Annotated in this window: 100 protein-coding genes, 2 pseudogenes and 2 other annotated features (1 of these 104 only partly in view); of the genes and pseudogenes, 50 read left to right on the top strand and 52 right to left on the bottom strand. The window is 64.2% G+C overall.

The features are described 5' to 3' along the window. Positions 1–170 precede the first annotated feature (170 nt). The 8 genes from ING15_RS14355 to ING15_RS14390 form a co-directional block, all read right to left on the bottom strand. On the bottom strand, positions 171–983 hold the full coding sequence (locus tag ING15_RS14355) for a hypothetical protein (protein ID WP_206455523.1): 813 nt from the start codon (positions 981–983) through the stop codon (positions 171–173). A 5-nt stretch (positions 984–988) separates the two neighbouring features. Next, complete coding sequence (locus ING15_RS14360) at positions 989–2,053, bottom strand: formate dehydrogenase subunit gamma (RefSeq protein ID WP_206455524.1); 1,065 nt, start codon at positions 2,051–2,053, stop codon at positions 989–991. A gap of 10 nt (positions 2,054–2,063) precedes the next feature. Then, positions 2,064–2,660: a formate dehydrogenase FDH3 subunit beta gene (gene fdh3B, locus ING15_RS14365; RefSeq protein ID WP_206455525.1), complete on the bottom strand. Its 597-nt coding sequence runs from the start codon at positions 2,658–2,660 to the stop codon at positions 2,064–2,066. 13 nt (positions 2,661–2,673) lie between these two features. After that, a complete protein-coding gene (locus tag ING15_RS14370; protein ID WP_206455526.1) occupies positions 2,674–5,610 on the bottom strand; it encodes a formate dehydrogenase subunit alpha in 2,937 nt (978 codons plus the stop codon). 7 nt (positions 5,611–5,617) lie between these two features. After that, complete coding sequence (locus ING15_RS14375; RefSeq protein ID WP_206455527.1) at positions 5,618–5,842, bottom strand: twin-arginine translocation signal domain-containing protein; 225 nt, start codon at positions 5,840–5,842, stop codon at positions 5,618–5,620. Positions 5,843–5,896: 54 nt separating this feature from the next. Further along, positions 5,897–6,541, bottom strand: coding sequence for a TorD/DmsD family molecular chaperone (locus ING15_RS14380; RefSeq protein WP_206455528.1), 645 nt, complete (start codon positions 6,539–6,541; stop codon positions 5,897–5,899). A 109-nt stretch (positions 6,542–6,650) separates the two neighbouring features. Then, complete coding sequence (locus tag ING15_RS14385) at positions 6,651–7,331, bottom strand: DUF3306 domain-containing protein (RefSeq protein WP_206455529.1); 681 nt, start codon at positions 7,329–7,331, stop codon at positions 6,651–6,653. Between the two features lie 91 nt (positions 7,332–7,422). Beyond that, positions 7,423–9,153 carry a 4Fe-4S dicluster domain-containing protein gene (locus ING15_RS14390; RefSeq protein WP_206455530.1) on the bottom strand — a complete coding sequence of 577 codons (1,731 nt, stop codon included), beginning with the start codon at positions 9,151–9,153 and terminating at the stop codon, positions 7,423–7,425. Positions 9,154–9,568: 415 nt separating this feature from the next. On the opposite strand from ING15_RS14390, the gene ING15_RS14395 reads away from it, so the two are divergent. The 4 genes and pseudogenes from ING15_RS14395 to ING15_RS14415 all read left to right on the top strand — a co-directional run bounded on the left by ING15_RS14395 (position 9,569) and on the right by ING15_RS14415 (position 12,329). After that, the gene (locus ING15_RS14395) at positions 9,569–10,114 is read left to right on the top strand and encodes a DUF6505 family protein (RefSeq protein ID WP_206455531.1); all 546 of its coding nucleotides are present in this window, start codon (positions 9,569–9,571) and stop codon (positions 10,112–10,114) included. 22 nt (positions 10,115–10,136) lie between these two features. Continuing rightward, complete coding sequence (locus ING15_RS14400) at positions 10,137–11,147, top strand: DUF6352 family protein (RefSeq protein WP_206455532.1); 1,011 nt, start codon at positions 10,137–10,139, stop codon at positions 11,145–11,147. Positions 11,148–11,149: 2 nt separating this feature from the next. Next, a complete protein-coding gene (locus ING15_RS14405) occupies positions 11,150–11,599 on the top strand; it encodes a DUF3305 domain-containing protein (protein WP_210348907.1) in 450 nt (149 codons plus the stop codon). Between the two features lie 419 nt (positions 11,600–12,018). Next, positions 12,019–12,329, top strand: a pseudogene (locus ING15_RS14415) (transposase). A gap of 41 nt (positions 12,330–12,370) precedes the next feature. On the opposite strand, the gene ING15_RS14420 reads toward ING15_RS14415, so the two are convergent. Further along, positions 12,371–12,559 (bottom strand): DUF3008 family protein, encoded by a 189-nt coding sequence (locus ING15_RS14420; protein ID WP_206455536.1) that lies wholly within the window; start codon positions 12,557–12,559, stop codon positions 12,371–12,373. A gap of 442 nt (positions 12,560–13,001) precedes the next feature. Here ING15_RS14420 and ING15_RS14425 point away from each other — a divergent pair, with 442 nt between their 5' ends. Continuing rightward, positions 13,002–13,343, top strand: a complete 342-nt coding sequence (locus tag ING15_RS14425) for a hypothetical protein (protein WP_206455537.1) — start codon at positions 13,002–13,004, stop codon at positions 13,341–13,343. A gap of 43 nt (positions 13,344–13,386) precedes the next feature. Here ING15_RS14425 and ING15_RS14430 read toward each other — a convergent pair whose 3' ends face one another. From ING15_RS14430 to ING15_RS14440, 3 genes are all read right to left on the bottom strand, one after another. Then, positions 13,387–13,638: a hypothetical protein gene (locus ING15_RS14430; RefSeq protein WP_206455538.1), complete on the bottom strand. Its 252-nt coding sequence runs from the start codon at positions 13,636–13,638 to the stop codon at positions 13,387–13,389. Positions 13,639–13,730: 92 nt separating this feature from the next. Then, on the bottom strand, positions 13,731–13,961 hold the full coding sequence (locus ING15_RS14435) for a helix-turn-helix domain-containing protein (protein ID WP_206455539.1): 231 nt from the start codon (positions 13,959–13,961) through the stop codon (positions 13,731–13,733). Positions 13,962–13,964: 3 nt separating this feature from the next. Beyond that, positions 13,965–14,459 (bottom strand): Crp/Fnr family transcriptional regulator, encoded by a 495-nt coding sequence (locus ING15_RS14440; RefSeq protein ID WP_206455540.1) that lies wholly within the window; start codon positions 14,457–14,459, stop codon positions 13,965–13,967. Between the two features lie 280 nt (positions 14,460–14,739). Here ING15_RS14440 and ING15_RS14445 point away from each other — a divergent pair, with 280 nt between their 5' ends. Next, positions 14,740–15,342, top strand: a complete 603-nt coding sequence (locus tag ING15_RS14445; protein ID WP_232845779.1) for a Crp/Fnr family transcriptional regulator — start codon at positions 14,740–14,742, stop codon at positions 15,340–15,342. Between the two features lie 9 nt (positions 15,343–15,351). On the opposite strand, the gene ING15_RS14450 is transcribed toward ING15_RS14445, so the two are convergent. After that, positions 15,352–15,561: a hypothetical protein gene (locus tag ING15_RS14450; RefSeq protein ID WP_206455542.1), complete on the bottom strand. Its 210-nt coding sequence runs from the start codon at positions 15,559–15,561 to the stop codon at positions 15,352–15,354. 292 nt (positions 15,562–15,853) lie between these two features. On the opposite strand from ING15_RS14450, the gene ING15_RS14455 reads away from it, so the two are divergent. From ING15_RS14455 to ING15_RS14490, 8 genes are all read left to right on the top strand, one after another. After that, the gene (locus ING15_RS14455) at positions 15,854–17,935 is read left to right on the top strand and encodes a PQQ-dependent dehydrogenase, methanol/ethanol family (protein ID WP_408628700.1); all 2,082 of its coding nucleotides are present in this window, start codon (positions 15,854–15,856) and stop codon (positions 17,933–17,935) included. A gap of 1 nt (position 17,936) precedes the next feature. After that, positions 17,937–18,743, top strand: a complete 807-nt coding sequence (locus ING15_RS14460) for a substrate-binding domain-containing protein (RefSeq protein ID WP_232845780.1) — start codon at positions 17,937–17,939, stop codon at positions 18,741–18,743. Positions 18,744–18,790: 47 nt separating this feature from the next. Then, complete coding sequence (locus ING15_RS14465) at positions 18,791–19,474, top strand: c-type cytochrome (RefSeq protein ID WP_206455544.1); 684 nt, start codon at positions 18,791–18,793, stop codon at positions 19,472–19,474. Then, positions 19,471–20,526, top strand: a complete 1,056-nt coding sequence (coxB, locus tag ING15_RS14470) for a cytochrome c oxidase subunit II (RefSeq protein ID WP_232845781.1) — start codon at positions 19,471–19,473, stop codon at positions 20,524–20,526. The genes ING15_RS14465 and coxB overlap by 4 nt, the downstream gene beginning before the upstream one ends. Further along, positions 20,523–22,484, top strand: a complete 1,962-nt coding sequence (gene ctaD, locus ING15_RS14475; RefSeq protein WP_206455545.1) for a cytochrome c oxidase subunit I — start codon at positions 20,523–20,525, stop codon at positions 22,482–22,484. Before coxB ends, ctaD begins: the two co-directional genes overlap by 4 nt. Beyond that, complete coding sequence (locus tag ING15_RS14480) at positions 22,477–23,094, top strand: cytochrome c oxidase subunit 3 (RefSeq protein WP_206455546.1); 618 nt, start codon at positions 22,477–22,479, stop codon at positions 23,092–23,094. Before ctaD ends, ING15_RS14480 begins: the two co-directional genes overlap by 8 nt. Before the next feature lie 464 nt (positions 23,095–23,558). Then, positions 23,559–23,909, top strand: coding sequence for a c-type cytochrome (locus tag ING15_RS14485; RefSeq protein WP_332873838.1), 351 nt, complete (start codon positions 23,559–23,561; stop codon positions 23,907–23,909). Positions 23,910–24,210: 301 nt separating this feature from the next. Continuing rightward, complete coding sequence (locus ING15_RS14490; protein ID WP_206455548.1) at positions 24,211–24,879, top strand: cytochrome c oxidase assembly protein; 669 nt, start codon at positions 24,211–24,213, stop codon at positions 24,877–24,879. Positions 24,880–25,095: 216 nt separating this feature from the next. Beyond that, positions 25,096–25,208: a sequence feature (AL1L pseudoknot), on the bottom strand. Here ING15_RS14490 and ING15_RS14495 read toward each other — a convergent pair. The 4 genes and pseudogenes from ING15_RS14495 to ING15_RS14510 form a co-directional block, all read right to left on the bottom strand. Next, a pseudogene (locus ING15_RS14495) lies at positions 25,179–25,544 on the bottom strand (IS481 family transposase); the annotation flags it as partial. It overlaps the preceding feature by 30 nt. 57 nt (positions 25,545–25,601) lie before the next feature. Further along, positions 25,602–26,777 (bottom strand): acetate/propionate family kinase, encoded by a 1,176-nt coding sequence (locus ING15_RS14500; protein WP_206455549.1) that lies wholly within the window; start codon positions 26,775–26,777, stop codon positions 25,602–25,604. A 35-nt stretch (positions 26,778–26,812) separates the two neighbouring features. Then, positions 26,813–29,185: a phosphoketolase family protein gene (locus tag ING15_RS14505; protein WP_206455550.1), complete on the bottom strand. Its 2,373-nt coding sequence runs from the start codon at positions 29,183–29,185 to the stop codon at positions 26,813–26,815. A 30-nt stretch (positions 29,186–29,215) separates the two neighbouring features. Then, positions 29,216–30,055 carry a universal stress protein gene (locus ING15_RS14510; protein WP_206455551.1) on the bottom strand — a complete coding sequence of 280 codons (840 nt, stop codon included), beginning with the start codon at positions 30,053–30,055 and terminating at the stop codon, positions 29,216–29,218. Positions 30,056–30,356: 301 nt separating this feature from the next. Between ING15_RS14510 and ING15_RS14515 the strand changes: the two genes are divergently transcribed. Then, complete coding sequence (locus ING15_RS14515; protein ID WP_210348904.1) at positions 30,357–31,049, top strand: phosphoribosyltransferase; 693 nt, start codon at positions 30,357–30,359, stop codon at positions 31,047–31,049. A gap of 173 nt (positions 31,050–31,222) precedes the next feature. Here the strand turns inward: ING15_RS14515 and ING15_RS14520 are convergent, their stop codons facing one another. The 3 genes from ING15_RS14520 to ING15_RS14530 all read right to left on the bottom strand — a co-directional run bounded on the left by ING15_RS14520 (position 31,223) and on the right by ING15_RS14530 (position 33,032). Then, entirely contained in the window at positions 31,223–31,594 is a 372-nt protein-coding gene (locus tag ING15_RS14520; RefSeq protein WP_206455552.1) for a hypothetical protein, read from the bottom strand. A gap of 39 nt (positions 31,595–31,633) precedes the next feature. Beyond that, positions 31,634–31,921, bottom strand: coding sequence for a c-type cytochrome (locus ING15_RS14525; protein WP_206455553.1), 288 nt, complete (start codon positions 31,919–31,921; stop codon positions 31,634–31,636). Positions 31,922–32,165: 244 nt separating this feature from the next. Further along, a complete protein-coding gene (locus ING15_RS14530) occupies positions 32,166–33,032 on the bottom strand; it encodes a transporter substrate-binding domain-containing protein (protein WP_206455554.1) in 867 nt (288 codons plus the stop codon). 341 nt (positions 33,033–33,373) lie between these two features. On the opposite strand from ING15_RS14530, the gene ING15_RS14535 reads away from it, so the two are divergent. Further along, entirely contained in the window at positions 33,374–35,131 is a 1,758-nt protein-coding gene (locus ING15_RS14535; RefSeq protein WP_206455555.1) for a glycosyltransferase family 2 protein, read from the top strand. Between the two features lie 148 nt (positions 35,132–35,279). Here the strand turns inward: ING15_RS14535 and ING15_RS14540 are convergent, their stop codons facing one another. Together ING15_RS14540 and ING15_RS14545 are read right to left on the bottom strand one after the other, a co-directional pair. Beyond that, positions 35,280–35,975, bottom strand: a complete 696-nt coding sequence (locus tag ING15_RS14540) for a thermonuclease family protein (protein ID WP_206455556.1) — start codon at positions 35,973–35,975, stop codon at positions 35,280–35,282. A 55-nt stretch (positions 35,976–36,030) separates the two neighbouring features. Further along, entirely contained in the window at positions 36,031–36,675 is a 645-nt protein-coding gene (locus ING15_RS14545) for a S24 family peptidase (RefSeq protein WP_206455557.1), read from the bottom strand. A gap of 267 nt (positions 36,676–36,942) precedes the next feature. On the opposite strand from ING15_RS14545, the gene ING15_RS14550 reads away from it, so the two are divergent. Then, on the top strand, positions 36,943–37,986 hold the full coding sequence (locus ING15_RS14550; RefSeq protein ID WP_232845783.1) for a YihY/virulence factor BrkB family protein: 1,044 nt from the start codon (positions 36,943–36,945) through the stop codon (positions 37,984–37,986). 234 nt (positions 37,987–38,220) lie between these two features. Further along, the gene (locus ING15_RS14555; RefSeq protein WP_206455558.1) at positions 38,221–39,600 is read left to right on the top strand and encodes an L-serine ammonia-lyase; all 1,380 of its coding nucleotides are present in this window, start codon (positions 38,221–38,223) and stop codon (positions 39,598–39,600) included. 62 nt (positions 39,601–39,662) lie between these two features. On the opposite strand, the gene ING15_RS14560 is transcribed toward ING15_RS14555, so the two are convergent. After that, positions 39,663–40,724 carry an SH3 domain-containing protein gene (locus ING15_RS14560; RefSeq protein ID WP_206455559.1) on the bottom strand — a complete coding sequence of 354 codons (1,062 nt, stop codon included), beginning with the start codon at positions 40,722–40,724 and terminating at the stop codon, positions 39,663–39,665. Between the two features lie 280 nt (positions 40,725–41,004). Further along, positions 41,005–43,212 (bottom strand): FAD-dependent oxidoreductase, encoded by a 2,208-nt coding sequence (locus tag ING15_RS14565; RefSeq protein WP_206455560.1) that lies wholly within the window; start codon positions 43,210–43,212, stop codon positions 41,005–41,007. 160 nt (positions 43,213–43,372) lie between these two features. Here ING15_RS14565 and ING15_RS14570 point away from each other — a divergent pair, with 160 nt between their 5' ends. Continuing rightward, positions 43,373–44,152: an EAL domain-containing protein gene (locus tag ING15_RS14570; protein WP_206455561.1), complete on the top strand. Its 780-nt coding sequence runs from the start codon at positions 43,373–43,375 to the stop codon at positions 44,150–44,152. Between the two features lie 47 nt (positions 44,153–44,199). Here ING15_RS14570 and ING15_RS14575 read toward each other — a convergent pair whose 3' ends face one another. The 4 genes from ING15_RS14575 to ING15_RS14590 form a co-directional block, all read right to left on the bottom strand. Further along, entirely contained in the window at positions 44,200–45,408 is a 1,209-nt protein-coding gene (locus ING15_RS14575; RefSeq protein WP_206455562.1) for an acetyl-CoA C-acetyltransferase, read from the bottom strand. Further along, a complete protein-coding gene (locus ING15_RS14580) occupies positions 45,401–45,673 on the bottom strand; it encodes a hypothetical protein (RefSeq protein ID WP_206455563.1) in 273 nt (90 codons plus the stop codon). The genes ING15_RS14575 and ING15_RS14580 overlap by 8 nt, the downstream gene beginning before the upstream one ends. A gap of 22 nt (positions 45,674–45,695) precedes the next feature. Next, the gene (locus tag ING15_RS14585; protein ID WP_206455564.1) at positions 45,696–47,492 is read right to left on the bottom strand and encodes an acyl-CoA dehydrogenase C-terminal domain-containing protein; all 1,797 of its coding nucleotides are present in this window, start codon (positions 47,490–47,492) and stop codon (positions 45,696–45,698) included. A 242-nt stretch (positions 47,493–47,734) separates the two neighbouring features. Then, on the bottom strand, positions 47,735–48,205 hold the full coding sequence (locus ING15_RS14590) for a MerR family transcriptional regulator (protein WP_206455565.1): 471 nt from the start codon (positions 48,203–48,205) through the stop codon (positions 47,735–47,737). A 299-nt stretch (positions 48,206–48,504) separates the two neighbouring features. Between ING15_RS14590 and ING15_RS14595 the strand changes: the two genes are divergently transcribed. From ING15_RS14595 to ING15_RS14610, 4 genes are all read left to right on the top strand, one after another. Next, positions 48,505–52,248 (top strand): peptidoglycan-binding protein, encoded by a 3,744-nt coding sequence (locus tag ING15_RS14595; protein WP_206455566.1) that lies wholly within the window; start codon positions 48,505–48,507, stop codon positions 52,246–52,248. 129 nt (positions 52,249–52,377) lie between these two features. Next, positions 52,378–53,307, top strand: coding sequence for a sulfite exporter TauE/SafE family protein (locus tag ING15_RS14600; RefSeq protein WP_206455567.1), 930 nt, complete (start codon positions 52,378–52,380; stop codon positions 53,305–53,307). Beyond that, positions 53,304–54,197, top strand: a complete 894-nt coding sequence (locus ING15_RS14605) for a TIGR02186 family protein (RefSeq protein WP_206455568.1) — start codon at positions 53,304–53,306, stop codon at positions 54,195–54,197. The genes ING15_RS14600 and ING15_RS14605 overlap by 4 nt, the downstream gene beginning before the upstream one ends. An 11-nt stretch (positions 54,198–54,208) precedes the next feature. Then, positions 54,209–54,724, top strand: coding sequence for a DUF3429 domain-containing protein (locus ING15_RS14610; RefSeq protein ID WP_206455569.1), 516 nt, complete (start codon positions 54,209–54,211; stop codon positions 54,722–54,724). A 16-nt stretch (positions 54,725–54,740) separates the two neighbouring features. Here ING15_RS14610 and pdeM read toward each other — a convergent pair whose 3' ends face one another. Next, positions 54,741–55,439, bottom strand: coding sequence for a ligase-associated DNA damage response endonuclease PdeM (pdeM, locus tag ING15_RS14615; protein WP_232845784.1), 699 nt, complete (start codon positions 55,437–55,439; stop codon positions 54,741–54,743). 161 nt (positions 55,440–55,600) lie between these two features. Further along, positions 55,601–55,654 (top strand) — a sequence feature (sul1 is cis-regulatory element that is thought to sense ions involved in sulfur or methionine metabolism; They are found in Alphaproteobacteria). Between the two features lie 84 nt (positions 55,655–55,738). Between pdeM and ING15_RS14620 the strand changes: the two genes are divergently transcribed. From ING15_RS14620 to ING15_RS19970, 4 genes are all read left to right on the top strand, one after another. Then, entirely contained in the window at positions 55,739–57,223 is a 1,485-nt protein-coding gene (locus ING15_RS14620) for a SulP family inorganic anion transporter (RefSeq protein ID WP_210348905.1), read from the top strand. Between the two features lie 11 nt (positions 57,224–57,234). Further along, complete coding sequence (locus ING15_RS14625; RefSeq protein ID WP_206455572.1) at positions 57,235–58,083, top strand: universal stress protein; 849 nt, start codon at positions 57,235–57,237, stop codon at positions 58,081–58,083. A 68-nt stretch (positions 58,084–58,151) separates the two neighbouring features. Then, positions 58,152–58,436, top strand: a complete 285-nt coding sequence (locus ING15_RS14630) for a ribbon-helix-helix domain-containing protein (protein WP_206455573.1) — start codon at positions 58,152–58,154, stop codon at positions 58,434–58,436. Continuing rightward, positions 58,429–58,722, top strand: coding sequence for a type II toxin-antitoxin system RelE/ParE family toxin (locus tag ING15_RS19970; RefSeq protein ID WP_206455574.1), 294 nt, complete (start codon positions 58,429–58,431; stop codon positions 58,720–58,722). The genes ING15_RS14630 and ING15_RS19970 overlap by 8 nt, the downstream gene beginning before the upstream one ends. A 14-nt stretch (positions 58,723–58,736) precedes the next feature. On the opposite strand, the gene ING15_RS14640 is transcribed toward ING15_RS19970, so the two are convergent. Next, complete coding sequence (locus ING15_RS14640) at positions 58,737–61,271, bottom strand: ligase-associated DNA damage response DEXH box helicase (protein ID WP_206455575.1); 2,535 nt, start codon at positions 61,269–61,271, stop codon at positions 58,737–58,739. A 147-nt stretch (positions 61,272–61,418) separates the two neighbouring features. Between ING15_RS14640 and ING15_RS14645 the strand changes: the two genes are divergently transcribed. Then, positions 61,419–62,366, top strand: a complete 948-nt coding sequence (locus ING15_RS14645; RefSeq protein WP_206455576.1) for an NAD(P)/FAD-dependent oxidoreductase — start codon at positions 61,419–61,421, stop codon at positions 62,364–62,366. 86 nt (positions 62,367–62,452) lie between these two features. Here the strand turns inward: ING15_RS14645 and ING15_RS14650 are convergent, their stop codons facing one another. Continuing rightward, positions 62,453–63,304, bottom strand: a complete 852-nt coding sequence (locus tag ING15_RS14650; protein WP_206455577.1) for a DMT family transporter — start codon at positions 63,302–63,304, stop codon at positions 62,453–62,455. A 123-nt stretch (positions 63,305–63,427) separates the two neighbouring features. On the opposite strand from ING15_RS14650, the gene ING15_RS14655 reads away from it, so the two are divergent. The 4 genes from ING15_RS14655 to ING15_RS14670 all read left to right on the top strand — a co-directional run bounded on the left by ING15_RS14655 (position 63,428) and on the right by ING15_RS14670 (position 69,553). Then, on the top strand, positions 63,428–64,438 hold the full coding sequence (locus ING15_RS14655; RefSeq protein WP_206455635.1) for a ligase-associated DNA damage response exonuclease: 1,011 nt from the start codon (positions 63,428–63,430) through the stop codon (positions 64,436–64,438). A 129-nt stretch (positions 64,439–64,567) separates the two neighbouring features. Further along, entirely contained in the window at positions 64,568–64,822 is a 255-nt protein-coding gene (locus ING15_RS14660; RefSeq protein WP_206455578.1) for a DUF2188 domain-containing protein, read from the top strand. Between the two features lie 268 nt (positions 64,823–65,090). Next, a complete protein-coding gene (gene katE / locus ING15_RS14665; protein WP_232845787.1) occupies positions 65,091–67,193 on the top strand; it encodes a catalase in 2,103 nt (700 codons plus the stop codon). Between the two features lie 314 nt (positions 67,194–67,507). After that, positions 67,508–69,553: a cache domain-containing protein gene (locus tag ING15_RS14670; RefSeq protein ID WP_206455580.1), complete on the top strand. Its 2,046-nt coding sequence runs from the start codon at positions 67,508–67,510 to the stop codon at positions 69,551–69,553. Here the strand turns inward: ING15_RS14670 and ING15_RS14675 are convergent. The 5 genes from ING15_RS14675 to tkt form a co-directional block, all read right to left on the bottom strand. Further along, on the bottom strand, positions 69,536–70,261 hold the full coding sequence (locus ING15_RS14675; protein WP_206455636.1) for an SGNH/GDSL hydrolase family protein: 726 nt from the start codon (positions 70,259–70,261) through the stop codon (positions 69,536–69,538). The two genes, ING15_RS14670 and ING15_RS14675, sit on opposite strands and share 18 nt — an antisense overlap. Positions 70,262–70,387: 126 nt before the next feature. Beyond that, positions 70,388–71,584 carry a phosphoglycerate kinase gene (locus ING15_RS14680; RefSeq protein WP_206455581.1) on the bottom strand — a complete coding sequence of 399 codons (1,197 nt, stop codon included), beginning with the start codon at positions 71,582–71,584 and terminating at the stop codon, positions 70,388–70,390. 206 nt (positions 71,585–71,790) lie between these two features. Next, a complete protein-coding gene (locus tag ING15_RS14685) occupies positions 71,791–73,608 on the bottom strand; it encodes a potassium/proton antiporter (protein WP_206455582.1) in 1,818 nt (605 codons plus the stop codon). Between the two features lie 351 nt (positions 73,609–73,959). Then, on the bottom strand, positions 73,960–74,970 hold the full coding sequence (gene gap, locus ING15_RS14690; protein WP_206455583.1) for a type I glyceraldehyde-3-phosphate dehydrogenase: 1,011 nt from the start codon (positions 74,968–74,970) through the stop codon (positions 73,960–73,962). Between the two features lie 182 nt (positions 74,971–75,152). Then, positions 75,153–77,183, bottom strand: a complete 2,031-nt coding sequence (gene tkt / locus ING15_RS14695; protein WP_206455584.1) for a transketolase — start codon at positions 77,181–77,183, stop codon at positions 75,153–75,155. Positions 77,184–77,420: 237 nt separating this feature from the next. On the opposite strand from tkt, the gene ING15_RS14700 reads away from it, so the two are divergent. The 6 genes from ING15_RS14700 (at position 77,421) to ING15_RS14725 (ending at position 80,614) form a co-directional block, all read left to right on the top strand. Next, on the top strand, positions 77,421–77,699 hold the full coding sequence (locus tag ING15_RS14700) for a DUF4164 domain-containing protein (protein WP_206455585.1): 279 nt from the start codon (positions 77,421–77,423) through the stop codon (positions 77,697–77,699). Positions 77,700–77,719: 20 nt separating this feature from the next. Continuing rightward, the gene (locus ING15_RS14705; RefSeq protein ID WP_206455586.1) at positions 77,720–78,079 is read left to right on the top strand and encodes a cell division protein ZapA; all 360 of its coding nucleotides are present in this window, start codon (positions 77,720–77,722) and stop codon (positions 78,077–78,079) included. A gap of 92 nt (positions 78,080–78,171) precedes the next feature. Next, positions 78,172–79,092 (top strand): alpha/beta hydrolase, encoded by a 921-nt coding sequence (locus ING15_RS14710; RefSeq protein ID WP_206455587.1) that lies wholly within the window; start codon positions 78,172–78,174, stop codon positions 79,090–79,092. Continuing rightward, a complete protein-coding gene (locus tag ING15_RS14715; protein ID WP_206455588.1) occupies positions 79,089–79,784 on the top strand; it encodes a GNAT family N-acetyltransferase in 696 nt (231 codons plus the stop codon). Before ING15_RS14710 ends, ING15_RS14715 begins: the two co-directional genes overlap by 4 nt. Before the next feature lie 52 nt (positions 79,785–79,836). Further along, complete coding sequence (locus ING15_RS14720; RefSeq protein ID WP_206455589.1) at positions 79,837–80,238, top strand: MerR family transcriptional regulator; 402 nt, start codon at positions 79,837–79,839, stop codon at positions 80,236–80,238. Then, complete coding sequence (locus ING15_RS14725) at positions 80,171–80,614, top strand: carboxymuconolactone decarboxylase family protein (RefSeq protein WP_206455590.1); 444 nt, start codon at positions 80,171–80,173, stop codon at positions 80,612–80,614. The genes ING15_RS14720 and ING15_RS14725 overlap by 68 nt, the downstream gene beginning before the upstream one ends. 22 nt (positions 80,615–80,636) lie before the next feature. Here ING15_RS14725 and ING15_RS14730 read toward each other — a convergent pair whose 3' ends face one another. From ING15_RS14730 to ING15_RS14745, 4 genes are all read right to left on the bottom strand, one after another. Then, positions 80,637–81,080 (bottom strand): hypothetical protein, encoded by a 444-nt coding sequence (locus tag ING15_RS14730; RefSeq protein ID WP_206455591.1) that lies wholly within the window; start codon positions 81,078–81,080, stop codon positions 80,637–80,639. Between the two features lie 91 nt (positions 81,081–81,171). Next, a complete protein-coding gene (locus ING15_RS14735; RefSeq protein WP_206455592.1) occupies positions 81,172–82,155 on the bottom strand; it encodes a 2-hydroxyacid dehydrogenase in 984 nt (327 codons plus the stop codon). Between the two features lie 43 nt (positions 82,156–82,198). Continuing rightward, a complete protein-coding gene (locus ING15_RS14740) occupies positions 82,199–83,218 on the bottom strand; it encodes a LacI family DNA-binding transcriptional regulator (RefSeq protein ID WP_206455593.1) in 1,020 nt (339 codons plus the stop codon). A 112-nt stretch (positions 83,219–83,330) separates the two neighbouring features. Continuing rightward, positions 83,331–83,804 (bottom strand): MarR family winged helix-turn-helix transcriptional regulator, encoded by a 474-nt coding sequence (locus tag ING15_RS14745; RefSeq protein WP_206455594.1) that lies wholly within the window; start codon positions 83,802–83,804, stop codon positions 83,331–83,333. 132 nt (positions 83,805–83,936) lie between these two features. Here ING15_RS14745 and ING15_RS14750 point away from each other — a divergent pair, with 132 nt between their 5' ends. Further along, the gene (locus tag ING15_RS14750; protein WP_206455595.1) at positions 83,937–84,734 is read left to right on the top strand and encodes a creatininase family protein; all 798 of its coding nucleotides are present in this window, start codon (positions 83,937–83,939) and stop codon (positions 84,732–84,734) included. Positions 84,735–84,754: 20 nt separating this feature from the next. Here the strand turns inward: ING15_RS14750 and ING15_RS14755 are convergent, their stop codons facing one another. Further along, positions 84,755–85,417, bottom strand: a complete 663-nt coding sequence (locus ING15_RS14755) for a Fe2+-dependent dioxygenase (protein WP_206455596.1) — start codon at positions 85,415–85,417, stop codon at positions 84,755–84,757. A gap of 206 nt (positions 85,418–85,623) precedes the next feature. Between ING15_RS14755 and ING15_RS19760 the strand changes: the two genes are divergently transcribed. Continuing rightward, a complete protein-coding gene (locus tag ING15_RS19760; protein ID WP_206455597.1) occupies positions 85,624–86,535 on the top strand; it encodes a hypothetical protein in 912 nt (303 codons plus the stop codon). 36 nt (positions 86,536–86,571) lie between these two features. On the opposite strand, the gene ING15_RS14765 is transcribed toward ING15_RS19760, so the two are convergent. Then, a complete protein-coding gene (locus ING15_RS14765; protein ID WP_206455598.1) occupies positions 86,572–86,850 on the bottom strand; it encodes a BrnA antitoxin family protein in 279 nt (92 codons plus the stop codon). Continuing rightward, positions 86,786–87,187: a BrnT family toxin gene (locus ING15_RS19870; protein ID WP_332873836.1), complete on the bottom strand. Its 402-nt coding sequence runs from the start codon at positions 87,185–87,187 to the stop codon at positions 86,786–86,788. The genes ING15_RS14765 and ING15_RS19870 overlap by 65 nt, the downstream gene beginning before the upstream one ends. A 50-nt stretch (positions 87,188–87,237) precedes the next feature. Here ING15_RS19870 and ING15_RS14775 point away from each other — a divergent pair, with 50 nt between their 5' ends. Both ING15_RS14775 and ING15_RS14780 read left to right on the top strand, forming a co-directional pair. Continuing rightward, positions 87,238–88,341 carry a CobW family GTP-binding protein gene (locus ING15_RS14775; RefSeq protein ID WP_206455600.1) on the top strand — a complete coding sequence of 368 codons (1,104 nt, stop codon included), beginning with the start codon at positions 87,238–87,240 and terminating at the stop codon, positions 88,339–88,341. Then, positions 88,341–89,318: a WD40 repeat domain-containing protein gene (locus tag ING15_RS14780; protein ID WP_206455601.1), complete on the top strand. Its 978-nt coding sequence runs from the start codon at positions 88,341–88,343 to the stop codon at positions 89,316–89,318. Before ING15_RS14775 ends, ING15_RS14780 begins: the two co-directional genes overlap by 1 nt. Before the next feature lie 25 nt (positions 89,319–89,343). On the opposite strand, the gene ING15_RS14785 is transcribed toward ING15_RS14780, so the two are convergent. From ING15_RS14785 to ING15_RS14795, 3 genes are all read right to left on the bottom strand, one after another. Further along, positions 89,344–91,761, bottom strand: a complete 2,418-nt coding sequence (locus ING15_RS14785; RefSeq protein ID WP_206455602.1) for a PAS domain-containing sensor histidine kinase — start codon at positions 91,759–91,761, stop codon at positions 89,344–89,346. Positions 91,762–91,886: 125 nt separating this feature from the next. Beyond that, positions 91,887–92,537, bottom strand: coding sequence for a GNAT family N-acetyltransferase (locus ING15_RS14790; protein ID WP_206455603.1), 651 nt, complete (start codon positions 92,535–92,537; stop codon positions 91,887–91,889). A 138-nt stretch (positions 92,538–92,675) separates the two neighbouring features. After that, positions 92,676–93,809, bottom strand: a complete 1,134-nt coding sequence (locus tag ING15_RS14795; protein ID WP_206455604.1) for a type III PLP-dependent enzyme — start codon at positions 93,807–93,809, stop codon at positions 92,676–92,678. Positions 93,810–94,345: 536 nt separating this feature from the next. On the opposite strand from ING15_RS14795, the gene ING15_RS14800 reads away from it, so the two are divergent. From ING15_RS14800 to ING15_RS14820, 5 genes are all read left to right on the top strand, one after another. Continuing rightward, a complete protein-coding gene (locus ING15_RS14800; RefSeq protein WP_206455605.1) occupies positions 94,346–95,263 on the top strand; it encodes a LysR family transcriptional regulator in 918 nt (305 codons plus the stop codon). A gap of 63 nt (positions 95,264–95,326) precedes the next feature. Beyond that, complete coding sequence (locus ING15_RS14805; protein WP_206455606.1) at positions 95,327–95,845, top strand: L,D-transpeptidase; 519 nt, start codon at positions 95,327–95,329, stop codon at positions 95,843–95,845. A gap of 83 nt (positions 95,846–95,928) precedes the next feature. Continuing rightward, positions 95,929–96,600 (top strand): DUF1007 family protein, encoded by a 672-nt coding sequence (locus ING15_RS14810; RefSeq protein ID WP_206455607.1) that lies wholly within the window; start codon positions 95,929–95,931, stop codon positions 96,598–96,600. Then, entirely contained in the window at positions 96,582–97,694 is a 1,113-nt protein-coding gene (locus ING15_RS14815) for a nickel/cobalt transporter (RefSeq protein ID WP_206455608.1), read from the top strand. Before ING15_RS14810 ends, ING15_RS14815 begins: the two co-directional genes overlap by 19 nt. A 219-nt stretch (positions 97,695–97,913) precedes the next feature. Continuing rightward, positions 97,914–99,020 carry a diguanylate cyclase domain-containing protein gene (locus tag ING15_RS14820; RefSeq protein ID WP_206455609.1) on the top strand — a complete coding sequence of 369 codons (1,107 nt, stop codon included), beginning with the start codon at positions 97,914–97,916 and terminating at the stop codon, positions 99,018–99,020. A gap of 142 nt (positions 99,021–99,162) precedes the next feature. Here ING15_RS14820 and ING15_RS14825 read toward each other — a convergent pair whose 3' ends face one another. Next, a complete protein-coding gene (locus tag ING15_RS14825; protein WP_206455610.1) occupies positions 99,163–99,924 on the bottom strand; it encodes a gamma-glutamyl-gamma-aminobutyrate hydrolase family protein in 762 nt (253 codons plus the stop codon). A 277-nt stretch (positions 99,925–100,201) separates the two neighbouring features. Here ING15_RS14825 and ING15_RS14830 point away from each other — a divergent pair, with 277 nt between their 5' ends. Next, the gene (locus tag ING15_RS14830) at positions 100,202–101,308 is read left to right on the top strand and encodes a TRAP transporter substrate-binding protein (protein ID WP_206455611.1); all 1,107 of its coding nucleotides are present in this window, start codon (positions 100,202–100,204) and stop codon (positions 101,306–101,308) included. A gap of 131 nt (positions 101,309–101,439) precedes the next feature. Here ING15_RS14830 and ING15_RS14835 read toward each other — a convergent pair whose 3' ends face one another. After that, positions 101,440–103,533, bottom strand: a complete 2,094-nt coding sequence (locus ING15_RS14835; protein WP_206455612.1) for an ATP-binding protein — start codon at positions 103,531–103,533, stop codon at positions 101,440–101,442. 2 nt (positions 103,534–103,535) lie between these two features. After that, on the bottom strand, positions 103,536–105,038 hold the full coding sequence (locus ING15_RS14840) for an ATPase domain-containing protein (protein ID WP_206455613.1): 1,503 nt from the start codon (positions 105,036–105,038) through the stop codon (positions 103,536–103,538). A 291-nt stretch (positions 105,039–105,329) separates the two neighbouring features. On the opposite strand from ING15_RS14840, the gene ING15_RS14845 reads away from it, so the two are divergent. Beyond that, positions 105,330–106,448: a TRAP transporter substrate-binding protein gene (locus ING15_RS14845; protein ID WP_206455614.1), complete on the top strand. Its 1,119-nt coding sequence runs from the start codon at positions 105,330–105,332 to the stop codon at positions 106,446–106,448. An 88-nt stretch (positions 106,449–106,536) separates the two neighbouring features. Here ING15_RS14845 and ING15_RS14850 read toward each other — a convergent pair whose 3' ends face one another. Continuing rightward, on the bottom strand, positions 106,537–108,354 hold the full coding sequence (locus tag ING15_RS14850) for a TRAP transporter large permease (protein ID WP_206455615.1): 1,818 nt from the start codon (positions 108,352–108,354) through the stop codon (positions 106,537–106,539). Next, positions 108,347–108,964: a TRAP transporter small permease subunit gene (locus ING15_RS14855; protein WP_206455616.1), complete on the bottom strand. Its 618-nt coding sequence runs from the start codon at positions 108,962–108,964 to the stop codon at positions 108,347–108,349. The genes ING15_RS14850 and ING15_RS14855 overlap by 8 nt, the downstream gene beginning before the upstream one ends. A gap of 401 nt (positions 108,965–109,365) precedes the next feature. On the opposite strand from ING15_RS14855, the gene ING15_RS14860 reads away from it, so the two are divergent. Beyond that, the gene (locus tag ING15_RS14860; protein WP_206455617.1) at positions 109,366–112,830 is read left to right on the top strand and encodes an indolepyruvate ferredoxin oxidoreductase family protein; all 3,465 of its coding nucleotides are present in this window, start codon (positions 109,366–109,368) and stop codon (positions 112,828–112,830) included. A gap of 44 nt (positions 112,831–112,874) precedes the next feature. Here the strand turns inward: ING15_RS14860 and ING15_RS14865 are convergent, their stop codons facing one another. Beyond that, on the bottom strand, positions 112,875–113,127 hold the 3' end of the coding sequence (locus tag ING15_RS14865) for an isocitrate lyase/PEP mutase family protein (protein WP_206455618.1). The gene runs 593 nt beyond the window's last position; the window shows 253 of its 846 coding nt (coding positions 594–846); its start codon lies beyond the right edge, outside the window; the stop codon is at positions 112,875–112,877.

Here is a 113,127-nt window from a genome sequence, read left to right on the forward strand (position 1 = left end):
GTCCTCGGCTGCCTCATCCCAATCGGGGCCAATCAGGTTCTCGCCGGGATTGCCGACCCTAACGCTATCGGTGGCGTAGGCCTGGAAGGCGGGAACCTGCCCCATGGGGAGGACCAGCGCGGCGATCGCACCGATCACGGCGACGATCGCGAAACCGAAGAGAATTGCCTTCAACGCGGTTCTCCCGCCGCCGGCGCACGGTCCGCCGCGTTCTGCTGATGTTGCAGGTCGAGCGCCGCAAGAGCCATAAGCGCTGGGGGCATGTCGACGCCCTCGCGACGCATCTTCCGCGCCGCGGTATGACAGCCTGCGATGTCGTTGGCCTCGGCCAGCGCCTCGGCTTCGGCCAGCGTCATGTCCGGCTGCTTCTTGGTGGCTTCGGGCGTCTGGGGGATCGGGGCGCTCAGACCGGAGGTCTGGGGGGCGTTGTCCGCATTACCGGCGTTGGGGGCGGGCGCATTGGCGTCGCTGGGCGCCTCAACCGCGGCACCCGCCTGGTTGGACGCTTCCTGGGCCGAACCCGCCTCGTTGCCGTCGGGCACGCCCGCCGCCTGTTGCTCGTTCTCGGCTGCCGATTCGCCGCTGCTTGTCGCCTGCTGCTGCGGCTGTTCCGAGGCCGGACCGCCTGCGGCCGTAGCCTGTGGGCGGTCAGCCTGCGCCGCCGGAGCCTGATTGCCGGCAGAAGGCTGGCCTGCCGACTGGTCATTGACGACCGTAACGTCTTCTTCCGGAGCCGGGGTCAGGAACGCCACCAGCTCAGTGCAGAGATTGGCCGGGCCGGGCGAGGCCGCAGCCTCAGTGCCGGTCTCAGCGTTCGCGGCAGGCGCCGCATCCGTCGCGGGGGGTGGAGTGCCTGCGCCTTGCGGTGCCTCGATTATCGCCGGCGCCTGCGGGGCGCCGGGGGTCGGTTCCCGTGCCGATTGGGCGTGGGTCGCCGTCGCGAGCGTCGTGAAGGCGAAAAGTGCGAATAGGCTGGTACGCATGGTCCTCACTCCGCCGGATGGGTCTGCGGGATTGGCTGCGGTCCCTTCGCGGTCCTGGCCTGTTCCTCATCGACCCAGAGACTGTGATGGGCCCGGGCCCAGGCCAGATCGACCTCGCCGCTGCCCATGGCGTCGTAGGCGCCCTCCATACCGAGGGAGCCGATATAGATATGGGCGATGATAATGGCGATCAGCACCATGCCCACCGTGGCGTGGACATACTGCGCAATCTGCATGCCCTCGACGTTCAGCACCGAGAAGGGGAAGAGCATCAGGAGACCACTGATCGACAGGGCGAGGCCGCCTAGCGTGACCGACCAGAAGATCATTTTCTGACCGGCGTTGAAGCGATGCGCTGGCGGATGCTTGTCGCCGACGAAGCCACCGAACTCCCGGATCCAGCGAATATCGGTCCGGCTCGGAAGATTGTCCTTGATCCAGACGAAAATCATCAAGACGAGGCCGACCATGAACGCCCACGAGACGAAATTGTGGACGTACTTGGCCCACTGGCTCCAAGTCGAAAAGGCTTCCGGACCGATGAGTGGGAACAGCAGACGCTTGCCGAAGACATAGTTGAGGCCCGTGATCGCCAAGAGGATGAACGCGGTGGCGGTCATCCAGTGGTTCAGCCGCTCAAAGAAGCTGAAACGCAAGAGCTTGCGCTCGACCTCCGGGCTGTCCTCGAGCATGATGCGGCCGCGCGAGAAGTAGAAGGCGGCGAGGGCGACGATCATGCCGATGATGGCAATGGCGCCGATCCACGGCAGCCAGCCCTCGCGAAAGCTCCGGTAGTCGCGGCCTTCCGGCTGCTCCAGCACCGCGGCCTTGCTGTCCGGGATGCTGACCCGGCCGTCGATCTGGCCACCCTGCAGCGCGTTCAGGAGCTGTTGCTCGGTCGGCGCCTCGGCGGTGGGGTTCTGGCCGCTGGGATCCGTCCGCACGCCGTCGGTCGGGGCCACTTCGCTCTGGGGCGCGAGATTGTCGTCGCCTTGCTGGGCGAGGACGGGCGTCGCCAGCATGGCGAGCGCCAGACCGCCGGCGGCGAGGAAGGTTCGAAGCCTGGTCATCCTCGTCACCTCAGGCTCCGATCGTTTCGCCATAGGCCGTCTGCCAGCCCCAGGCGCCGGTACCGTAGCCGCGCTTGGCGACCCGCTCCTTGTAGATCGTCGCGATGATGTCGCCGTCGCCGGCCAGCAGCGACTTGGTCGAGCACATCTCGGCGCACATCGGCAGCTTGCCCTCGGCAATGCGGTTCTTGCCGTATTTGGCGTATTCCGCCTCAGAGTTGTCGGCTTCGGGACCGCCGGCGCAATAGGTGCACTTGTCCATCTTGCCACGCGAGCCGAAATTGCCGACCCGCGGATATTGCGGGGCGCCGAACGGGCAGGCGTAGAAACAGTAGCCGCAGCCGATGCACAGATCCTTGGAATGCAGCACCACGCCGTCCTCGGTGGTGAAAAAGCAGTCCACCGGGCACACCGCCGCACAGGGGGCGTCGGTGCAGTGCATGCAGGCCATCGACACGGAGCGCTCGCCCGGCTTGCCGTCGTTCAGCGTCACCACGCGCCGCCGGTTGATGCCCCAAGGCACGTCGTGCTCGTTCTTGCACGCCGTCACGCAGGCATTGCACTCGATGCAGCGATCGGAGTCGCAGAGAAATTTAAGCCGCGCCATTATCTCGCTCCCCTTATGCCGCCGCGATCTGGCACAGCACGACCTTGGTCTCCTGCATGCCGGTGACCGGGTCGAAACCGTAAGTCGTGATGGTGTTGACGGATTCGCCGAGCACGATCGGGTCGGTGCCCGCCGGATAGTATGGACGCAAGTCCTCTCCCTGGTACCGGCCCGAGAAGTGGAATGGCATGAAGGCGACCCCGGGCGCGACCCGCTCGGTGACCAGCGCCTTCACCCGCGTCCTTGCGTCGTTCTCGGTGCCCGAGACCCAGACATACTGCCCGTCCTCGACGCCGCGGGCCGAGGCGTCGGCCGGATTGATTTCGACAAACATCTCTTGTTGCAGCTCCGCCAGCCAGCGGTTGGAGCGGGTTTCTTCGCCACCGCCCTCGTATTCCACGAGGCGGCCCGAGGTCAGGACGATCGGGAAGTTCGCGGCAACGTTCCGCTCGATTGCGGCCTGCTGCACGGAATAGCCGATATTCGGAATGCGGAACTGCCGCTCGTCGGGTCGGGTCGGGTACATCTCGACCAGATCGGGCCGCGGCGTGTAGATCGGCTCGCGGTGCACGGGGACCGGATCGGGCAGGTTCCAGGCGACCACCCGGGCCTTGCCGTTGCCGTAATGCATGACGCCGTGGTCCATGCAGACGCGCTGGATGCCGCCCGACAGATCCGTCGCCCAGCTGACCGCGTCGACCTTGTCGCCGCCGACCCGCTGGATCGTCGCCAGCTCCTCCGGCCGCAGATCGGCATCCCAGCCGAGCTTGCGCAGGATGCCGTAATTGAACTCGGGGTAACCGTCCGTGAGCCAGGAGCCCTCGGAATAGGAATCCTCGGCCAGCAGCGTCTCACCGTTCCGCTCGACGCCGAAGCGCGCCCGGAAAGTGCCGCCGCCTTCCCACACCGGAATGTCGGTGCGGTAGAGGATCGGCGAGCCCGGATGCTTCATCTCAGGCGTGCCCCAGCACGGCCAGGGCAGGCCATAATATTCGCCGCCGACTTCCGGCGCGTCGGCCGGGGCGCGCAGGCTGATCAGGTCGAACTTGTCCTGATGACGCATATGCGCCTTCAGCCGTTCCGGCGACTGGCCGCAATAGCCGGTGGAGAAGCCGCCGCGATTGATCTCCCGCAGGATGTCCTCCGCCGAGACCTTGCTGTTCTCCACCGCGATGTTCTTGAACATCGGGTCGGCGAAGCCGAGCTTGACCGCGAAGTCGTGGATCACCGCGTAGTCGTCGCGGGACTCGAAGGCGGGTTCGACGATCTGCTCGCCCCATTGCAGCGACCTGTTCGACGCGGTGCGCGAACCCTCGGTCTCCAGCGAGGTGGCGATGGGCAGGAGATAGGTGCCGTTGCGACGGCCCTTGATGGCGCCGAAAGTGGTGGCATGGGGATCAGCGACCACCAGCAGTTCCAGCTTCTCAAGCGCCTGCAGCATTTCCGGCATGCGGGTGACGGTGTTGCCGCCATGGCCCATGATGAACATGCCGCGCAAGGGCGAGCGCTGGTCGATCTCCTCCGGCGGCAGGCTGACCGCGTCGAACCACCGTGTCGAGGTGATCCCCGGCGTCTCCATGTTTTCCTTGCGGGTGCGCGGCTCGCGCCCGCCCTTCGCCGGGACTTCGTCGAAGCGGCTCTGCAGCCACTCATATTCGACTTCCCAGACCCGCGACCAATGCTTCCAGCCGCCTTCGGTCAGGCCGTAATAGAGCGGCAGCGAGGTGACATCGAGGCCGAGATCGGTCGCACCCTGCACATTGGTGTGGCCACGGAAAATATTGGCGCCGGTGCCGGGCTTGCCGACATTGCCGGTGGCCAGGCACAGCGTGCAGTAGGCCCGCACATTGGCCGTGCCGACCGTGTGCTGGGTGGCGCCCATGCACCAGATCAGCGTCGACGGCCGTTCCTGTGAGAACAGGTAAGCAACGTGCTTCAGCTGTTCGCCGGACACGCCCGAGACGCGCTCGACCTCCTCCGGCGTCCATCTGGCGACTTCCTTGCGGACCTCTTCCATACCGTAGACGCGGGTGCGGATGAACTCCTTGTCCTCCCAGCCATTCTCGAAGACGTGCCAGAGAATCCCCCAGATGACCGGAATGTCGGTTCCGGCGCGCAGCCGCAGATATTCGGTGCCGTGGGCGGCGGTGCGGGTGAAGCGCGGATCGATGACGATCAGATTGGCGCGGTTCAACTCCTTGCCGGCCAGCACGTGCTGCATGGCGACCGGATGGGCCTCAGCCGGATTACCGCCCATGATGATCATGGTCTTGGCGTTGCGGATATCGTTGTAGGAATTGGTCTGGGCGCCGTAGCCCCAGGTATTGGCGACACCCGCCACGGTGGTGGAATGGCAGATGCGAGCCTGGTGATCGACCGAGTTGGTGCCCCAGAAAGCGCCGAACTTGCGGAACAGATAGGCGCCCTCGTTGGTGAACTTGGCCGAGCCGAGGAGATACATGGCGTCGGCGCCGGAGCTCTCGCGAATCTCCAGCATCTTGTCGCCGATCTCGTCGATCGCCTGCTGCCAGGAAAGTCGCTGCCACTCGCCGTCGACGAGCTTCAGCGGATATTTCAGCCGCCGGTCGCCATGCACGATCTCGCGGATGGCCGCGCCCTTGGCGCAGTGGGTGCCGCGATTGATCGGGCTGGCCCAGCTAGGCTCCTGACCGGTCCAGACGCCGTTTTGCACCTCGGCCGTGACCGTGCAGCCCACGGAACAATGGGTGCAGATGTTCTTCTTGATCTCGATCGGCACGCCGGGCATCGGCGCAATGACGGCCGCAGCCTTCTGCACGGCACCCGGCATCGTGGCACCGAAGGCGGCGAGACCGCCGACGGCCAGTCCCGACTGCTTCAGGAAGGTGCGGCGGTCGAGCCCGGCGGGGCGACCGGCCGAGACGGATGAGCAGAACTGGCCGGGTTGACCGGCCTTGCGTTTGGTGAGCATCACCGCCTCACTTGTCCTGCAGCGTTTCGTAGCCGTTAGTCCGGTAGAACGCCTGCACGTCCGGGCTGTCGGGCTGATATTTAGGCCGCGTCTCGTCGGTCCCGGGATCGTAGGCCTCGGCCTCATCGACGAAGGCCGGCGCCGTCACGGCTGCGGCCGTCGCGGCGCCGGCCACACCCGTGGCCTTGCGAAGGAAGGCGCGTCGATTGAGATCAGGCTTGTCTTTGGCCATGGTCGTCTCCCATTTCCGCGCCGGCGCGCGGGCCGCGATCGTCTCTCAGCAGTCTCATGCGACCAGCGCCTGCGAGTCGGCCTCGATTGTCATGAAGCTGCGGCCGACACGACCGACACACCGATAAAAATCTGCTGATGGGGCCATTTCGAGATCCGCAAAGAAGCGGTCCATCCATGGCGCCAAATGTCGGGCGAAGAAGTTTCGGGTTGCGCTCTCCGAAGCCGCGAAGCGTCCGCCGATCAGCCCGGCCATGATCTCGCAGAGAACCCCGACATGATCCTCGAGTTCGACAAGGTTTTCGGCGCGTTCGATGCCGAGCCGCGCGAGGTCCTGCCGCAGGCGGGCCAGCGGCTTCTCGCGCAGGAATCCGGTCAGGTAATAGGAGCCGTAGGGCACCAGTTCGCCGCGACCGACGCCGATGAAGAGGTTGAAATACTCGCGCTCCAGACGCGCCGGATCGGCCCGGCGCGCAGCCTCCGCAAGCGCCGTGTGACTGCGTCCGAGCGGAGTCGAATCGCCGGACAATTCCGCGACCAGCGCTAGCGTCTCGGCCCTGGGCGCCCGAGCCGTGAGAACGGTCAGCAGGCCGTAATGCTGGACGCGGAATGCATCGACCGGATCGAGCGCCACGCGCGACGGTGCCGAATCCGGCGAGGCAGCGCCGCTAAGGCTGGATGCGGTAGGCCTTTCGGTCATCTCGGCGCTTTCATGGGTGTATCATTACCCGTTGATATAGAACGAGAACCTAGATGGTTCCGGGGTTTCTGCAAGCTCTTTCGAACGGTTCTAAACCGTGGACGGCTACCTAAACCGGCAGTGCGCCGCCATGTCGCGGCGGCTGGCGTTGCGAGGCCCATTCCGGGGTATCCGGCGCCGATTCCGCTGGCCTGTCGGCGACTTCGCGGTCTGCGGTGCTGGTCGTCTCGGCGAGGTGAGAAGCCGGCTCCTCCGGCGGTGCCGCAACCGCCTCGGCGGGTGCCGCGTCGGCGTTGGCTTCGTCCCCGGTCGTGACCATCGGTTCGCTGGTCTCTGCAGCAGCCGGCTGCTCCCGGCCGAAGATGTCCCGGACCATCTGCGCGACGTCAGTCGTGGCGGACAGTGGTCCCGAGACTGGTACCCCCCCGGGCACGTTCCAGTCCCAGGCGTAGTCCCGCGCATCGCCCACATAGTCGCGAATGGCGGGGTCCAGCGACCAAAGCCGCCGCATGGCGCGATTGCGCAGCGACGCGGGAACGCCCTTGCGCAGGAAGGCGGTGACGTCGGACGTGGCGGTCAGGTCGTCTGGATCGGGGAGCGCCGCCAGTTCCTCCGGCGTCATCGGCGCATCGGCGGATGGAGGGAGCGCGCCATCGTCGTCCGGCGTCGCTGTCGCGCCGCATGAGCCGGACGTTCCGGCCGGGCGAGCCGCATCAGGTTCGAGAGGCCTGTCCGCCTCTGCGACCTCGCGCTTGCGCCGCGACCAGCGGGAGAGGAAGTCGTTGCTCAAGCCTGTCGCCTTTGCATTTGGGACGTTGCGTCATGATCTGCTGCAAGAAGAACTAGCCGCATGACGCCGTGGGTCGAGCGGGCGGCGCGGGTCAATGAGTCTGGCCGTCGAAACCGGTCGGCAGTGCATGATCCTCGGCGAGACGCGGCTTCGGCCGGACCTTGCCGGCATAGGGATCGATCCCCTCGTTCAGCGCGGCTGCCACCCGGCAATCCTCGCACATGCGGATTGCATCGAGACGGCGGGCATTCTCGCCGGCAAACATCCAGTGCTTGTCTTCCAGCTTGGCAATGATCCGCTCGATCGTGCTCCGGGTGCCGAACGGCTTGGCGCAGCGGATGCAGCAGAAGGGCTCTTCTTCCTTGAGGATCTGGCGCGGCGCGTTCCAGGCGGCAAAGTCGAGTTCGGGCGTGAGCGTGATCACATGTTCCGGGCAGGTCGCTTCGCACAGGCCGCACTGGACGCAGGCCCCGTGGGAGAAGCTGAGCAGTGGCCGGTCCTCGCTCGCCGCCAGGGCACCGGTCGGGCAAGCGGTCACGCAGGCATGACAAAGGGTACAGCCCTCCGTTTCCACGTGAACCTTGCCGAAGGGAGCGCCCTTGACAAGCGCCACGCGCTCCACTGGCGTCGGAGCGACCCGATGCAACATCCGCAGGCTGACTTCCAGAAGTTCCCGCTTGCTGCCGACCGGGGCGAAGCTGGCCGGCGCCGGTGCGGTATGGCCCAGCGGCAGCGCCGCCAGTTCGGCCAGCATCTCGCCTGGCGTATCGGCACGCAGGATCCGGCAGCAATCCTCGCCATAACCCAGCACCGTGGCGAAGGCGGCAGCCAGTTCGACGGTCCCGGCGAGGGTGGCAATGCCATTCCTCGGCGCCCGTCGCGCCAGGATGCCGATGCTCGCCGCTCCGTAGGCAAAGGCCGCGGCAAGGCTCTCCAGCCCGATCTGTTTGATCTCATTCACCGCGATCGGCAGCACATGGGCCGGCAGCGCCGGTCCGATGGTGTCGAGCAGCGGCTGCCCGACATAGCCGTCATGGAACAGAACGACCGGGTCACGACCGCCCGCGGCCCGGTAGCTGGTCAGGAGCGTGCGCAGCCGGTCGAGCTGCATGTCGACCGTCGGGAGCGTGTAGGAGGCGGCGCCGGTCGGGCAGACCGCGGCGCAATTGCCGCAACCGGCGCAGACATAGGGGTCGATGGTCACATGTTCGCCGGCCGGCTCGATCGCCTGCATGGCACAGGCGTCGAGGCAGCGGGTGCAGCCGGTGATCGACGAGCGCGAATGCGCGCAGAGTTCCTTGCGGAAGGCGATATATTGCGGCTTCTCGAACTCGCCGACGAACTCGGAGGCTTCGGCGACCGCCATATCGAGGGCGACCGGGTCGGCGACATCGGCCCTCAGATAGCCGTCGCGCGCCGCATGGGCGGGAAACAGCGGCGGCCGGGCCGCGAGATCGAGGATCACGTCGCAACGCGACACCGCCCCATCACGGGGCGGGGCCATCCCCTCCGGCGGCACGTAGCCGTCGACCACCGCCTGATAGGCGCCGAAATGCCCCGAGGCGCTGGCAATCCGGCCCCGCGCCACCGGAAACGGCAGATCAGCCGGAATCGGCGTCCGACCGTCATCGTCGAGGAGTACCGTCACGTTCAGTGTTGCTGCCAGCCGCACGCCCGCATCGATCGCAGCCGCGCCGTCGCCGCAGATCAGGATGGTGCCGTCGCTGACCAGGGTCAGCAGCGGCGGCTGCGCCGGCGGCATGGCGGCAAGCGCCGCTTCGGCTGTGTCGCGGGGGCCGGTATTGGTTGGCGTATCGGTCACGATAAACGCAATCCTTCGGGCATGTACGGCATTCAAAAGCAGCCGGTTGTCTAACCGCCCGCCGTCGGCGTAGAACGATTTTAGACTGGTGCAAGTCAATAGGATTACGTGGTTTTTTCATGTCGTCGCCATCGGCCGCCGCGCTTGATCCGCTGCCGTCTTGTTGTCCCGCGTCGCTGCATGGGTGCGGCAAGGCTGCGTCCAGCCGCCGTTCCGTCACCGGACGCGGCGCCAGCGCACCGATCCGTGTGCGGCGCTTCAGCGCGTGCGCGTGCGCGTGCGCGCTCCGCGATCCGCGTGGAGAGGGGGCGACGCCGTGGCTGGACAGCAACGATCCGATGCGCGATGGGCAGCGCCGACCGCCTGGCGTGGCTCTGACGACGCTGTCTTGGCGCCGCCTCGCAGTGGGGGTCCCATGGCTTTGAAACTGCCGCGCACGATCCGCATGGACCCGTCTGACGCCTTCGTCTTTGCCGAGGCGGCAGAGCCCGGCGAATGGGCCGTCAGCGGCACATTCCGCTTCTGGAACCGTGACGTAGCGGCCTTCGAGGGCAAGGACCGGCAGGCGTTTCGCTCCGGGCTCCTGGGTGTCACGAGCTTCGGCTGGTCGACCCTGGCCGTCGTCACCGAAGCCAGCGAGGCCGAACGCGACGCAATGGTGGAGGATCTGGCCCGCCAGCTCGTGACCCATCTCGGCGCGCCCAATGTCGCCACCGCCCGGCCGGCCGCGCAAGAGGAGGTGGCCTTCGCCGCCTCGCTCTGCGATCACCCGGTGAACACCATGCTGGCGATACAGCGCAGCGTGGAGGACGGCGATGTCCGCGAGCGCTTCCGCACGCTGCATAGGCGCGAGGGCGCCGTCGATCATTCCCGCGCCTTCGGCTTTGTCGAGATCGACGAGGACGACGATGCCTATGCCGAGCATGTGGACATCCGCACCCTCGGCAAGACGCAGCCATGAACCCGGACGCTGGAGAGACGAGATGAGCGAGTTCTGGGTGTCCTGCGGCCATCAGCTTCTCGACCGCAACGCATCAGGCCATCTGGTGCTGACCGACGAATTCCTGAAGGCCTATTTCGCCCGGCCCGAACTGGTGCCGCCGCCCGAGGCCTGCGCCGCCGAGCTGGCCCTACATGCCAGCCTGCTGGCCGATCCGCGCCGTCCGGTCAGCGAGGCGGAAATCGCCGGGCTCGACGAAGCGGATGCGCGCGAGAACTGGCAGGTGATGCTGGCCTTCCGCGACAGGCTCATGGCCGCGCCGACGCTGGAAGCGGCCTATCTGACGCTGGTGCGCGGCGACATGTCCGGCACGCCGCATCTGTTCGTGAACCAGCTGGCGCAGGTCGTCCTGCGCAACGCGCTGGATGGCTGCGCGGACCCGTTCGTCCTGCGCTCAGCCGAGCTGTTCTTCCGGCCGCAGCGGGCCAGCGTCCATGACGGCGCGCTGCTCCTGGCCGACGCCGAGATCGTCGAGATGCAGGAGCAGGATCGGCATGCCTCGCCGCTCCTGGCGATGTTCGCCGACCCGGCGGTGACCGAACTCGACGTGCTCGATGCCGAAAACGCCGCTTCCTATTTCCACCGCGACGAGGCTTTCGAACTCGTGCTGAGCTTCGCCTCGGGCCCGACGGCGCGGGCCGGCCTCGCCGAGGCGATCGAGCGCTGGATCGCGCATCTGCTCGGGGTGCGCGTCAAGGTCCAGCCGGTTGCGCGGGTGGACGACGATGACTGGGCCTGGTTCGTCGGGCTCGACGCGGAGGCCAGCCGGATCGGCAATCAGGTCTGGCGCGGCGATATGGTGGCGCCTGCCGATCTGGAGAAGATCATCGGCATCTTCGCCCTGACCTTCGCCGATCCGGCCGAGGCGCTACCAGCCATCGGCGCCCGGCCGGTCTGGCTGTTCCTCGCCAAGCCGAAGGACGGCGTCGTGCGGCTGAAGCCGCAGAACCTCATTGTCGGCCTGCCGTTGCGCTCGCCCGGGGAGGCGGCGTGAGCATGGACGCGCCGACCTTCCGCGTCGGGGTCGTGGTCGAGCGGCGGCCGTCGAAGAGCCCTTGGGTCGACCATGCCTGGCGCATCGTGGCGATCATCCCCGAGGCGATCGGCACCGAGCCCGGGCATGTCCTCGGCCGCGACGGCGAGGCGGTGCTGCTTTACGCCGGCGCGCGTTCGGTCGAATTCCACCGGGTCGAGACCGGCAATTATCGCGACAATCTGACCTCGGGCAGCCCCTGCCTCTGGGTGACCCTGGCCCTCACCGACGAGGATCCGGGCATCCGGCTCATCTCGGTGACCGCCGATCCGGCCGAGGGCGAATCCCTTACCGAGATCGGCGACCTCATTGTCGAGATCGCGCCGATGCCGCCGGAGATCGTCGAACGGCTCACCGAGTTCGTACAGGTCCACCACGTCGAACGCGTCTTCACCAAGCGCAAGCGCCAGTAAGCTCACGCTGGACGCAGTCGATCCTCCTTGGCCATCGAACCTGGTGCTTCGGCGGCTAAGGGCCAAACCGGCTGGCTAAGGCGGTCATCAGAGCATCTGGGAAGAAGGTCTCATTGGATCCCCCTCCCGCCGTTCGGCCGACCTTGCAGCCCCAGAAGGAGGTGTGGTCCGCCGCGAAATTTCGCGCTGACGTGATTCACTGACCTCGCGCTTTCGGGAGGGGTCGGACGGCGGGACAGGTCGGGTTTTGGGATGTCCAGGATCGTTTGTCGCAACTCTCGCGTCACGGCGATCCATTGGAGAAGCTCTCCGTCACGGTCGATTTCGAGATGTTCCGGGCGGACCTGGCGAAAGCGGTTCCTCGGGGCGATCGCAGCAGGGGTGGCAGGCCGCCCTTCGATCCGGTTCTCAAATTCAGGATGCTGGTTCTCCAGGCGCTGAACGGGCTGTCCCTGGAACAGACCGAGTTCCTCGTGAAGGACCGTTGAGCTGGATGCGGTTCTGCGGGCTGGGACCAGGCGATGCGGTCCCGGACGCCAACACCCTGTGGGATTTCCGGGAAGCCTTGATCGCCGCCGATGCGCTCGACACCGTGTTTGCACGTCTCGACCGGGCGATCAGCGAGGCGGGCTATCTGCCGATGTCCGGCCAAGCTGTCTCGGGGGCGGTCTTTCTGGAGCCGAAGAGAGGGCCGCAACACTATAACGCAACTGCGGAAATCATTCGCTAATGGTGCGTGATGCCGTCTGGTGCGGCGCGGAGCCCCATGACCTACCCGTCGGAGGCATGGTCTGGCTTCCCTTTACGTTTCGTTGCCGCCATGTCCTCGAGTTCTCCTTCGCTCATCGAGTTGTACATGGATTCTGATGGCCCTTTGAGGTCCGAGGCTTTCTGATCCCCGCGTTTTGCCGCGAGCGCGGCCCCGGCGGCTTTCTGTTGAGCTTTCGACTTGGCGGGCATGGGAATTTCTCCGGATCGTCGTTTCGTCGACAAAATTCAAAAACGAAATGCCGCTGGAATTGGTTGCACAAGCCCGAGGAAAGGTATTGCGCAATTGGCACAGATGACCGGTAGCCTCCCAAGGTTTCGCAGCAGGGGTTGGACTTGTCCCGCTTTGTTGGAGAGCATTTTCCATTTTACGCGGCTTGCCCCTCTCGATCCGAACTCCGTCGCCCGCCAACGCACTGCTAAGTGAAGAACGGATCAAAATGTTGCCTATGGCGCGGCCTCAAGGAGGCCGTTCGACGCATCAACAAGGACGGACTCGCGCCCGCTGAATTTATAGCTGCCACCGCGTTCGTTCTTGTAGGGGCGCGGGGCGACGCGTGGGCGCGGATCGAAAGTCCAGGTCCGGCCCACTCAAGGGCACATACCCGCCCTCCCGCAACTTTTGAGGCGGCGCATGAGAGACAAGGCCGTCCCGATATCGAATGAGATAATCGCCTACCGATGGAATGGCGCGCCTGAAGAAGCCATCCCGAACAGCGATCTCACGGATTTTCCCGGTTTCGTCGACTGTCTTCACGGTTCTATCCGGGATAGAAAACGAGGAAATTCTGGACATTTCCACGATGGTGACCGGGTTCGCCTCCGCCGATTGCCGCCGGAAATCGATGATGTCAGCGTTCAATTTTTTTCACCTCCCAATCGTTCGATGCTTTTCGACGCCCGAAGAAGCGTTAACCAAACTCATCCGGGAGCCAACGTTTCCGCCGGGATTGGGTTGACCGATGGAGGGCATTGACGCCGATTATTTCCTTGGCCGGCTATGTGCAGCCCCCGTCTCTTCAGCCGGAACCACCGACCTCGCCGATCCAGAGGCCAGCGTCCTCGAGTGTTTCGAAGGGAAGAGGGTGGATCTCGGCGCAAGGTCCGAAGCCGGCCTCGAGGAACCAGCGGGACTCCATTGCCCCGTAATGCGCTCCGCAAAGGCGCACCAGCACCGCGAGAAGCATGCCCTTAAAAAAGACCAGGCGACCATCGGCAGCCTCCCGGCCAATTCCGACCCGCACCGATTGGAAGGTAAGATCCTGCTGCAAGACGAACTCCCATCGCCGATCTTCGATGACACCCAGATACGAGTTGGGAGGAGGTTTCATTCAACAAGATTGTGTGAATCCTCCGGTTGCCTCTAGCGCCGATAGGCCGGATCGAACTCTGCCCTCGCGCACAGCCTTGCCCAGTCGTGAACGGTGAGGATCCTTTGCTGAAAGCTGATGATGCCCGCTACTCGCAAATCCTGGAGCACCCGGTTGACATGCACGACCGTGAGGCCGGCAACATCGGCGATGTTTTCCTGTGTCAGCGGCAAAACCCGCGAGCTGGCATCGGCCACAACGGTTGAGCGGGTCGGCAGAAACATTTCTCAGAGAAAATGTGCGATGCGCTGATGGGCGGGCCGGCGACCGAGATTGACGATCCATTCTCGGGAAATGGCTTCCCCAGCTTGAGAGACCCACCAGAGAGCCCGGCCGATATCGGGGTGAGCCGCGATGGCGTCTATGACGGTCTGGCGCTTCGCAACCGCGATCTCGCAGTCCATGGCGGCCTCGATGTCGTAATCGAGCTGAGGAAAAAAGATGGATGACAGATCGCAGATGTCGCCAGGCATCACGATGCTGAGGATCTGGCGCTGGCCGCTCGGCACGGTCTTGTAGCCGAATGCCATGCCTTCGACCATAGTGGTAATGAGCGAAGTCGGGTCGCCCTCCCGCGGGATGGCTCCATGCCGGTGCACCTCGATGACAGATGCGAAGGCTTCTCGAAGCGCCCGTTCGCTCGCCTGTGTAAGCGGCCCCGCCTGCTGGAGCGTCCTGAGGAAAGCATCTATCATAAATCTGGCTTGTCGCTTGGCCGGCATCGCGAAAAGCCCTGTGAGACCAGTAGTCAGCTACCGCACCAATCAGAGATGACCTTTGGCAATCAGCGGAAGCCAGGCGTAGAGATCAGGAATCGCGCGATGGACGGTTCGGGCTCGCGCGGCTGTGAGCGCAGACGCTTCCGCCCCAGATTTGGTGGCGGCGATGTCGGACGTTCCTTTTTCCAACCCGCGAAATCGGTTGCTTCGTCAGTTGCATCCTGATGATCTGGCAGCGATCACGGCTCTGCTTGAGCCGATCGAGCTGGGACGCGGAGATGTCTTGATCCAGCCCAACGAGCGCATCGAGGCGATCGTTTTTCCGGAATCCGGCATCGTTTCGATCGTGGCGTCGACGGAAGACCATCGTCGCGTGGAAATCGGAATTATCGGGCGCGAGGGGATGACCGATGGATCCATTCTCATCGGGGTCGACAGAGTCCCGCATGAGGTTTTCGTCCAGGTCGCGGGCAGCGGCATGCGGATCGATGCCGCAGCTCTGCTGGCGCTGGTCGCGGCCCGCCCCGCCATACGGGTGCAGCTATTGCCCTGGTTGCATATTCTAACTGTTCAGGCCGCCCAGACGGCCTTGTCGAACGCCGGCTATGACATCGAGGCGCGCCTCGCCCGCTGGCTGCTGATGTGCCAGGATCGCGTCGATAGCAACGAAATACCGCTGACCCATGAGTTCCTCGGCGTCATGCTGGCGGTGCGGCGGTCGAGCGTGACACTTGCCACGCACATGCTGGAAGGCGCGAAGATCATCAAGGCGGAACGGGGCCGGATCACGATTCTGGATCGTGAGGCTCTCAAGGGCCTCGCCGGCAATTCCTACGGAACCAGTGAGGCCGAGTATGAGCGGCTCCTCGGCCCATTCCGCGGATAACGTATGGGGTCAGACCGCGGGTCCATGGAATTCCATCGCAACCTGAGGACGCGATGCTACCCTGACCAACTCGAGCGCGACCTCTTCCTGGATCCACCTGCCGGCTCCTCCCTGGGCGGAGACGAGTCGCTGAGCCAGCCTGTTCACGTCGAGCACGGTCCCATTCGACTTGATCCGAACCACCGCCTCTTCGATGGCCTCCCGCATTATCTTTGACATGATTTTCTCCCTCACCCTTTACCGCGAAGGAACATCGCGCGAGCGGCGCCTCATTGTATTTAAGTGCTAGAGAACCGGCGTTTGGATCCAAAGAGGCATAGCTGGGGGCTCCCATCCAAGATTCGGTGCCAGCCAACGAATTTTAATACGTAACCCTTGCAAAGGTTATGGACGCCCGCTCAATCGCACCTAATCTCGAAGGCTCTCACTCATCGAATGACTCGAAGCCGACGGGAAAGAGAACGCAATGACTTCTTGGGCACGATTTGACCCATTGCGACGCCGGGACCTCATGGTGAAGATGGAAGCGGGGATTTGCCGGGTTCGCAAGGCGCGCCCGCAGATCCTGTTGGCCATGCTGATGGCCGTTCACGGACAGGGAGCAGTCGCGCAGGAAAAGGGAGACAATCTGCAGACGCTGAGCCAGGATCCGGCGCAATGGGTGATGCCCGCCAAGAACTATGCGAGCACCCGCTACAGCGAACTTGACCAGATTGATACGGAGAATGTCGATCAGTTGCAATTGGCCTGGTCGTTTTCCAACGGCGTCAATCGAGGGCAGGAATCGATCCCGCTGGTTGTCGACGGCACCCTTTATATCGTTGGCCCGTTTCCCAACAACCTCTTTGCCCTAGACGCGACCACCGGCGATCTCAAATGGACCTATTCGCCGCCAACGCAGAAGGCGGCTCAAGGGGTAGCTTGCTGCGACGTCGTCAATCGCGGCGCAGCCTACAGCAACGGACGGATTTTCTATAACACGTTGGACAACAACACGGTAGCGGTCGATGCCAAGACCGGCAAGGAAGTATGGCACAGGAAGCTCGGGGAGATCAATCAGGGCCAGACGATGACGATGGCCCCCCTGGTCGTGAAGGGGAAGGTTCTCGTCGGCAATAGTGGCGGCGAGATGGGCGTTCGCGGGTGGCTGACGGCGCTCGACGAGAACACCGGCGAAATAATTTGGCGCGCCTACCACACCGGCTCCGACGCGGACGTTCTGATTGGCGACGATTTTCAGGCGCCGTACGACTGGATGAGAGGAAAAGATCTCGGCATCAAGACCTGGCCTGCCGATCGCTGGCGCATCGGCGGCGGTACGGCGTGGGGCTGGATTTCCTACGATCCGGAGCTCGACCTGATTTTCTACGGAACCGGCAATCCCGGCCCATGGAACTCCAATCAGCGTGAGGGAGACAATCTCTGGACGACGACGATCTTCGCACGCGATCCGGATACCGGCATGGCGAAATGGGCCTATCAGACCTCACCGCACGATCTGTGGGACCACGATGGCGTCAACGAAATCCTGCTGCTCGACCTGGAGATTGACGGCAAACCTCGTAAGGTGGCGCTACGACCGGGCCGAACCGGTTACATGTACCTTCTCGACCGGACCAACGGGAAGCTGATCTCGGCCGAGCCGTTCGACACGGTGACGGCCTACAAGGGCGTCGACCTTGCTACCGGCCGGATCATTCCGAACGAGGAAAAAAAGCCATCGGTCGGTCGGCTGGTGCAGGACGTCTGCCCGGCGCCGCCGGGAGCCAAAGATTGGCAGCCGACCGCCTGGTCGCCGCGGACGCAGTTGCTCTACGTTCCGCACCAGCATCTTTGCGCGAACCTGAAAATGTCCGAGGTCGGCTATATCGCTGGCACGCCGTATCTCGGCGCTACTGCGGACATGTATGCCGGGCCAGGGGACGGATACAGGGGCGAGTTCATGGCCTGGGATCCTGTCAAGCAGAAGAAGGTGTGGGCGATCCAGGAAAAGTTTCCCGTGTGGTCCGGCACTACAGTCACGGCCGGTGATATCGCGTTCTACGGCACGATGGATCGCTGGTTTAAGGCCGTGAACGCCAAGACCGGCGAAGTGCTGTGGAAGTTCCGCGCTCCTTCGGGCTTCATCGGTCAGCCCTCTACATACCAGGGGTCGGATGGACGGCAATACGTCGCGATCCTATCCGGCGTCGGCGGCTGGGCCGGTGCGCTCGCGGTGGCGGAGATCGATCCGCGGGTACGCAACGGGGCACTGGGCTTTGTGGGAGCGACCCAGGATCTACCAGCTTACACGACCGGCGGCAGCACGCTCTTGGTGTTCGCGCTGCCGGAGCAACCGGGTGCGGCGGCCGGGCGGAAGTCCGGCGGCGCCGATCCAGCCGCGAAAGCAGCCGAATCGGCACCTGGTTCCGAAACCAAGGAAGCCAGCGGTGCGTCGCCGAACGCGTCACCTGACAAGTCGGACGACACCGACACCGGATTGGCGGAGGCGGTCAGCGGCCCGGCGTCTGCCGATGCACCACCAAGCGTCGCACCGCGCAGCGAGAACCCCAAGGGTCCCGTAGGGGAGGAATTCAATGCGCCCGCGGACTAGCTTGCGCGATATCGTCTGCTGCCTCACGGCCTTCGCCGCAGTTGTTGCGCCAGCTTTTGCGCAGTCGCCGGCGGAGGAGGGGAGTGGAACATTGCGTGTCTGTGCCGACCCTAACAATCTTCCTTTTTCCGATCGCAACGGCAAGGGATTCGAGAACAAACTGGCCGAGCTGGTCGCCGACGATATCGGCATGGCCGTTTCTTATAAGTGGTGGGCGCAGCGGCGTGGGTTCATCCGCAATACGTTGAAGGCCGGAACGTGCGACGTCATTATGGGGGTGCCGGCGCTCGACATGATCGGCCTCACCCGCAGCTACTACAGCTCCACCTATGTGCTCGTTAGCCGCGTCGACAAGGGATACGAATTCAGCTCGCTACAGGCGCCGGAATTACGCGACCTGAAGATCGGGGTGCACTTGATTGGAGACGATGGCGCGAACACCCCGGCGGTGCAGGTCCTCGGCGATCTGGGTATCGTCGAGAATGTCGTCGGCTACCCGATCTATGGCGACTACCGCGAGGATTCGCCGCCCCTGCGCGTCTTGAAGGACGTCGTAGATGGGAAGATCGACATGGCCATCGTCTGGGGGCCACTGGCTGGATATTTCGCGAAGACGACTGCCGCGCCACTGAAGGTCACTCCGATCACCGGAGCCGAGGCATTTCTGCCTTTCGTCTTTCAGTTCTCGATCGCCATGGGTGTCCGCAAGGACGATCAAGCTTTGCAAAGCAAATTGAACGAGGTGATCTCACGAAAACGCCCCGAAATCGAAGCGATTCTCGATGAATATGGTGTGCCCCGGCTATGACAAGCAACAGGCCATCATGTCCCCATGGGAGTGGAACGGAGGCTGGGATGGAGACCCAAAAGACGGGAAAGTGGACCGCGTGTCCCGCTGGCAAGACTTTCGCCGGGGTTGCGCTGGCAATCTTGGCCGGCCTCGATAGCGGTCATGCGCAGGAAAAAGCGGAACTTCCATCCCTCGAGCAGGATCTGGGCCGGTTTGGAGGGAGCGGCGAAATCGCGCGGGTCCCGGTGACGAAGCTGTTCCCCGGCGACGTAGCGGCGGGGCCCGACAATGTCAGCCCCGTCGAAAACGATCCCGCCGCCGTTGAAAGGGGAATGCTCTACTTCAACCAGTTTAATTGCGTCGGGTGCCACGCAGCCAACGGAGCGGGAGGGATGGGTCCGTCGTTGAGCAATGCGTCCTTCACTTACGGAGACAAACCGGAACAGATCTTCCTGACCATTCTACAGGGTCGCCCGAATGGCATGCCGACGTTCGGTGGCATGCTTCCAGATGAGGTTATCTGGGATCTGGTCGCCTACATCGGACAGATCAGCAAAGAGCCGTCCGGGGAATGGGGCAAGACCACCTCGGTCGACGGCTTCAAAATCGAACAGGTTCCGGCGGAATACCTGTCGACGAGCGACCCTTGGGAATACAAGACACCCTTCAGCTACGGTCAGAAGCCCTATGAGAAGACCAAGGGTGCGCCTTCGCTGGAGTCGCCGGCCGCCGGGGCGCCACCGAAATGATGGGCGGCGGCGAAAGGGTGAGGTGGCGCGGCGCGTTCCTGGCGGCGGGAGTGGGCGTCCTGGGGGGGACGGCGGGCGCCGCAGCGCAGACGCCCATGTCTTACCTTCGTTCGTTCGGGCCGAAGGGGGAGGTCACCGTCACGCTGATGTGGGGGCTGCTCGCCCTATCCATTGGCGTCGTGGTCATCATCAGCATCCTCGTCCTGTTCGGAGCGCTTCGGCGACGAAGCTTTCCTGCCTTTCGCCCAGGCGAGGTTCTTCCGGTCACGCGATCGCCGGGTGGACTGGGATGGATCTATTTCGGAATCGCTCTTACCACCACGATCCTCATCGGCCTGACGGTATGGACTGTGGCGGTGATGGCGGCGATCGAGGAGCCTGCCGAGGAGCCCCGCTTCACGATTGAAATCACCGGGCAGCAATGGTGGTGGGAGGCACGCTATCTGGACAGGGAGAATCCCTTCCGCGAATTCGAGACCGCCAATGAGTTGCATATCCCCGTCGGCGAGCCGGTACGCATAAAGCTCCGAACCAAAGACGTGATCCACTCATTCTGGGTCCCCGCGCTCGGCGGCAAGACGGATCTCATCCCCGGTCAGGTCAACACGACATGGCTCCAGGCCGACCATGCAGGCGTTTACCGCGGCCAGTGCGGGGAATATTGCGGGGCCCAGCACGCGAAGATGGCGTTGAAGGTCTTCGCCGACGAGCCGTCGCAGTTCGCGGCGTGGTGGAACGGGCAATTAAAGCCGGCAGAAACCCCGCCCGAGGGACAGACGGTGGTACGATCCGGTGCGGAGCGGTTCCGATTGCGTTGCGGCGCCTGTCACGCAGTTCGGGGCACTCTGGCAGGCGGCGACCTTGGGCCGGACCTGACGCATCTGATGAGCCGGACCTCGATCGCGGCGGTCACGCTGCCGAACACGGTGGGCGACCTCTCTGGCTGGATCGCCGACCCGCAACACATCAAGCCGAAAAGCAAAATGCCCAAACTGGAACTTTCGGGGCCCGAGCTTGCAGCCATTCGAAGCTATCTGCTGACCCTCGAATGAAGGAACCCGCCGTGACCGTTGCACCCTACGTGAAGGCGCCGAGGACAGAGACCGTCAACCCCGCACTGGAGCGCAAGCTGCAGGCGCTCTGGGAAACCAAGCCGGGCCTCTTGGGCTGGATTTCGACCGTCGATCACAAGGAAATAGGCATTCGCTACATCGTGACGGCCTTCGCCTTTCTGGTGACGGGGGGCATCGAGGCCTTGATCATGCGGGTTCAGCTGGCGCAGCCCGAACAGCGGTGGTTGGGCCCCGAAGCGTATAACCAGCTGTTTTCGATGCACGGTATCACGATGATCTTCCTCTACGCGTTGCCGGTGCTGTCCGGCTTCAGCAACTATCTCTTTCCGCTGCTGCTCGGCAGTCGCGACATGGCGTTCCCCCGACTCAACGCGTTTTCGTACTGGATCTATCTCGCCTCGGGCCTTTTCCTTTACGCGAGCTTTCTCGTCGGGGCGGCGCCGAACGACGGCTGGTTCAACTATGCCCCCTATTCGCTTCGGCCGTACAATCCTGGGCTGAACATGGATTTCTACGCCCTCGGGATGATTTTCCTCGGGATTTCGACGACAGTGGGAGCGGCGAACTTCATCGTTACCGTCATGCGCACTCGTGCTCCCGGCATGGCGATCCACCGGCTACCCGTGATGATCTGGGGAACCACAACCATCTCGGTCGGCATCCTCTTGGCAACGCCGGCGGTCAGCCTGGCCTTCTTCCTGCTTTGGATGGATCGCCAGTTCGGCACCCATTTTTACGACCTCGCTGGTGGCGGCAAGCCATTGCTCTGGCAGCACCTCTTCTGGCTGTTCGCGCATCCCTGGGTCTACATCATCGTGCTCCCGGCGATGGGCATGGTGTCGGAGGGGCTGCCGGTGTTCTGCCGGCGGACCCTCGTCGCCTATCCGCTGGTAATCCTCGCCACCATCACCACAATGGCGCTGGGCTTCGGGGTTTGGGCACACCACATGTTCGCGACTGGAATTCCGTTCCTGGCCAGCAGCTATTTCAGCGGCGCGTCGTTCATTATTACCATCCCCAGCGCGGTGGCCGTGTTCGCCTGGATTGCGACGATCTGGAGCGGACGCGTCGTGGTTGGGAGCGCGTTCCTCTACTTCGCCGGGTTCATCTCGATGTTCGTCATCGGCGGCGTCTCGGGCGTCATGACGGCGTCGGTTCCCGCCGACCTCCAACTCACCGATACCTATTTCGTGGTGGCGCATATCCATTACGTACTGATTGGCATCAACCTATTCGGAGTTCTCGGCGGGCTGCACTACTGGTTCCCGAAGATGACCGGTCGCCTGCTGGACGAGCGGCTGGGCCGCTGGACATTCTGGACGATCTTTTTCGGCTTCAATCTGGCCTTCCTCCCGATGCACTGGACCGGCCTCCTCGGCATGCCCCGGCGCGTCTACACCTATCCCGCCGACGTCGGCTGGACCACAGTCAACATGATATCCACGGCCGGGGCGTTTATCCTCGCGCTCGGTATACTTCTGCTACTGATTAATGTGGCCGTCAGCCGGCGCCGCGGCGCTGTCGCAGGACCTAATCCCTGGGATGCACCGTCGCTCGAGTGGGCGACATCCTCGCCACCGCCCCCCTACAACTTTGCGGTCATCCCGTCGGTTAAGAGCCGTCATCCGCTGTGGGAGGAGGGTCTCGGCGAAGGTAGCGGCCGCTCCTCCATACAGCGGGGGCTGGCCCTCAACGACGGCAAGGAAACCATCGGAACCACGGTGATCGATGCGCGACCCGATGTCGTCCTCAAGATGCCCGAGGACGATCCTTGGCCATTTCTGGTGACCATCGCTCTGACGGTTGGATTCACCGCCCTGCTTCTGCACTGGTGGTGGGTCGGGGTGGCCGCCGGTGTCGCCGTCATCGGCTGTACGGTCAGCTGGCTATGGCCGCGGGCGGATCTTGGACAGACATCAGGAGCGACCTATGAATGAGATCGTTCTTGACCCGGGCGGCACAGCGGACACAAAGCCCCTGCCGGTCGGCAGCGTGGGGCATCGCGCGTCTGGATGGTGGGGCATGATGACCTTGATTCTCACCGAAGGGCTCCTGTTCGCCTATCTTTTGTTCACCTACTTCTATCTTGCCGCCAACTCCGACGGAAACTGGTTGCCGGACGAGTTGCCCTCTTTCAAGCTGTCTGGCCCGAATACGTTGATCCTGATCGCCAGCAGTGTGGCGGTCTGGTTTGGTGAGCGAGGTGCCAAAAGGGGTTCGCGAGCCCAACTTGTCATTGGGTTGGCCGTAGGCTTTTCCTTGGGCACTGTGTTTACGGGGATTCAGATCAAGGAGTGGATCGACAAGCCGTTTTCCCTCGCCGCTCATTCCTATGGGTCGACTTATTTTACGATAACCGGTTTCCACATGGCCCATGTCGCGGCGGGGTTGTTGATGCTCGGTGTTCTGACGCTGTGGTCGGTGATGGGTTATTTCGACCGTCGACGCCTAGCGCCGGTCTCGATCGGAGCGGTCTACTGGCATTTTGTCGACGTAGTCTGGCTGGCGGTGTTCTTCACCTTCTATGTCACGCCATATCTGAGGTGACCTATGACTGACCGGCAATTGGAAGCTATCGGCCAGGAGGATACCGCACGGCGACATCCCGGCGGCGGTGGGCCAGCGGTCATGCTTGCCGCCGCTCCGGGTCTATGGATACTGCAATTGCTCGCGGGCTCGGCGATCGCGAGCTCCGCGTGCGGCGCGGGGGACGGCCCCCCGCTTGCTGCTTCGGGTAACGGCTGGGCGTATCCTGCGCTTGTCGGAATTAATCTCGGCGCGCTGCTGCTCGCCTTGCTGGCACTGTCACTGTCCCAGGTCCGCCTGCGCCGGACTGAAAGAGCGCCGAGCCCAGGCGATGACGAAATGGGGACAAACGGGCCAACGCGCTTTCTTTTGGGATGGGCGCTTGGGACGAGTGTCCTGTTCGCGGTGGCGATCGGTGTCAACACGATCGGAATATTCTGGGTGGGCCTATGCGGCGCAAACTGACGAGATCGGTTCGGTTGGCGGTGAGCGTGGGCGTCGTTGTCACGCTCGCCGCATGCCAGGACTCCGGCGCTAAGAATCGTGCGGCCGCAATCGGTGACGCTGACGTTGGCGCCACTTTGATCGGGCGGTATGGCTGCGGCAGCTGTCATGAAATCCCCGGAATCGAGAATGCCCGCGGTCTGGTGGGGCCGCCGCTGGACCATATGGGGCGGCGAATTTATCTAGCTGGAATGCTGCCCAACACGCCCGCTAATATGGTGCAATGGCTCCGTGACCCCCAGGCCATCGTTCCCGGCAACGCTATGCCCGATATGGGATTGAGCCGACGGGAGGCCGCGGACATCGCTGCTTATCTGTTCAAGCTCGATTAACCAGGGCTCCGCCAATCGGAATCCAGCGGTGCTTCCGCAACTCCATGAGCGAGGTCCCCATGGATGGTCTCGTCCAGTCGGGTAAGCGCAGATTGGCGCGGATGTCGGCCGGCGGCGAAGCCCGACTCTCGCTCAGAGCATGGTTTTGGGTCTGCTGAAATTATGGTGTCAAGGCGTTTTTGCGTGTTCACGAAACTTTGGAACGCCCGCGCCAGGCGAGTCCTTCCGGGCGGGGGTGGATCCGAGAATCGCGGCGGGCCAACCGCCCTCTTTCAGGTTTTAGCGATGGTGAAGATGAGGGATGCAGATCCTGTCTACCTTTGTGAGAAATGACGGTTGGAGCAGATGCTTCCGTGCATGGCCGCTGATATTTGGCGTAATGCTCTTGTGCGGGCTCTGGCTGGGTCCACTCACCGAACTTAGCGGCCGCGTCTTCTCGCTCCATATGATTCTGCATTTGGCGACGGTCTCTATCGCCGCGCCGCTCATCGCGATTGGATTATCTCGGATCGGTTTGGGGCTACAGACGGTCCGGCCGGGAATCAAACCCGCGATCGCCGCCTCAGCCTTCGACATGTTCATGATTTCGGTCTGGCATGCCCCTGCGCTACATGAGGCCGCGGCGCGTCACACAGGGGTCTTCGTATTCCAACAAGTGAGCTTTCTGACGGGGGCTCTCTTGGTCTGGGCGATCAGCTTCGCAGGCCGGGCCAGGGGTAATGCCGCGATTGGGGCCTTCGCACTCCTGGCCACCTTCATGCACATGACGATGCTGGGTGTGCTGATCGCCCTTGCGCCCGACCTAATTTATGCCCCAGATGTATGCATCGGCGCCTTCGGTCTCGATCCATTGCGGGACCAGAAGTTGGGTGGGGTATTGATGGCCGTCTTCGGCGGATTTTCATATCTCGTTGGGGGTCTGGTGCTGATGCGGAGACTCATCGGCGACCGGGAAACAGCGTCGACCTAACGCCTGCGCCAGAAAAGCCTTCAAGGTCTCATTCCATTGACTTGCGCCAGTCTCGGCGACTCCGGATGGCCGGCCCGGCGGCCATCGTGAGCGGCGCGGTGGAAAACGCCTGCCCCATGGCCGTCGTGAGAACATTTAGCGCAAAACTGGTCGTCGAATTAAGAAGAAACGGTGAACCGCCCCGGCTTTCCCGGAGACTGTTTGGTTTGAATCCTACGCGGCGATCGGCAGAGCCTTGCAGATCGGCTCGACCCCATAGACATCACGATGATCGTCGATGAACGCCGTCATCGTCGGAATGGGCGGTCGAGCTCCGCCTTCGGCAGGCGGGAGATGCCATGACGTTGCAGGCAGCGATGCAGCGACGAGCGCGTCAGATGCGGGATGGCGTCCTTCAAAGCGACGTAGACGTCGTCCAGCGGCAGGCGGGCCTGGGCGCGCAGCGCCACGATCGCGGCCTCCTCAATCACTGAAAGGACGGAGCTACGTCGCTCCTTCGGGCCCGTCGGCTCGTCCTCGACTCTCGCGCGCGATCGCCATTTCCTCACGGTCTTCTCGTTGATCCCGAAGCGCCTCGCGAGCTCCGCGGACGAAGCTTGCGATCGCTGTAGCTCCGCTCGCACCGAGTGCGTGGTCTTGACGCTCCCGTGAAGAACCTGGCCCATAGTGCGTCCCTCTCAGACGGCGACAACGATACGCCATCACACCGCGGGACAAAACAACTAGCTGGTCAGCAACCTCACCGCGTCGCGGGCAATGACGATTTCCTCGTCGGTGCGGATCAGCAGGATCTCGACGCGACTGTCCGGCGCATCGATCCGCTCCACCGCGGCCGAATTGCGGTCCGGATCGACCGCAAGTCCGAGCCAGGCGAGGTGCCGGCACACGGCGTCGCGAATGCCGGGCTGGTTCTCGCCGATCCCGCCGGTGAAGACTAGGCGGTCGAGGCCGCCGAGGCTCGTCGCCATCACGGCGACCTCTCGCGCGACACTGCGGACGAAAAGCGCCACCGCCTCGCGGGCTTGCGGCGTGTCGGCTTTGAAAAGCTCGCGGATATCCCCGGACAGTTCCGAGACGCCGAACAGCCCCGATCTGTAATAGAGCAGATGTTCGATGGCCTCGGGCGTAAAGCCCTTGGCCTTGAGCAGATAGAGGATGACGCCCGGATCGAGCGAGCCGCACCGGGTCGCCATGACGGCGCCATCGAGGACCGAGAATCCCATGGTGGTGTCGACGCTCTGGCCCTTCTCCAGGGCGCACAAGCTGACGCCGGCCCCCAGATGCGCGACGACCGTCTTCGTCGCGGCGGTGCCAGGCCAGCGTTCCTCCAGCCGATGGGCGATGTAATCGTAGGACAGGCCGTGAAAGCCGTATTTGCGGATGCCCTCCGTTTCAAGCCGGCGGGGCAGCGCGTAGCGGGCGGCTTCCGGCAGGATGGTGCTGTGAAACGCGGTGTCGAAGGACGCGGTCTGGCGAAGATGCGGCCGAAGACCTGCGATCGCGCGTACCGGCCTCAGCCCCAGTGGCTGGTGCAGCGGAGCAAGCGGCATGAATTCCTCGATCGCGGTGATCGCCTCGGTGGTGAGCCGTTCCGGGCCGGTAAAAGCAGTGCCGCCATGAACGATGCGATGGCCCACGGCGGCGAGAGGGTCCGGCTGCGCCAAATTCTCCGCCCAGGCGAGAAGGCGTTCGTAGGCGGCGTCCGGATCCGCTCCGGCAACGGTCTCGTCCAACGCCGTGCCGCCATCGGCATCGCGGGCCACGAGCCGGATGCCATCCTCGGAGCTTTTGATCTGCCCACTTGCCATCATTGACGGCCAACCGGTCCGTCCCGCGTGATGCAGTCCGAATTTCACGCTCGACGAGCCTGCGTTAATGCTCAAGATCACGTCGGCCATCGCTCCCCCTCCAACGCGACAACGCTTCGACGCGCTCAGCTCGCGTCGGTAGTCGTGGATGGCCACGTCCAGTCGCGGATCTCGGGCATGTCCTCGCCATTCTCCACAATATAGGCGCGATGGGCGGAGAGCCGCTCGCTGAACCGCGCGACAGCCCGTTCTCCGGCCGCTCCGCCGCGGTCCGGCAGCCGCGCGATAGCGGCGATCGCGAGATGGAAGCGATCCAGCTGGTTGAGTACCACCATATCGAAGGGCGTCGTCGTCGTGCCTTCCTCCTGATAGCCGTGAACGTGAATGTTGTCGTGATTGGCGCGCTTATAGGTGAGCCGGTGGATGAGATAGGGATAGCCGTGATAGGCGAAGATCACCGGCCGGTCGCGGGTGAACAGCGCGTCGAAGGTCGCATCGTCGACGCCGTGCGGGTGCCGCTCGCGCGGCTGCAGTGTCATCAGGTCGACGACGTTGATGAAACGGATCGTCAGCTCCGGCAGGGCCTCGCGCAAGAGGGCGGTGGCGGCCAGCGCCTCGATGGTCGGCACGTCGCCGGCGGCTGCCATGACGATGTCGGGCGTTTGATCCGCGGAGACGTGGCTTGCGAAGGGCCAGGCGGAGATCCCCGCGTCGCAATGCGCCTTGGCTTCCTCCATAGTCAGCCATTGCGGCGCCGGCGCCTTGCCGGCGACGATGACGTTCACGCGGTCATAGGTCGCGAGGCAGTGGTCGGCGACGCATAGGAGCGTGTTGGCGTCGGGCGGGAAATATAGCCGGACGACATCGGCCTTCTTGTTGGCGACAAGGTCGACGAAGCCTGGATCCTGATGGCTGAAGCCGTTGTGATCCTGCTGCCAGACATGCGAGGTCAGAAGATAGTTCAGCGATGCGATCGGCGCCCGCCATTCCAGCTTGCGCGAGACCTCCAGCCATTTGGCGTGCTGGTTGAACATGGAATCGACGATATGGACGAAGGCCTCGTAGCAGGCGAACAGCCCGTGCCGGCCGGTGAGGAGATAGCCTTCCAGCCAGCCCTGGCAGAGATGCTCGCTGAGGATTTCCATGACGCGGCCCTCGCGGGCGAGATGCACGTCATAGGGTTCTGTCCGCTCCATCCAGACCCGCTCGGTGACCTCGAACACCGCGTCGAGACGGTTCGAGGAAGCCTCGTCCGGACTGATCAGGCGAAAGTTCCGCGCGTCGCGGTTGCGCACCATGAGATCGCGCAGATAGCGGCCCAGCACCCGCGTCGCTTCGCCTTGAACGCCGCCGGGCCGCGGCACGTCGACGGCGAAATCGCCAACATCCGGCCGGTCGAGATCGACCTTGAGCCGACCACCGTTGGCGACCGGGTTGGCGCCCATCCGCCGCTCGCCGACCGGGGCAAGGGCAGCGAGGTCGGGCAACAGCGTGCCGTCCTCGGCAAAGAGCTCCGCCGGCCGGTAGGATCGCATCCAGTCTTCCAGAATCCGCCGGTGGTCGGGATTGTCATGGACGCCGGCGACCGGCACTTGGTGGGCCCGCCAGAAGCCTTCGACCTTCTTGCCACCGACCTCCTTCGGCCCGGTCCAGCCCTTGGGGGACCTGAGCACGATCATCGGCCAGTCGGGGCGCCCGGTGGCCTTGCCGGACCGGGCTTCCGCCTGGATCTCGGCGATGCGCGAAAAGGCCCGGTCAAAGGCGGCGGCCATCTTGCGATGCATGTCGGCCGGCTTATCACCCTCGACGAAGATGGGATCGTGGCCATAACCTTCGAACAGGCAGGCCAATTCGTCGTCGCCCATGCGGCCGAGCACGGTCGGATTGGCGATCTTGTAGCCGTTGAGATGCAGGATCGGCAGCACCGCGCCGTCGCTCGCGGGATTGAGGAACTTGTTCGAGTGCCAGGAGGCGGCGAGCGCCCCGGTCTCCGCCTCGCCGTCGCCGATCACGCAGGCGGCGATCAGGTCGGGATTGTCAAAGACGGCGCCATAGGCGTGGGCAAGGGCATAGCCGAGTTCGCCGCCCTCATGGATCGAGCCCGGCGTCTCCGGCGCGGCATGGCTGGGAATTCCGCCGGGAAACGAAAACTGCCGGAACAGCTTCCGCATTCCGTCGGCACTTTGGGGAATATCCGGGTAGACTTCGGAATAGACGCCTTCGAGCCAGGTGTTCGCGACCATTCCCGGACCGCCGTGACCGGGACCGCAGACATAGAGCACGGAGACGTCCCGCTCCCGGATCACGCGGTTGAGATGGGCATAGACGAAGTTGAGACCGGGCGTTGTGCCCCAATGGCCAAGCAGGCGACGCTTGAGGTGCTCGGGCCGCAGAGGCTCGTGCAGCAGCGGATTGTCGACCAGATAGATCTGGCCGACCGACAGATAGTTCGCCGCTCGCCAGTAGCGATCGAGAACGTCGAGTTCAGCGTCGGTCATCACAGCAAATCTTCCACTTTGGGGTCGCGATCAATGCGACATCAGGACGGGAACGGTCATATGCCGCAGGACGTGGCGCGTCACACCGCCGAACAGCATCTCCCGGACTCTGGAATGGCCGAAGCAGCCCATCACCAGCAAGTCCGAGCCGTCGTCGGCGAGGCGCGACAGGATATCGTCGGCGACCGAGATCGTGTCGCTGAAGGAGGTTGCCGCCTCCGCCTTGATGCCGTGCCTTGCCAGGGTGACGGCGAGGTCGTCCGCCGCTGCCAGGCCGGTGTGGGACCGATCCTCGCTGGGGTCGATGGCCAGCACGCGGACATGGCTTGCGTCTTTCAGGATCGGCAAGGCGTCGAAGGTCGCTCGTGCCGCCTCACGGGTGGCGTTCCAGGTCAGCAGAACCCGTTCGCCGATACGGTTGAACCGGCCGGCATAGGGGATAAGCAGAACCGGCCGCCCCGATCCCATGACCAGATCGACCAGGATATTGCCGCCGCCCCATTCGGCGTCGCGCGCCTGCCCAGCGATGACGAGGTCCCCACACATGGCGTGCCGGTTGAAGACACGCTGCTGATTCGGGCTGGTGGCCTCGTCACGACGCCACTCGTTCCTGACCCCGGCCAAGCGCGTCCTCTCCGCGAAGATGCGTTCGATCGCCTCGGCTTCCGCCTGCATCGAGCGGCGGTTCTCCTCGAAGAATTCCACCGGAACCTCCGCCGGGGTCATGCCACCGGCGTAGTTCGAAAAGCTGGGAATCACATGCAGTCCGACCAGATGCGCGTCATGGCGCTCCGCCAGCGGGACTGCGACGTCCAGAAGCGCTTCAGTGCGATCCTTCGACCCCAGACAGACAAGTATCGTCTTGAACATTGCGAATTCTCCAACATTGCGACAGGCAGGGTCCGGGTCGTGGCCGGCCCCGGCTCGCCCTCCTGTATAGCCGTCCGCCCACGGGGCTCCTTGATCTCGCGCAAACGACGTCTTTAGGCACGGCGGGGAGCCCTGCGGATATCGTATCCTTCACCGCAAGATGCGGCGACCGGACCGGCAAGGGGACATTGACGTGGCGCAAGGCGGCGCCGCGACAGCGTGACAGACTCAAGACCTCGCGGTTTTCTCGGTGAAACGCGCGGCCGGCGGGATGACGATCATCAAAAAAGGGAGGTTTAGGATGGAAAATCATGTGCCGTTCAGGGACCGGGCGACAGCTGGTCACCTGCTTGCCGACCGGCTGGCCCGCCTGGAACTCGCCGATCCAGTGGTCCTCGCCTTGCCCCGGGGCGGTGTGCCGGTCGGCCTGGAGATCGCCCGTCGGCTGAATGCCCCGCTCGATCTCCTGATGGTGCGCAAGATCGGCGTGCCATGGCAGCCCGAACTCGCCGCGGCGGCCGTAGTGGACGGCTGTGACCCAGATTACGTTTTCAACGACGACGTCATGGCGCTGGCGGGGCTCGACGCGGCGAAAATGAAGCCCATCGCGGAACGGGAGCTCGCCGAGATCGAACGCCGCCGAACGGCCTATCTTGCCGGTCGAGCGCCGATCTCGACCGCCGGCCGGACCGTTATCCTCGTCGATGATGGTATCGCCACAGGCGCAAGCGTGCGGGCGGCCCTTATCGCCCTGCGCCGACGGGGAGGCAAGCGTCTGATTCTGGCGGTGCCTGTCGCGCCGCGGCAGACACTGGACGCGCTGCAGCCGCTCGTCGACGATCTGGTCTGCCTGGCAACGCCCGAGCCGTTTTATGCCATCGGTCTTCATTATTTGGATTTTCACCAGGTCGGCGACGGCGAGGTTGTTGCGATGCTGGATTCCGCTCGCCTTGGCGCGGATACCGCCAACGAGGGCGCGGCCGGCGGAACGTAAAGCGATCGCGGCCCCAGATCGAAGGACGCCGATCGGTCTCATCAGGTGGCGACCGTCGGCAACCCCCGGCTTCGGTGGTCTGCCCTCCGTATGTCCGGCTGCGGCGAGCAAGGGATCACTGTCGGCATGGCGAACGTCCGGTCGTTCCGTTCGCAGTGCATGACGAACACGTCTTACGTGGTGGCCGGCCTTACCGAGACGATCTTGAAGGTCCGCAAACCCAGACCGGGCTCATCGATGGAGACATACTCGCCTTCGCGGAAGACGTGCTGGGCAAAACGGTAACCGGGCTCGTCGTCCTCGTCGGCCTCGTAATCATAGTCGAAGACCCATTCGCCGTTGCGATAGCTGAGGGCTCCGAGCGCCGTGCGCTCGCCATCCCAGAAGCGGGTGACGGCGAAGCGCTCCGGGGCTGTCTGCCAGGCTTCAGGGTCGAGATGACCGTCCGGCGTCAGCGCCGCCGTGAATTCGTAGCCTCGATGCGCGTTGCCCTCGGGGTTTTCGCGATCGCGCGCCATTTCCATGCGGATGTGGTTCAGATTCATGACGGGTCATTTCTCCTGGAGTCGGAACGGGCAAAGGCGCTATTCCTGGATGCTTTCGATATAGGCGATGATCGCCGCGGTCTGGACCGGCGTCGCCATGAATTCGGGCATGTCCGGATGACCGGTAACGATGCCTTCGACGAATGCCTCGCCAAGCGCTTCGATGGGATAGCGCTCGGACAGCGTGCGAAATTCCGGTGCGTCGGGATGGGAGCTCTTGTCGGCTTTGCCGATGCCATGGCAGCGAATGCAATTGTCCTCGACCAGCGCCAGTCCGTGGGCGATCTCGTCCTTTTGCTGTCCGGAGGCAAAAGCGGGCACGAGCATAACGGCTGCCAGAGCGGTGGCGCACGCCAGTCCTGATCTCCATCGCATCTCAATCTCTCCCAATCCCGATCTGTCGACACCCACGTTAGCGGCGCCGAAGGTCCCTGATCTTGATACGGATCAAACCGGCGAGATATCTCGCCGCCGGATCAGGACGAGATCGCGAGCCTGGGCGCATCGTCGCGCGGGCCGGCGAACCGCGTGTCGGCTAATTCGATCAGGTCGAGACGCTGCGGGTGAGGGGTTAAAATGCGCTGATGGGAAAGTAACGCAGAAGCAGTTCCGAGAAGTGTTTCTTCTCGACAATCTGGCCGATGGCGTAGTCGATCGAACGGGCCAGGGCGCGGTCACCGGGCGCGACGGCGATGGCGAGACCTTCACCGAGGAAGCGGTCCGACAGATAGGGGCCGCCCGAGAACACGCAGCAATCGGCCGCAGTCTCGCTTTCAAGCCAGAAGGACAGGCCGACGCCGTCTCCGAAAAACGCATCGACCTCACCCTTCTTCATGGCTTCCAGGCCCTCGGCGCGTGTAGCGAAATAGCGTCGTTCGGCGGCAGGAAAAAATGCCCCCAACATCGCTGCGTGGGCGCTGCCTTCTTCTACTCCTATGCTCTTGCCAGCCGTTGCTTCGGCGACCGGTTCACGCAGTTTGCGATCCTTGCGAGTGACGAAGCGGGCGGGATAGCGAAAATACGGCTCGGTGAAGGCGAGTTCCTGACGCGTGGTGGGCGTCATCGCGAGACCGACCACGATGGCGTCGCCGTCGCCGCGCTTTAACGCAGGCACGAGGTCCTCGAAAGCCATCGCCTCGATCTGACAACGCGACAGCACGCCCAACTCATCGCAGATCGCGCGGACGAGATCGACGTGGAAGCCGGCGAGCCGTCCCCGCGGATCGAGGAAGTTAAAGGGTGGGTAGTCGGTCGTGGTCAGGAAACGAATCCGGGGGCGACCGTCCAACTGCGGCTTCGTCATCCGCTGGCGCTGATCGAAGAAGTTGGGTGTCGAGACGGTCTCGGCTGCGACCTTCCTTGAATAGGGAGCGCCGAGGCCCACCCCCAGCGCCAGAATGAAAACAAGAAGCAACCGGAGCGAGAACTTTTCTCTCATAAGTTAGTTTCCCAAACGTAAGCGCTCGCTCAAGATGAAAGCGGGCGCCGTCACTGCCGAAGATCGCAAGCGTGCGCCGCGAATTCGAGCGGATGGCCCGATTGCGCGACGATCCTTTGCAACTCCCGGCGGCGTTCGCCGCCGAACCCTCCGTCCGTGCGACGCGGCTATGCGAGGACGGAGAACAATCTCCGATCCCTTTCCCGCTGTCGCTCAAAACGGCGGCGACCGCAAGGCATCCGCGACAAGGGCTGTGCGGGGATGTGCTCGCGGCGCTTGGCCTCGACGACGCGACGATCACGGCCGCGCGATCTGCGGCTGCGCGAAACGGCACGGATCTCTTGGCTGAAATCGTTGCCAGCGGGGCCGCCGATGCGCGGACTGCCGCCGCCGCCACGGCCGACGTGCTTGATCTTCCTTTTGACGGGATAGCCCCGGGCGACCGGATCATCGCCGCCGAGCGTTGCAAGCCGGTGGCCTTGCCGCGCCTCGTCAAGACCTGCGACGATGAGCTGAGGACGAAGCTGTTCCTGCTGCCAAAGCTGGAAGGTCTCGATCGGACTGCGGATTTCCTGTGGCGCCGACCCGAGATGAAAGACAGGGCGCGGGTCACCACGGAGGCAGAAATAAAGTCGGCCATGGCGCGGCAGAGCGAACGTCAGCGTCTCGATGCCGCCGTCCTCAGTCTTGCGGCCAAGCAGCCTCGCCAGTCGGCACGCACCGTTCTGGAGGCGGGCCAAGCGATCGGCCTCATGCTGGCATTTGGCCTGTTGCTTTGGGCCTTGTTCATGGCTCCTGGGACGACGTTTGCGATTCTTCATCCCCTTGCCGGCGTGCTTTTCGCCGCCTGTCTCACCCTCCGGCTCACCGCCGCGGTCGACCGGCAGCTCCCCATAGACGCGCAAGTAACTTTGCGGCCATCCGAGCCGCCGCCGCTCTATTCTGTCCTCGTGGCACTCTATCACGAAGCAGCGGTTGTCGATCGTCTGGTGAGGGCCTTGAGCGAACTCGACTGGCCGGCGAGCCGGATCGAGGTCAAGCTGATCTGCGAGGGCGACGACGCGGCGACGATTCGTGCGGTCGAGCGCGCCATTGCCGGTCGTCCGCAATTCGAGATGGTCGTGGTTCCTCCCTGTGAACCGCGCACGAAGCCGAAGGCGCTCAACTATGCGCTGCCGCTCACGGCGGGGGAGTTCCTGGTGCTCTATGACGCCGAGGATGAACCGGATCCGGGCCAGTTGCGTGAGGCATTCCGGCGTTTCCGCAGCGGGAAAGCCAATCTCGTGTGCCTGCAGGCGCCGCTCGTCGTGCGCAATGGGGCGGATAATTGGCTGGCCGGCATATTCGCGCTCGAATACGCGGCGCTGTTCCGCCGGTTTCTGCCCTGGCTCGCCGGTCATGGCTTCCCGGTCCCGCTCGGGGGTACATCGAACCATTTCATCCGCAGTCGCCTGGTCGAGATCGGGGGGTGGGATTCCCACAACGTCACGGAAGACGCCGATCTCGGCATGCGATTCTACCGCGCCGGCTACCGGGTCGAGACGCTGTCGTGCCCGACAATGGAAGATGCACCCGAGCGCTGGGCGGTCTGGCACCGGCAGCGAACCCGCTGGACGAAGGGGTGGGCGCAGACCTGGCTGGTCCATGTGCGCCAGCCGGGCGTGCTCTGTCGGCAGATTGGCCTGCGCAACTTCGTCGTCTTCCAGTTGCTTTTCGTCGGGATGCTGGCCTCGGCGCTGGCCCATCCCGTGTTTCTCGCCCTTGCGATCCTGGCTCTCGTGAACTTCGCGAGCAATGGACTTTCGAACGCTTATCAGGGACTCGTCTTCGGGCTCGACCTGTTCAACGCGGTCGGCGGCTATGCCGCGTTCATCGCCCTGTCGATCGGCGCCCTCGACGCAAGGGAGCGGGGTGGCCTGGTCAAGTATTATCCGCTTCTCTACCTTTATTGGCTGTTGATCGCCGTCGCCGCGCTGCGAGCCCTCGGGCAGCTCGTCAGCGCACCGCACCTTTGGGAAAAGACTCCGCACGATATCCGCTCGCGCGCCGATCCGCGTGACGCGCGTTATCGACTCGAACCGCATTTCGGTGAGGATTGAGCGCCGCGATCCTGGCGCAGAACGAGGAAAAGTGAGAACCGGTTTTTCGCCAGCATTCCGCGCTCGCTGACTGGGCTCGATCCATTCCATGACCCCGGATCGGTTCGACCCGATTGCGCCCTGATCGAGCGATTGGAGAAGCCAGATGCTATCGCCAGATACCGCGGCGCTTTCGCCTCGCCTCGGCCTCGGCGTCCTCATACGGGCCACCCGCGAGCGCTTGCGCCCAGCCATTGCGTACGACCCACTCGCCGATGTCGTCACCGCGAATGGTGCAGGCGCTTTCGACCGTCTCTCGCGCCTGCCCGAAATCCCCCGGCACTTCGCAGCGGACCGAACGGGACCGCAGATAGCCTCGCAGCGCCGTTCGGGCTCGCATCCCGCAAGGCCACTCGCCGGCATCCGTTCCGCATGTTCCATCGAGAGGAAGCGGTGCGACACCCGTCAGGACGATAGTGCCGTCGCCGATTTTCAGATGGGCCGCGTCGATCGCGACCGGGCGAGGGAGCAGCACTTGCCGCGTGTCCCTCGGCGTCTCGTCAGCCTCGACCGCAGGCGTCGACAGGGGCGGGCGCGGCGGCAGGCGGGCGAAGGCAGCGCCGGTGGGCCGGCCGCGGGTAAAGCCCCCAGGCGTCACGTCGCGGTCAGGCAGGGGGGCGGGCGACGGCCTCGAATTAGCGACACGATCTGCGGGCTCTGGCTCGTGCCCGACCGTGACGCTGCCTGCCCGGGGTTGCCGTTGTGCGCTGAGCTCACTGGCTTCGTGCTCGCCGAGCGGAGAGAGACGGACAAGAAACATGACCAGGACGATCAGAGCCGTTGCGATCAGTAGCGCGCGAATCATGTCGGGCGGCGGGTAGCCACCGGCCGGCCCGCAGGTGAGAGCAACGCGGACCGGCTCACTGGCTGGCCCAGAGAATCCGCGCCATCCATTCGATCTGATCGACCGTGAAATGGAGGTCAGGATAGTCGGGGTTGACCGAGCCGAGTTCGATGCTGCGGCTGGTGCGTCGTTGCAGGATCTTCGCCATCACTTCGCCGTCACGGGTTCGCACGACGACCCGGTCGCCGCGGCGAACCGACGAACTCGGCGAGACGATGACGACGTCGCCGTCGCGATAAAGCGGCATCATCGAATGTCCGGACACTTCCAGCGCATAGACAGCCTCGTCGCTGGTCGTCGGCAGGGAAATCTCGTCCCAGCCCTGGCCGACCGGAAAGCCGGCATCATCGAAATAGCCGCCTGTGCCCGCTTGGGCGAAGCCGAGCAACGGTACGTTGGCGGTTCTGCGCATGGACAAGAGCGCGTCCCCGCCGCCGCGTACCAGCGCCATGAATTCCTCCAGGCTCGTGCCGGTCGCCTGGATGACCTTGGAAAGGGATTCCGTCGACGGCCAGCGCGGTCGGCCGTCTCCGGCGTTTCGCTTCGACTTGTTGAAGGTGGTCGGATCGAGGCCCGCGCGCCGCGCAAGCCCCGAGGCCGACATCCGGTTGCGGGCGGCGAGGGCATCGATGGCGGCCCAGATCCGGTCATGCGAAAACATCGTGCGGGACTCGTGGCAACGGCGCAGAAGGAATATATACCTCTAACGCTCATAGAGTGCCGAGCAGGTCTTGTCCATATCGCAACGTCAAATTTCACTGGGGAATTGCGAGGCTGTCCGGAAGCGGAGAGAAATCGCGCGACGAAATGTCAGGCCGGAACCACACCTTGGCTATGGTATTCCTACAATAGGTTTTCTCTATGACCGACCGGTTCAATCCGTCAGCGGCGAGAGGGCGCGGGATTGAGCAACAGGATGGATCGGCGGATGGACAGCAAATTTATGGCACATACCAGCGACGAGATGCGGCGCCGGGCCAGTGAACCTGGTCGGGGCCGCGATGCCGCCGGACCGTTTTCGATCCCCTGGAAAGGCTGGAAGGACATTCTTCTCAGGCTCTACCACTCCTTCTGGGAGGACCGGGTGATGCTGATCGCGGCCGGGGCGACCTTCTATCTGCTTCTCGCGCTGTTTCCGGCCTTCGCGGTGTTCGTCTCGCTCTACGGTTACGTCAACGACCCGGCGACGATTAGCGAACACATCGCCTTTGCTGGCCGTTTCTTGCCGCAGGCGGGGACCGAACTCCTCCAGGCGCAACTCGACAACCTCGTCAATCAGGATCCGGCCTCGTTATCGATCGGCTTCATCTTCGGCTCCCTGTTCGCCTTATGGAGTGCCAACAACGGCATCAAGACCCTGTTCGAGGCGATGAACGTGGCCTACGGCGAAAGCGAGCGGCGCAGCTTTATCAAACTCAACCTGATCGCGCTCTGCTTCACTCTCGGCGCGATCTTCATCGGCATCGTTCTGATCACGATGGTCGGCGTGGTTCCGGCGGTCATGGCCTTGTTCGGTTTGCGCGGCTTTACCGAAACCCTGATCGCCTCACTGAGATGGCCGGTCGTCTTCGTGCTTATCGTGGTCGCGATCGCCCTGATCTATCGTTATGGACCGAGCCGCAATCGCGCCCGATGGAGCTGGGTGCTGTTCGGCGCCGTGCTGGCGGCGGTCGTCTGGGTCGCCGCCTCGATCGGCTTTTCCTGGTATCTCCAGAACTTCGCCAACTACAACGCGATGTACGGCTCGCTCGGCGCCGTGATCGGCTTCATGATGTGGGTCTGGATCTCCTCGCTGATCTTTATCATCGGCGCGGAGATCAATGCCGAGATGGAGCATCAGACGGCTCAGGACACGACCAAGCCGCCGGCCAAACCCATCGGAACCCGCGGCGCGCGCGTGGCGGACACGGTCGGTCAGAGCGCGCGGCGCAATCCCGATCCAACCGCCGAGAAGCGTGGGTTTTTCGCTTGATCGACCCGATCGGCATCGACGGACGGGATGGCGTGCCGCGCGTCTGTTGAGAAGAGCCTGTCCAGCGTCCGCGGGCGGTGCGTGGAAGTCGCCCGATCGTTGGATTCGTCGCAAACCAGACGGAGGCCGCCCATCTGGCGGTGTACCCGCGGCAAGGCTCAGTTGTCGGGGAGTTTCCCATCTCCCGGCACCGGGAAACCCGGCGCCGTTTGAGCTCCATCGCCCGGAGGCATCATGTCAGTCAGCTTTTTCGAGCTTTTCAAGATCGGGATCGGCCCCTCGTCCTCGCATACGGTCGGGCCGATGTGGGCGGCGAGGCGCTACCTCGACCGTCTCGACGATCGCGGTTTGAAGAGTTCGGTGGCGCGGATCATCGTGAAACTCTACGGCTCCCTGGCACTGACCGGAAAGGGTCACGGCACCGACAAGGCGGTGATGCTCGGCCTCGCCGGGCTGAAGCCGGACACGCTCGATCCGGACGACGCAGAGGACCTGTTTGCCTATATAGGCGAGAAAGGCGAATTGCAGCTCGATCGGGGGCAGCGCATTGCCTTTCGCGAGGGCGCGGAGCTGCTGCTGCTCAAGCGCGAGCGGCTGCCACATCATCCCAATGGCATGCGTTTTTCCGCCTTCGACGTGACGGGGGCGGAGATCGACGCAGCCGACTATTATTCCGTCGGTGGCGGTTTCGTGATGTCGGCCGAAGACGCCGCCGGTGAAGCGCCGGTCCTGACCAACGCGCGGACGCCCTATGAATTCGGCACCGCCGACCGGCTTCTGAAAATCTGCGAAGCCGAAGGCCTGTCGATCGCTGAACTGGTGCTCGCCAACGAGGAAACCTGGCGCTCTCGATCAGAGGTCCGCGACGGCATTCTCGCCATCCGCGACGTCATGTTCGACTCTATCGAACGCGGCTGCCGCATGGAAGGGATTCTGCCCGGTGGCCTCAAGGTGCGCCGGCGCGCCAGGCAGCTTCACAGTGAACTCCTGAAACGTCCGGAAAGGGCGTTGCGGGACCCGCTTACGACGCTCGATTGGGTCAATCTCTACGCGCTCGCCGTCAACGAGGAGAACGCCGCCGGCGGCCGTGTCGTCACTGCCCCGACCAATGGGGCCGCCGGCGTCATTCCGGCGGTCCTCGCCTATTATGAGCGCTTCGTTCACGGCGCGTCCGACGATGGGGTCGTCGACTTCATGGCGACGGCCGCGGCAATCGGGGCGCTCTACAAACAGAACGCCTCGATCTCGGCGGCGGAAATGGGCTGCCAGGGAGAGGTGGGCGTCGCCTGCTCGATGGCCGCGGGGGCCCTTTGCGCTGTCCTCGGCGGAACGCCACCGCAGGTCGAGAACGCCGCCGAGATCGCCATGGAGCACAATCTCGGGCTGACTTGCGATCCGATCGGCGGGCTCGTCCAGATTCCCTGCATCGAGCGCAACACCATGGGCGCGGTGAAGGCGATCAACGCCGCGCGGCTGGCGCTCAAGGGCGACGGCACGCATTTCGTCTCGCTAGACAGCGTCATCGAGACCATGCGCCAGACCGGCGTCGACATGAGCGAAAAATACAAGGAGACCGCGCTCGGCGGACTTGCGGTGAACGTCACGCTCTGCTGAGCGTCATGCGCTGCCTGTCCGCGGCAGCACGCGCCACCGACAGACAACCGCAGTTCGAGACGTCAGCCTTGGCGACCGACGAAGCTCTTGTAGATGAAGCCGCGCTTGCCGTCGGCGGACACCTCGCACCACATCTTGCAACCGATGATTTCGACGGAGCGTCCTTTTGGCAGCACCGCGACGACCTTGGCGCCGTTATCGGGCTTGGCCCGCATGTTGACAGCCACCTTGACCTTCGCTGTCGACTTGGTCTCCGGCTTGGTAGGCGTCGTGGCCGACTGGTCGGAATCCTCCTCGTTGGCGGCGTCGTCTGGGGGCGTCGCCAACAAGGCGATCTCCGCCGCGTCGTAGCCTGCCGTCGGCTCGCTGACCGGGCTAGCGGGATGGATAGTCGGAATCGCCCAACGCGCCGTATCAGGCGTTCCATCTGCGCCGACTGGCGCACTGACGATCGGACGCTGGCCGACGAAGGACGTGATACTTCCAGTTGTCAAAAGATCCGCCGGCATGTCGGCGACGGCGTCGCCCGGGGCCGAAGGCAGACGCAGGGCAAGCGCGACGGCCACCGGGTCCGCCGCGGACGCTGCGCTGGCCGGCAGGTCTTCGGTGGTTGGACGAAGCCTCGCATCGGTATCGGTCACGGGGATCGGCTCGACCCCCACCTCTGCCGAGGTTTCCAGCGTCGCCACCTGCGTGTCGCTGGCGTCAGACGTCATCGCCGCCTCGACGGGCGTGCGCGCGGCCAAGGCCGTCGTCGCGCTTTCCGGCGCTGGTGCGCGAGCGGTCATCGCCACCGGACCGTTGGAGGCGGCATCGCCGCCGGAAGACATGGCCAGCAGCGCGACCGCGCCGACAGTTGCCGCCGACACGAGTGTCATCATTAGATACGCAGCGACCGGTCGGCGCCGCAGACCCTCGACCGAATTACCTGGTTCCCAGCGGCTCGGCCTGTTTTGCGGCAGCCCCGCCCTCGGCTTGCGACGTGAGAAAAAGCGCGCGAAACCTGCGCCTTCACGCGTTTCATCTTGCGCCTGCTCATAGTTGGTCCGGCGCTCCGCGAGCCGTTTCAACAGCTCGGCCTCGCTCGCGCGTCCCCCGCCTTGCAATCCATCCCCTGTCGTCATCGAGACGTCTCCTTGCCGACCCCCCTCTCGGGCCGGGCGTTCATCCGCCGCACCGGTTCAAGGTCGCAATCCCTCGACACGCCCGTCTGGCGCGCCATGCGCGATATCCCTATGCGAGGATCAAACCCGCCAATTATGGCCAATCGGCGGTCTGACGGACTCAAATTCGCCGGCAGACCGACTCTTTTTTCAGTATATGCCTAACGCAGCTCCGATAAATGCCGCAGTGCGCGGGGTCGTCGCAGACGCAACTTTTGATCGTTCGCGGCTGACGCCAGTCTCAGGCTGCCTTCGCCTGGGACGCCTTCGGCGGAAAGCGACCATAAAAGCTCTCGCCCTTCTCGGCCATCTCCCGCAACAGCGGCGTCGGCCGGAAACGCTCGCCATGCCGTTCCGCCAGCTTGTCGCAGAGCGTCACGAACGCCTTGACGCCCATGCCATCGATGTAGCTGATCGTGCCGCCGGTGTAGGGCGCGTAGCCGAAGCCGAGGATCGAGCCGACATCGGCCTCGCGCGGATCGACGACGACACCTTCCTCCATGGTGCGCGCGGCCTCCAGCGCCATCGTCGCCAATAAGCGCTGCTTCAACTCCTCGAAATCGACGCTCTCGGCCGGCTGCTGCGGGAACATCTGCTTGAGGCCTGGCCACAGCGCCTTCTTGGCCGGCTTGGCCGGATAGTCGTAGAAGCCCTTGCCGGCCTTGCGTCCCAGCCGGCCATCACCGTTCATCTGCTCCACCAGCTTGAAATGGCGCGGATCGACGGAATCGTCGCCCATGTCGCGCATGGTCGCCTTCATGATCCGCAGCGACAGATCGACCGCCGTCTCGTCGTTGAGGGCGAGCGGGCCGACCGGCATGCCGGCGAACTTCGCGGCGTTCTCGATCATTGCCGGCGGGACGCCCTCGACCAGCATGTCGTAGGCCTCCGACATGTAGCGAAGCACGCAGCGATTGGCGAAGAAGCCGCGGGTGTCGTTGACCACGATCGGCGTCTTCTTGATCGCCCGCACGAAGTCGAGCGCGACAGCCAGCGCCTTGTCGCCGGTCTTTTCGCCGAGGATCACCTCGGTCAGCATCATCCGGTCGACCGGCGAGAAGAAATGGATGCCGATGAAGCGCTCCGGGTCGTCGAAGGCTTCGGCAAGACCGGTGATCGGGATCGTGGAGGTATTGGAGGCGTAGATCGCGGTCTTCGGCAGGACGGCGGCGACCTTGCGCGTCACCTCGGCCTTGAGGTCGCGATCCTCGAACACCGCCTCGACGACGAGATCGGCGTCCTTGAGTGTAGCGTAATCGGGGGTGGCGGTGATTTTGGAGAGGACCGCCTCGGCCTGTTCCTTGCTGGCGCGGCCCTGACCGACGAGCTTGTCCATCAATGCCTTCGAGTGTGCCTTGCCCTTGTCGGCGGCGTCCTGGTCGCGATCGATCAGCACCACGTCGAGGCCGCCTTGCGCCGCCACATAGGCAATGCCCGCGCCCATGAAGCCGGCGCCGACGATGCCGATTTTCTTCAGCTGCGAGGCCGGGACGTTCGCCGGCCGGCGCGCGCCCTTGTTCAACTCCTGCAGGGAGACGAACAGCGAGCGGATCATCATTGCCGCCTCGGTCGTCTGCAGGACCTCGGTGAAGTAGCGCTGCTCGACCCGCAGCGCGGCGTCGATCGGCAGCAGCAGGCCCTCATAGACGCATTTCACGATGGCGCGGGCACCGGGATAGTTGTCGCCGGTCTCTTTTCGGTAGAGCGAGGCGACCGCCGGCCATACCTGTGCCCCTTGCGCCGAATAGACCGGCCCGGAGGGCAGCTTGAAGCCCTTCTGGTCCCACGGCTGGAGCGGTGACAATCCGGCCTTGAGCATCTCCCTGGCCGTGGCGACGAGGTCGTCTTCGGCCGCCACGGCGTCGATCAGCTTCATGCCCTTGGCCTTCTCGGCCGAAAGGGTCGATCCCTTGAGCAGCATCTGCAACGCCGACTGAGTGTCGGTCAGGCGCGGCACGCGCTGGGTGCCGCCGGCCCCCGGAAAAATCCCGACCTTGACCTCCGGCAGGCCCATCTTGGCGCCGGCCGCCGCGACGCGGCCGTGGCAGGCCAACGCGAGTTCGAGGCCACCGCCCATGCAGGTGCCGTTGATCGCCGCCACGAAGGGCTTGCCGCAGGTCTCCAGCTTGCGCCAGAGCCAGGACATGCGGCCGACGCCGTCGAACAGCTCCTGAATCGCCGCGTCCTTGTCCTCGCGCTTCTTCGCCTCGAAGCTCGCGAACATGCCGGACAGCATCTTCAGGTCGGCACCCCCGGTGAAGGAGCCATTCTTGCCCGAGGTGATGATGGCCCCCGTGATCGCCCCGTCTGCGACGACCTGATCGACGATGCGGTCGATCTCGTCCATCACCGCCGCGGTGAAGACGTTCATCGACCGGTCGGGCATGTCCCAGGTTACCAGCGCGATGCCGTCGCCATCGGTCTCGACGGTGAAGTTCTCGTAGCTCATTGGTCCGCTCCCGGTCTTGTCTGTCGGCATCGATTGCCGGCTGAGAAAATTGTTCCTTGCCTGCCGCAATCGGCGGGACGAGGCGATGGTGTTTTCAGACTTGTGAAACCGTTGCTTGGTAAGGATCTCGGACGATCGGCCATTGCGAGGAACCGAACCCATGACCGCCAATTGCGAGGGCTGCCAGAACTCCCGGCCTCTCGACTTCGATTTCTCGATGGCGTTCCAGCCGATCTACGACGCCGAAGCGGAGCGGGTCTGGGGGTACGAAGCGCTGGTGCGGGGATTGGCGGGTGAGGGAGCTTACACCATCCTGTCGAAGGTCGAGCCCGAGCAGCGCTACCGTTTCGACCAAGCCTGCCGGGTCAAGGCGATCGAACTCGCCAGCCGACTTTTCACTCCGGGCAGCGGAACCAAGCTGTCGATCAACTTCATGCCGAATGCCGTCTACGAGCCGGCGGCCTGCCTTCGCGCGACATTGGCCGCAGCCCGGAAAGCCGACTTTCCGCTCGACTCGATCACGTTCGAGTTCACCGAGGACGAAAAGGTGTCCGACATCGGCCACCTCCAGAACATCATCGCCGAATACCGCCGGATGGGCTTCACCACGGCGCTCGACGATTTTGGCGCCGGCTATGCCGGGCTGGGCCTGCTCGCCGACTTCCAGCCCGATCTCATCAAGATCGACATGAAACTGGTGCGCGGCATTGACACCTCCCGAGCCCGCCAGGCGATCATCGCGGCGATGCTGTTCGTCGCGCGTGAGCTCGAAATCACTGTTCTGGCCGAAGGCGTCGAGACCGAAGCCGAATTCGTCAATCTGAAGGCGGCGGGGATCAGGCTCTTCCAGGGCTATTACTTCGCCAAACCGGCCTTCGAGGCGCTGCCGGCTATCGGCCCGGACGCTGGCACACAGGTCATGCGCCACCATTACGCCTGAGCGATCGAGGCTCGCCGATGCGTTCGTATGAGCGGCCATGACGGGTCTCACACCCGCTCGATGATCGTCGCCGTGCCCATGCCGGCACCGATGCACAGGGTCACCAGAGCGATATTCTTGTCCTGTCGCTCCAACTCGTCGAGTACCGTTCCGAGCACCATCGCCCCGGTCGCGCCGAGCGGATGACCCATGGCGATGGCGCCGCCATTCACGTTGATGATGTCATGGTCGATGTCGAAGGCCTGCATATAGCGAAGCACCACCGCCGCGAAGGCTTCGTTCAGTTCGAATAGGTCGATGTCGGCGAGCGACATGCCCGAGCGCTTGAGCAGCTTTTCCGTCACGTCCACCGGTCCGGTCAGCATCAGCGCCGGGTCCGACCCGATATTGGCGAACGCCCTTACCCGGGCCCGCGGCTTCACGCCGAGCGCCTCGCCGCCGGCCTTGGAGCCGACCAGAACCGCGGCGGCGCCATCGACGATACCCGACGAGTTGCCGGGGTGATGGACGTGGTTCAGCGCGTCGATCTCGGGGTGGGCCTGTATGCCGACCGCGTCATAGCCGCCCATTTCGCCATGCACGGCGAAGGATGCGTTGAGGCTGCCGAGCGACTGCATGTCGGTCGACGGCCGCATATGTTCGTCACGGTCGAGGATGGTCAGGCCGTTCTGGTCCTTGACCGGGATGACGGACCTGGCGAAGCGGCCTTCGTCCCAGGCCTTGCCGGCGCGCTTCTGGCTTTCCACGGCATAGGCGTCGACGTCGTCGCGCGAAAAGCCGTATTTGGTCGCGATGAGGTCGGCCGAGACACCCTGTGGCATGAAGTACGAGGGAATGCCGACCGAGGGATCCATGATCCAGGCGCCGCCGGACATGCCCATGCCGACCCGCGACATCGACTCGACGCCGCCCGCGATGACGATGTCCTCGGCGCCCTGCGCGACCTTGGCGGCGGCGAGATTGACCGCGTCGAGGCCGGACGCGCAAAAGCGCGAAATCTGCATGCCGGGAGCGGCGAAGTCGTAACCGGCCTCGAAGGCGGATGCCTTGGGGATCACCGAGCCGGCCTCGCCGACCGGATCGACGCAGCCGAAGATGATGTCGTCGACGGTTCTGGTGTCGATGCCGTTGCGCTCGCGCACCGCCTCAAGAACCTTCGCGCCGAGCCGCACCGCCGGCACTTCGTGCAGCGCGCCATCCTTCTTGCCGCGGCCACGGGGTGTGCGGACGTGATCGTAGATGAAGGCTTCAGCCATCGGGTTCCTCCGGTTTGTGGGCGCCCATGCCGCCGGGCAACGGCGCACCATAGTCTGCGATGAAGTCGTCGAAGACCCGGGCAAGTCGGTCCGGGTCGGCATAGTCGTCGAGGCGCGACAGGAGGACCGTCAGGAGATAATTGTTGGACAGGCCATAGCCCGAATTCAGTTCCCGCAGCCGGTCATAGGCCTCCTCCGTCAGCGCGACGGACATTCGCTTCGGCAAAGGCAGGCGCTTCGGCAACGGCAGGCGCTTCGTCGGCATCTCGGTCTCCTCACGCCGAAGGTTAGAACGCGTCGGCCTCCAGCGCCATCATCGCGTCGGCCCCGGACGAAATGCGGGCGAGATGCGCGGCGCTCTCCGGCATCAGGCGCTCCATGAAGAACCGGGCGGTGATGCGTTTCTTCTCCAGGAACGCCGTCTTCCCGTTGGCGCCGGCGGCAATCTTCTCCTCGGCGATCTTCGCCATGCGGCCCCACATATAGCCAAGCGCCACGAGGCCGAAGAGATGCATGTAGTCGGTCGAGGCCGCGCCGGCATTGTCGGGCTTGGCCATGGCGTTCTGCATCAGCCACATGGTCGCCTGCTGCAGGTCGTTGAGGCCCTTCTTCAGCGCCTTGGTGATCGGCGCCATGCGCTCGTCGCCGCGATTTTCCTCGCAGAACTGCCCGACTTCGGCGAAGAAGGCCTGGATTGCCCGACCGCCGTTCAGGCCGAGCTTGCGGCCGACGAGATCGAGCGCCTGAATGCCGTTGGCGCCTTCATAGATCTGGGCGATGCGCGCGTCGCGCACGAACTGCTCCATCCCCCACTCGCCGATATAGCCATGGCCGCCATAGACCTGCTGGGCCATCACCGCGTTGTCGAAGCCCTTGTCGGTCAGAACGCCCTTGATCACCGGAGTCATCAGACCCATCCAGTCGTCGGCCGCCTGCCGCTCGGCCGCGTCGGCCGAGCGATGCGACAGATCGCCCTTCAGCGCCGTCCACAGCACCAGCGCGCGGCCCGCCTCGTTGATCGCGCGGATGGTCATCAGCATGCGGCGGATGTCCGGATGCACAATGATCGGATCGGCGCTCTTGTCGGGCGCCTTGACGCCTGACAGAGACCGGCCCTGGGTGCGTTCGCGGGCATAGGTGACGGCGTTCTGATAGGCGACGTCGGACACCGCCAGCCCCTGCACGCCGACGCCGAGCCGAGCCTCGTTCATCATCGTGAACATCGCGCGGAGGCCCTTGTGGGCCTCGCCGATCAGATAGCCGGTGGCCTCATCGTAGTTCATCACGCAAGTGGCGTTGCCATGGATGCCCATCTTTTCCTCCAGGGAGCCACAGACGACGCCATTGCGCGCGCCCGGTTTACCCTGCGCGTCGAGGACGAACTTCGGTACGATGAACAGCGAGATGCCCTTGACCCCCTCCGGCGCGCCCTCGATCCGGGCGAGAACCAGGTGGATGATATTCTCGGCGAGATCATGCTCACCGGCGGAAATGAAGATCTTCTGCCCGGTGATGGCATAGCTGCCATCGTCTTGCGGGACCGCCTTGGTGCGCAGCAGGCCGAGGTCCGTGCCGCAATGGGGCTCGGTCAAATTCATCGTGCCGGTCCACGATCCCTCGATCATGTTCGGCAGGTAAGTCGATTTCTGTTCGTCACTTCCATGGGAGGAAATCGCCGCGATGGCACCGGCGGTCAGGCCGGGATACATGGCGAAGGCCATGTTGGCCGCCGACATGTATTCGCCGACGGCGGTCGCCAGCGTGTGCGGCAGGCCCTGCCCACCATAGGCCGGATCGAAGGCGAGGCTTCCCCAGCCGCCCTCGCGCCAGGTCTCGTAGGCCTGCTTGAAGCCCGCCGGCGTCGTCACCGAACCGTCGTCGGCACGGCGGCAGCCTTCGCGGTCGCCCTGCTGGTTGAGCGGTTGCAGCACTTTTTCTGTGATGCGCCCGGCTTCGCCGAGAATCGCCTCGACCATGTCCGGCGAGGCGTCGGCGAACCCCGGAAGATTGCTGTAACGTTCGAATCTGAGCAGGTCGTTCAAGACGAACAGCGTGTCTTCGATGGGCGCCTGATAGGTCGGCATGTCGTTCCTCCGTCGCGATCGGTCGGAGACGGTATGAATATCTTTTACGTAAACGTCAACAAGGGTGCCGACGTGCTCACCGCTGGGCGCGCTGGCCGGCTGACGTGTAGAAGCATAGCTTGTTGAGATTATGCAGGCGCGCGCCAACCCGGCCGGGCTGGTTTACCGTCAGATGCGCCGTCGATCACGATCGGCACACCTGACTTCACGACTTGCTGCGCGCCGATGCCGTGCGGGACGGATCAGCCGTCCAATTCAACCAGATTTTGGCGCAAATGGTCGATCGATATGGTCATCGCCCGGATCGATTCCTCGATTTCCTGCCGCTGTTCGTAGAGGATCTGCTGCTGTTCCTCGAACCGCTCCAGCGCCACCTCGATCTGTTTCCGCTTACCGTTGGGCTGATGGTATATTTCGATGAGTTGCTTCGCTTCGGTGAGCGAGAAGCCCAATGTCTTGGCTAGAAGGATGAGCCGGAGCCGGGTACGGTCCTGGCGGCTGTAAAGGCGGGTGGTGCCACGGCGCTCCGGTGACAGCAGGCCGCGATCCTCGTAGAACCGAAGTGTCCTCAAGGTGACACCAAATTCCTTCGAAAGATCGCCGATCTTGAACACCGACTTTGTCGAGGCCGCCTCTTCGCTTCGGCCGAGTAGAAAATCGATGTCAACGGAGGACCCCTCGTCCGCCGTTTCGACTGGTTTGACGTTTGACATGAGCAGATTTCCGTATTCGCGCAAATTTCCAGAGCGCACCTGGCAAAGGCAGAGCGCGCTCAGGGGGGACTCACGGCCCCGTACCGGCACCGAATATCGCGTCAATTGAGGCTGTTACAAGACGCTGCGTCAATTCCCGGTCCAGCTTCGGGTCGGGTTACACGTTTATTCCCTAACAAGATCGTAACCGCGTTAACCGATCATTTACCATGTTCGGGCGAGTTTTTCGGACTTACCGCGCGAGAACGTGCCGACGAGACAGAGCCGATCACGGGCTCCAGCCGACCGGGAAAGCTGAGATGGCCGATCAGACACGACAGGGGAACGGTCGAAAGCCGGAGGATGCTTCCGCGCTCGATGCGCTCAGCCGTACACTCGAGGAACTCGAGAAGCGGCTCTCGCGCGTCTCGGCAGCCAAGCAGGAGCGCGAGCGGCCGGCCGGCAAGACGCCGGCACCTGGCCTTGCGGAGGGCGGCGGCAACCCAAAAGCCGCGCGCCCGACTTTTTCGGATGCAGTGTCCCAGATCGTGATGCGGCAAAAGATGCTGGAGCGCGAACCGGTCGAGGCCGAAGCTGCACCGACACGGCAACGCGCGGCGGCCGGCGGGCTCGACGTATCAGGGGGCGACGATGCGGGCTCAGCGGCGATGACAGACCTCGCCCAACAGCTTGAGTGGCTGCGAGCGGAACTTCGAGATGACATGACGCGGAGCCTGCAGCCGCGATTCGACGATATGCGCGCGGCCTTCGACGATCTGCGCAAGATGATCGCCGAACGCGCCAGCGCGGATCGAATAGACGCTGAAATCTCCAAGGTCGACCACGGATTGATCCGCATGGTCGACAATGGAGCGGATCACGAGACCATCCGCTCCCTGCGCGAGGAACTCGAAGCGATCCGCGGTCTGGTCGGGGCGACGGCGCGTGAGGACAGCGTTCAGTCCGTCGGCCGTCGTTGGGACATGTTCGAGACCAAGCTTGCCGGTCAATCGGAAGAGGAGAGCAAGGCCAGGCACGAGCTGAAGGACGAGTTGGAGCGGTTGCGGACGTCGCTCGGCTCGCTGGCCAGCGAGGAGCAGGTCAAGGCGGTCGAGCGCCGCTGGGACGAATTCGAGAACCGTTATCTTGCGGCGCCGGCGGCGGGCGAGGGAGCGGGTCTATCGGACCTTCTGAAGAACGAGATGGACGATCTGCGGGAGAAGCTCGAGACGCTCGCCTCCGAAAAGTCCATGCGCGCCGTTGAGGAACGGTGGGACGCGCTCGAGGACCGGTTTGCCTCGCGTGAGATCGAAGGCAAGATCGAAGCGATGGGTGAGCGAATGGAGCAGCTTGAGACCGCTCTCGCCAAACTGCCTGAAACCCTCGCCATCGAACCGCTGCAACAGCGGGTCCATGCTCTGGCTGTCGGCATCGAGGCCTTGGCCCAACGTCAGCAGGACGAATCGGATCTGGATCACTTCGCGGTGCTCGATGAACGGCTCGACGAGATCTCGCGTGCGATCATGGTCGCTGCGAACCGTGCGCCGGCGATTGACATGAGCCCGGTCGAGCGCATCGAGGCACGCCTTCAGTCCCTGACCGCCCGGGTCGACGAACTTGCCGAAGACGGCGATTCGACAATTCTGTCGGATCGCATCAGCGAACTCGCCGATCGCATCGAGCTGCTGTCCAACGATAATGCGGCGCAGGAGCTTGCTGAGCGGATCGAGCGGTTCTCTCGACAGCTCGAAAATTTCGCCGTCGCGGGAGATGGCGGCCCTGTCCAAACCCTGGCGATGGAGACCCGCCTGCAATCACTTGCCGAGCGGCTGGACGAGGTTTCTGCACCGCGGGTCGACGAAGAGATAGTCAAGGCCCTCGAGGTTGAGATCAGGCGGCTGTCGCAAAAGATCGACGAGAACGGCATGCCGGCAGCGATCGCCGATCCCGAACTCGACCAGCGCCTCGCCGACATCGAGCGCCGGCTCGACGAACACCGCGAAGATATCGTCGTATCGGCACGTGCGGCCGCCGACGAGGCGATTCGTCAGATGATCGAGAGCGGCGATCTTCGGCAAGGTGAGCACGTCGCCCGTCTTTCCGAAGACTTGCGCGCGCTGGAAGCCTTATCGCGAGACAGCGGCGCGCAATCGGAAGATTTCTTCCGCACCGTGCAATCCACCTTGTCGAAGCTCGTCGAGCGTATCGACCAGATCGAAAGCGAGATCACCGGCAAAGGGCGGACCCGCCAGGACGAATTGGCGGTCAGCGGAACTATGTCGGCCGCGACGCCCCATTTGGCCGCCGAGGCCCAGGGCCTCCGCGCGGTTCTCGCGCGGACTCTTAAAGGGCGCAAATCCGTGGACGCGAGCGGCGCGGCCGACCCGGCCGCGCGGTCCCCTCGTCGGAGTGACGATCCCGAACTGATGCTTTTCGACGCCGACGCGGAAGCACGCGAGCAGACGGCGTCCTCGGCGGCCGTCGAGGCGCCATCTCTGGATGCGGCCGACATCTTCGATACGCCCGAAGCCAATCGTCCACTGGCGATCGGATCGGGTACGCCGGACATCACGGCGCTTCTTGAGCGCGTTCGGGCGCAGCAGGCCGGTCGTTCGAAGAATGGCGAACAGGATGGCAAGGCCGATTTCATCGCCGCCGCCCGTCGCGCGGCGATGGCGGCGGCGGCCGAGGCGGAGAGCCTCGATGCCCCGGAGGCGCGGGTCGAATCCGGCAAGGTCAGCCTCACCGACACGATTTCGCGCCGCCGCAAGCCGATCCTCATGGCAATCGGCGCAGTGCTTCTGGCGCTCATGGCCTTGCCGCTCGGCCAGGCGCTGACGTCGACCCCGGATGCCGATGGCGAATTCGAACCGGCCGTATTCGCGGCCAAGCCGTCCGTGCCCACTACCAAGCCCGCCGCATCCGTCGCCGCCACCGCGAATATGTCGAGCGCCGATGCCGAAGCAAAGCCCGCCTCCGGGGTTGCGACGCCGCCGACGATGCCGGACGGGCTCGTTCTGCCGACAGCCACATCGCCTGCTTTGCAGGACAAGAACCGTGAAGCAGCCGGGCAGGCTGGGGCGGGCGAAGGCCGCGCGCCGGCCGACGGCGATGTCATGCAGGATTCGCTGGTGAGCCGGTCTCTGGAGGCACAAGCGGGCGCGGCGCCGGCGCCGGCTACCGCGTCGACCGCGATCCCTTCGATGCCGGAGAATCTCGGCAACGAAGCCCTGAGCAGCGCGGTGCGCGACGGCGATCCGAAAGCGTTGTTCGAGGTCGGGTTGCGCCTTATGGAGGGGCGCAAGGGCGAGCCGGATGCAAGGGCGGCCGCGACGTGGTTCACGATGTCGGCCGAGCGGGACTTTGCTCCGGCGCAATACAGTCTCGGCACGCTTTACGAGAAGGGCAACGGCGTCGCCCGCGATACCTCCCTCGCTCGCGATTGGTATGTGAAAGCGGCCGATCAGGGCAATGTGCGCGCCATGCACAACCTGGCGGTTCTCTATGCGACCGGGGTCGACGGCAAATCCGATCCGAAACTGGCGGCACGCTGGTTCGAGAAGGCAGCCGAGTTCGGAATGACCGACAGCCAGTACAACCTCGGAATTCTCTATGCGCGTGGCGCCGGCGTGGACGTGGATTTCACCGAATCGTTCAAATGGTTCTCCGTCGTTACGGCCGCCGGCGACGAAGATGCCGGGCGAAAGCGGGACGAAATCAAGAAATCCTTGACGCCGGCGCAGCTCGAGCAGGCGGAGGCGAAGGTCGCGGCCTACAAGCCGAAGCCGCGCGACGATGCGGTCAACACGGTCGAGATGCCGAAGGAATGGACCGACAAGGAAGACGTCCCGATCCACACCTCGTCGATCGACATGACCCGTGCCGTTCGCAACATTCAGGCAATCCTGATCAAGCTTGGTTATGAGCCCGGGGCTCCCGACGGCATCGCCGGCGCGCAGACGACCGAGGCGATCAAGTCGTTCCAGAAGGAAGCGGGGCTGCAGCCCACGGGGGACATCAACGAGTCGCTGATTCGCGCTCTTCTGGCACGCAAGGACGGGTGATGTCCGCAAGGTCAGCGGCCGCGCCGTTGACCTTGATACGCATCGGGGTTTGACAGGCGCGGGGGTTCGGGCCAAGACGGAAGGGTCACTCTGTCTTTCTGGCTCCTTCGAGCAAAGAGCCGACCCGCCGTGAACCTCTATCTCCCGATCGCGGAAATTTCGGTCAACATCCTGGTTCTCATCGGGATGGGGGCGGCCGTGGGTTTTCTCTCCGGCATGTTCGGGGTCGGCGGCGGCTTTCTGATCACGCCGCTTCTGATCTTCTACAACGTGCCGCCCGCGGTCGCGGTCGCGACCGGCGCCAACCAGGTCATCGCCTCGTCTTTTTCAGGCGCGCTCGCCCACTACAAGCGGGGGACGATCGATCTGAAGCTCGGCGGCGTGTTGCTTGTCGGCGGCGCACTCGGCTCGGTAGCCGGCGTGGCGTTGTTCACGCTGCTGCGCCGAATCGGTCAGCTCGATCTGGTCGTCTCGCTTCTCTACGTCATCTTCCTCGGCGGTGTCGGCGGGCTCATGCTGGTGGAAAGCATCCAGTCGATGCGCCGCGTATCGGGCGGCGGCAGCGGCGAATTTCGTCGCTCGGGTAAACACAATTGGGTGCACGGGCTGCCGCTGAAGATGCGGTTCCAGCGCTCGAAGCTCTATGTTTCGGTGATCCCGGTACTGGGGCTCGGCTTCCTGATCGGCATCCTTGCCGCGATCATGGGCGTAGGCGGCGGGTTCATCATGGTGCCGGCCCTAATCTATCTGTTGCGGGTTCCAACCAATGTCGTGATCGGGACCTCGCTATTCCAGATCATTTTTACAGCCGCCGTCACCACGGTCCTCCAAGCCGCGACGAATTACACGATCGACGTCGTGCTGGCCTTCCTCCTCATGCTCGGTGGCGTGGTCGGGGCGCAGTTCGGCGCCGAGGCGGGACGGAGATTGCGCGGCGACCAGTTGCGGGCCCTGCTTGCCCTTCTCGTCCTCGCCGTCGGTCTGCGTCTCGGCTTCGAACTGGTGATCACGCCGACCGAATCCTATTCGATCAGTTCGCCGAGTGGAGAGGTCGGATGATCGGCGCTCGATGCACCCGCTCGGGTTGCTTCGGCCGGTCCTGCGGCCGGACTGCCGTTGCTTTGGCGGTGATGATGTCGCTACTTGGCCCGGGCCGCGCGCAAGAGGTGGAAAGCTTCGAAATCGGCCTGTCGACCAACGAGATCGCCATAACCTCGGATTTCACCGGCGCGCGGCTCGTGGTCTTCGGCGCGCTCGACAACGCCGACGCCCGTCTTTTGCGGCAGCAACGCTACGACATCGTCGTCGCACTCGTCGGTCCGCGCCGGCCGGTCGTGGTGCGCAAGAAGGAGCGTGTCCTCGGGATATGGATCAATCGCGGGTCGGAAACCTTCAACGCCTCGCCTGAATCCTACGCACTCGCATCGACCCGACCGCTTTCCGACATAACGCGCGAGAGCCTGCGCGTCAGTCTTTCCCTGGGAATCGACGATTTGCGGTTGAACATCCGCGATCCCAAGACCGTGGCTGCGGCGACGGTCTCCGAGCCAGTCGGCCAGGCGATCATCGCCGAATCCGCTGTCGACGGCGAGGGCGAGGCCGTGGTCAACCGGGATCAATATGCCAGCGCACTGCGCCGGATTCGCATGGGGTCCGGTCTCTACAACCAGAGCTTCGGCAGTGTCGAATTTGTCAGTCCGACGCTGTTTCGTGCCGACTTGACGCTCCCCGCCGATCTTCCGGTCGGCCGGCATACGGTGCGCGCCTATCTGTTTCGAAGCGGTGTGTTCATTCGCGGCGATTCCGAAGCGCTAGTCGTGGTCAAGACGGGCCTCGAGAGCCTGGTCGACGATTTCGCTACCCGCTACGGCTTTCTCTACGGGCTGTTCGCCGTGGCGCTGGCGATCTTTACCGGATGGTTCGGACGGATCGTTTTCAAGCGCGATTAGGTTATCGGTCGATGACGAACGAAAGCTTTCCATCAACCGACCGCCGCTCCGAATCGTTTGCCGGGGTTGCGACATCGCCTGCCGCCGAGGTCCGGACCGCGCATAAGACCGCATGGACGCTCGGCGTCCTCGGACTGGTTCCCTTTGTGCTAATGGCGGTGATCTTCGCCTATGCCGGGCGGTCGTTCATCGCTTATCCGATGCTCGTCCTGGCGTTTTCCGGCTATTCGGCGACGATCCTCGCCTTTCTCGGTGGCATCCGCTGGGGGATCGGGATGGCGTCGCGTGCGCATCGGCGCCGCGTGCTGATCCTCTCCGTGCTGCCGTCGCTGGCCGGCTGGATCTTGCTGTTCGTGCCGAGTCCTTGGATCTTTGCCGGGTTTGCGGCGGCGTTCGCGCTGCAAGGGGCGTGGGACATGCTCGCGGTGCGTCGGCGCGAACTGCCCGCCTGGTTCGGCCGGCTGCGGCTGGTGCTCACGGGTGTCGTGGTTCTGTGCCAGATCGTTGCCTTCGCCGCGACCTATTGAGGTGAACCGTCGAACGCTATCCCGGGCAGAGTGCGCGAAAACCGATCGGGTAGATGCGTGCCAGACCGATCACGTAAGCCTTGGCGAACTGAAGATCGAACAGGCCGTGAAAGGCGCGGTCAAGCACGTTGAGTCCGCCGGTGGTGACACCGAAGGATGGCAGGATCATCCGGTTGCCGTCGCTGGCAAAGCAGGCGCCACGCGTCGAACGCCCGGCGCCGGCGACGCGGGCGACCGGATGCAGATGCCCGGCGACCTCTGCGCTTTGATAGTCCCGGCTCGGCTCGTGCCGGAAGAGCCACGGCCCGACGGCGATCTCAGCCAGGGTTTCGCCGCCGATCCGCGCCGGCGGCTCGGGGTCGTGATTGCCGGTGATCCAGATCCACTCGCGCCCGGCCATCAGGCGGGCGAGCGTCTCGCGACAGGTGGCCGGCATGAAGGCCGCGCCGTGACGGTCATGGAAGGAATCGCCGAGACAGATGACCCGCCGCGCGTCGTAGCGGGCGAGCGCTGAACCGAGGAGCGCCAAAGTGGCGGCGGTGTCGTAAGGCGGCAGAAAACTGCCCCGCCGGGCAAAGGCCGCGCCCTTTTCCAGATGCAGGTCCGAGACGATCAGCAGGCGCTCCGGCGGCACATAAAGCACGCCGGACGGGTCGCAGACGACCGCCGCGCCGGCAAGGGTCGTTTCCAGCGCCTCACATTCGGTTTGCCGCATCCGCCGCGCCAGCGCATTCATTCGTTGAGACCCGTCATCGTCCGGTGATTCGCGTTTCGTTCCTATCGAACCATTCATTCGGGCAAAGGCAAGGCAACACAGCGTCTCGCAACGGCATGGGTTGATTTGAGCGCCGCGATCAGCGATGAGTGCGCCGCACATAAGGACCCGCTCCGCGCGGGTGGCTATGCCGGGCGCCAACCCCCCGGCCAATCCAGACGCCACATTGACCGAACTGTTCCGCGGCACCATCGCCCGGTCCGCCGCGGCGATTTGGCGTCCAGATGTCTTCGGAGCCGATGTTCTCGACTCGCAATCTTTATGCCGACTGGTTCGGCAATGTCCGTGGCGATCTCCTCTCCGGTCTCGTCGTGGCGCTGGCCCTGATCCCCGAGGCCATCGCCTTTTCGATCATCGCGGGGGTTGATCCGAAGGTTGGGCTCTACGCCTCCTTCTCGATCGCCGTGCTGACCGCGATCTTCGGCGGCCGGCCGGGCATGATCTCGGCGGCGACCGCCGCAACGGCCGTCTTGATGGTGACGCTGGTCGCCGATCACGGCCTGCAATATCTGTTCGCCGCGACGATCCTCGCTGGCCTGTTGCAGCTGGTGGCCGGAGCTCTGCGGCTGGGCGACGCCATGCGCTTCGTATCGCGCTCGGTGATGACCGGTTTCGTCAACGCGCTGGCGATCCTGATCTTCCTCGCCCAGATTCCCGAATTGGTCGGTGTGCCGTGGATGACCTACGTCATGGTCGCGGCGGGGCTGGCGATCATCTATCTCCTGCCACGACTGACCACCGCCGTGCCGTCACCGCTGGTCACCATCGTGGTGCTGACCGCAGTCTCGCTGTTCTTCGGCTTCGATCTGCGCACCGTCGGCGACATGGGCGAATTGCCCTCGACGCTGCCCTATTTCTTCATGCCCGACGTTCCGCTGACGCTGGAGACGCTGCGCATCATCCTGCCCTATTCGGCGGGCATCGCCGTCGTCGGCCTGCTGGAATCGCTGATGACCGCGTCGGTGGTCGACGACCTGACCGATACCGGCTCGGATAAGAACCGCGAATGCTACGGGCAGGGCATTGCCAACACGGTCACCGGTTTCTTCGGCGGGATGGCCGGCTGCGCGATGATCGGCCAGTCGGTCATCAACGTGAAATCCGGTGGCCGTGGTCGGCTCTCCTGCCTGTTCGCGGGGGTGACGCTCTTGTTTCTCATCGTCGCGCTCGGCGATTGGGTGGCGGTGATTCCGATGGCGGCGCTGGTCTCGATCATGATCATGGTCTCGATCGGCACGTTCAGCTGGGACTCCTTCGTCAATCTGCGCACCCACCCGCGCCGCTCCAGCGCGGTGATGCTCGCGACCGTCATCACGGTCGTGTGGACCCACAATCTGGCCATCGGCGTCCTCGTCGGCGTCATGCTGTCGGGCATCTTCTTCGCCTCCAAGGTCTCGCAGATCTTCGCCGTAACCTCGAAGCTGTCGGACGATCGGACGCACCGGACTTATCGCGTAGAGGGGCAGGTGTTCTTCGCCTCGGCCGAGGATTTCATCGCCGCCTTCGACTTCAAGGAAGCCGTCGACAAGGTCACCATCGACGTCGGCCGCGCCCATATCTGGGACCTGTCCGGGGTTGGCGCGCTCGACCGGGCGGTGATCAAGTTCCGCCGCGAGGGTACCGACGTCGAGGTGCTCGGCATGAACGAGGCAAGCAGCACGCTGGTTGATCGCCTTGGCGTCCATGATAAGCCGGGTGCGCTGGACGTGTTGCCGGGGCACTGAGGGAGGACGGTATGAGCAAGATTCTCGCGCTGGTCGACGGCTCGCAATACACCCAGAGCGTCTGCGACAATGCCGCTTGGGCTGCCGACAGGCTCGGCGCCTCGGTCGAAGTGATGCATATCATCGGCCGCCGGGACACTCCCTCGGCGCCCGCCGACCTGTCCGGCAATCTCGATCTCGGCGAGCGCGAGACGCTGCTGAAGGAACTTGCCGACTTCGACGAGCAGAAGGGCAAGCTGGCGCGCAAGCGCGGCCGTCTGGTGCTGGCCGAGGCCGGCGCGCGCCTGAACGAAAAGGGCGTCTCGGCGGTCGAGGAGCGGCTGCGCTCCGGCGATGTCGTCGATACGCTGCTCGAGTTCGAAAAGGACGCCGATCTCGTCGTCATCGGCAAGCGTGGCGAGGGGGCCGATTTCGCCAGGCTGCATCTCGGCTCCAATCTGGAGCGGGTTCTGCGCGCCTCGACAAAGCCGGTTCTCGTCGCCGCGCGCGCCTTCCGGCCGATCCGCCGGTTCATCGTCGCCTTCGATGGCGGCCCGAGTGCGACCAAGGCGATCGACCATCTCGTCGCCAGCCCGCTCTTGAAGGGCGCGGCCTGCGAACTCGTCATGGTGTCGTCGAAACCGTCTGACGAGTGTCTGGATCGCGTGGCGGCCCGATTGCGCGAGGCTGGTTACGATGTGACCGCGACGCTGGAAAAGGGCGAGCCCGACGAAGTGATCGCCGCCCATGTGAAACGTGACGACGTCGATCTGATCGTCATGGGCGCCTATGGCCACTCGCGCATTCGCAACTTCCTGATCGGTTCGACGACCAGCGAGATCGTCCGCGCGTGCTTGAGGCCGGTGCTGATGTTTCGGTAGGCGATGGGAAGCCTGCTTGGCAGGTCCCGTCTTCTGCCGCTAGGATCGACCAAACGGGAGCCGTCGCGATGGCCGATGTGAAAGAAATCTCGATTGTCGTGCCCGCCGAGGAGGCCGAGGCGCTACGAACGGCCGTCGCCAGCGGCGATTACGCCTCCACCGACGAGATCATGCACGAAGCGCTGCGCGACTGGCAGGACAAGCGCCACGCGCAGACCGGCGATGCCACGCGGCTGCGAGGCAAATGGCAGGAAGGGCTTGCCAGCGGCCAGTCCACCTCTCTCGATCTCGATGCGATAAAGGCGAAGGGCCGGGACATTCTCGCGCGCCGCCAGTCCGGTACGAATGGCTGAGCGGCGGATCGTCCGCAGGCCGCGTGCCGAAGCAGACTTGATAGACATCTGGCTCCATATCGCTTCGGACAGCCCGCTTGTCGCGGACCGTCAGATTGATCGAATCGGTGAGAGCATTCTCCGCTTGGCCCGTTTTCCCGAAATGAGCGTTGCACGGCCAGATATCGCGGAGGGCGTTCGGGTCCTGTCAGTCCGGCCCTTCTTGGTGCTTTTCCAATTCGACAGCGACAAGGTCGAGATTGTTAGGTCATCCACGGGGCTCGCGACCTTCCTTCGATCGAGTTGAGTTGACCGGGATGCTCACCCCAGCGCCGCACGCACTAGGTCCGCTTCCATCGCCTCGGCGAAGACCTCGTCACGCGCTTCGCCCATGACGCTTTCGCGGCCGATCTCCAGCATGATCGGCACGGCCAGCGGCGAGACCTGGTCGAGATCCTTGTGGACGATGTGGTGCTTGATGCGGGCGAGCAAGTCGGAGACGCGTCTCACATCGAGAAGGCCGGTCGCCGCGTCGTCCCAGGTCGCCCGCATCAGGATGTGGTCGGGCTCGTGCGCGCGCAGCACGTCGTAGATGAGATCGGCCGAGACGGTCATCTGCCGTCCGGTCTTCTCCTGGCCGGGATGGCGCTTTTCGATCAGCCCGGAAATCACCGCGCATTGCCGGAAGGTGCGCTTGAGCAGCCAGGAATCGGCCATCCAGGCCTCCAGATCGTCGCCGAGCATGTCCTCGTCGAACAGCGCATCGAGCGGCAGCTTTCCGTCGGCGATCATCGCGCCGATGTCGCCCTTGCCCCAGATCGAGACCGCGTAGTCGGTGGCGACGAAGCCCAGCGGCTTGGCGCGTGCCCGCTCCAGTCGGCGCGTGAGCAACATGCCAAGGGTCTGGTGGGCAAGGCGCCCTTCGAAGGGGTAGAGCACCATGAAAAAGCGTTGGCCGTTCGGAAAGGTCTCGATCAACAGGTCGTTCGCTCCGGGAATGACGGACTTGCGCTGCTGGACTGCCAGCCATTGCGCCACCTGCTCGGGGAGGGCGCCCCAGCGGGCCGGGTCGGCGAGCATGGCGCGCACCTGTTCGGCCAGATAGGTGGTCAGCGGGAATTTCGATCCGGCGTAGGCGGGTATCCGGGCGTCCTCGGCGACGGTCTTCGAGACATAGCACTCGTTCTCGCGAATGCCCTCGAAGCGCAGCACCATGCCGGAGAAGGAGAAGGTGTCGCCGACGGCCAGACTCTCGACGAAGCCTTCCTCGATCTTGCCGAGAACCGGGCCACCGCGGCCGGTCGCGCTCCGCGTCTTGCGCCGGATCAGCCGGACGGCCAGCATTGGCGCCTCGATGATCGTGCCGGCGTTCATCCGGTACTGCTGGGCGATGCGCGGATGGGTGATGCGCCAGGTGCCGTCCTCGGTCAGCTTGATCTTGGCGTAGCGCTCATAGACCTTGAGCGCGTAGCCGCCGGTGGCGACGAAATCGACGATCCGGTCGAATGTCTCGCGGTCGAGATCGCGATAGGGAGCGGCCGTCGTCACCTCGCCATAGAGGTCATCGGCGCGGAACGGCTCGGCGACGGCCATGCCGAGGACGTGCTGGGCGAGCACGTCGAGCGCGCCGTCCCTCAGTGGTGGGGTGTCCTGCGCGCCGAGATAATTGGCGTCGAGTGCCGCCTGGCATTCCATCACCTCGAAGCGGTTGGCCGGCACCAGGATCGCCTTGGAGGGCTCGTCCATGCGGTGGTTCGACCGGCCGATCCGCTGGGCAAGGCGGGACGCGCCCTTCGGCGCGCCGACATGGACGACGAGGTCGACGTCGCCCCAGTCGATGCCGAGGTCAAGCGTCGAGGTCGCAACGACGGCGCGCAGCCGGTTATCGGCCATCGCCGCCTCGACCTTGCGGCGCTGGCCGACGTCGAGCGAGCCGTGATGCAACGCGATCGGCAGCGTCTCGTCGTTGATCCGCCAGAGCTCCTGGAACAGCCGCTCGGCCTGGCTGCGGGTGTTGACGAACAACAGCGTCGTGCGATGCGCGCGGATCGCCTCGTAGACCTCTTTCATGGCGTAAGTCGCCCCATGCCCCTGCCAGGGCACGCGTTCCTCGGATTGGAGGATGGTGATGTCGGGCTTGGCACCGCCCTCGACCGTGATCAGGTCGGCCATCGGGGCGGCATCGGCCGGCTGCGCGACCAGCCAGCGGCGCAGTTCGTCGGGCTCGGCGACGGTCGCCGAGAGGCCGATGGTTTGGAGGTCCGGCCGAAGCCTTCTCAATCGCGCCAGCCCCAGCGACAGAAGATGGCCGCGCTTCGAGGTGACCAGCGAGTGCAACTCGTCGAAAATCACACAGCGCAGATCCGAGAAGAAACCGCGTGCGTCCTTGGCGGCGAGCAGCAGCGCGACTTGCTCCGGCGTGGTCAGGAGAATGTCCGGCGGTTTCAGTTTCTGGCGCTGGCGGCGCACCTGGGAGGTGTCGCCGGTTCGTGTTTCCAGCGAGACATCAAGGCTGATCTCCGCGACCGGGCGTTCGAGGTTGCGGCGGATATCGGTGGCGAGCGCCTTCAGCGGCGAGATGTAAAGCGTGTGGACGCCGCGTGGTCGGGTTCCTGGCTTCGGACGGTTGCGGCGATGAAGGTCGACCAGCGACGGCAGGAAGCCGGCGAGCGTCTTTCCGGCTCCGGTGGGCGCGATCAGCAGCACCGAAGCGCCGGCTTCGGCGCCGGCGAGGAGGTCGAGCTGGTGTGGCCGCGGCGACCAGCCGTTCTCCGCGAACCAGGCGAGGAACGGGGAGGGAAGCGCGGCCGCTCCGTCGATCCGCCTGCCATCCGAAAGTTTGCTCCTGGCTGTCATGATCCGGGTCGATTCCTCAGCTTCTGCCTTCACCGCCCTTTGCTGGTTCGGTTCCCGTCCTGCCATTGACGTCCCTGCGCCGACGGCCATTTGCGCCCTGCGCCCGTGTGATCATCAAGCCTTCTCCTATGAACGAGGACCCTTGCAATGCCAGCCTCCGATCCCGACAATTGTCTCGACTGCCTCGTCATCGGGGCTGGCCCGGCGGGTCTTGCGGCGGCGCTTTACCTGGCCCGCTTCAAACGGCGGTTTCTCGTCATTGACGCTGGCGAGCCACGGGCTGCCTGGATTCCCACAAGCCACAATATTCCCTTCTTCGAAAGAGGCATCAGCGGTCGCGAAATTCTTGCGCGCGAGCGCGCACACGCCTGCCATTACGGGGCCGAGATCGTCGAAGGCAAGGTAGTGCGCCTGGCGAAGCGAAGCGATGGAAGCTTCCATGCTTGGATCGAACCCACCGGCGCCGGCCAGGGCAAGTCCTTCGAAGTGGCGGCCCGGCACGTCTTGCTCGCCACCGGCGCCGATGACATCGAGCCGGATCTGCCCGACGTGCGTGATGCGGTGCGGCGGGGGCTCGTACGCTATTGTCCGATCTGCGACGGCTACGAAGCCCAGCACAAGGCGGTCGCCGTCATAGGCCATGGCGACCGTGGACTCGGCGAAGCTGCGTTCGTGGCGCGTACTTACTCGCGCGACGTGACATTGTTGACGCTCGGCGCGCCCATGGATCTCAACGGAGAGGAATGGGAGCTGGCCAAACGCTATGGCGTCAAGGTCGTGGAGGAGCCGGTCGGCGAACTTCGCGTGGAAGGTGACCGGATTGCGGCGGTGCGGTTGCAAAGCGGCGCCGAGCACCGCTTCGACGTCATCTATTCCGCATTGGGGCTGAAGCTGCGATCCGACCTGGCCGTGACGCTCGGGGCCAAGCATGACGAGGCGGGCGCGCTCATCGTCGACGAACACAATCGCACAAGTGTCGACGGGTTATATGCCGCCGGGGCCGTCGTGCGAGGACTCGACCAGATCGTGGTCGCCATGGGACACGCGGCTGTCGCCGCCACCGATATACACAACCACTGCGCTCTGCCGACCTAGGATGAACCGGACTAAGTGCGACACCGCGACGGGCCCGGTAGAAGCTTCGCATACTTCTTTGGTCCATGCCGTCGGGCAAGGGCGCGCTAAAGATGGCGCTTTTTCGCTAGCAGAGCCAGGGCGATGCCGCCGAGAACGAACGTCGCCGCCAGCATAAAATGCAGTGTCAGCGCCTCGGCGAGAAACAAGACGCCGCCGATCGCCGCGATCACCGGCACCGACAGCTGCACGATGGAAGCGCGCGTTGCGGTGAGGCCGGGCAGCGCCCGATACCAGACGATATAACCAAGCCCCGAGGTGATGGCGCCGGATGCGAGGGCGATGAGGATGCCGATGGCTGTCATGCCGCTCTGGAAGACTGAGAGCACGATCAGCGGGATCGCCAGCGGCACGGTACGGATGAAGTTGCCGGCGGTCTCGCCCATCGGGTCCGTCGCCGCGCGGCCCCTGAGCGAATAAACGCCCCAGGCGATGCCGGAGGCGATCATCAACAGCGTTCCGAGGAGGGCGGGTGTCACCAGCGCCGGCGCGATCCAGTACACGAAGGCAGCAAAGGCGATGGTGAGGCCGGCGATTTCGGCGAGGCTGGGCCTCTCGCCCCGGATGAGCCCCCAGGCAATCATCGTCGCCTGGACGGAGGCAAACAGCACCAGCGCGCCGACCGCCGCGCCGAGTTGCAGATAGGCGTAGGAGAACGCCACGGCATAGACGAACAGCGCCAGCGCCGAGGGCCAGCCGCCGGGTAGGCGGACGGATGACGCGGTCTTGCGGTTGGCGTTGATGAGCAGCAACGCCAGCACCGCCGCGCCGGACGCGAGCCGGATCCCCGTGTAGCCGGCGGCATCGATGGCGCCGTCGCCGAGCGCCATCCGCGCGAGGATCGAATTGCCGGCGAAGGCGACCATCGCCAATGTCGTCAGCCAAAACGTCGAGGACATGGGCCGCCTGCCAAATCGGGGATACCGGAGGGCACTATCGGCGCGAAATCGTCATCGGCGTCAAATGGCGTTTCGTTGATCCGTACTTTCTCCCACGCAACCCGGCGCTATCTGAGGGCGACAATGAAGCCTGACGATCTCCTCCGCCCGACGCCCGAGGGGCTCTACTGTCCGCCCGGCGATTTTTACATCGACCCCCTGCGGCCGGTGGATCGCGCGCTCGTAACCCACGGCCATGCCGACCACGCTCGGCCCGGCAACCGAACCGTGCTGGCGACACGGCAGACGCTCGACATCATGGCGCTGCGGTATGGCGAGGATTTCGCGGCCGAACGACAGACCGCCGCGCTCGGCGAGACGATCCGCATCGGCGATGTTTCCGTCAGCTTTCACCCGGCCGGTCATGTACTGGGCTCGGCGCAGATCGCGGTCACGCACATGAACCTGAGGATCATCGCTTCGGGCGACTACAAGCGTCGGCCGGACCCCACATGCACGGGCTTCGAGCCGATCGCCTGCGACGTGTTCATCACCGAGGCGACCTTCGCGCTGCCGGTCTTCCGCCACCCCGACACCGGCGACGAGGTCGCCAAGCTCCTGAAATCGGTCAACCAGTTCCCCGAGCGGGCGCACCTCGTCGGCGCCTACGCCCTCGGCAAGGCGCAACGCGTCATCAGGCATCTGCGCGAGGCCGGCTACGACGCCCCCATCTATATCCATGGCGCGTTGACCAAACTCTGCGATTATTACCAGAGCGAGGGCGTCGACCTTGGCGATTTGCGGCCGGCGACGGTCCAAGGCGGCACAAAAGACGATTTCGCCGGCGCCATCATCGTCGGGCCGCCCTCGGCCTTCGCCGACAAATGGGCGCGGCGGTTTCCCGATCCGGTGTCGTGCTTTGCCAGTGGCTGGATGCGGGTGCGCCAGCGTGCCCGCCAGCGTGGCGTCGAACTGCCTTTGATCATCTCGGACCATTGCGACTGGGACGAACTGACTGAGACGGTTGACGAGATCGCGCCGACTGAGGTCTGGGTGACCCATGGGCGTGAGGAGGCGCTGGTGCGCTGGTGCGAGTTGCGGCAGTTGTCCGCCCGGCCGCTGCATCTGGTCGGCTACGAGGACGAGGCGGAGTAGCGAGACCTCAAGGCGCCGGGCTCGAGTCTTGGTGGCGTTTTATCCGCCGCGGATGGTGAATGCGGGAACGCATCGGTGTATCGTCACGTTTGCCAATGAGACAGTCCCGGAAACGCAGGATGGAGTTCCATGACCCAGGTTCACTACGAGGTTGTCCGGCATGACGGCGGCTGGGCCTACAAGGTCCAGGACGTGCTCTCCGAGACCTTCCCGACCCACGACCGGGCGCTCTTTGCCGCCCGGAGCGCAGCGGCGCGGCAGCGCGCGGCGGGCGAGACCATCGGAATCCGCTACGAGGACGCCGACGGCAACTGGCATGACGAAATAGCCCGGGGCGATGACCGCCCGGAGACCGACGTGGAGGACAGCGCGGGAATGCGGTGACCGTTCGGAGTTGAGGCTGCCGCTGCGGTTCCGTGACGCATTGCGCGACGGCGGTGACCGTTATCCTTCCCAGGCTCCACGCCTGCGGCGCGCTTTGTTGTCCTACGTACCCGGTCATTGGGCGAGGATGGAAAGCCAGCCATGCATTCGCGGAGGAACGCAGTGGGACCTATCAGGTTTGAGGCGTAGCAGCGTTCGGATATCCGAACCTCTGTGATCGTCGTGATCGATGAATTGGGGTGGTGAGATGAGCAAACATTCAGGTAATATGGTCGATGGCACGATCGACCTCGACGGTGTCGAATTCCAGCGTGGCAAGGGGGGCGAGACGCATCAGACCGCAGGCGGAGACGTGCCGGTCTTGACAACACAGGGCGGTGTACCGGTCGCCGACGATCAGAATTCTCTGCGCGCGGGCCTGCGCGGACCCACACTGATCGAGGACCAGCATTTCCGCGAAAAGATCTTCCACTTCGACCACGAGCGTATTCCCGAGCGGGTGGTTCACGCGCGCGGATTCGGGGTGCATGGAACCTTCGAGACCTACGAGTCGCTGTCCGACATCACGCGTGCCGACATCTTTCAGCGCGCTGGCGAGAAGACCGACATGTTCGTTCGGTTCTCGACCGTCGCCGGCAACAAGGGCTCGGCCGACCTAGCGCGAGACGTGCGCGGTTTCGCCTGCCGATTTTACACCAAGGAAGGCAACTGGGACATCGTCGGCAACAACATCCCCGTGTTCTTCATCCAGGATGCGATCAAGTTCCCCGATCTCATCCATGCCGCCAAGCAGGAACCGGACCGTGGCTTTCCACAGGCGCAGACCGCGCATGACAATTTCTGGGATTTCATTTCGCTTACGCCGGAATCGATCAACATGGCCCTGTGGATCATGTCCGACCGGGCCATTCCACGCTCCTTCCGGTTCATGGAAGGCTTCGGCGTCCACACCTTCAGGATGATCAACGCCGAGGGCAAGTCCACCTTCGTCAAGTTTCACTGGAAGCCCAAGCAGGGCCTGCAGTCGGTCGTCTGGAACGAGGCGCTCAAACTGAATGGCGCGGACCCCGATTTCCATCGTCGCGATCTTTGGGACGCGATCCAAATGGGCGATTTTCCTGAGTGGGAACTCGGGCTGCAGCTCTTCGACGAGAGTTTCGCCGAAAGCTTCGATTTCGATGTTCTGGATGCGACCAAGATCATCCCCGAGGAGGAGGTGCCGATCCGCATCGTCGGCAAGATGACGCTTAACCGTTGTGTCGATAATTTCTTCCAGGAAACCGAACAGGTTGCGTTTCAGACTGGCAATGTCGTTCCTGGCATCGACTTCACCAACGATCCGTTGCTGCAGGGACGCAACTTCTCCTATCTCGACACCCAACTGAAACGGCTGGGCGGACCCAACTTCACCCACATTCCGGTGAATGCGCCGCGCTGCCCGTTCCACCATTTCCAGCAGGACGGCCACATGGCCATGCACAACCCGAAGGGGCGGGCCAATTACGAGCCGAATTCTTGGGGCGGCGAAATGGGTGGGCCACGCGAGTCGCCGGAAAAAGGCTTTCCAACTTATCCCGAAGAAATCGCGGGCGAAAAGCGCCGTGTGCGCTCCGAAACCTTCGCCGACCATTACAGTCAGGCACGCCAGTTCTATCTGTCTCAGACCCAGACCGAGCAGAAACATATCTCCGACGCTTTCACCTTCGAGCTGTCGAAAGTCGAAACCCCAGCTATCCGCTCGCGCGTCGTCTCCCACCTTCTTAATGTGGACGATGACCTTGCCCAAAGCGTCGGCGACGGTCTGCGCCTGAAGGAGATGCCGCAGCCCGCCAATGCCGCAAGACCGACCAGGATGGATCTCAAGACATCACCGAAGCTGTCCATCCTGCTCAACGGGCCGGAAAGCTTCAAGGGGCGTAAGCTGGGCGTGCTGGTCACGGACGGGGTCGACGCGGAGCTCTTCCAGGGGCTGAAAACGGCGGTAGAGGCCGAGGGCGCGATGATCGAGGTGGTCGCCCCCATGGTCGGCGGCGTAAAAGCAAGCGACGGCAGCTGGATCGAGGCCAAGCAGAAGGTAGATGGCGGCCCCTCGTTGCTCTATGACGCAGTCGCGGTGCTGACCAGCAAGGATGGTGCCGATTTGCTGTCCAAGGTCGCGCCGGCCAAGGACTTCGTCACCGACGCGTTCGCCCATTGCAAGTTCATTGCCTATTCGCCGGATGCCATGGCCCTGTTCGAAAAGGCCGGCATCGCTTCGGATCTGGACGATGGCTGCGTCGAGCTGGGTTCCGCTAACGACGCTCAAGGCTTCATTGCGACCTGCCGCGCGCTACGCCATTGGGAGCGCGAACCTAAAGTAAAGGCCGCGTAAGGAACGCCCACCCCGGCTTGTCGGCACTTGCGCTGCTACGCAGCGATCACCCTCGGCGCGCCGCTGGTCGGCTTGCCGGGGGCTTGGCGCGAAGCGACTAGTGCCGCCTTTCAACGCCGTAAGGCCACACTTTCGGTCCGCTCGGCGTGACCAAACCCGCCACAATCAAAAACACGGAACGAGCCTCCAAGGGAGTGCCGCCTCAACCCAAGATTTCACGCCCTTCGTCATGACCATAGGGCAACCGGCTTGTGGTTCGTCGCTCGCCCGGTCACACTCTCTCCTGTCGCTCAGCAGACGGGAGAGTTGTTGGCATGTGGTCCTGTCGAACGGTTCTGACATCGACGCTGGTGGGCCTGCAGGTCGCCGCGCTGCTGGCCGTACTGGCCCTGACCTATTTCGCATCGCAAAACGTGCTTCTGTCCTATGCGGAGCAGTTGACGGAACGGGTCGCGCAGGACACGACGACCTTCACCGAGAACTTCCTCGACCCGGCCGACGATGCCGCCGAACTCTCGCAGCGGCTGGCTGAAAGGGCGGTGGTCAGCACGGACAACCCGGCGATTCTCACTCGCTACTTCTACGAGGTCCTGCGATCCCGCGCCGACTTTGCGGGAATCTTCTATGGCGCGGCCGACGGCTCCTTCATCTACGTCAACCGCGACGATACCGTCGACGGGGCCGCCTTCCGCACCAAGCTGATCGATACGGAGCCGACCCGGTCCGTGCGGCTGGAATATTTTGACGCGGAATTCAGCCCGGTCACGCGGCGCGAGGACGATGCCGACCCCTACGATCCGCGAACCCGCCCCTGGTACGTGAAGGCGCTGGAGAGGCGGACGGTGATCTGGACCGAACCGTACATATTCTTTTCTTCCCGGCGTCCGGGCATCACCGTGGCCACTCCCGTGTTCGACGAGGAGAGCGAGAACATTCGCGGGGCTGTCGGTATCGACATCGAGATCGGCGCGCTGTCGCAATTTCTGGATGGTCTGGAAGTCGGTGAGAACGGTTCGGCGGCGATCGTCTCGCAATCCGGCGACGTGATCGCGCATCGCGAGGCGTCGGCCGTTCTCGCGTTGGATGGTGAGGGCGGGCAGCGCTTCGCCAAGGTGGCCGAGATCGGCGATCCGGCGCTGGTTCAAGCCGTCTTCAGCCTGCCGGGCGGGCTGGAGAGCGTGACGCCGGGGGAGACGCGGCTCACGCGATTTCAGGCCTTGGGCGAGAGCTGGCGCGGCGCGGTGCGGCGGCTTGCCGGGTCGCGCACGCCATGGGTCGTCGTCACCTATCTGCCGGAAAGCGACATACTGGGGCCGCTCCAGCGGGTTCGCAACATAGGGCTCGTGGTCGTCGCGATCGTGGCTGTGATGACGGCGATTTTCAGTGCACTTCTGGCGCGTGCCCTGACCAAACCGATCAAGGCTCTGGCCGCACAGGCGAGCCATATTTCCAAGGGCGAATTCGACGATACGCCGCTACCATCGATGCGGATGAAGGAGCTCGACGAAACGGGCCAGGCGATGCGCCGCGCGACGAGTTGGCTGCGTGACTACAGGCGCGAGAACGAGACGCTGACAGGACAGCTGCGCGAGGCCGGCCGCGTTCTCGAGCGGCGCGTGGAAGAGCGAACCGAGCAACTGGCCCACGCCAATCGCGAATTGGAGGAGGCGAACCGCAACACCAGCATGCTGGCGCATGAACTGGACCATCGGGTCAAGAACCTGTTCGCGATCACCTCCTCGCTCGTCTCGCTGGCCGCGAGCCATGCAACCACGCCGCAGGAGGTGGCCGACGAAGCGCGCGGACGCATCAATGCGCTGGCCCGCGCCCACTCCGACACGCAAGGCGCTACGGAGACGCGGCTGGCGTCGATCGTCAAAAGCGTGCTCGAACCCTATGCTGGGACCGATGACTTCCGGATCAATATCGCCGGCGAGCCCCTGACGGTCTCAAGATCCAACGTCACGCCAATCGGCCTGATCCTTTACGAACTGGCCACCAACGCCGCGAAATACGGCGCTCTCGGCCATCCGGGCGGCCAAGTGGACGTCACCTGGGAATGCTCGGCGAGCGGCGTCGTTACGCTGGTATGGTCCGAACGGTCGACCGCGCCCGCCGGCGATGGGGGCCAGTCCGAGACGGAACCGAGTGGGTTCGGCTCGATCATGCTGGAGGCCATGGCACACCGGCTCGACGCGACGGTCGAGCGTGCCATGACGTCCACTGGCCTGCGGGTGACCTTGACCATGAAGGAGCTGGAGGAATACCACGACGCACCGCACCGCGCACCCGCGCCAGATCCGTTGCAATCCGCAACGCGGCCGGCGAATCGGAGCAAGCGTTCAGCGGAGAGCGGCTGAGGTCTCGTCCCCGCGCGAGCGGTCCCCCAGCACATAACCGACCAGATGATTGGCGTAATAGGCGTAGCCTTCGATCGAGGCGTGGAACCCGTCGCGGGAAAAGCCCGCCGGCTCGACCCGGGGAAGCGACGTCGAGGCGATGGCGCCGCGCTCGACGCACAGCCGCGCGCCCATGCGGCGGATAATCCGGGCGCGCAGTTCTAGCACATGGGCGAGGCCGCGCGGCAGCGCCGGCACGCGCTTGAGGTCGACTGGCGGCGACCAGACGATGCGCGCCTCCGGCCATTTGGCCTTGAGCGCGTAGAGGAGGCCCCCGAAGCCCTTCTTGAACTTGCGGGCGCCATGAAAATTCTTGGCGTCGTTGGTGCCGATCATCAGGACAATATGGGTGAAGGCCTCGCGCGCCAGATTGGGCACGACATGGTCGCGCACCTCGGCCGAAACGGCGGAGTTGGAGCCCGCCGTCCGCCAGAACACCGAAAGACCGGTCAGCGCGTAGAGCCGCTCGGCGAGCTTCGGGGCGAGACTGTCCTCGATATTGGTGACGCCGATGCCGGCCGCCGAACTGTCGCCGATGACCAGCAGCCTGATCCTCGCGTCGCGGATCGCCTCGGTGCCGAAAAGGCCAAAGACGCCGCCGTCCGGCGGCGGCATACGCTCGATCCGCCGGCGAGCGGCAATGCCCTGCCAGACATAGACCGGGAACATCAGCCAGGAGAGGAATGCGGTTTGGAATGACACGGAAGGTCGGCTCCGCTGATCCTTGTTGGGGGCGCCGGAGAAGATATGGCCGCGCGCCGCGTCTGGCGACCCCTGATCGCCCCGATTTTCCAATCAGGCCTTGAGAATTTCGACGCCGGGTAGCGGCTTGCCCTCCATCCATTCCAGAAAAGCCCCGCCTGCCGTCGAGACATAGGTAAAATCCTCGGCGACGCCGGCCTGGTTGAGCGCGGCGACCGTATCGCCGCCACCGGCGACGGAGGTGAGCTTTCCCGCCTTGGTCCGTTCCGCCGCATGGTGGGCCGCGGCCATGGTCGCCGTGTCGAAGGGCGGGATTTCGAAGGCGCCGAGCGGGCCGTTCCAGACCAGCGTCTTCGCCTTGTCGAGCCAGGCGGTTATCACCTTCACCGTCTCCGGACCGGCATCGAGGATCATCGCGTCGGCCGGCACGTCGTCGACCCGGACGGCCTCACTGTCGGCGCCCGCCTTGAACTCGCGGGCGACGACCGCGTCGACGGGCAGCACGATCTCGCAGCCGGCGTCTTTCGCCGTCGCCATGATCGCCCGAGCCGTGTCGGCCAGATCGTGCTCGCACAGGGACTTGCCGACGTCCTTGCCTTGCGCGGCAAGGAAAGTGTTGGCCATGCCGCCGCCGATAACCAGCGCGTCGACACGTTGGACGAGGTTCGAGAGGAGGTCGATCTTGGTCGAGACCTTGGCGCCGCCGACGACCGCGAGGACCGGCCGGGCGGGATCGCCGAGGCCCTGTTCCAGCGCTTCCAGCTCGGCCTGCATGGTTCGGCCGGCATAGGACGGCAGATGCCGGGCGAGGCCCTCGGTCGAGGCGTGCGCACGATGCGCGGCGGAGAATGCATCGTTGACGTAAATGTCACCGAGCGAGGCGAGGCGGTTGACGAAGTCCTCGTCATTGGCTTCCTCGCCCGCATGAAAACGGGTGTTTTCCAGAAGCACGACGTCGCCGTCCTTGAGTCCGGCGACGATGCCGGCGGCAACCGGCCCGACGCAATCGTCGGAAAAGCCGACCGGCATGTCGAGCATCTCGGCCAAAACGGGCGCCAGGGGCTCGAGCGACATCTCGGGGTTCGGCTTGCCCTTCGGCCGGCTGAAATGGGCCAGCAGGACGACACGGCCGCCCTTGTCGGAGATTTCGCGGATCGACGGCAGGATGCGGCTGATGCGGGTCCGGTCGGAGACCTTGCCGTCCCGCATCGGCACGTTGAGATCGACCCGGAGAAGCACGCGCTTGCCCGCGACGTCGGCGTCGTCGAGCGTCTTGAACTGGGTGGACATCAGTGTCTCCTCTCCGACGGCCTTGGGCCCTACAGCCGCGGCTGCGCGATGCCGGTCCCTTTTATGGTTGAGACCGCACCCGGGGCAAGCGGTCGAGCTGTTTCGCGAGCCTAAGCTTTTCTTACGGCTGAAGAACCCGAAGCGCGCCGACGAGCGCTTGCCAATAGGGCACCGTCCGGCTCGCGCGGAGCGGCAACCACCGCGGCTCAACTTGCGTCGTCGCTCGCGCCGCGTCGTCTCAGTCGGCGTGCCAGCGCCAAAAGGTCGTTCAGGTTGAGGAACAGGGGGAATTGGCCGCTGCGGTCGCCCTTTGGCTCGAGCGACAGGCCGGCGTCGACGACGATGCCATCCGTACCGGTTTCGCGCACGATCAACTCGATCGGCCGGACCGTGACCCGGTCGCCATATTCGGCCCGCCCGCCGAGGCGCCCAATCATCATGTCCGAGATCGACACTTCCTTCTCGGCTTCGGTCAGATCCGCGTCATAGGCCGTGACGAGTCTGCTGGCGGGCGCGGCCGGGTCGACGGAGAACTCGCCGAAGAACTCGGCGTCGTCAGGGCTGAGACGAGCGGGGCTGGCGAACAACCGGTCGAGCAGCGGAGGATAGCGCGGCGAAATGAACAGATAGACGTAATCGTGGGCGCGCAGGCGCCCCGCATACTGATAGCCCATCGACCGGCCATCGCGGATGACGAGAGAGGGACGTGCCCAGCGGGGCACACGTTCTCCCCGGGCTACAGGACTGTCGGGCACGACGCGATAGGACAGCAGTTCGTGGTCGGCTGTACCCGGCAACTCCAATTCGACCTTTTCGATCGGGCCGATCCGTGGCGGTACGACAAGGCCGAGCCGCCGGGCGACCATGCCGAGGGTCCAGCCCTGTACGAGCAGCGATGCCAGGACGATGATGAAGGCCGTATTGAAGAACAGCCGTGCGTCGTCGAGCCCGCCGATTAAAGGGACGATGGCCAAGAGAATGGATACCGCGCCCCGCAAGCCGACCCAGGACACGAAGGCACCCTCGCGGCGTTTGAAGTCGAACGGCAGCAGACAGAGCCAGACCGCTATAGGCCGCGCGACAAAAATGAGAAACGCGGCCAGCGCGATCGCCGGAAGGAGAATATCGCCGAACTGCGAGGGTGTCGCCAGCAGTCCGAGGATCAGGAACATCACGATCTGGGCGAGCCAGGTCAACCCGTCCTGGAAGCGCTTCAGACTGGCCGCCGTACGCAAGCCGCTGTTGCCGGCATAGAGCCCGGCGACGTAGACCGCGAGAAAGCCGGAGCCATCGAGCGCACCGGTGACGGCGAAGATCAGCATGGCCAAGGCGAGGGTGAAGATCGGCAGCAGCCCGCGATCGATCCTGAGTCGCGTTATCAGCGTCCGGATCATCCAGCCGCCCGCAAAGCCGAAGACGAGACCGAGCCCCATCTGCCGCCCGAAGCCGGCAAGAACCTCGATGCCCAGTCCCTCCAGTCCGCCGCCTCCGCTGGCAAGAAGCTCAACCAGCGCAATGGTCAAAAAGATTGCCATCGGGTCGTTGGTTCCCGACTCGATCTCCAGCAGCGAACGCACCCGCTCGCGGATGTTCACGCCGCCGACGCGAAGCAGGAAGAACACCGCAGCCGCATCCGTCGATCCCACGATCGCCCCCAAAAGCAGCCCTTCGACGATCGGCAGGCCGAGAAGCCAGGAGGCGGCAAAGCCAAAGAGCACCGCCGTGAGAAGAACCCCGAAGGTCGCGAGTGTGATCGCCGGCAGCGCCGCCTGCCGGAAGGATTGCAGCGAGGTGCCGAAGCCGGAATCGAACAGGATGACCGCCAGCGCCAGCGTGCCGACGAAATACGCGAGGCTGGCATTGTCGAAGTCGATGCCGAGACCGTCGACGCCCGCCAACAGGCCGATCGACAGGAATAGGAGAAGGAGGGGTGCGCCGAAGCGGAATGCGAGAAGGCTCGAAAAGGCGGCCAGCAGGATGAGCGCGGTGCCGACGAGGATAATAAGGTAGAGCGATTCGAGCATCGGTCGGAACGGGCATTTCGGAATAGGGCAGCCCCCCGTCAGCGCTCGCCGCCGCGGGGAGACTGCATGTTATAAGACATCGTGCCCTTGGCCGGGATAGAGACCACCCGAGAAGGTTGCGCCGCCTCTCTGTCTTCTCTCCAAAAGCCCCCAGCGGCACCTACGCTCGGCGTCTCCCCCTGAAGTCCAAATGGGTATGGCCTAAACCGACTGGCTGCGGACGGAGCCTTCGTATGCTGCTCGCGCCGATCATGCGAGCAGGGCTGCCAACCCTCGGCAGCCGACTTTTCCGATTCGCGGATGCGCCGGGGCTAAACCGGTCCGCTCCGACGTCGATCGCATGCAACGCAATTACCCCGCCTTGGCAAGGGCGACGGCGGTGTCCGACATGCGGTTGGAGAAGCCCCACTCGTTGTCGTACCAGGACAGGATGCGCACGAAGGTGCCGTCCAGGACCTTGGTCTGGTCCATGTGGAAGACCGAGGAGTGGCTGTCGTGGTTGAAGTCGATGGAAACCAGCGGTTCGTCGGTATAGCCGAGAATGCCCTTCAGCTTGCCGTCGGCGGCCGCCTTGATCGCCGCGTTGATTTCCTCGACCGAGGTCTCGCGCTTGGCGATGAAGTTGAGATCGACGACGGAAACATTCGGGGTCGGCACGCGGATGGCGACTCCGTCCAGCTTGCCGTTCAGCTCCGGCAGCACCAGGCCGACGGCCTTGGCGGCGCCCGTCGAGGTCGGGATCATCGACATGGCTGCGGCGCGGCCGCGGTAGAGATCCTTGTGCATCGTGTCGAGCGTCGGCTGGTCGCCGGTATAGGAGTGGATCGTCGTCATGAAGCCCTTTTCGATGCCGACGAGCTCATTCAGGACGTAGGCGACGGGTGACAGGCAGTTGGTCGTGCACGATGCGTTGGAGACGACGAGGTCGTCCTTGGTCAGCGTGTCGTGGTTGACGCCGTAAACGATGGTCTTGTCGGCGCCGGTCGCGGGAGCGGAGACGAGCACCCGCTTGGCGCCGGCTTCCAGATGCAGGGACGCCTTGTCCTTGGCGGTGAAGATGCCGGTGCATTCCATGGCGACGTCGACGTCGAGTTCGCCCCAGGGCAGGTCCTTGGGGTCGCGGATCGCGGTGACCTTGATCGATTTGCCGCCATCGATGCTGATGGTGTCGCCGGCGACGGTCACCTTGGCCGGGAAACGGCCATGGACGGAATCATAGCGCAGGAGATGGGCGTTGGTCTCGACCGGACCCAGGTCGTTGATGCCGACCACCTCGATGTCGGTCCGTCCGGATTCGACGATCGCCCGCAACACATTGCGGCCGATGCGGCCGAAGCCATTGATTGCAACGCGAACTGTCATTGATCCGTCTCCTTCGATGGCGCGCCCTGCCGGCAAATGTCGCGGGGGTATCGCGGTCGCCTTGGGCTGTACAGAAGCAGGCGGTCCGGATCAATATTCGGCTTGCTCAGCTTTTTTAACGCACACGCTGAATTTCGGCGTCGCGGGGGCCTCCGAACGGGACCGCGACGTCGCTCACAGGATCAGTCCGTGTCGGTATGGGTCGTTTCGGCGCTGCTGCCTTGCTGCAATTCGCGCCGCGCCGCGACCGCGGCAACGACGGCTTCCGCGGTGATGCCGAAATGCTCGTAGAGATCGGCGGCGCGGCCGCTGGCGCCGAAGCCGGTCATGCCGATAAAGATTCCGTCGCGGCCGATGAAGCGGTCCCAAGCTTGGCGGATTCCGGCCTCGATCGCGATATTGACGGTATCGTGGTCGAGGATCGCGGCTCGGTATTCCCGGCTTTGCTGCTCGAACAGCTCGAAGCATGGCACCGAAACGACCCGGGTATGCACGCCGTCCCGCTCAAGGCGCGTGCGCGCCTCCAGGGCGATCTGAACCTCAGACCCGGTGGCATAGATCGTTACCTCCGCCTCGCCCGAGGCCGGGCTGATCTCATAGGCGCCGCGGGCGCTGCGGTTCTCGTCGTGCTTGTCGAGCCGCAAAGCCGGAAGGTCCTGGCGGCTGAGGGCCAGCACCGACGGCGCGTGCCGCGATTCAAGAGCCAGCTGCCAGCATTCCACCGTCTCGACGGCATCGGCCGGACGGAACACCTGCATCACCGGCATCGCCCGCAGCGAGGCAAGATGCTCGACCGGCTGGTGCGTCGGCCCATCCTCGCCGAGGCCGATCGAATCATGCGTCATCACATAGATCACCCGCTGGCCCATCAGGGCCGACAGGCGCATCGCGCCGCGGCAATAGTCGGAGAACACCAGAAACGTACCCGAATAGGGGATGACGCCGCCATGCAGCGCCAGGCCATTCATTACCGCGGCCATGGCGTGTTCGCGGATACCGTAATGGACGAAGCGGCCGGAATAGTCGCCGGGGACGATGTCCGGAGTCTGGCTGGTGCGGGTGTTGTTGGAGCCGGTCAGATCGGCCGAGCCGCCGATTGTCTCCATCACCACGCCGTTGATGATCTCGAGCGCCATTTCCGAAGCCTTGCGGGTGGCGACGGTGGGTCGCTCCTCGTTCAGCGTGCGCTTGTAGCGCTGAATGGCCTGGACGAAACCGCTCGGCAGATCGCCGCGCATCCGCCGCTCGAAATCGCCCCGAATCTCGGCGTCGATCTCGGCGAAGCGTTTTTGCCATTCCTTGCGGCGCGTGCTGGAGCGCAGCCCGGAGATCCGCCACTGGTCGCGGATCTCGGCGGGAACCTCGAATGGCTCATGGTCCCAGCCGAGCGCCTTGCGGGTTGCTGCGAGTTCCTTCGACCCGAGAGCCGATCCATGCACCTTGGCGGTTCCCGCCTTGGTCGGTGCGCCATAGCCGATCGTGGTCTTGCAAGCGACCAGGGTCGGCCGGTCGCTTGCCTTGGCCGCTTCGATCGCTGCGGCGATCGCATCGGGGTCGTGGCCGTTGCATCTGAGCGTGTTCCAGCCGCTCGCCGCGAAGCGCGCCGCCTGATCGGTCGAGTCTGTTAGCGATACCTCGCCGTCGATGGTGATGCCATTGTCATCCCACAAGACGATGAGCTTGTTCAGTTCGAGATGGCCGGCGAGCGCGAGCGCTTCCTGGCTGATGCCCTCCATCAGGCAGCCATCGCCAACGAGCACATAGGTGTAGTGGTCGACGATCCCGTTGCCGTAGCGCGCGTTCATGATGCGCTCGGCGAGCGCCATGCCGACGGCGTTGCCGAGACCCTGGCCGAGCGGTCCGGTTGTGGTCTCGATTCCGGCCGCATGGCCGAATTCGGGGTGTCCTGCGGTCCTGGCGCCGAGCTGGCGGAAGTTCTTGATCTCATCAATGTCGATGTCGTCGTATCCGAGCAGATACAGGAGGCTGTAGAGCAGCATCGAGCCATGCCCGGCCGACAGCACGAAACGGTCGCGGTCGGCCCAGTCGGGATCGCGCGGGTCGAAGGTCAGGAAGCGGGTGAACAGTACAGTGGCAATGTCGGCGGCGCCCATGGGAAGGCCCGGATGACCAGACCCGGCGGCCTCGACGGCGTCGGCCGACAGGAACCGGATGGCGTTGGCCATCTGGCGATGCAGGTCGGGTGTTGTCATCAAGGACGCTCCGATTGACGGCCTGACGGCCATGACGCGCGGCAGTCATCACATGGCTATGCTACTGTCAACAAACGAAGACCGCATCCTGGCGCGACGGAACGGGGGGATCGCGCCACCACACCGCTTTTCATGATCAGCCCGAAACGCTAGACCATTAAAGGCCATGCGCGCATTCGCGGAAGGTATATGTCAAACTGGGCTTTGCCCGCAGGTTGGTGTCAGGGGGACGACGCGATGTCGTCGAAAGATCCGTTCGAGGCGGCGCGCTTGCGTCTTCGGACCGCGATGGAGCGGCTGGAACATGCCGTCGAGAAGCGGGAGGAGCGGGAATCTTCCCTGCGGGGCGGCGAAGCCGAGATTCAGCGCATGACGGCCGATCGCGGCCGACTGGCACGCGAACTGGATGCGGCGTTGGCGAGGGGCGAACGGCTTGATCGCGCCAACCGTGAGGTCTCGCAGCGACTCGTCGACGCCATGGAGCGGGTCCGTGGCGTGCTCGAACGCCACAAGTAAGCACAGCGGAGAGAGGTCGAATGCCCCAGATCGTCGTCACTATCGACGAAAAGACCTATCGCATGGCCTGCGGCGAGGGGGAGGAGGCTCACCTGACCGTTCTCGCGGCGGAGGTCGATGGCCGGATCGCCGAGCTCAGGAAAAGTTTCGGACAGATAGGCGATCTCCGTCTGATGGTCATGGCGGCCATCATGGGTTCGGACGAATTGTTCGAGGCCCGGCAACGGATCCGCGAGCTCGAGAACATAATTGCCGAACATTCCGTCCGTTCTGAGGAGTTCGACGGCGCGCGCCATGCGGAGCGCACCCATTTCGTCGATAGCCTTAACGAGACGGCGGAAGCACTGGAGCGGCTCGGCGCACGGCTTGAGGACCGGTAGGTCAATCGATACGGACCGGCGACACCTTGCCGCAGGCATCGCTGCGGGGGCTGAGCGTTGTTGCGGCGCGAAGCGGCCCTAGTTTCGCTCCCATGAGCACCGTCCATTCGCCCGCCTCCATCGCTTCCATCCGTCGGAAAAGCCGCTTCCGGCATGCCGTTGTCGCCTCGCTGTTGGTACCGCTCGCCGCGTTTGTCCTTTCCGGCTGCGCAGCCGTGCTTAATGCTGCGACCAGCGGCGACGGCTACAGTGTTGTTGACGACATCCGCTACATGCCAGGCGAGCGCGGCACCTACGATCTCTATATCCCGGCGACGGTATCGCCAAAAACGCCGGTTGTCGTCTTCCTCTATGGCGGTGGCTGGGATTCGGGATCCAAGGATATGTACCTGTTTGTCGGTCAGTCGCTGGCAAGCGAGGGGGTCATCGTCGCCATTCCCGACTATCGCCATTATCCGCAGGTGCGATTCCCCGGCTTCATCGAGGACGCCGCCAAGGCGACGGCGCGAATCGCCAGGACCGTGCGCGGCGGCGCCTACGCCATGCCGGGCGGTCCGCACCCGCTGTTCCTGATGGGTCATTCGGCCGGCGCCGAGATCGCTGGCCTGCTGGCGACGGACGAGACCTGGCTGGCGCAGGAAAGGCTATCCTCGCAAAGCCTCGCGGGCTTTATCGGCCTTGCCGGTCCGTATGATTTTCTGCCGCTGACGGAGGAGCGCTACAAGGCGATCTTTCCGGAAGAGCAGCGCGCCGCGAGCCAGCCGATCAACTTCATCGACGGCGGGGAATCGCCGATGCTTTTGATCGCGGGCGAAGACGATACGACTGTCAGTCCGAAGAACACCCGCTCGCTGGCCGCGAAAATGCGCGCGTCGGGCGGTTCGGTGACCGAAACGATCTATCCGGACGTCGATCATTTAGGGGCGATCACCGCCTTCGCGACCGCCATCCCGCTCAATGACACCGCAATCCGCGACCAGACGCTGGACTTCATCCGGAAGAACGCGCGGTGAACGCGCTGGCGAACTACGGCCCCCGGCAACTTCCGGGGACGCAACCGCTCGAGGGACATGGCGTCAGGGTGGAGCCGATCGTCGACGCCCGTCATTTCGACGCGCTGTTCGCGGCCTTTTCCAAAGACCGCAAGAGCGAGATCTTCGATCATCTGCCCTACGGGCCATTTGCCGACCAAGCGGCGTTCCACCGTTGGGCCGAAGCGACCTATCTCGCCGACAACATCCGGTTTCACGCGATCCTGCCGTCGGCCGCAGGCCGGGCGGAAGGGGTCGCTGCGCTGATGCGAACGGATACGGCGAACGGCGTAACCGAGATCGGTCACATCTGTCTCTCACCGTCGCTGCAGCGCAGCCGCGCAGCGAGCGAAGCGTTCTATCTGATCATGAAACGGGTATTCGACGAACTGGGCTACCGTCGCCTCGAATGGAAGTGCGACGATCGCAACCAGCCATCGAAACGGGCCGCCGAGCGTTTGGGTTTCGTACATGAAGGGCTGTTTCGCCAGCACATGATCGTCAAGGGCCGCAATCGCGATACCGCCTGGTATGCGATCATCGACCAGGACTGGCCGAGGGTCAGATCGGGTTTCGAGGCCTGGCTGGCGCCGGACAATTTCGACGCTGCGGGTCGCCAGCGGCGCGGACTGACCGAGATGCGCGAGAGCCTCGCAAAAGCCGACTTGACTTAGAGCGCGCTCGAAGCGGTAGCCTTGCAAACATCGTGACGAGACACGGATAGGCATGAAGATCGGTGAACTGGCAAAGCGCTCTGGCCTGACGGCTCATACGATCCGCTACTACGAGTGGATCGGATTGCTCCCCTATGCTGACCGGGATTCTTCGAGGCAGCGAGACTACGACGCGTCGATCTTGACGTGGCTCGAGTTCCTCGCGCGCCTGAAGGCAACTGGAATGCCGATCAGAGAGATGCTGCGATACGCCGCACTTCGGGAACAGGGCGCAATAACCGAGGCCGAACGCAGCGAATTGCTCGAACGGCATCGCATAAACGTTCGCGGGCAGATCGCCGAACTGCGGAACAGTCTTCTCGTCCTCGATGCCAAGATCACCGGCTATGCCGGATCCAAGCAGAGGAAGAAAAATCGTGATTCAGAATCAAACCACCCACGAAAGCAGGCTTGAACGAGGCCGGCGCGCGCTCGCCGAGATCGATGGGGAGGCCGGCGAGAAAGTGGTGTCGTCGTTAGCCGATATCGCGCCCGATTTTGCTCGTTATCTGATCGAATTTCCGTTTGGCGACATCTATTCCAGGCCCGGTCTCGACATTCGCAGTCGCGAGATCGCGACCATTGCCGCCCTAACTGCGATGGGGACGGCCGCGCGGCAATTGAAGGTTCACATAGAAGCCGGATTGAATGTCGGTCTGTCCCGAGACGAAATCACTGAAATCATCATGCAGATGGCGGTCTATGCCGGTTTTCCGGCGGCACTCAACGGATTGTTCGCTGCCAAGGACGTTTTCTCCGTCCGAGACGATGCGGATAAAGAGCGGGCGTGAGGGGCCATCGGTCGTCGGCAACTTATCCTCTGGCGGGGACGATGGTCACCAGGGCGTCGGACGGGTAGATCGACTCGAACAAGACGCCGTCGCCTGGCATGAAACGCATCAGGGTCCGGCCTTCGCTGTCGGCCATCTCGAGCGTTCCGTCGCGCGACGAGCGCCATTGCGAGACGCTTTGCAGGGTGGGCGAGCCGGCGCAATCCGGGCCGACCGGAGCGTCGGCAAAGCCGACCTTGAGGTTCGGCCGCGCCGCTATCTTGCAGGTCGCGCCGCTACGCAGGTCGATCAGACGCACGGCGTTCAGTCGAGGGGTGTCGGACACGGCGCTCGACACCGGCGCAGTAGCGGCCAGCATCGTCACGCCAGCGACCGGCTCCGTCGCCGTAACCGGTGCGCCCTGCAGGCCGGCGACGAAAACGGAAGCGGCAATTCCGGCCCCAAAGGCCGTCGCGGCAAAGTTCATATCGGTTCCCTCACGAGATTGTCGAGGGACCAATATGCTCCCTATAACCTTAAGCGAAGGTTGACGCGGGGCGAGAGCGTTAGCGAAGCGTTCAGTTCCGGCGCGGGAGGATGCCTGCCTTAACCGATTCCGCAACGGGTGAAGCCGGCGTCTGTCCCTGGAACCAGTTGGTCAGGTTGCGGACGACGAGATCGCCCATCGCCCCCCGCGTATGGCGCGACGCGGAACCGACATGCGGCAGCAGCACCGTATTGGGCAGTGCGATCAGCCGGGAGGGTACGTGCGGCTCTTTCTCGAAGACGTCGAGGCCGGCAGCACGGATCGTTCCGTTTTCGAGAGCCTCGATCAGCGCCGGCTCGTCGATAGTCGTGCCCCGGCCGATATTGACGACGACGCCGTCGGGCCCGAGCGCCTTCAAGACCTTGGCGTCGACGGCCCGCTCTGTGGCCGCGCCGCCGGGCGCCGCGATGATCAGCGTATCGACCGAGCCGGCGAGGCTTTCCAGGCTCGGATGGTAACGATAGGCGACATCGGCGCGCTCCGAGCGGTTGTGATATTCGATCGGCACGCCGAAGGCCTCGAGGCGCCGGGCGATGGCAAGACCGATGCGTCCGAGACCCATGATGCCGGCGGTGCGCCCGCGCAGCGTCATCGGCGTCAGCGGGTAATTTCCCTGGCTTTCCCACCGGCCCTCGCGCAGGTGCTTTTCCGCCGCGTAGAGTTCGCGCACGGTCATCAGGAGAATGGCGAGCGTGGTGTCGGCGACTTCGTCGGTCAGTACGTCGGGTGTGTTGGTGACCATGACGCCCTTGGATGTCGCGTGCTTCACATCGACGCCGTCGTAGCCGACGCCGAAATTGGCGACGATCTCGAGATTGGGCAGCGCGTCCATCATGTCGGCCGGCACCGCTCCCATCAGCGCGATCCCGCGCACGGCGTCGCGACGTTCCTGGCTCAGCTTCGACACATCGCGATCGGGAACATGCTCGACATCGAACGTCCTCTTCAGCGTGTCGAACGTATCGGGGTTCAGCTTGCCGGGGACGAGGATGGTTACGGAGGATAGGTCGGACATAAGGGCTCCCTTGGAAAAGTGTGGATCGAAGAATTGCGACGGGTTAGTCGGGCCAGGCGAATTCGCTGGACTGTCTGATCTTGAGTTCCGGGGTGATGAGGATGGTCTCCTCGTTTGCCGGCTGGCCCTGGAGGCGGTCGAGCAGGGCGCCAGCCGCCCGCCGTCCGACCTCGCTCTGGCCGTTCGCGACGGTGGTCAGCGAGGGTGTCGCGATCGCCGCCTCGTCGATGTCGTCATAACCGATCACCGCGATGTCGACGCCCGGCCGAAGCCCCGCGCGGGACAACCCATACATGACGCCGAGCGCGACGAGATCGGAAAAGCAGACGATCGCGGTGGGCCGGTTCTCGATGGCGAGAAAAGCGGATACGGAATCGAAGCCGGAATGGCGGTCGCGCGGACCTTTGATGCGCCATGCGCCGCGAAATTCGATGCCGCCGCGAGCCAGCGCGGCCAGATAGCCGGCCTCCCGGTCGCGCCCGGTAGAGGTCATCGCCGTGCCGCCGATCATCGCGATCGACCGGTGTCCGCGCCCGATCAGATGATCGACGGCGAGCCCCATGCCGTAGGAATCGTCCCCGCGAAAGCCACAGACGCCAGAGCCCTCGATCGTGCGGGCGATCAGCGTCACGGGCAATTCGTTTTCCTCGGCCAGGTGGATGTCGCTGGCCGGGGTGCCGATGGCCGGTGACAGAATCAGCCCATCGGCACCAAGCTGCAGCATGGTATCCACGAAGGATCGCTGCTTGGCCAGTTCGTCGTGATGGTTGCACAGGATGAAGGTCTGGCGGCGCCGGTCGAGCTCATCCTCGACGGATTTCAGGATCTCACCGAAGAACGGATTCATGATGTCGTGGACGCAGACCCCGAGAATGCCGGATTTCGACGTGCGCAGCGAGGCCGCGCGCCGGTTGTAGATGTAGCCGAGATCGCGCGCCGACTGCTTGATGCGTTCGCGCGTGACCTCCGCGACCAGAGGGCTGTCGCGCAGGGCCAGCGATACGGTTGCGGTCGAAAGACCCAGCGAATCCGCGATCGTCGACAGTTTGACCTTCTGCGCCACCTAGGACCGCTCCCCCCATTTCCACCGATGCTCCGACGATCTATGGCAAACACCGGCGGCCGCGCAAAGCCCTGTCGTTTCGTTCCCTACAACGAACGGTAGGGGCGCCGGCTCAATCACCCGCCGCAATGTCCATCGTCGGCCCCGCGCGGGTGTCGGCGAGGTTTTGCGCCATACGCCCCAACAGCTTGCGCAGCGTCTTGCGCTCGCGGCTGGAAAAGCCGGCCAGCGCGTCGCGATCGACGGCCTTGCGCGCCGCGCCCACCGCATCGACGATGGCTGTGCCTCTGTCAGTCAGATGCGCGTGGCTCTGGCGTCCATCGCGCTCGGAACCCCGCTTCTCGACGAGTCCTTGAGCGATCAGGCGGGTCACGGTCTTGGTGATTGTCGGCGGCCGCACCGACAGGCGCTCGGCCAGTTCGCGCAGGGACACGCCGTCCTCTTCGCTGATTGCCAGCAGCACCGTGTCCTGTCCGGGATAGAGATCGAGCGTTGCCAGTCGTCCCGCCAGAGCGGTTCGCGCGACGCGTGCGGCGACGCCCAGATGCGTCGTCACCGAACGCTTCCTCTGCTTCTTCCCCGCCATCTTGTCCCCATCCCTTTTCGCAGGGCAAAATGACGAAGCGCCGCTATGTTGTCCACCTTGTTTGCCCGCTACCCTCATGTAAGGGAACATCGTCACGAACCAGATAAGTCAGGCTCATCACGAGGATCGACCATGCGGCCACGCTACGAGGAGATGACGAGCGAGGAACTCGCTGCCGAGCGTTTAAGGCTGGACGCGGCTGTCGCGGTCGTTCCCATCGCCGCCGTGGAGCAGCATGGGCCGCATCTGCCGCTCGGCACCGATGCGATGCTGGCCGATGCGATGGTCGAGACGGTTCTGGCGATACTGCCGGTGGCGCGCCCCGTGACGTTTCTGCCGACGGTGCGGATCGGCAAGTCCACCGAACATGCGCGGCTTGCCGGTACGCTCAGCCATGACTGGCGGACGGCGACTGCGGCGCTGATCGAGATCGGCGAGGGGCTCGCGGCCAACGGCTTTCGCCGTCTCGTCATCGTCAATGCCCATGGCGGCAACACGCCGGTCATGGACACCGCCGCGTTGGAACTGCGCAAGGCGCATGGTGTGCTGGCCGCGACCTGTTCGTGGCTGCGCTTCGGCATCCCAGACGGCTTGCTGCCGAAAGAGGAGATCGCCACCGGCATTCATGGCGGTGCGGTCGAGACGTCGCTGATGCTGCATTTCCGTCCGGACCTCGTGCGGACCGGCGCGGTGCGCAATTTCGCCTCCTTGCAGAGCGATCTCGACGGCTCGGCGAAGCGGCTCAGGGCGCATGGCCGGCTCGGTTTCGGCTGGATGGCCGAGGACCTCAATCCGGCGGGCGTCGTCGGCAACGCCGCACTGGCCACGGCGGCGATCGGCGCGGCGATCGCTGCCTATCAGGCAAAGGCATTCTTGGAATTCCTCGATGACGTGCTAGCCTTCGAACTGTTGCGGTTGCGCGATCCGTGACGGCCGAATGGCGGTAGCCGTCAGGAATCCATCCATAGCCGCAAGAGGTTCGATCGCGTCTTCATCACCCGGTCGAGGGTTTGCCGTGGGACGGCCGCGTGCCGCAGTTCCTCCACGGTGGTATCGAGATCGAACAGGATTTCCCGCTGTTCCGCATGCCGGACCTGACTGCGCGCCCAGCCAACGGCCACCCGGCGCGTCCCACGCGTGACCGGGTCGACACGGTGAAGGGTGGTCGAGGGGTAGGCGACCAATTGGCCGGGTTCCAGCTTGACCTCTTCCTCGCCGGCGGTGGTTTCGATGATCAGCGCGCCGCCATCGTATGTCTCAGGGTCATCGAGGAACAGCGTGAAGGAGATATCGGTCCTGATGCCCCCGATCATCGCGTCGTCGACATGACTGCCATAGGCCATGCCTGGCTCGTAGCGGGAGAGGATCAGGGGCGTCAGCCGGCTCGGCCGAGCGAACATGCGGAACAGGGCGTTGTCCTCGATGCGTTTGGCAAGCGTCGCGCGCAGGGCGTCGACCCCGTTGTCGCCGCGCCCCGCCTGGAGATTGTTCTTGACCGCGCGGGCATGCCACCCAGCGGTGGCGCGGCCGTCCACGAACTGGGCCGCGTCGAGCACAGCGCGCGCATTCTTTACCTCGTCCTGGCTCACAACGTCGCCGATTACCAAATACATTTAGAATTCCTTGCTTTAATACTGCAAATTCCGTCAGGTTATCTTTCTTTTGAATGGTTCTAATCAGAAAATTAGATTTGTTCTAAAGAATGATTTCCTTAAAAATTATAATATTTCCCTATAGACGTGGAAGTTCGTCTTGTGGCACGGGAAGAGTGGTCGAGCAACACTTTCGCATGCTCGATCCCAAGATTGAAGGAGCAAGTATGAATCATCGTCGCAAAATCTGGATGGGGGTCGGGGCTTTCGTGTTGGCCGGATCCGCGGCCTCGGCCGGGACGGCAACGGGTGAACTGGTGGACGCCGGTCCGCGAATTTATGCCGGAGAGGCGCAGGCCGAAAGCGCCTATCTGATCGCCGAAGCCGGGGAGTCCGGAGAGGCGGGACACGCCGCGGAAACGGGCGAAGCCGGCGAAAGTGGCGAGGCGAGCCCCACCAGCGAAGGCGGCAAGCCCAGCGAAGGAGGTGAAGGGGGCGAAGGTGGTGAAGGTGGCGCGTCTGCTGATCCTGCGACCGACGACGCAGCCTATTTCGCCGAACTTTTGATGATGCGCGGCCACCTCCTGACAGCCCAAGCGTTGCTGGATGCGGGCGAACCGGACATGGCCACCCCGCATCTGATGCATCCGCTGGTGGAGCATTATGAGCCCCTCGAAGCGGCGCTCGATGCCCGCAGCGTCCCGGAATTCGAAGAGCTTCTCGCGGCGATTGGGGGCGGCGATCCGGCGAACGCCTCGGAGGTCTCGGCGAAGATGACCGAGGCTCATCAGGCGATCGACCGAGCCGCCGATGGTCTCGATGCGTCGGCAAAGGCGCGCGGCCTCGTCCTGCTGTTGCGCGAAGCGGCGCAGGAATATGAACAGGGCGTCAAGGACGGCAAGGTCGAGAAACTGGTCGAATACCAGGATGCCTATGGCTTCGTGCTAGCGGCCGACGCCGTCCTCAACGGGCTGTCCGGGGCGGAGATTTCCGCTGAAGCGACCGAGGCATTCCACGGTGCCGTGCAAACGCTGAAGAAGGCCCTTCCCACAGCGACGCCGCCCGCCGGGGGACTGGTCGACGCCGGCGAACTCAGTGCGGCCGTCGCCAGGGCGGAATTGGCGACGTCCAACCTCTAGGCGTTATGGGGCCGGTCATGCCGCCGGCCCCATAAACTACGCATTCCGCCGGGTTGCCTCCATGAAGCTTCGCAGGACCGCGTTCATGCGGGTCTGATACCCAGGGCCCTCGGCCTTGAACCAGTCGAGCACGTCCTTGTCGACGCGCAGGCTGATCGGCGTCTTGGCCTCGGGATAGACGAGTTCGGCGTCCTTCCAGAAATCCGCGCCGAGGCTGGGACCTTCAGGGGCGTCGGGATTGTGATACAGTTCACCCCGGCGATCCATTTCGCGGATTTCCTCCAGCGTGGCTGTCTTCATAGTTTTGTCGCTCATCGCGACCACCTTTCCATGCCGTGATCAGACGGCGTTTGTTCCCGCGGGGAGTCCAAACCACCACGAAGCATTCGTCTTCGACGAGGCCGATCGCGACGAAACGCTCCTCTCCGTACTCTTCGCGACGATCTTCTTTTTGAGCGCAGAAGCCTTCGAAAATCCTGGCCGCGCGCACCATGTCGACACCGCGCTCGCGAAGCACTTGCTGTCGTTTTTCCTCATTCCATTCAAACTCCATCGGTGACCTCATGAATATTCGGCAATGTCGTGCGGGCTTAAAAAGCTTTTGCCCATGACCTGTATATACAATTCGAATATGCGATGCAACACCGTGCATTCGCGATCGGACTTGCCTATATCGTTGGCCGATCCAAGCAGGAGAGTTTGATGTCCGATACCGCCAGCCAAGCCGACGCGCAGATCCCCGTCACCGTCCTCACCGGCTATCTAGGATCCGGCAAGACGACGCTGCTCAACCGCATCCTGTCGGAGGATCACGGCCGCAAATTCGCGGTAATCGTCAACGAGTTCGGCGAGATCGGCATCGACAACGACCTCATCGTCGAATCCGACGAAGAGATCTACGAGATGAACAATGGCTGCGTCTGCTGCACGGTGCGCGGCGATCTGGTGCGCGTCGTCGAAGGGCTGACCCGTCGCAAGGGCCGCTTCGACGCGATCATTATCGAGACGACGGGTCTTGCCGACCCGGTGCCGGTGGCGCAGACCTTCTTCATGGACGAGGACGTGCGCGCCAAGACCAAACTGGATGCCGTCGTCGCGTTGGTGGACGCCAAGCATCTGCCGCTGCGCCTCAAGGACAGTCGCGAGGCCGAGGACCAGATCGCCTTTGCCGACGTGGTGCTGCTCAACAAGATCGATCTCGTCACGCCAGAGCAACTGGCGGTGGTCGAGGCGACGGTCCGTGCGATCAATCCGACCGCCGTGATCCATCGCACCGAGCGGGCTGGCATCGACCTGAAACGGGTGCTCGGGCAGGGCGCCTTCGATTTGAAACGCGTGCTCGACGACGATCCCGATTTTCTCAGCGGCGCGGAAGAGGCCCATGACGAGCACACCTGCGGCCAGGACTGCGACCATGATCACCATCACCACGGCCATGACCATGACGACCATGCGCATCACGACGACCACGACGCGGCTTCGCCCCTGCACGACGTGACGGTGAAATCCGTGTCGCTGCGCGGCGGCGAACTGGACAGCGAGAAATTCTTTTCCTGGATTCAGGCACTGACCCAGGAGCAGGGGCCTAACATCCTGCGCCTCAAGGGCATCATCGCCTTTGCTGGCGATCCGGACCGCTATGTCGTCCAGGGTGTCCACATGATCGTCGAGGGCGATCACCAAAGGCCATGGCGCGCCGACGAAAAGCACGAGAGCCGGCTGGTGTTTATCGGCCGCGAGCTCGACGCCGAGGAATTGTCGGCCGAGTTCGACGCTTGCGCGGCACGCCAGCGGGAAAATGCCTGATGCCGTCGATCGCGGCTTATGAATTTCCGGATTTCGTCGAGACTGCGGTTTTCCTGAAGGGGCAGCCGGTCTTCGCGGTCGCCGATGGTACCGTGCGCTTTCCGGCGGGCGGCGAGCGGGTTGTCGAGGCGCACCCGGGCGGTCTCCTGTCGGCCTGCTACGATCCGCACGGCCGGCGCCTTCTGACCGGCGGCGAGGACGGCCGTGTGGTGTCGGTGGACGGCGGCGGCGCGGCGACCGAGATCGCCTCGATCGGCCGCAAATGGATAGCTTCCGTTGCCGGCGGCCCAAGGGATACGGTGGGTTTCGCCTCGGGCAAGACCGCCTATGTCCGGCTCAGCGGCGGCGCGCTCAAGGAAATCGGCCACGAGCGCACGGTCGAGGATATCGCCTTCGCCCCGAAAGGCATCCGCGCGGCGACCGCCCGCTACGATGGTGCGTCGCTATTCTTTCCCGCGACCGACGCCGCGCCGGCCACGCTCGACTGGAAGGGCGCGCATCTCGGCATCGATTTCTCGCCCGACGGGCGCTTCCTCGTAACGGTCATGCAGGAAAACGCCCTGCATGGCTGGCGGATCGACGACGGCAAGCACATGAAGATGACCGGTTATCCGGCCAAGGTGAAGGATTGGTCCTGGTCGGCCAAGGGCAAGTTCCTGGCGACTTCCGGCGCGCCGGCGGCGATCCTGTGGCCGTTCTCCGGCAAGGACGGGCCGATGGGCAAGGCGCCGCTAGAACTGGGCACACGCGGCGACACGATGGTCACCGCGGTCGCCTGTCATCCGGCCGAGGACATGTTGGCGATCGGCTATGGCGACGGGATGATTCTGGCCGTGCGCTTCGCCGATTCCAAGGAAGCGCTGCTCAGGCGGGGCGGGGCGAGCCCGGTGAGGACGATGGCCTGGAGCGGCGAGGGCCGCCTGCTCGCCTTCGGCTCGGAATCCGGCGAGGCAGGCGTGATCGATATCGCGGGGTGATACCGAAGGTAGACGCTTTACGGGCTTACACCTGCTCGTCCTCGGCCGGCTCCTCCGTCACCGCCGCCTCGATCGTACAGACGAGCCCTTCCGGGCGGTAGTCGATCTTGACCTCGCCGCCGAACTCGGCGGCCATCGCCTGTTCGATTAGGCGTGAGCCGAAGCCCCGTGCCGCCGGCGCTTCGACCGGCGGACCGCCCGTCTCACGCCAGGTGAACGTCAGCTGTCGCGTGCCCTTGGCCGCCACGAGCCCCCATTCGATCGTCACCTGGCCGGTATCGTTCGACAGGGCGCCATATTTGGTGGCGTTGGTGGCGAGTTCGTGCAGGCCGAGCGCCAGCGCGAGGCTCTGCCGGGCGTTCAAGCGAAGATCCGGGCCGGACGACGCCACACGCGATTCATCCCGCAGCCAATGCGTTTCCAGGGAATTGGTGACGATTGCCGCTATCGGCGCCGACGTCCAACTCGTCTGAGTGAGGATGTCGTGCGCTTTGCCGAGTGCGATCAGCCGCGCGGAAAAGGCGGCGAGGCCTTCCTGAACGTTGCTTGCCCGGCGCAGCGTCTGGTTGGCGAGGGCATTGACCATGGCGAGCGTGTTCTTGACGCGGTGCTGGAGCTCTCGCGTCAGCATTTGCTGGCGCTCTTCCGATTCTTTCTGCTCCGTCACGTCCCGCATCGCCCCGACGAAGCGGATGGTTTGCCCGTCCTCGACCAACGTCTGGCCGCTCGAATGGATGTGGCGGGTGACACCGTCCTCAAGCCCGACGGCGCGATAGACGATATCGTATTCGCTGCTGGATGTGGAATCGAGCGCGGCGGTTATGGCGGCCGCGACCCGTTCATGGTCATCGGCATGCAATCCAGGCAGGAAGGTATCTTCGTAACTGACAGGCACCCCAGCCCGCAGGCCGAACAGCGCGCGTGCACGATCGTCCCATAAGAGCACGCCGGTTCGCAGATCATAATCGAAAGTGCCGATCGCAGCCGATTCCTGGGCCAGACGAAGCCGTCGCTCCGCCTCGATGAGGGCCTGTTCGGTTTGTCGGCGCTGAGTGAAGGCCCAGGATCTATTCAGGACATCGCGCACGAAGGCGATCTCCTCATCACTCCACTGCCGAGGCTCGGCGGCGTGCAGGTAGAGGATGACCCGAACCCGGTCTGCTTCGACGACGGTCAAATTGACGAGCGCGCCGATTCCGATTTCCGACCAGGCCTCCTTGATCGCCGGCGAGGCGGCATGCTCGTCTGTGTTCTCAATGACGAGCAGGCCGGAACGCAATTTCTCTACAAAATCAGGTCCAAAGCGTGCGAGTGGAAAAGTGCCAGACAGCGGCTTCGCGCTGTCCGCCGTCCATTCGCTGGAGATCGTCGCGGCCGTCTCGGCAGCGTCGACGCTGGCGTAGCCGACCCGGGCAATGCTGAGTGTTTCACCGAGAATCCGAAGCGCCTTGGTGGTGTGGCTGGCCTGCGCCTCGCCGAGAATGAACTCATCGCCGAGCCGCAAAAGCGCTGCCTGCCGCGCCTCACGCGCCCGCTCGGCGGTGCGATCGACGATCGCACCGGGAAAGCGCAGCGGCTTTCCAGCGCTATCGTGGAAGCAACGACCCTTCGCGAATATCCAGTGAACCGCGCCATCGACATCGACAGTCCGGTACTCCTGAGCATAGGGCGACGCTGTCTCGGCGGCGGTTTTGATCGTCGCACTGACTCGGTCGAGATCGTCCGGATGAATGCCGCGTAGAAACGTCTCGATTGGCACGCCCTTGTCGGCGAGAGCCGGGTCGACGCCGAACAGGCGCGCAAAATGCGCATCGACATAGACACTGTCGCCCGGAATATCCCAATCCCAGGTTCCGATTAGTTCCGACACCTCGAGCGCGAGGTGCAGCCGCTCCTGGCTGGCCGCCAGTTCCTCACGCTCCTTGCGCTCGCGGGTCCGGTCCCGTAGAATCTTGAGGACGCCAGCCGGCTTCTCGTCGTCCCCCAGCAGCGGCATCATCTCCCCGCTCGCGAAGAAGCGCGAACCGTCGGCCTTGAGGTGCCAGCGCTCGTCGCTCGCCTTACCCATGCTCAACGAAAGACGCATTTCGCGTTCGGGAATGCCGGCCTCGACGTCCTCGGGGGTGAAAATCGTTGCGATCGGCCGGCCGACGATCTGGCGCTCCGACCACCCAAGAACCGCTTCCGCGGCGTCGTTCCAGGTCGTCACAACGCCGTCGAGATCGGCCGCGATGATGGCGTAGTCGACGGCGCTCTCGACGATGAGGCGATAGCGAGATTCGGTTTGGTGCAAGGCCTTTTTCAGGCCCGCGATCTCTTCCGCCGCAGTGTCGAGCCGGGTCGCAGCGTCGTCGCCGGCGGCTTCCAGCTCCGACAACCGTCGACGTAGCGTGGCGTTCTCCGCGAGGGCCGAGGCCAGCCGGTCGTCCTTGGCCAGTTCCATCCGGATCCGTCCCCTGCCAGGTCAAGGAAGTCGCGCGTCCCCGCCCCCAAACCCTTATCGATGTTCCCTGATCGTTGCCTATGCCATTTCATGCGCGGGGGAACAAGGGCGCCACACGCAAGCTATTAATTTTGAATGACTATTGAGGGTATTTCGCGGTGTTGACAGGCCGCCGCGAAGCGGTGGTGCCCGGCGGTATCGCCAGTAATTACAGAAGGCTGCCTCCGGCTTGTTGGCGCCAATGTTCCAGTGGCGCCAGCAAGATATCCCAGCGCGATTTCCAGAGCCAGCAACCGGTGTGGCTCGAACGGCCCCGGCATGGAGAGATTCGCGGTGGCCGCGCTCGAAAAGCCGAAGCGACCATAATACTCGGGGTCACCGACAAGCAGGATGGCGCCATGACCAAGGCGCGCCGCCTCGCCAATTGCATGGCGCATCAACGCGCCGCCGACGCCCGCCTTGTGCATGCTGGGATCGACGGCGAGTGGGCCGAGGAGCAGCGCGGGGGTCTCGGTCGCGCCGCAGCGGCCGGCGGTGATGTTCCACAGGCGCACGGTCCCGATCAGTCTGCCGTCCGCCGCGCCGGCCGAAAAAGCGAGCCCTTCCGCTGGTCTCCGGCCGCGCCGGATCGCCTCGGAAGTCTTGCGCGTGCGACCGAGCCCCATGACCGCGTCAAGGAGGGCTTCGCGCTCGGCGACATCACGCTTCGTTTCCGGAACGATCGAGAACAGCGGCGCGGCGGCCTCCAAGGCCGAGATATGAAGAAATGCGGACATGAAACCCCCTCGGATCGATAGGAGGCGGAAGGGAGCGGCCGGACGATGCCGCGGCGCGCGGGTGAAACGCCCGGGGCAACCGCGCCGGGCGTCAGGTTCGCAGGTGTCTTCGTCGCAATCGGACCTTCATACGGCGCCTCAGATCACGTAGGCGCGCAACGGCTCGATGCCGTTGAAGGCAACCGAGGCGTAGGTGGTCGTATAGGCGCCGGTGCCCTCGATCAGCACCTCGTCGCCCACCGTCAGCGAGATCGGCAGCGGGTAGGGCGTCTTTTCGTAGAGCACATCCGCCGAATCGCAGGTCGGACCGGCGACAACGCACGGTTCCGTCCGCTCGCCGTCATGCTTCGTGACCATCGGGTAGCGGATCGCCTCGTCCATGGTCTCGGCGAGACCACCGAACTTGCCGATGTCGAGATAGACCCAGCGATTGGCGTCTTCAGCCGACTTCTTCGACACCAGCACGACCTCCGCCTTGATGACGCCGGCGTCGCCGACCATGCCACGGCCGGGCTCGATGATCGTCTCCGGCAACCGGTTGCCGAAATGCTTACGCAGGCTGGCGAAGATCGCCTTGCCATAGGCGCTCGCGGCCGGAACATCCTTCAAATAGCGGGTCGGAAAGCCGCCGCCCATATTAACGAGCGTCAGCACGATGCCCTTTTCGGCCAGCGCCTCGAAGACGTATTTCGCGTCGGCGATCGCCGCGTCCCAAGCCTGCGTGTCGGTCTGCTGCGAACCGACATGGAAGGAGACGCCGGTGGCGGTGAGGCCGAGCGCGTCGGCATGCATCAGCACGTCAATCGCCATCGTCGGCACGCAGCCGAACTTGCGCGACAGCGGCCACTCGGCACCCTCGCCATCGGTCAGGACGCGGCAGAACACGCGGGCGCCGGGCGCGGCGCGGGCCACCTTCTCGACCTCCTCGACGCAATCGACCGCGAAGAGGGACACGCCGAGTGCGTGGGCGCGGGCGATGTCGCGCTCCTTCTTGATGGTGTTGCCGTAGGAGATGCGTTTGGCCGTCGCACCGGCCTCGAGCGCCATCTCCACCTCGGCGACCGAGGCGCAGTCGAAGCTGGAGCCGAGCGACGCGAGCAGGCGCAGGACTTCCGGTGCCGGATTGGCCTTGACGGCGTAGAAGATCGCCGAATCGGGCAGTGCCTTGCGGAAGGCGTTGAAATTGTCCTCGACGATGTCGAGGTCGACGACGAGGCAGGGGCCGTCTGGTCGTCGGGTGGCGAGGAAATCGAGGATGCGCTGCGTGGCCATTGGGCACTCCCATTGACCCGATCCATTGGGACCGGAAAATCGACGAGGAGCGACTGCAAGATTGCCGCGGACAGCCGATAGCGACCCTCCGAACGGCCTCTTGCGAGACGCGACGATGGCCGGATGCGAACGCGGAACGTCCGTCTCCGGTAATCAGTCTGCCATGGCTTGGTGGGCTTGGACCCGCCGCACTTCAGGCAAAGATGGTGTGCCTCTTCAGTATTCCCGGCTTTGGAGACCAGGAGAGACCAGAAAGGCCCGGACCGTCGTTGCTTCAAGGCGTCCTCGATCTCGCGAAGCTCGCAAAACCGACTGGATGTGTTACGTCCAGGTACCGGCCCGGCAACCCTCGCATTTGAGGACCGGGGGACGCCCACAGGCACGTGCGACTTGGGGCGAGACGCGATGTATGCCGGCGACCCGTCACAAACAAGTGGAAATTGTCGTCGCGATTGATTTTTCATCTTTCCCGTCGGAGGAAGGATGGCGTCGGCCGGTTGACGACGACAATTGAAAGCCTGGAGCAAGGTGCCCGAATGGATACGCTGACCCGGATGCGCGCCTTCATCGCCGTCATCGAAAATCAAGGATTCTCCGCGGCGGCCCGCAAGACCGGACGCTCCAAGGCGCTTCTGTCGAAATATGTGCGCGAACTGGAGGACGAGCTCGGTGTCCTCCTGATCAACCGTACCACCCGGCAAATCGCCCTGACGGCGGCCGGCGAGGTCTATCTGGCGCGCGCCTCCGGAATCCTCGCCGATCTGGAAAGCCTCAACGAGGAGGCGCGCGAGGCGACGGGCGAGGCAAAGGGCACGATCCGCGTGTCGGCGGCCCGAACCTTCGGCGACGCCGAACTCGGTCTCAGCCTCGTCGACTTCGCCGAGGATCACCCCGACATCGGCCTCGACATTCATCTCGACGACAATTTCGTCAATCTGGTCGAGGAGGGCTTCGACGTCGCGATCCGCATGACGCGGCTGGCTGATTCGGCGATGATCGCCCGCCGGTTGGCCTCGCTCGACTTCGCGATCGTCGGCAGTCCGGATCTGTTGAAGCGGCTGGGGCGGCCGACCCATCCCTCGCAGATCGCCGGCTTTCCGGCGGTGATCGATTCCAATTCGCGGATGTTCTCCAATTGGATCTTCCGCGACCCGGAAACCAAGGAGACGATCCCGGTCACCGTCTCGGGAAAATTCACCGCCAACAGCCCGGTCACCGTCCGTGCGGCGGCGATCGCCGGCCTCGGCCTGGCGCTGAGTCCCAGCTTCGTCATCCGCAAGGACATCGAGGCGGGAAAACTGGTGACGGTGCTCGACGACTACATGCCGAGCGAAGCGGGAATCTATGCGGTTTTCCCCCATCGCCGCCACCTGCCGGCGCGGGTGCGGCTGTTCGTCGACTATCTGGCGGACTGGTTCAAGAAGTGCGATTCGAAGCGGCGGAACGGCGGTTGAGGCGAGCCAGCCGGCGCCCGCAGCTTTTACCCAACCTTAGCAGACCTGCGGTAGGCTAGCTGCATGTTGAGTCGATCATTCCTCGCCGCGCTGGCTCTCTTCGCCGCCGCTCCCGCCGCCGCCCACGAGCAGGCCGTGCCGGCCGTCGCGCGTTCCGAAATGCCGTATGCCGCCGAGGCCGATCCTGGCACGATCGTCATCGAGACTGGCGAGCGTAAGCTTTATCTGCTGACGGGGCAGGGTAAGGCGCTGGAATACGACATCGCCGTCGGCAAGCCGAGCGAGCAGTGGTTCGGCAAGAGCTGGATCTCGAAAAAGCGCGACAATCCCACCTGGACGCCGACGCCGTCGATGCGGGAAAAGAACCCCAGCCTGCCCCGATCGGTGGGGCCCGGGCCGAAGAATCCGCTGGGCGAGCGGGCGTTGAACCTTGGCTGGGGCGCCTATCGCATCCACGGCACCAACTCGCCGAACTCGATCGGCAGCGCCGCGTCCGCCGGCTGCTTCCGGATGCGCAATGCCGACGTCAAGGATCTGTTCGAGCGGGTGAATATCGGCGCACAGGTCCTCGTTCTACGCTGACCGGTGACGAAACAAGCGCTTCGTTCAAACTTCGGCCATTCTTATGCTGTTTTGAAGTTCGGCAGCTTTGGAGGGGAACGGCCTTGCATCATCGGGTAACGGCAGGCGCGCTGGGTCTTGTCGCGGTCCTGTTCACGGTCGGGGTAGCCTCAGCGCATCCGCACGTCTTCGCCGAGGCCAAGGTCGAGATCGTCGGCGCCCCGGACGGCAAGCTCGCGGCGGTCCGCAACATTTGGCGCATGGATGAGCTGTTTTCGTCTTCGGTGATCGTCGATTTTGACAAGAACGCCAATGGCACGCTCGACGACGACGAACTCGCCGAGGTCGGAGCGACGGTCAAGGAATCGATCGCCGAATGGAATTTTTACACTTTCGTGGAAGCCGGTGGACGCGAGGTGACGATGGCGCCGCCGGACGAAGTCCTCGTGCTTTGGGAGAACAACCAGCTTTTGATGTTCTTCGAGATGAAGGCCGGCGAACCGGTCGACCTCGCCAAGGACAAGCTGGCGGTTTCCAACTTCGACGAAACCTTCTTCGTCGCCTTCGACTTTACCAGTGAAAGCGACTTCCAACTGGTCGATATGCCGAAGAGCTGCGTGAAGGAATTCCTCGTGCCGGACGAGGACGAAGCCGCCAAGCAGTGGCTGGCGTCGGTTGCCACGCTGGCACCGGACGAAACCATTCCCGACGACGGCGTCAACTATTCCAAGGTCCTGGCGGCACGGCTGGAGGTGACATGCGCGCCCGCGAGCTGATTGGCCTCGGCACCGTGCTTGTTGTCGCGGCCGCGCTCATCGCCGAACCGGCTCTCGCCAAGTCCTCGCTCGGAATCGGCAGCGCCGAGGTAACCGCACCACCATCCGGCGGCCTCTTCGCGCCAATCTTCACCCAGATCGCCACCTATCAGCGGGAATTCTTCACCGCGCTGCGTCAGGCCCTGATCCAATTGAAACAGGATGGCTCGGCGCTGCCGTTCCTGGTCGGCCTCTCCTTTGCTTACGGGGTATTCCACGCCGCCGGCCCCGGCCACGGCAAGGCGGTGATCTCGTCCTACATGCTCGCCAACGAGGTGGAGCTGCGTCGGGGTATCCTGTTGTCCTTCGTGTCGTCGCTGCTGCAGGCGGTGTCGGCGCTCGCGCTGGTCGGGGTCGGCTGGTACGTGTTGCGCGGCACCGCGGTATCCATGACCGACGCGACCGATGCGCTCGAAATCGCCTCCTATGCCCTGATCGCTCTGTTCGGTGCGTGGCTTTTGACCCGCAAGCTGTTGCGTCTGGTCAGTAGTGGGCGACGCACAGCCGGAGCGCTGGCCTTCGCGCCGGCGCGCATTGCGAAAAAGCAACCCGAAGCAACGGGGGCGCTCGCTTTCGCCGCGCCCGGCGGTGCGGGCGTCATGGGGGGAGGGGCGCCGTTGATGCGGCCTGCTTCGGCAGCATTTAATCCAGGGACCTGCACCGACGATGACGATACCTGCGGCTGCGGGCGGACGCATATCCCTAACCCGAAAGACCTCGGCGGGCGGATGACCCTCGGCTCGGCCGCGGCGGCGGTGTTCGCCGTCGGCCTGCGCCCCTGTTCCGGCGCCATCGTCGTCCTCACCTTCGCCCTGATCAACGGCCTTTATCTCGGCGGCATCCTGTCGGTGTTCGCCATGGCGCTCGGAACCGCGATCACGGTTTCGCTCATTGCCTGCGTCGCCGTCTTCGCCAAGGGATTCGCGTTGAAAGCCAGTGGGGGCGGAACGCTCGGCCGGGCCGTCGGGAGCATGGTGGAAATCGCCGGCGCTCTGTTTTTGCTGACCGTCGGCCTGCTGTTGCTCGGCGGCGCGCTGCAGACGGCTTCAGCATAAAATAAAGCGGCCGGTACCGCGACCGTTTGGGCTAGCCGGCAGCGCCGGGCGATACGTCGATACCAAGTGTTAATTGTCCCTGTCTTACCTTTCGGAAGACGTATGATTCCGAAGGTCTTAAAGCGCGAATATGTCCCATGCCCTTAGAACCCGGAAAGCGCCCGCAGGATCGGATATGCCGCGCGGCTCCAGTGTATCCAGGGTGACTGGGCGCGCCACATGACGTCGGTATCGTTCCCCCAGGGCGGTGCCTCTGTTATCGCGTGCCAGCAGGCCCAGCTGGATGCCCAGGCGTTGCTGATCGAAGAGCAGGCTGCCGCCCTCGCACATAGCCGGAAGATCTTCGAGCGGGCCTCCGCCGCCGCGCGCATCGGAGTTTGGGAATACAACCTTGCCTCCCATACGTTGGTGTGGACGGACGTGGTGTACGACATCTTCGAGCTTCCACGCGGATGTGCGCTCGATCGGAACGAGATTCTGAACTGTTATCCGCAGAGTTCCCGCAAGATGCTCGAGATATTGCGAAGCAGAGCGATCGAGGAGCGCAGCGGCTTCAGTCTCGACGCCGAGATCACCACGACGAAAGGTCGGCTTCGCTGGATTCGGATAACCGCCTCCGTCGAGTGCGACGACGGCGTCGCCGTCCGGATCTTCGGGATGAAGCAGGATATCACCGAAGAGAAAATCATCTCGGACCAGATGCGGTATCTGGCGGAGTTCGACGTGATGACCGGGCTGTGCAACCGAAGCCGGTTCCAGTCACGGCTCTCAGATCTTGGCGGGTCCGATGCCGACCTCAACCCGATCGGCGCGCTCCTGCTGGTCGATCTTGACGGGTTCAAGCAGGTCAATGATACCTATGGTCACGCGCTCGGAGACGAGTGTCTGAAGGAGGTCGCCCTGCGGCTTAGGAATGCGTGTCCCCAAGCGGAGCTAGTTGCACGGATAGGCGGCGATGAGTTCGGAATCCTGCTCGGCGCTCATCTCGATCAGCGCGCGATGGAGGAGTTCGCAAGGGCAATCGTGGAGGGTCTCAGCAGGCCCGTCGATCGTCGCGGCCATTCTCTCAAGCTCGGCGCATCGGTTGGCATCGCCCGCGTCGAGGCCTGCACGCCTTCCGAGCTGTTCATCCATGCCGACGCAGCCCTCTATGCCGCCAAGGCCGCGGGGCGAAACAGGTTCCGCATGTTCGACCCGGCCATGATGCGAGTGGATTCGGGCTGTGCGCCAGCGCCCGGAGCCGCTGCGCCGATCAGGCTGATGGATACCGATTGCCGGGTCTTCCGGCGGGCGCGCGCCCAGGCCGAGACAGGCCGTCTGGATTGAGCCGGCCGAGGCCGAGGTGTCGTCCTCGACCGGCGCGTCCATCGCGTTGGAACGCGGGGGAACCGATCGCGCCGATGCAATTGTAGCATGTCGGTTCACTGTCACCCGCGACCGTACGGCGATCGTCGTTGGCGATGACCGCCTATCTGCCACGGCCAGCGGCATATTCCCGACTGGCCTTGCCAAACGCCTTGAAGATCGCGGCCGACGCCTCGTCGGTCTCGGCCCAATATTCGGGATGCCATTGGACGCCGAGGGCGAAGGCGCGGGCACCCCGGACGGAGACCGCCTCGATTGTCCCGTCGGATGCCGTCGCCTCGACGGTCAGGCCCTCGGCAAGGCGGTCGATCGCCTGACGATGCACGGAGTTCACCTGTATTTCAGGCTTTCCGACAATGCCGGCAAGCAACCCGCCGGGCGTTACGGCAACCGGATGACGGATGGCGAAGCGTTCGCGCTGCTCCTTGTTCGGCATCGCCCGGTGATCCATGCGGCCGTCGATCTCGTGAATTTCCGTCGCCAGAGTCCCGCCGAGCGAAACATTGAGTTCCTGATGCCCGCGACAGATGCAGAGCAACGGTACGCCTTTATCGATCGCGCCGCGGATCAGCACCTCGGTGAGTCGGTCGCGGTCCGGATCGAAGGGTTCGTGGGCGCGGCTTGGCGACACGCCGTAGCGATCTGGATGCACGTTCGACGCCGACCCGGTCAGCATTAGGCCATCGACCCGATCGAGCAGCGCCGCGACCTCAAACTCGCTCGACAGTGCCGGCACGATGATCGGCAGAGCTTCGGCAACCCGCGTGAGGGCCTTCAGATAGGTGTCCGGCGTCGCGTGCCAGCGGTAATTGTCGAAGTCGCGGACGTCGGCGGGGACGGCGACGAGGATCGGAGCGGCGGGCATGGACGGAGGCTTTCTTCGGCGTTTCCTGGCTGTGCCGATGTAGGAACCCGCTGCGCGATTGTCGATCCGCCATGCCAAGGCTGGCCTGTGGAACAGTTGATCGCAAGAATGTCCGTACAACTGGCTTATTATAAGTAATTGTTTCAATTTACATTGCGAGCCAAGTTTCCTTTACCTGAAAGTCTGGATGTTCTAGCGTTTTCCGTGCCCGCTGCGTTTGGGTGAACGCCGGAAAGCCGGCGGGCGCCGCAGCGGCCGAGCATGGGAGGATATTGTCTTGGACCGTCGTTCATTCATCAAGAAGGCCGGAGGAGTTGGACTTGGCGCCGCCGCCGCTTCGACGCTGGCCGCGCCCGCCATCGCGCAGGAAAACCCGAAGGTCACCTGGCGCTGTACGTCATCGTTTCCGAAGTCGCTAGACACGATCTATGGCGGCGCCGAAACGATGGCGAAGTATATCAACGGCTCGACTGATGGCCAGTTCGACGTCCAGGTGTTCGCCGCCGGGGAGATCGTTCCGGGTCTGCAGGCCGCCGACGCCGCGACGAACGGCACCGTCGAGATGGCCCACACGGCGTCCTATTATTACTGGGGCAAGGATCCGGTCTATGCGCTCGGAACCGCGGTTCCGTTCGGCCTCAACGCCCGCCAGTCGAATGCCTGGTTCTATTATGGCGACGGCGACCGGCTGATGAACGAGTTCTATGCCACGCAGGGGCTGTATGGGCTGCCTTGCGGCAACACTGGCGCCCAGATGGGCGGTTGGTATCGCAAGGAAATCAACACGCTCGACGATCTCAAGGGTCTCAAGGTTCGGATCGGCGGCATGGGCGGCAAGATCATCGAGAAGCTCGGTGTCGTGCCGCAGCAGATCGCCGGCGGTGACATCTATCCGTCGCTGGAAAAGGGCGTCATCGACGCGGCTGAATGGATCGGCCCCTATGACGACGAGAAGCTCGGCTTCTACAAGGTCGCGCCTTATTACTATTATCCGGGCTGGTGGGAAGGCGGCCCGACGCTGCACACCATGGTCAACCTCGACAAGTGGAACGAGTTGCCGAAGCATTATCAGGAAGTGGTCCGCTCGGCCTGTCAGGCGGCGAATGCCGACATGATGGCCTCCTACGACTTCAAGAACCCGGCGGCGATCCGGCGGCTGGTGCAGAGCGGTGCCCAACTGCGTCCGTTCAGCCAGGAAATCTTGCAGGCCTCCTACGACGCGGCCAAGGAAACCTATGCCGAGATTTCCGCCGGGAACGGGAAGTTCAAGGAAATCTACGAGAATCAGCTGGCGTTCAAAAAAGACGCCTATCTGTGGGCGCAGCTGTCGGAATACACCTTTGACACCTTCATGATGATCCAGCAGCGCAACGGCACGATGTAACGCTGCGGTCGCCGATTCCCACCTTCAACCACGGGGCGGCAACGTCCCGTGGTCTATCTGAGTTCGCGGTAGGCGCGGTCCGGCAAAGGCCCAGGACAGGGCATGCCGCGGTCCCGAAGGTCTACGGCGATTTACACTCGTTCGGACGCGGTCGCATCTGCCGTGCCCGGGTGCCGGACATTGATCAGCTTGGCGATTTCCGCGGCAAGCTGCTGCTGGAGATACGGCTTGCCCAGGCGAGGCACGTCCAGAGTGGAATTGTCGGGAAGTTCGGCATAGCCGGTGGCCAGAAGGATTGGCAGATCGGGCCGCAAACGGCGCGCCTCCTCGGTGAGTTGCCCTCCGTTCATCTTCGGCATGGAATAATCGGTGATCATCAGGTCGATCGGGTCTGGACCGCGCAGGATTTCGAGAGCGGCGGCGCCGGAATTGGCTTCGATGACCTCATGACCCAGGTCCTCCAGCATGTCGACGGTGCTCATCGCGATCAGGAAATCGTCGTCCACGAAAAGGATGGTGGAACGCGGAACCGCATCGCCAGCGAGAATTTCGTTGCTGTCCGCGATCACCGGTTCGGGGTGCGCGACCGCTGTCGTGGCGGGCAGCCACAGCTCGGCGGTTGTGCCGCGGCCGACATGGCTCTCCAGCCGTAGCGCACCATTCAACTGGACCGCCAAGCCGTGGATCATCGAAAGACCGAGGCCGGTTCCCTTGCCGAGCTCCTTGGTCGAGAAGAAGGGTTCGATCGCGCGGCTGACCGTCTCCGCGTCCATACCTTGGCCGGTGTCTGTGACGCTGAGGCGTAAATATGGACCGGCCCCCAGGTTGAGGGCTGACGGCGGCGTCGGTGTATCCAGCCCGATCGACACAATACCCCCCTCGGGCATGGCATCCCGCGCGTTCACCACGAGGTTGAGCAAGGCGAGTTCGACCTGATTAGGATCGATCAGGGTCCAGAACGTCTCATCCGGTGGGTCGAACCGCATCTCGATATCGGGACCTACCGATTTTTCCAGAAGCGCCGTCATCCCGCCGACGAGTGTAACCAGATCGGTTGCCTCCACGCGCAAATCCTGCCTGCGCGCAAACGCCAGCAGCCGCTGGGTCAGGGCCGCCCCGCGCATGGCGCCCTGCAAGGCGCCGTCGATCAGGCGCGCGGCTTTGGCGTCGGCGGCGAAGTGCTTGCGCAGTAGGTCCAGGTTCCCCAGCACCGCCATCAGCAGGTTGTTGAAGTCATGGGCCACGCCGCCGGTCAGCTGGCCGATCATTTCCATCTTCTGGGCTTGGCGCAATTGCTCCTCCGCGCGTTCGCGCTGGGTGATCTCCGTCAGGACGAGCTCATGGGTCCGTTTCAATTCGGCAGTGCGTTCGGCGACGCGTTCCTCAAGCGTCTCGTTGAGCCGGCGCAGGTTTTCCTCGGAGGTCTTGCGATCGGTGATGTCGGACGAAACGCCCACCAGGCTAGAGGTGCCTTTCGCCTCGTCGCTGACGACGCGCGCCCTGACCTCGAGCCAGTGCAAGCTCTTATCGGGCCAGAGGACCCGATACTCGATCACGTAGTCGGTGTTGTCCGCGATGCTACGCTCGACTGCCTCGCGCATACGTTGTCGATCGTCCGGATGGATGCTGGAGAGGAGTTCCCCGTAACTCAACGACTGCTCGGGGCCGCGGCCGAAGTTTGCCTTGCAGGTCTCTGAGACGATCAGTTCCGATGTTTTGAGATCGAGCTCCCACGATCCGAGGCGTCCAGCGGTGAGCGCGGTTGTCAGGCGCTCTCCACTCTCGCGCAACTCGTCCAGCCGGGCCCGGGCCTCGAACTGGCGCAGGCGACCCTTCAGCGCCGTCCGGGCGGCGCTGGTGAAGGTCGTGGGATGAAACGGCCGTTCGATGAAGGTGACGTTGCCGAGCGCCTCCGATATCCGCGCGGCCGCCGGATTGCGTTCGGGGCCGCCGCCCCGACTGGTCAAGACGATGCAGGCGAGGTCGGACCAACTCGATTGCGCTTCCAATTGCCCGACAAGGTTCCGCAAATCAGCGCCGCGGGTCGCTTCCTCGGTCATGACGAGAAAAGCGGTGTCGGCGCCGATGTCCCGGGTCAGCGCATCCAGATCCGCGCAAATCCGCGCCCCGAGTCCGACTTCTTTCAAGAGGCTGGCGGCAATCGATGCGTCGCGGCCGCGGGGGGCCAGAATAAGGGCTTGGGGAGCCCGGTGTGCGGCGGCCATTTTCACTCGGCGTCCGCCCGCTTTAACAACGGCCTGGGCTCGCCGACATAAGTCGGCGTTCCGCGCAGGATGCCCTGAAATCCCTCCAGTGGTTTTCCGAGTGCCAGCCCGCTTTTGCCGATCCCGTACTCCCGAATAGTGTCCTCGTGGCTTCCGGTCCGCTTCTTGATGACCGAAACGGCCCGCTTCATCCGCCCCATCGCCTCGAAATAGCGCAGCAAGATGACGGTATCGGCCAAGTAGGTCAGGTCCACGGGGGACTTCATCTCGCCGACAAGACCGTGCTGCGCCACGGTGAGGAAAGTGGTCGCCCCCTGCCGATTGAGATACTGCAATAATTCGTGGACGTGGAGAATCAGCGCATTCTCCTCGGGCATCGCGGCCTGATAGCCGTTGAGACTATCGACGACGACACTGGTCGCGCCAGCCTCGGCGACCCGATGGCGAACCCGGTGAGCGAACTCCCCCGGCGAAACTTCCGCCGCGTCGACCTGCTCGATGTGAAGTTTGCCCGCATCCTGCATGGCCTTCAGGTCGAAGCCCATCGCCTGTACGCGGTTGAACAACAGCCCAAGCTCTTCGTCGAAGATGAACATTGCGGCGGTCTCGCCGCGCTTGATGGCGGCGGCAACGAACTGGAGGGCAAAGAGGCTTTTTCCCGCCCCGGCTGGGCCAAGCACCAACGCGCTCGACCCTCGCTCGATGCCACCGCCCAGCAGGGCGTCGAGCTCCACGATGCCGCTGGTCAGCTTCTGGCCGAAGAAGCCGGTGCGATGCTCCGCCGCGACGAGCCGGGGAAACACCTCGACGCCGCCGGTCTTGATCGTGAAGTCGTGGTAGCCGCCGCGAAAGGCCTGTCCCCGGTATTTGGTGATACGCAGCCGGCGGCGCTCTGCGCCGTAATTCGGGGCGAGCTCTTCAAGACGGACGACGCCGTGGACAACACTGTGGACCGTCTTGTCCAGTGTATCGGAGGTCAGGTCATCGAGAAGCAGAACGGTGGCGCCGCGTCGCGCGAAATAATGTTTGAGAGCCAGGATCTGCCGTCGGTAGCGCAGCGAACTCTGGGCCAGCAAGCGAATCTCCGACAGGCTGTCCAGGACGATACGGCTGGGTTGTACCCGTTCGATCGCCTCGAAGATCATTTTCGTCGTTTCGCCCAGCTCGAGATCGGACGAGTAGAGAAGGCTCTGCTGGGCATCAGCGTCGAGCAGGCTTTCGGGGGGGACCAACTCGAAGATATCGATATCGTCGGGGATGACCCAGCCGTGCGAAGCCGCGCCGTCCCGCAGTTCGCCCTGCGTTTCCGACAATGTGATGTAGAGGCCTCGTTCTCCCGCCTCTACGCCTTCCAAAAGAAAGCTCAGCGCAATCGTCGTTTTGCCGGTGCCGGGATTGCCTTCCAGCAAGAAGACATGGCCCTCCGACAGACCGCCGGCCATGACGTCGTCGAGGCCGGCCACGCCCGTGCGGGCCTTTGCAGGGCGATCACTTCCTACTTCCATGAATATCCGAACCTTCAGGCACGCTGCGTCGCATAGGCGGATAGAATGAACTATAGAGTTTCTCAGCGTTTTCCATACCGGGGCGCAATTCATCGAACGCGCCAAACTTGGGGCGACCCTCCGCCTGGATCGCCTGTCGCGTTCAGGATCGCGATGGGGGGCGGCTGTCTCACACGCGCTTGAATTTCTATCCTTTATCCTTACGATCTCGCGCTGAGGCTGGGCATAAGATTCCGGCCGCGGAGACGCGTGCCGCCGACGGGGCGGCACTTGCATTTTGGGGAGCCATAAATGGACAGACGCGCATTCATCGGCGGTGCCGCCAAGGGCGCATTGGGTGCCGGTGTGGTTGGTGCGGGGGCCGCGACGCTGTCGGCGCCGGCCATCGCTCAGGAAAAGCCCAAGGTCAACTGGCGCTGCGTTTCGTCGTTTCCCAAGTCCGTCGACACGATCTTCGGCGCCTCGGAATTGCTGGTGCGCTATGTGAAGGAGGCGAGCGACGGCCAGTTCGACATTCAATTGTTCGCGGCTGGCGAAATCGTTCCTGGCGGACAGGTTCTCGACGCGGTGGAAAACGGCACCGTCCAGATGGGCCACACCGCCTCCTATTATTATGTCGGCAAGAACCCGGCCTTCGCCTTCGGCACCGCCGTGCCCTTCGGCCTCAACGCCCGCCAGCTCAACGCCTGGTTCTACGAGGGCGGCGGCAACGACTTGTTGAACGAATTCTATGCCAAGTCCAGCATTTACGCCTTGCCGGCGGGCAACACCGGTGCCCAGATGGGCGGCTGGTATCGCAAGGAAATCAACACGCTCGACGATCTGAAGGGGCTGAAGCTGCGGATCGCCGGCCTTGCCGGCAAGGTGGTGGAAAAGCTCGGCGTGGTTCCACAGCAGATCCCGGCGGGCGACATTTATTCGGCGCTGGAGCGCGGCACCCTCGACGCGGTCGAATTCGTCGGCCCCTATGACGACGAGCGGCTGGGCTTCCACAAGGTGGCCAAGTATTACTACTATCCGGCCTGGTGGGAGGGCGGCGCTGCACTCCACATGATGTTCAACCTCGAACAGTGGAACGCCCTGCCGAAGTCCTATCAGGCGATGCTGGAATCGGCCTGCCAGGCGATCAATTCCTCGATGCTCGCCTCATACGATTACCGCAATCCCGCCGCGCTCCGGCGACTCGTCTCCGAGGGCGCGCAATTGCGGCCATTCAGTCAGGAGATCATGAACGCGAGCTTCGAGGCGGCGAAAGCGGTTCATGACGAGATCTCGGCATCGAACGAGGACTACCGGACACTGCTCGAAAGCCAGAACGCCTTCAAGCGGGACGCCTATCTGTGGGCGCAGCTGTCGGAATACACGTTCGACACCTTCATGATGATCAAGCAGCGCGAAGGCGCACTCTGATCGGGCGACGCATCTTTGCGAAATCGTCAAGGCGCGGGACGACAAACCGTTCCGGGCCTTTTCTTTGACCGCTGCCCGCTCGACAAACCTATTGGAATGACGGCGGCTGTGACAGATCGACCGGTGCGGGTCCTTCGGTCGGCGGCGCGGGGGCGGTCGTGTCGGGCGCCGGCGCCGTTCCCGGGGCGGTGCCGGGCAGTCCGAGCGGCGGCAGGCCGAACGGGTCGTTGGTCTGACCGGCCCCCGAGGTGCCGCCGAGCGGCGGCAGGCTCATGCCGCCTTCGCCGCCGAAGGTGGGAATTTGCAGGCGGAACTCGGCCGGGTCCATCGGCGGCCTGACGTCCCCCTTGTACCGTGTGACCAGCCCCGGAAACGCCATGACGATGACGATCATCAGCGCGTTGATAAGGATGAACGGCAGCGCGCCCTTGTAGATCGCCGGGGTACTCACCCCGTCGATAGTGCGGCCGGAGACCTTGTCGAACCATGCGCCGGATGGCGCGATCGAGCGCAGATAGAACAGCGAGAAGCCGAAAGGGGGCGTCAGGAAGGAAGTCTGAAGGTTGATGCCGATCAGCACGCCGAACCAGATCAGGTCGATGCCGAGCGTCTCCGCAACGGGAGCGAGCAGGGGGATCAGGATGAAGGCGATCTCGAAGAAATCGAGGAAACAGCCGAGGATGAAGATGAGGATCGAGACGGCGATCAGGAAGCCGTATTCGTCGCCGGGGATCGCCAGCAGCAGCTCCTCGATCCAGATATTGCCGTTGATGCCGTAGAAGGTCAGACCGAAGACGCGCGCCCCGATCAGGATGAAGAGCACGAAGGCGGACAGCTTGGCGGTGGATTCCAGCGCCTGCGTCAGAACCTTGAGCGTCAGCCGGCCCTTGCTGAAGGCCATGACCAGTGCGCCGGTCGCCCCCATCGCGCCGCCCTCGGTCGGCGTGGCGATGCCGAGAAAGATGGTGCCGAGAACGAGAAAGATCAGCGCCAGCGGCGGGATCAGCACGATGACGACCTGCTGGGCCAGCCGCGACAACAGGCCAAGACCGAAAGCGCGATTCAACAACGCGACGGCGTAGGCGACGCCCACACCCGTGGTCATCGCCCAGACGTCACGGACTTCATCGCGAAAACCGGCAAAGACCGTGTACCAGGTCACCACGGTGATGATGGCCGCCGCGAGCAGTATGGCGATCAGCGACCGGACACCGCCACCGAGCGTGCGCGCCTCGGGCGGCAGCGCCGGCGCCGCATGCGGCCGCACGATCGTTACCGCGAAGGTGTAGAGAAGATACAGCCCGATCATCAGCAGCGCCGGATAGAGCGCGCCGACATACATGTCGCCGACCGAGCGGCCGAGCTGGTCGGCCATGACGATGAGGACCAGCGACGGCGGAACGATCTGCGCCAGTGTGCCGGAGGCGGCGATCGTGCCGGTCGCGAAGGACCGGTCGTAGCCGTAGCGCAGCATGATCGGCAGCGAGATCAGCCCCATGGCAATGACCGAGGCGGCGACGACACCGGTGGTGGCGGCCAACAGCGCGCCGACGAGGACCGCGGCGTAACCGAGGCCGCCGCGCACCGGGCCGAACAGCTGCCCGATCGTCTCCAGAAGATCCTCGGCCATGCGCGAACGTTCGAGGACCAATCCCATGAAGGTGAAGAACGGCACGGCCAACAGCGTGTCGTTCGACATGATCCCGAAAACCCGGTCGGGCTGCGCGCCGAGCAGGGTCCAGAACAGCGTGATCTGCGGCGACAGTTCGGAGAACTCGACACCGATGACGAAATAGAACAGGCCGCCCGCGGCGAGGGTGAAGGCGACGGGATAGCCGAGCAGCAGCATCGCCATGACGCTGACGAACATGATCGGCGCGAGGTTGTGGGCAATGAACTCAATCATGATGGCGTGGCCGCTGATCGTCGCGAGCGTCCTGAACTCCGGCGTCTTCCATCTCGAGCACGTCCTCGACAGCGGGCGGTAGATCGTGGTGTGGCGACGGTTCCTCGATCACGCCGCGAATGACGGCGATCCGCTTGATGATCTCGGAGAGCGCCTGGGCGAGAAGAAGGATGAAGCCTGCGAGAATCAGCGCCTTGGCCGGCCAGATGATCAGGCCGCCGGCATTCGCTGACACCTCCTGCTGGCGGTAGGAAAGCTGAACATAGGGAATGGCGAGGTAGACCATCAGCCCGGCGAAGGGCAGCAGGAACAGGATATGGCAGACGAGATCGATCCAGTCGCGCGTGCGCTTGGACAGATGCGCCGCGACGACATCAATGCGCACATGCTCGTTGACCTTGAGCGTCCAGGCCGCGGCCAGGAGAAAAACCGCCCCAAACAGGTACCATTGCAGTTCGAGCCAGGCGTTGGAGCTCATGTCGAACGCCTTGCGCATCACCGCATTGCCGGCGCTGACCAGGACGGCAACGAGGACGAGCCATGAAACGGCGCGCCCGAGGAAGGTTGTGACGCGATCGACACTGCGCGAAAATGACAAGAGCGCCGACATTCGGCCTGGCCTCCCCTGGTGCCCCCGGATGCTTCGGTCGCGTCCACGGTTCGAACGCGGCGAAGAACGCCATTTCATCCCGTTCTGGACAGCGCCGATGGCACCGCGATCCGCCAGTTTCGACCAGCGGTTCCCGCGTCGGGAAGTCGGTCGTGGTTAAGTAATTTCCAGGTCTTGTGCAAGGGTGCCAGCCACCTCGCGGCCTGCGTTATCTCCCGCCTGGCAGCCACAGTTATCGCCGCGAGGAACGGGATATTTGCGTGCGCCAGCCGGTTCGTCACCGGAACGTGAGGAAAAACCTTTGACCTCGGCCCCGTCGCGCCTCAAAACGGTAAGGAAGACAAAGCACTCGGATGGGCCGCAGCCGCGGCTCGCGTCTGGTTTGGGAGGACACTCGCTCGATGATCGATCGCACCATCTCGCTCGATGACAAATACGATCTTGCCGTTCCGAACGTTTTTCTGTCGGGGACGCAGGCGATCGTGCGTCTGGCGCTGATGCAGGCGGAGCGCGATCGGCTCGCCGGTCTCGACACGGCGGCCTACGTGACCGGCTATCGTGGTTCGCCGCTCGGCGGCCTCGACCAGCAGTTCGCTCGGGCGAAAGCATTGCTCGAGCGGCACAAGATCGTGTTCGAGCCAGGCTTGAACGAGGATCTGGCGGCAACGGCGCTGTGGGGCACGCAGCAGGCAGAAATCCGCGGCGAGGGCCGTCACGACGGCGTTTTCGGCATCTGGTACGGCAAGGGACCGGGCGTCGACCGGTCCGGCGATGCGTTCCGCCACGCCAATCTGGCAGGCACGTCGAGGAATGGCGGCGTTCTCGCGCTGATGGGCGACGATCACACCTGCGAATCCTCGACCACGGCGCATCAGTCGGAATTCGCCTTCGTCGACGCGATGATCCCGATCTTCAATCCGGCAGGCGTCCAGGAAATCCTCGACTACGGCCTTGTCGCCTTCGCCCTGTCGCGCTTTTCGGGCCTTTGGACGGCGATGAAATGCGTCAAGGACAACATCGAATCGACCGCGACGGTGCGCTCCGATTTCGATCGGGTCGCCGCTACTTTGCCCAAATTCGACATGCCGCCGGGTGGGCTCAACATTCGCCGCGCCGCCCATCCGCTGGAACAGGAGGCGCTGCTCCACGACTTCAAGCTGCCAGCCGCGCGCGCGTTCCTGGCCGCCAACGGTCTCGACCGGATCGCTCATTCGGGTGGGCGGAGCCCGAAGATAGGCATCCTGTCGCTGGGCAAATCCTGGCTCGACGTCGAGCAGGCGCTGTCGAGCCTGGGAATCGACGAGGTCGCGGCGGCGAATTTTGGCATCCGGCTCGGCAAGATCGGCGTTCCCTGGCCGCTCGACGCCGATTTTATTCGCCGTTTCGCCGACGGGCTCGATCAGGTGATCGTGGTGGAGGAAAAGCGCGGCCTGGTCGAGCCGCAGATCAAGGAAATCCTCTACGGTACGGCCGATGCGCCGGCGATCATCGGCAAGGCCGACGAGCAGGGCGCGACGCTGTTTTCGCCGAAAGCGTCGCTCGACGCGAACCACATCGCAGTGGCGATCGGCCGCCGGATCATGGCGCGAACACCGCAGGATCAGCTGGCGGCACGGGTCGCCGATCTAGAAACCTTGACGGCCACCTCCGGGACGATGCCCGAGATTGCTGTCCGCACGCCGTATTTCTGCGCCGGCTGTCCGCACAACACCTCGACGCGGATCCCGGAGGGTTCGCGCGCCTATGCCGGTATCGGCTGCAGCTACATGGCGCTGTGGATGGACCGCGGGACGGAAGGCTTCACCCAGATGGGCGGCGAGGGCGCCAACTGGGTCGGCGAGCACCACTTCTCGACCCGCGGCCACGTTTTCCAGAATCTCGGCGACGGCACCTACAATCATTCCGGCGCGCTGGCGCTACGAGCGGCGGCGGCCTCCGGCGCCAACGTCACCTACAAGATTCTCTACAACGACGCCGTCGCGATGACCGGCGGGCAGCCGCATGAGGGCGGGCTCACCGTCGCGGCGATCGCCGCGCAGGTGACCGGCGAGGGCGCCAAGAAGCTTGCAATCGTCTCCGATGATCCCGACAAGCACCGGGGCGATCCGCGGCTGCCGGCGAGCGCGACGATCCACCATCGCTCCGAACTCGATACGGTGCAGCGCGATCTGGCCGCGACCGACGGGCTGACGGTGCTGATCTACGACCAGACCTGCGCCGCCGAAAAGCGCCGCCGCCGCAAGCGCGGCAAGTTTCCCGATCCGGACAAGCGGGTCGTCATCAACGAGCGGGTCTGCGAGGGCTGCGGCGATTGTGGCGTCCAGTCCAATTGCGTCGCGGTGACGGCGGTCGAAACCGAGTTCGGCCGCAAACGGCAGATCGATCAGTCGGCCTGCAACAAGGATTTCTCCTGCCTTGAGGGGGTCTGCCCGTCCTTCGTGACGGTGCATGGCGGCGCGTTGAAGAAGGGCGAACGTCGCAGGACCGCCGCGCCGGACGTGCCGGAGCCCGTCCTCGCCGAACTCGATCGATCGATGGGGGTGATCATCACCGGCGTCGGCGGCACCGGGGTCGTCACCATCGGCGCCATCATCGGCATGGCGGCGCATCTCGACGGCAAGGGCGCCGGCATCATCGACATGGCCGGGCTGGCGCAAAAGGGCGGGGCAGTGATGAGCCATGTGCGAATCGCGCCGACCCCGGATGACGTCAAGTCGATCCGGATCGCAGCCGGAGACGCACGACTGATCATCGGCTGCGACATGGTGACGGCCGCGTCCGCCAAGGTCCGCTCGGCGGTCAGCCGGGGCAAGACCGATGTGGTCGTCAACAGCCACGAGACGCTGTCCGGCGAATTCACCCACAACGTCGATTTCTCGTTTCCGACGCGGCGGCTGTTGACGGCCTTGAGCGAGGCGGCCGGCGCTGAGCGCACCCATGTGGCGGATGCCGAGAAGATCGCTGTCACGCTGTTCGGCGACGCCATCTACGCCAACATGCTCATGCTGGGTCTGGCCTGGCAGACCGGCGCGCTGCCGGTTTCGCGCGCCGCGATCCGGCGGGCGCTGGAGATGAACGGCGTCGCTGTGGAAGCCAATCTCGATGCGTTCGAATGGGGGCGGGCGATCGCCCACGATCCGGCGAACCTGCCCGCGATCGAGGGCGAGCAGGGGGCGGCGACCGCGCTCGACCATCGCCGGGTATCGGAAACCCTGGACGAAGCGATCGCGCGGCGGGCCAAGGATCTCGCGGCCTATCAGAATGATGCCTATGCCGAGCATTACCGAAACCGCGTCGCTGCAATCCGGGCCGCCGAGGCGAAGATCGCGCCCGGCCGCAACGATCTGGCGGAGGCGGCGGCACGGCAACTCTACCGGTTGATGGCCGCCAAAGACGAATACGAGGTGGCGCGGCTTTACACCGATGGGAGCTTCGCCGCGCAGCTCGGCGAGCGTTTCTCCGGATACGACCGGCTGGAGTTCCATCTGGCGCCGCCGATCATGGGAGAGGACGGCCCGAAGGGGCGGCCGAAAAAACGCGCTTTTGGCCCATGGATGATGACCGGGTTCAAACTGCTGGCGGCAATGAAGCGGCTGCGCGGCACGCCGCTCGATCCCTTCCGCTGGTCGGCCGAGCGCAAGGCCGAGCGGGACGAGAAGGCGCTTTACGAGGCGAGCCTCGAGCGCATTCTTGCGGGGCTGCAACCGGGTAATTACGACGCCGCAGTAGAACTGGCCCGCTGGCCCGAGACGCTGAAGGGGTTTGGAATCGTCCGCCGCGGCTTCGCCGAGCGGGCCCAAACGCGGCGCAAGGAGGCCGAGGCGGCCTTTGCCGGCGCGCTGTACGTGGCGGAGGCGGCGGAGTAGGGGGCGGGCGAGCATATCCGCGATGTGCTGGTCCACCCGCCCTATCAGATCGCGTCGGTCTCGCCGGCGCCAGCCTCGAGCATCCCGTCCATCTCGGTTGCCGAAGCTGCGGATTCGAGGCCGGCGAAACGGCCCTCGGCGATGATTTCGCGCATGCAATCGCGGACCGCCGCATGGGTCACGCGGGCGAGTGTCGAGCCCAGCGAAATGCGCCGGACGCCGAGTGCGGCGAATTCGGCGACGGACAGGCGGCGCAGCGGTCCGGCGGCGAGCGCGTTGACCGGCTTCGACACGGCG

Source organism: Aurantimonas marina (assembly GCF_017183135.1).
Taxonomy (GTDB): Bacteria; Pseudomonadota; Alphaproteobacteria; order Rhizobiales; family Rhizobiaceae; genus Aurantimonas; species Aurantimonas marina.

What these genes read in the sequence shown, in the direction of transcription:
- gap (WP_206455583.1), bottom strand. Translation starts at nt 74,970, where the DNA reads ATGACAGTTCGCGTTGCAATCAATGGCTTCGGCCGCATCGGCCGCAAT.
- ING15_RS14585 (WP_206455564.1), bottom strand. Translation starts at nt 47,492, where the DNA reads ATGCCGACCTATCAGGCGCCCATCGAAGACACGCTGTTCGTCTTGAAC.
- ING15_RS14655 (WP_206455635.1), top strand. Translation starts at nt 63,428, where the DNA reads ATGAAGCCTGACGATCTCCTCCGCCCGACGCCCGAGGGGCTCTACTGT.
- ING15_RS14775 (WP_206455600.1), top strand. Translation starts at nt 87,238, where the DNA reads ATGTCCGATACCGCCAGCCAAGCCGACGCGCAGATCCCCGTCACCGTC.
- pdeM (WP_232845784.1), bottom strand. Translation starts at nt 55,439, where the DNA reads ATGCGGCAAACCGAATGTGAGGCGCTGGAAACGACCCTTGCCGGCGCG.
- ctaD (WP_206455545.1), top strand. Translation starts at nt 20,523, where the DNA reads ATGAAGGAACCCGCCGTGACCGTTGCACCCTACGTGAAGGCGCCGAGG.
- ING15_RS14395 (WP_206455531.1), top strand. Translation starts at nt 9,569, where the DNA reads ATGGCTTTGAAACTGCCGCGCACGATCCGCATGGACCCGTCTGACGCC.
- ING15_RS14625 (WP_206455572.1), top strand. Translation starts at nt 57,235, where the DNA reads ATGAGCAAGATTCTCGCGCTGGTCGACGGCTCGCAATACACCCAGAGC.
- ING15_RS14580 (WP_206455563.1), bottom strand. Translation starts at nt 45,673, where the DNA reads ATGCCGACGAAGCGCCTGCCGTTGCCGAAGCGCCTGCCTTTGCCGAAG.
- ING15_RS14595 (WP_206455566.1), top strand. Translation starts at nt 48,505, where the DNA reads ATGGCCGATCAGACACGACAGGGGAACGGTCGAAAGCCGGAGGATGCT.
- ING15_RS14735 (WP_206455592.1), bottom strand. Translation starts at nt 82,155, where the DNA reads ATGTCCGACCTATCCTCCGTAACCATCCTCGTCCCCGGCAAGCTGAAC.
- ING15_RS14700 (WP_206455585.1), top strand. Translation starts at nt 77,421, where the DNA reads ATGTCGTCGAAAGATCCGTTCGAGGCGGCGCGCTTGCGTCTTCGGACC.
- ING15_RS14405 (WP_210348907.1), top strand. Translation starts at nt 11,150, where the DNA reads ATGGACGCGCCGACCTTCCGCGTCGGGGTCGTGGTCGAGCGGCGGCCG.
- tkt (WP_206455584.1), bottom strand. Translation starts at nt 77,183, where the DNA reads ATGACAACACCCGACCTGCATCGCCAGATGGCCAACGCCATCCGGTTC.
- ING15_RS14530 (WP_206455554.1), bottom strand. Translation starts at nt 33,032, where the DNA reads ATGAGAGAAAAGTTCTCGCTCCGGTTGCTTCTTGTTTTCATTCTGGCG.
- ING15_RS14435 (WP_206455539.1), bottom strand. Translation starts at nt 13,961, where the DNA reads ATGTTTCTGCCGACCCGCTCAACCGTTGTGGCCGATGCCAGCTCGCGG.
- ING15_RS14520 (WP_206455552.1), bottom strand. Translation starts at nt 31,594, where the DNA reads ATGAATCTGAACCACATCCGCATGGAAATGGCGCGCGATCGCGAAAAC.
- ING15_RS14510 (WP_206455551.1), bottom strand. Translation starts at nt 30,055, where the DNA reads ATGTTCAAGACGATACTTGTCTGTCTGGGGTCGAAGGATCGCACTGAA.
- ING15_RS14645 (WP_206455576.1), top strand. Translation starts at nt 61,419, where the DNA reads ATGCCAGCCTCCGATCCCGACAATTGTCTCGACTGCCTCGTCATCGGG.
- ING15_RS14525 (WP_206455553.1), bottom strand. Translation starts at nt 31,921, where the DNA reads ATGCTCGTGCCCGCTTTTGCCTCCGGACAGCAAAAGGACGAGATCGCC.
- ING15_RS14785 (WP_206455602.1), bottom strand. Translation starts at nt 91,761, where the DNA reads ATGGAACTGGCCAAGGACGACCGGCTGGCCTCGGCCCTCGCGGAGAAC.
- ING15_RS14575 (WP_206455562.1), bottom strand. Translation starts at nt 45,408, where the DNA reads ATGGCTGAAGCCTTCATCTACGATCACGTCCGCACACCCCGTGGCCGC.
- ING15_RS14765 (WP_206455598.1), bottom strand. Translation starts at nt 86,850, where the DNA reads ATGAGCGACAAAACTATGAAGACAGCCACGCTGGAGGAAATCCGCGAA.
- ING15_RS14565 (WP_206455560.1), bottom strand. Translation starts at nt 43,212, where the DNA reads ATGAGCTACGAGAACTTCACCGTCGAGACCGATGGCGACGGCATCGCG.
- katE (WP_232845787.1), top strand. Translation starts at nt 65,091, where the DNA reads ATGGTCGATGGCACGATCGACCTCGACGGTGTCGAATTCCAGCGTGGC.
- ING15_RS14660 (WP_206455578.1), top strand. Translation starts at nt 64,568, where the DNA reads ATGACCCAGGTTCACTACGAGGTTGTCCGGCATGACGGCGGCTGGGCC.
- ING15_RS14570 (WP_206455561.1), top strand. Translation starts at nt 43,373, where the DNA reads ATGACCGCCAATTGCGAGGGCTGCCAGAACTCCCGGCCTCTCGACTTC.
- ING15_RS14755 (WP_206455596.1), bottom strand. Translation starts at nt 85,417, where the DNA reads ATGTATTTGGTAATCGGCGACGTTGTGAGCCAGGACGAGGTAAAGAAT.
- ING15_RS14675 (WP_206455636.1), bottom strand. Translation starts at nt 70,261, where the DNA reads ATGTTCCCGGTCTATGTCTGGCAGGGCATTGCCGCTCGCCGGCGGATC.
- ING15_RS19970 (WP_206455574.1), top strand. Translation starts at nt 58,429, where the DNA reads ATGGCTGAGCGGCGGATCGTCCGCAGGCCGCGTGCCGAAGCAGACTTG.
- ING15_RS14680 (WP_206455581.1), bottom strand. Translation starts at nt 71,584, where the DNA reads ATGTCCACCCAGTTCAAGACGCTCGACGACGCCGACGTCGCGGGCAAG.
- ING15_RS14500 (WP_206455549.1), bottom strand. Translation starts at nt 26,777, where the DNA reads ATGGCCGACGTGATCTTGAGCATTAACGCAGGCTCGTCGAGCGTGAAA.
- ING15_RS14845 (WP_206455614.1), top strand. Translation starts at nt 105,330, where the DNA reads ATGGACAGACGCGCATTCATCGGCGGTGCCGCCAAGGGCGCATTGGGT.
- ING15_RS14750 (WP_206455595.1), top strand. Translation starts at nt 83,937, where the DNA reads ATGCGGCCACGCTACGAGGAGATGACGAGCGAGGAACTCGCTGCCGAG.
- ING15_RS14705 (WP_206455586.1), top strand. Translation starts at nt 77,720, where the DNA reads ATGCCCCAGATCGTCGTCACTATCGACGAAAAGACCTATCGCATGGCC.
- ING15_RS14745 (WP_206455594.1), bottom strand. Translation starts at nt 83,804, where the DNA reads ATGGCGGGGAAGAAGCAGAGGAAGCGTTCGGTGACGACGCATCTGGGC.
- ING15_RS14825 (WP_206455610.1), bottom strand. Translation starts at nt 99,924, where the DNA reads ATGCCCGCCGCTCCGATCCTCGTCGCCGTCCCCGCCGACGTCCGCGAC.
- ING15_RS14605 (WP_206455568.1), top strand. Translation starts at nt 53,304, where the DNA reads ATGATCGGCGCTCGATGCACCCGCTCGGGTTGCTTCGGCCGGTCCTGC.
- ING15_RS14490 (WP_206455548.1), top strand. Translation starts at nt 24,211, where the DNA reads ATGCAGATCCTGTCTACCTTTGTGAGAAATGACGGTTGGAGCAGATGC.
- ING15_RS14515 (WP_210348904.1), top strand. Translation starts at nt 30,357, where the DNA reads ATGGAAAATCATGTGCCGTTCAGGGACCGGGCGACAGCTGGTCACCTG.
- ING15_RS14855 (WP_206455616.1), bottom strand. Translation starts at nt 108,964, where the DNA reads ATGTCGGCGCTCTTGTCATTTTCGCGCAGTGTCGATCGCGTCACAACC.
- ING15_RS14360 (WP_206455524.1), bottom strand. Translation starts at nt 2,053, where the DNA reads ATGACCAGGCTTCGAACCTTCCTCGCCGCCGGCGGTCTGGCGCTCGCC.
- ING15_RS14555 (WP_206455558.1), top strand. Translation starts at nt 38,221, where the DNA reads ATGTCAGTCAGCTTTTTCGAGCTTTTCAAGATCGGGATCGGCCCCTCG.
- ING15_RS14710 (WP_206455587.1), top strand. Translation starts at nt 78,172, where the DNA reads ATGAGCACCGTCCATTCGCCCGCCTCCATCGCTTCCATCCGTCGGAAA.
- ING15_RS14440 (WP_206455540.1), bottom strand. Translation starts at nt 14,459, where the DNA reads ATGCCGGCCAAGCGACAAGCCAGATTTATGATAGATGCTTTCCTCAGG.
- ING15_RS14480 (WP_206455546.1), top strand. Translation starts at nt 22,477, where the DNA reads ATGAATGAGATCGTTCTTGACCCGGGCGGCACAGCGGACACAAAGCCC.
- ING15_RS14630 (WP_206455573.1), top strand. Translation starts at nt 58,152, where the DNA reads ATGGCCGATGTGAAAGAAATCTCGATTGTCGTGCCCGCCGAGGAGGCC.
- ING15_RS14610 (WP_206455569.1), top strand. Translation starts at nt 54,209, where the DNA reads ATGACGAACGAAAGCTTTCCATCAACCGACCGCCGCTCCGAATCGTTT.
- ING15_RS14425 (WP_206455537.1), top strand. Translation starts at nt 13,002, where the DNA reads ATGAGAGACAAGGCCGTCCCGATATCGAATGAGATAATCGCCTACCGA.
- ING15_RS14805 (WP_206455606.1), top strand. Translation starts at nt 95,327, where the DNA reads ATGTTGAGTCGATCATTCCTCGCCGCGCTGGCTCTCTTCGCCGCCGCT.
- ING15_RS14640 (WP_206455575.1), bottom strand. Translation starts at nt 61,271, where the DNA reads ATGACAGCCAGGAGCAAACTTTCGGATGGCAGGCGGATCGACGGAGCG.
- ING15_RS14550 (WP_232845783.1), top strand. Translation starts at nt 36,943, where the DNA reads ATGGACAGCAAATTTATGGCACATACCAGCGACGAGATGCGGCGCCGG.
- ING15_RS19870 (WP_332873836.1), bottom strand. Translation starts at nt 87,187, where the DNA reads ATGCACGGTGTTGCATCGCATATTCGAATTGTATATACAGGTCATGGG.
- ING15_RS14820 (WP_206455609.1), top strand. Translation starts at nt 97,914, where the DNA reads ATGACGTCGGTATCGTTCCCCCAGGGCGGTGCCTCTGTTATCGCGTGC.
- ING15_RS14420 (WP_206455536.1), bottom strand. Translation starts at nt 12,559, where the DNA reads ATGCCCGCCAAGTCGAAAGCTCAACAGAAAGCCGCCGGGGCCGCGCTC.
- ING15_RS14545 (WP_206455557.1), bottom strand. Translation starts at nt 36,675, where the DNA reads ATGTTTTCGCATGACCGGATCTGGGCCGCCATCGATGCCCTCGCCGCC.
- ING15_RS14730 (WP_206455591.1), bottom strand. Translation starts at nt 81,080, where the DNA reads ATGAACTTTGCCGCGACGGCCTTTGGGGCCGGAATTGCCGCTTCCGTT.
- fdh3B (WP_206455525.1), bottom strand. Translation starts at nt 2,660, where the DNA reads ATGGCGCGGCTTAAATTTCTCTGCGACTCCGATCGCTGCATCGAGTGC.
- ING15_RS14670 (WP_206455580.1), top strand. Translation starts at nt 67,508, where the DNA reads ATGTGGTCCTGTCGAACGGTTCTGACATCGACGCTGGTGGGCCTGCAG.
- ING15_RS14835 (WP_206455612.1), bottom strand. Translation starts at nt 103,533, where the DNA reads ATGGCCGCCGCACACCGGGCTCCCCAAGCCCTTATTCTGGCCCCCCGC.
- ING15_RS14355 (WP_206455523.1), bottom strand. Translation starts at nt 983, where the DNA reads ATGCGTACCAGCCTATTCGCACTTTTCGCCTTCACGACGCTCGCGACG.
- ING15_RS14505 (WP_206455550.1), bottom strand. Translation starts at nt 29,185, where the DNA reads ATGACCGACGCTGAACTCGACGTTCTCGATCGCTACTGGCGAGCGGCG.
- ING15_RS14795 (WP_206455604.1), bottom strand. Translation starts at nt 93,809, where the DNA reads ATGGCCACGCAGCGCATCCTCGATTTCCTCGCCACCCGACGACCAGAC.
- ING15_RS14455 (WP_408628700.1), top strand. Translation starts at nt 15,854, where the DNA reads ATGGTGAAGATGGAAGCGGGGATTTGCCGGGTTCGCAAGGCGCGCCCG.
- ING15_RS14450 (WP_206455542.1), bottom strand. Translation starts at nt 15,561, where the DNA reads ATGTCAAAGATAATGCGGGAGGCCATCGAAGAGGCGGTGGTTCGGATC.
- ING15_RS14860 (WP_206455617.1), top strand. Translation starts at nt 109,366, where the DNA reads ATGATCGATCGCACCATCTCGCTCGATGACAAATACGATCTTGCCGTT.
- ING15_RS14850 (WP_206455615.1), bottom strand. Translation starts at nt 108,354, where the DNA reads ATGATTGAGTTCATTGCCCACAACCTCGCGCCGATCATGTTCGTCAGC.
- ING15_RS14815 (WP_206455608.1), top strand. Translation starts at nt 96,582, where the DNA reads ATGCGCGCCCGCGAGCTGATTGGCCTCGGCACCGTGCTTGTTGTCGCG.
- ING15_RS14540 (WP_206455556.1), bottom strand. Translation starts at nt 35,975, where the DNA reads ATGATTCGCGCGCTACTGATCGCAACGGCTCTGATCGTCCTGGTCATG.
- ING15_RS14720 (WP_206455589.1), top strand. Translation starts at nt 79,837, where the DNA reads ATGAAGATCGGTGAACTGGCAAAGCGCTCTGGCCTGACGGCTCATACG.
- ING15_RS14840 (WP_206455613.1), bottom strand. Translation starts at nt 105,038, where the DNA reads ATGGAAGTAGGAAGTGATCGCCCTGCAAAGGCCCGCACGGGCGTGGCC.
- ING15_RS14400 (WP_206455532.1), top strand. Translation starts at nt 10,137, where the DNA reads ATGAGCGAGTTCTGGGTGTCCTGCGGCCATCAGCTTCTCGACCGCAAC.
- ING15_RS14370 (WP_206455526.1), bottom strand. Translation starts at nt 5,610, where the DNA reads ATGCTCACCAAACGCAAGGCCGGTCAACCCGGCCAGTTCTGCTCATCC.
- coxB (WP_232845781.1), top strand. Translation starts at nt 19,471, where the DNA reads ATGATGGGCGGCGGCGAAAGGGTGAGGTGGCGCGGCGCGTTCCTGGCG.
- ING15_RS14380 (WP_206455528.1), bottom strand. Translation starts at nt 6,541, where the DNA reads ATGACCGAAAGGCCTACCGCATCCAGCCTTAGCGGCGCTGCCTCGCCG.
- ING15_RS14800 (WP_206455605.1), top strand. Translation starts at nt 94,346, where the DNA reads ATGGATACGCTGACCCGGATGCGCGCCTTCATCGCCGTCATCGAAAAT.
- ING15_RS14590 (WP_206455565.1), bottom strand. Translation starts at nt 48,205, where the DNA reads ATGTCAAACGTCAAACCAGTCGAAACGGCGGACGAGGGGTCCTCCGTT.
- ING15_RS14375 (WP_206455527.1), bottom strand. Translation starts at nt 5,842, where the DNA reads ATGGCCAAAGACAAGCCTGATCTCAATCGACGCGCCTTCCTTCGCAAG.
- ING15_RS14465 (WP_206455544.1), top strand. Translation starts at nt 18,791, where the DNA reads ATGGAGACCCAAAAGACGGGAAAGTGGACCGCGTGTCCCGCTGGCAAG.
- ING15_RS14725 (WP_206455590.1), top strand. Translation starts at nt 80,171, where the DNA reads ATGCCGGATCCAAGCAGAGGAAGAAAAATCGTGATTCAGAATCAAACC.
- ING15_RS14790 (WP_206455603.1), bottom strand. Translation starts at nt 92,537, where the DNA reads ATGTCCGCATTTCTTCATATCTCGGCCTTGGAGGCCGCCGCGCCGCTG.
- ING15_RS19760 (WP_206455597.1), top strand. Translation starts at nt 85,624, where the DNA reads ATGAATCATCGTCGCAAAATCTGGATGGGGGTCGGGGCTTTCGTGTTG.
- ING15_RS14685 (WP_206455582.1), bottom strand. Translation starts at nt 73,608, where the DNA reads ATGCTCGAATCGCTCTACCTTATTATCCTCGTCGGCACCGCGCTCATC.
- ING15_RS14780 (WP_206455601.1), top strand. Translation starts at nt 88,341, where the DNA reads ATGCCGTCGATCGCGGCTTATGAATTTCCGGATTTCGTCGAGACTGCG.
- ING15_RS14620 (WP_210348905.1), top strand. Translation starts at nt 55,739, where the DNA reads ATGTTCTCGACTCGCAATCTTTATGCCGACTGGTTCGGCAATGTCCGT.
- ING15_RS14560 (WP_206455559.1), bottom strand. Translation starts at nt 40,724, where the DNA reads ATGACGACAGGGGATGGATTGCAAGGCGGGGGACGCGCGAGCGAGGCC.
- ING15_RS14650 (WP_206455577.1), bottom strand. Translation starts at nt 63,304, where the DNA reads ATGTCCTCGACGTTTTGGCTGACGACATTGGCGATGGTCGCCTTCGCC.